This window comes from Pseudomonas sp. P7779 (assembly GCF_013386315.1).
Lineage (GTDB): Bacteria > Pseudomonadota > Gammaproteobacteria > Pseudomonadales > Pseudomonadaceae > Aquipseudomonas.
The window spans coordinates 55,708-136,794 of sequence record NZ_JACARZ010000019.1; the positions used below are offsets into that span (position 1 = coordinate 55,708).

Consider the following 81,087-nt stretch of genomic DNA (forward strand, 5'->3'; position numbering starts at 1 on the left):
CGCAACGCACTCAACACCACGCTTTTGTAATGGGCCAGGGCCTCGTCGCGCCCGGCTTCCGCACCTTTGACACTGGCCGCCACCCGGCCGAAATCCAATGCGTTCCAGGTCAGCCGCGGCAACAGCAGCCAGGTGCCGCTGTCCTTGCGCGCCAGGTGCCCGGGATCGGCCGCCGAGAACGACAAGTCGCCCATCAGGCTGAGCTTGGGAAACCAGTCGGCGGTTTTCTCGCCGATCTGCGCGTTGCTGGAAGCCAGTTGGCGCTCGGCCACCCGGATATCCGGGCGTGCTTTCAGGATCGCCGCCGGGTCTGCAAAGGGTACCTGGCTAGGGATAGCGGGCAGGGCGCGGGGAGTGTTGAGGCTCGCGTCCAACTCGCCCGGTTCCAGGCCGCAGAGCAGGTTCAACTGGTCAATCGCCTCGACGATTGACGCTTGCAGCGGCAGGCGTTGGGCCCGGGTGTTTTCGGCCTGTGTCAGGACCTGCTCCAGCTGTAACTGCGAGGCCACGCCACGGCTGCGTCGCTGCTGGGTCAGGTCCAGCGCCTGTTCCTCAATCTCGACACTGGCGTCCACCAGTGTCAGTCGCGCCTGCTGGTCACGCACGTCGGCATAGGTCTGCACCACCTCGGCTGCCAGTTGCACCTGGGCATCGGCCAGTTGCGCCTGCGAGGCGTCGTTTTCCGCCTGGGCCGCCTCGATTGCACGCCGGGTGCCGCCGAACAGGTCGGCCTCCCAGCTGGCATCAAAGCCGGCGAGGTAAAGGCTCAATGGCCCGCGACCACCGCCACTGCTGCCACCCAGCGCCGAGGTGTCGGGGGAGCGCAGCTTCAGCATCGCTGCATCGCCGGTGATCTTGGGCAGGGCGTTGGCGTTGGCGCCACTCAGACTGGCTCGCGATTGCTTGAGGCGCGCCTGGGCGGTCGCCATGTCCGGGCTGTTTTGCAGGGCCTGGGCCACCAATTGGTTGAGCTGCGGATCGCCCAGGGCTTGCCACCACTGGGCGACCGCGGGTGTGCGCGGCAGGCCTATGTCGGCGTGGGGCAAGCGCCCGGCCGCGAGGGTCTTTGGTGAGGCATCCGGCGCACCCTGGTAGTCCGGCCCCACGGTACACGCCGTCAGCAGGCCGACGGTGAAGAGCAAGGGAAGTGAGCGATAAATCATGTTCGTTGGCCTGCCTGCGCCGCGCGCTTTTTCAGGATGAAGATCAGGGGAAGGCACGCCAGCATGGCGAGTCCCAGCACGTAGAACGCGTCGTTGTAGGCCATCACCGCCGCTTGTTGGGCGATGTCGTTGGCCAGATGACTGAGGGCCTGCAGCGAGGCGGTGGACGGGTCGCCGGTTTGCGCCAGGTAGCTGGCGGTATCGCTCGCCATTTGATCCTGGGTCAACTGGGTGTTGGCCTGGATGCCTTCGCGCAACATGTCGTCGTGGAAGTGGCTGCGCCGGTCCATCAGTACGCCGAGCAGCGCCAGCCCCAAGGTGCCGCCGAGGTTGCGTGACATGTTGTAGAGCCCGGCCGCGTCACCCGCATCGCGGGTTTCCACCGAGCGCATCGACAGTTGGCTGAGGGGCATCATCACCAGGATCTGCCCGAAGCCCCGCAGGATCTGCGACCAGTAGAAATCATGGCCGACACTCTGGGCGGTGAGCTGGGTGTCGAGAAAGCAGCTGGCCCAGTACATCAACAAACCCACGCCGACCATCATCCGCAGGTCCAGGCGGCCAAGCATTCGCGGCAGGATCGGCATCAGCAGGAACGCCGGAATCCCCGACAGCAACATGATCGAACCCGACTGTTGCGCGTTATAGCCCGACAGGATGCCGAGGAACTGCGGCACCAGGTACGCCGTGCCATAGAGCCCGGCGCCGACCGCCGTGGCGATCAGCAGCACGCTGCCGAAGCTGCGGTTGAGCACCAGTTGCAGGCGCAGGATCGGCGTACTCGAGCGGACTTGCCCGACGGCAATCAGGAAGAAGCCGATGACCATCGTGATGCTCAACCAGATGATCAACTTCGAGTCGAACCAGTGTTCGCGCTGGCCTTCTTCCAGCACCACGGTGAGTGAACTCAGGCCCATGGCCAGGCCAATGATGCCCAGCCAGTCGGCCTTGATGAATTGCTGGAGGTTCATGCGGTCGCTGGGCAGGCCGGTGATCAGCAAGGTGATCAAGGTGATGCTGACGGGCAGGTTGATGAAGAAGCACCAGCGCCAGTTGATGTTTTCCGTGAGCCATCCGCCAATCACCGGGCCCAACAGCGGACCGAGGATCACCGTCATGCCGAACATCGTGGTGCCGATTGCCAACTGATGGGCAGGCAGGCGGGTGCGTACGATGGTCTGCGCGGTCGGGATCATCGCGCCGCCGGCAAAACCCTGGCCGATACGCCCGGCGATCATCGCGCCGAGGCTTGAGGAGAGCCCGCAGAACATCGAGAAAAACGTGAACATCAACGCGGTGCCGATCAGGAACCGGCGCAGGCCGAATACCCGGGTCAGCCAGGCGGCGAGGGGAATCATGACGATTTCCGACATCAGGTAACCGGTGGCGATCCACGTGCCTTCGGTACCGGTCGCGCCGATCTGGCCCTGGATCTGCGGCAGCGCCGAGTTGGTGATCGAGATGTCCAGGGTCGCCAGCAAGGCGCCCAGCGAGCCGGCGGCGACTGCGATCCAGTCGGTCAGCGAAGCGTTGCGCGGTTTGTCCGCGGGCACTTCGGTCAAGATGGCTTCAGCCATGGTTGGCGTCTGCCTTGTGGGTGCGGGTGTCGACTTCCACGGTGGCGGACAAGCCGGGCACCAGTGCCTGGCGCACGTCGTCATCCGGTACATCCAGGGAAATCCGCACCGGCACGCGCTGCACGATCTTGGTGAAGTTGCCGGTGGCGTTGGACGGCGGCAGCAACGCGAACTGTGCGCCGGTGCCTGGGGACAGGCTGTCGATATGGCCCTGAATATCATGGCCTGGCAGTGCGTCCACATGCACGGTGACGGTCTGCCCGGCGCGCATCTCGCCGATTTGGGTTTCCTTGTAGTTGGCGGTCAGGTAGATCGCGCTCACCGGCACCACGGTCAACAAGCGTGTGCCTGGCTGCACGTATTGGCCGACGCGTACACCGCGATCAGCGACGCGGCCATCGAGCGGGCTGCGAATCACCGCGTCGTCCACGTCCAGCTGGCTCTGGGCTTCGCTGGCCTTGGCCACGCCGAGTTGCGCCTGGGCTTGCTTGAGCTGGGCTTCGAGGGTGCCGTAGCGGGTCTGGCTGGAGCGCAACGCGGCCTGCTTGGCGGCCACGGTGCTGCGTGCCTGGGCGAGCTGGTTGTTGAGCTGCGCCAGGCGTTCTTCCGGCTCGGCCCCGGAACGCGCCAGCGGCGCATAACGTGCGACTTCGGTTTGCGCGTGCTGGGCGTCGGCCTGGGCGCCTTGCAGTTGGGCCCGTGCTTCGGCGATGGTCGAGTCCTGTTGCACCAGGTCGGCCTGGGCCTTGGCAAAGTCAGCCTCGCGGGCCGCAATCGTCGCCGAGGCTTCGTCACCCACTGCCTGGTATTTGCGCGCATCCAGGCGCACCAGCACGTCGCCACGCTTCACGTTCTGGTTGTCGGCCACCAGCACCTCGGCGACGTAGCCGTTGATTTTCGGCGCCACGCTGATGCTGTCGGCTTGCAGATAGGCGTCGTCGGTGGTCTCGATAAAGCGCCCGGTGAGCCACCACCAGGCGCCCCACGCCAGCCCGGCCAACAGCGCCACGCCGGCGAGTGACAGTAGAATCCGTCGGGCTTTGCCACGTTGGCCGTTGACGGTGGTTTCAGGAATGACCTGAGGAGAGGGAGGTGCAGCGGACATCAAGTCACTCCAGTTTTATATCAGTTGGAATAAATTCGTTTTTTCGCGAATTTTTGTCAACTGGTATATTTTGGTTACGTTAAAAAAATGGAGTGGCACATGGCACGACACAAACCGGCCGCCGAAGGGGGTTATCAGCGGGGTGAAGAAACCCGCGCACGCATTATCGAGGCGGCTGTCGAGGTATTTGGCGAGCGTGGCTACGACGGCGCGTCCACGCGAGACATCGCGAATGCTGCCGGCGTCAATGCGCCCGCGATCCAGTACTACTTCGATGGCAAGGAAGGCGTGTACCTGGAATGCGTCGAGCACTTGATCACGCTGTTGTGGCAAAAGATGGCGCCTACCGTTGAAGCCGCAGAAGGTGCGCTGGCCGATCCCGGGGTCGACGATCAGAGGTTGATCGACGCCTCACTGGGCATTCTCGGCGCGGTGGTTTCAACGATCCAGGACAGTCCCCAGACCACCGCGTGGCGAGCGTTTCTTGATCGCCATCAAGCCGGGCTCTGCCCTGAAAGCGCGACCATGGCGTTCGAGGAACGCTTCAAGGCGCGCATCGCCAACGTGATCCGCCTGCTGATCGCGCGCGTTGCCGGCCTTGCCGTTGACGACGAGCGCACGGTGATCCACTCAATGGCGCTGTTCACCCAGGGCCTGGCGTTTCGGGTGCAGAAACCCAAGCTGCTCTCCGCCTTGAACTGGACCGAAGTGAGCCAGAAGGAAATGGAACTGGTGCGGGATGTGGTGCTGATGCAGGCGCGGTTTACCCTGGAAGGCCTGGTACGGCATCGGGACCGGCGCTGACTTCAGCGCTTGCTGAAGGCCAGCCGGGCCGCGAACAGCACGAATATCATGCCGGTGGTGCGGTCCATCCACTTGATCACCTTTTCACGCCGCAGCATGCCGGCCAATGGCTGCGTGGCACCGATCAGTATCAGTGACCAGGCCAGGCTGATCACCACGTGGATGCTCACCAGCCCGAACGTCCACGCCACCAGCGGATGCCCCTGGGGAATGAACTGCGGCAGGAAAGACACGTAGAAAATCCCGATCTTGGGGTTGAGCACGTTGCCCATCATGCCTTTCAGGAACCAGTTGGCACCGGGTTTTCCATCGGCCTCGACGGACGCCAGCGAACTGCGCGGGCGCACCAGCATGTTCAAGCCCAGCCACGCCAGGTAAGCCGCGCCGCAGTACTTCAAGACGTTAAAGGCCACCTCGGACACGGCAATCAACGCGCCCAGCCCAAAGGCCACCGCTGCACCCCACAGCAGGCAGCCGGCATTGATGCCCAGGGTGGCGCGCAAGGCTTGTTGCTTGCCCTCCACCGTTGCAGTGCGCAATACCAGGGCCGTGTCCAGTCCGGGCGTCAACGTGAGCAACGTGGCGGCGAAGGTGAAGGCGAGCAGGTTGTCGGTGATGGACATGGATATTTACCTGAAATCAGAAACTCTCAAGACTGGCGTTGATACCGGCGAAACGCGCCAGCTCGATGGTTGCCGCGACCTGTTCAGCATCGATGATAAAGCCCTGGAAATCGTCATCTCCCGAGTCCAGATGAACGTAACGCTTGCCGAACCGAGCCAGCCATTGGTCGAAACGGTCCAGCACCTCAGCCATTGATGACCTGCATACGTTGTGTTCATCGTTCGTGGGGCAGATTACGGTCATGGGCGCGCGGCTGTCGATATTTAATCAAGAGCGTTGTGGCTTTCTGGAAAGGCTCATGACGCACTACACCGTCACGCCACGCGATTGCGCCCCGACGACTTGGCCCGATACAACTGCTGATCCGCACGCTTGATCAGCACTGTGGTGTCGCTGTCCGACGCTTCAACGAGTCCGACGCCAATACTCACCGTGACCTGCCCAACGGTCTCGAAATACGCTCCGGCAATTGCCGCGCGAATCTTCTCGGCCACCACATCCGGGCTGTCCGGCGCTTCGACTTCCGGCAACAGCACCGCAAACTCTTCACCGCCGTAACGGGCGACGAAGTCAGTGGCGCGGGTGGCGTCCTGAATCAACTGCGCGAGCTGGCGCAGTACATCGTCCCCGACGGCATGCCCATGGGTATCGTTGATCCGCTTGAAATGATCAACGTCGATCAGCAGCAAGGCAAACGCGCGCCCGCTGCGCTGGAACAGCAGGCTGTACTCCGCCAGTTTTTCATCGAAGCGCCGACGGTTGTAGACGCCGGTCAGGGCGTCATGGCTGGCCAGGTTCAACAGCTCGGCATTGGCCTGGGTGAGGGCGGCAGTACGCTGGGCGACGGTGGCTTCCAGGGACGCATTGGTGTCCTGCAGTTCGCGCTCTTTGCCAAGCAGCGATTGGGTCATGCCCTTGATGGAGCGCCCGAGCTGGGCGATTTCCAGTACGAAATGGTCTTGAGGGAAATACGCGCCAGGCTGTTGGTTTTGGACCTGCTTGGCTGAACGCGCGAGTTCTTCGATGGGCCGGCTGAGGTACGACGCCAGGTAATACGCCACGAAGCCGAAAATCACCGCGGCAATGACGCCCAACAGCAGCAGTTTGTAGAGCAATACGCGGGCAGGGTGCAGGGCGATTTCCAGCGGCTGGCGCATCACGATGTACCAGGTCAGGCTGGAATTCGACGGGCTGGGCACCGCCACGGCGCTGGTCACGTAGCCGTTGTCGACCGACCAGCCGGTGTCATTGGCCAGGCGGTCCTGGGGCAGTTGCTGGCCGGCCAGTTGTTCCGGGTAGAGCACCTTGCCGTCGTTGTCGATGATCAGCGCCTCGATGTCCGGCGTATTGCCTTTGGCCGCTTCGACAATTTGTGTCACCCACGTCCAGTGGGCGTGAGCCCCCAGTACGCCGATCACCTGGCCCCCGGCATTGCGAATCGGTGCGGCAAAGTCGATGAAGCGCCAGGGCTCACCGTTGGAGCCCGGCAGCAGCTTGGCAAGCAATACCGCCTCGTGGGGATCGCCGGTGTAGTTGCCCTGCAAACCGGCCTGGAACCAGGGCCGTGCCGTTACGGATTGGTTGACCAGCAGCCCATTCACCGCCTGGCGCACACGCCCGTCTGTGTCGGCGACGCCCATCCACGCGTACTCGGCGCGGGACTGGGTGCGTTGTTCCATGGAGGTCAGTATGTCCGGATCGTCCAGGTTGCCCCGTCTGAACAGCGGTGCGCGGCTGAGCAGCGACACTTCGAGCTGGCGTTCACGCAGCTGCACCGCCAGTAGCGCGGCGGTGGAGCGGGCAGTGCTCAACAAGGCATTGCCACTGGCCAGTTTCATTTGCTCGGTAGCGATGTGCCCAACGTAGAACCCTACGCTCACCAGGGTGAGCAGCGACAAACCGGCAAACCAGAGGGTCAGGTGACTACGCAGGCTGGCTTTGATCATTGGGGGCTATCTGAAAGGAGTGTGACTACATGGTAGACGTACCATTCGGATAGTTGCCATAGCCTGAAGGTTTATACGCGCATTGATTTCCCACCTGCTTTCCCATTACGGGCATGCCAGAATATGGCGCTTAGCCACTTAGGGAACTCAAGGATGAAAACGCTGTGTGCTGCGCTGTTGTTGATGGTTGTCACCGGGCTGGCTCAGGCCAGTGAGATGAGGACCGGGTTCCAGGAAATTGTGATTCCCGACGCGGAGCACGGCAGGCCGTTGCAGGTGGCGGTGTGGTACCCGACCCATGCTTCCGGCACACCAGAACTGATTGCTGACAATCCGGTGTTTGTCGGCGCGCCGGCCTTGAAGGACGCTGCACCGGCTGCCGGCGAGCATCCGTTGGTGGTGATCTCCCACGGCATCTTCGGCAACTGGATCAACCAGTCCTGGCTCGCCAGCGCGTTGGCCGGGCAGGGTTACATCGTCGCCTCGCCCAACCACCCCGGCACCACCAGCAAGGACCGCACACAGCCGGCCGCTTCCGAGCTGTGGAAACGGCCCCTGGATATCCATCGGGTGATTGATGCCGTGATTGCCCAGCCGAAACGCTTCGGCGCGGTGGCCCAACGCAAGATCGCCGTCGTCGGGCACTCCCTCGGTGGCTGGACCGCACTCGAAGTCGGCGGTGCCCGCTTTGATCCGCAGCGCTTTACCGAGGACTGCAAGTTGCATCCGGAAATTGCCCCTTGCAAGGCCTACGAACAACTTGAGGTTGGTCGCACCGAGCAGGCGAGGCAGCGACTGGCCGGTGACTTGAGCGACCCGCGCGTGGCGGCCATTGTTTCCCTGGACCTGGGATTCGCCCGCGGCTTCAGCGATGCCAGCCTCGCGGCGCTGAACCGCCCCACGCTGGTGATTGCGGCGGGCACACCGTCGCCGGAATTGCCCGCCGCACTCGAGTCGGCCGACTTGGCCAAGCGCCTGCCGCAGAAGACTTCGCGCTACGTGGAAATCAGCGACGCCACGCACTTCAGCTTCCTGCCCATCTGCAAGCCGGGCGCGGTGGAGCGGATTGAACAGAGCGACCCCGGCGAAGGCTTCATTTGCCTGGATGCCAAGGGTGCTCGTCCCAAGCCGCAGATCCAGCAGCAGGTACTCAGCTTGATCAGTGAGTTTCTGCAGCAGTCACTGCGCTAGCCGTCAGATGTCCTTGGACAGCACCAGGCTCGCGCCCTTGCGGCTGAGGAACCACAGGTAGACCAGCCCGATCACGACCCAGGCAATCCCGAGCTTCTGTGCCTGCAGTCCCATGTTGAACATGATCGCGAAGGTGATCACAAAGCCCAGCACCGGCGTGATCAGGTGCCGCCACACATTGCGCGACTGCATGCGCCGCCAGTAGTAGTTGATCACGGTGATGTGCAGGATCATGAAGCCGCTCAGGGCGCCGAAATTCACCAGTGAGGTGAGGGTGTCCACGGTGTCGATGAAGAAGTAGCAGATGACCAGCGACAGCACGCCCACCAGGTAAATGCTCAGGTATGGCGTGCTGTATTTCGGATGGACCCTGGCCAGGGTTCCCGGAAGCTTGCCATCCCGGGCCATGCCGAACAGCAGTCGCGACACTGCTGCCTGCGAGGTGATGGACACCGCCACACCCCACGCCAACGCCGTGGCAATCGCCGTCAGCGAAGCCAGCCAGCTGCCGCCGGCAATGGCTGCAATTTCGTAAAAAGCCGAGTCGGCGGACGTGAAGCCCATGCCTGCCGCAAGGTCGGTTGCCAGCCAGGTTTGCGCCACGAAAATCGCGCCCATCACCAGCAAACTGATCAGCGCGGCCCGGCCCACACTGCGCCCGGCATCGCCTCTGGTTTCTTCCGCCAGGGTGGAAATCGCGTCAAAGCCCAGGAACGACAGCACCGCGATTGAAACGCCCTGCATCAGCAACCCAAAGTTGAATCCTGTGGGGTTGTACAGCGGCGCCAGCGTCAGGTGGCCGTTGCCGGCACCCCCGTGCAGAGCCTTCCAGGCACACACTAGGAAAATCCCCAGCACCACCAGTTGCGCCAGCAGGAACACGATGTTCATGCGCGCGGTAAACGTCATACCGCGCAGGTTGACCAGGGTGGCACTGACCAGGAACGCCAGGATAAATGCGGTCTTCGGAATCTCGGGGTACAAGTGGTTCAGCGCAATCGCGGCATAGATATACAGCAACGGCGGGATCAGCAGGTAATCGAGCAACAGCAGCCAACCGGCAATAAACCCGACACCTGGATTCAGCCCGCGCTGGGCGTAGGAATACACCGAGCCGGCAATCGGGAACGCCCGCGCCATGCTGCCGTAGCTCAACGCGGTAAACAGCATTGCCACCATGCCGACGATATAGGCCAGCGGTACCATGCCGGGCGCTTCGCTGTTCACATAGCCATACACGCCAAAGGGCGCGATGGGGATCATGAAGATCATCCCGTAGATCACCAGGTCCGTAAGGGACAGGCTGCGCTTCAGTTCTTGTTTATAGCCAAACTCTTCAATTGCCATGATGGGGTACTTCCGTATGAAGTAAGGCGAATGCGCAGCCGCCAAAGCGGCCGAACATGTTCTTGAACCCGGCAGGTTAAAAGACGCCCAGGCGGTTTTTTTATAGTTGTAAGACCGGTCCAGCCAACAGCAGCTACAGCAGTGGAGCCAGATAGTCCGCCCATGACTGCAGCGCATGGGGCGTTCGCAGCAGGTCGTTCCTGACCTCCAGCAGCACGGCCTCAATGCCGCGCTGATCACCGTGGAACGGCACGGTCATGTCACCGAGCACATCCACTTCGTAAGGCTGGTTGGCGGCAACGTTCAAGCCCTGGGCGGCCAACCCTTGCAGAATCCCTTCGGCATAGGCGGCGGCGCCGGCAAACAACACGCCGGCCTCGAGCGGGCGGGGTTGGCCGTGGTAAATCGGGGTGAAGCTGTGGACGGCCACGATGCGCACTTCGCGACCTTGCGCCAGTCGCGCATCGATCAGGGCGCTCAAGCGCTGGTGAAAGGGTGTGAACAAGCGCTCCTGGCGATACTGGCGAACGATGTCAGGAAGTTCCCGGTTGCCTGGCACGTCGTAGATTTCGCTGCGTGGCGGAATGCTGTCGGGGGCTTCCAGCGGGCGATTGAGGTCGATCAGCAAGCGCGAATAGGCGGCCGAGATCAACGTGGCATCCAGGGCCCTCGAGAGTCGTTCCGCCAGTTTCAGCGCACCGATGTCCCAGGCGATATGCTCCTTTGCCGCTTCATCGTTCAGGCCCAGGGCGTTCAGTTCCGTGGGGATGTAGGAACTGGCATGTTCGCAAACCAGAATCACCGGGTGCTCGGACTCTTGCCGGCTGACCCGGTATACCGGTTTCTTGAACAGGCCGTGTTCGGGGGAATCAGTAAAGGCGGGCATAGTGATCACAGAGTTCGGCAGGCGTCAGTTTCTCGGTGGATTTGAGCTCTTCGGCTTTCAGGGCGAAGTAGGCATCCATCAGCAGTGGCGGCAATTGGTCCAGCAACTGCGGGTTGTTGCGCAGGCTGGCGAGGGCGTCTTCTAGGGTGTCGGGCAGGGCGAGGATATGCCGCGCCTGGCGTTGTTCATCGCTCATGGACTCCGGGTCTTCATCGGAGGAACTGTCCAGCGTGAGCTTTTGCTGGAGGCCCAGGCGGCCGGCAATCAGCACGGCGGCCATGCTCAGGTGCGGTGAGGCGGTTGCGTCCAGCGGGCGGAACTCCAGGTTGTATTGCCTGGCCGGGGACTTGCCGCCGATGGTGATGGTCGGGCAAATCCGCAGTGACGCTTCGCGATTGCGCTGGCCCAGGTTGGCGTAGGACGCACTCCAGTGATGAGGCTTCAAGCGCAGGTAGGAAATCGGCGTGGGCGCGCTGAAGGCGCATAACGCGGGCAGGAATTTCAACACGCCCGCCGCCCACTGCCGGCCTTTTTCGGACAGCCCGTTGCTGCTTTGCGCGTCGTACATCACCGCGTTTCCGGCTGGATCCTGCAAGCTGATATGCAGGTGCACGCCGTTGCTCACGCCATCGGCTTCGAGCTTGGGCGAGAAGCTGATATCCAGGCCCATCTGGCGCGCGATTTCACGGGTGATCTCCCGCACATTCACCGCGCGATCGGCTGCGGCCACACCTTGAGTGGGACGGCAGGTGACTTCGTATTGCGCCTTGCCATACTCCGGCAAAAACATCTCCGGTTCGACGCCGGCCGCCTTCAGCGCGCTCAACAGCCAGCCGCCGAAAGACGCGGCGTGATGCTGGGCGGAAAGCGAGAAGGCATGGTGAGCGTTGTCAGGGGCCTTGTAGCCGAGGTTGAACTCATGTTCGAACGCGGCAGTCACCTCAAGCCCCAGCTCGTCGCGATAACGCTGGATCTCGTTGCGCAACATCGTGCGCGGGCAGGCCGCCCAGGGCTGGCCGTCGGTTTCGCAGATATCGGCGTGGATAAAATCCAGGCCCGGCGCATTGGCGTCCGGGCCGTTGGGCACCTGCACGCGGGTATTCATGTCCGGGATCAGGCGCAAATCGCCGCAGGAGCCCCAGGGATTATTCTCCGCCACCCGGTCCTGAGGCGTCAGCGCACTGTTGGCCGGCACCCAACCCACACCGGCTTGCTGATAACTCTCAAGCTCGTCCGTGGGAAACGAACGTCCGCGAGTCACACCAATCAGGTCGGTGGTGACGATAGTGGTCATTGCCGTTGGCTGGATCAGGCTCACGGGCGCAACTCCTGCAAACGGTTGATCACGGTTTGGGTGTCGGTGATCCAGCAATAACCCTTGATCGCCTCGAGGCACGCGTGATGCCGTTCGAAGGTGTAAGTGGCGCAGGCATCTTCGATCAGGGTCACCAGATAGCCACGGTCTGCGGCGTCACGCACGGCCATGTCGACGCACTGGTCGGTAACGATGCCGGCGATGATCAGGTGCCGGGTTTCCAGATTGCGCAGCACGTAATCGATGTTGGTGGAGTTGAAGACCCCGGACGACGTCTTGGGCAGCACGATTTCATTTTCAATGGGCGTCAACTCGTCAATCACGCCGGCCTGGTAGCTGCCCTTGGGCAAATGCATGTCCGACAGCTTGTGATCCAGCGAGCGATCGCGGCCATCCGCCGTGAGGCTTTCGATGATGGTGTGCAGCACGTTTTGCCGGGCTTCGCGCACCGCATTCAACAGCCGGACTTGATTGGGGATCACCGTTTCCCGAGCACGACCCAGGAAATATGCTGCGTGCGGGCCCTGCAAATGCGGGTCGAGTGCCGGGTCGAGCCAGGCACGTTGCATGTCCACCAGCAGCAAGGCGGTGTTGCCCGCGGTGAACGGAAGATCGCGGGGCGAATGATGGGGGAGCGTGAACATTGTTATTTTTCCTCCAAAAGGTGAGCGGCGAATTCCGTGCGAAGGGCATCGATCCCTTCCAGGCGGGCATCCAGGCCATTGCTGTGTTGTGTGAGGGTGGCGATCAGGGCTTCTACCTGCGCGAGGGCGGGCACCATCGTGTCAAAGGCCGACACCGATTCCACTGGGGAGCTGATGATCAAGTCGGCCAATTCCCGCAGCGGCGAGGCATAAATGTCGGTGAACAACACCACCCGCGCGCCCCGCGCCTTGGCGGCGGTTGCCACGCGCAAGGCCTGGGTCTGGTAGCGGCGGTAGTCGAACAGCAGCACCAGGTCCTGGCGCTGGATGTCATGGATTCGGTCGGGTAACTGGGCGTTGTCTTCCAGGGAATGACAGCCCGGACGCAACAGGCGCAAGTGATTCACCAGGTAGCCCGCGAGAAAACTGCTGAGCCGGCCGCCGAAGCAGAACACCTGGTGTTTGGTATCCAGCAGCCATTCGGTGAGTACGCGCACGTCTTCGGGTTGGGTCAGGGCCTGGGTTTCCTGAAGGGCGCGGTTGCAGTCGTGCAGGTAAGTGGCCCAGGCGTCATCCTGGGACGAGTGCGCCCGGGGTTGCAGCAGGGTGATTGGGGACCGCAGGCGGTGGTCCATTTCGCTGAGCAAGGCGTCCTGGAATTCGGCATAGCCACCGAAGCCGAGCTTCTTCACCAACCGCATGATGGTCGGGTCGCTGACCCCGGCGTGTTCGGCCAGGCGCGCCATGGAACCGAGGCCGCTGCGTGGATAGTGGTCGAGGAGGGCACGGATCACCTTGCGCTCGGAAGGCGTAGGGCTGAGTGCGGCGTCGGTGAGTTTGTCACGTAAGTTGGTCATATCTCGCCTTGTTGTTTTTGCTACGGCTTGGCGAGAATGAGTGTATTGGTAGTAAATGCTACATGTAAAGGCAGATTTCGGCTGTTTGTTGGAAACACTACAGGGATATGGCTTGACCTGTAGCGAGGGAGCTTGCTCCTGCCGGGGTGCTAAGCGCGTCCAAAGAAAGGACCGCTACGCAGTCCAACGGGAGCAAGCTCCCTCGCCACAATGGTATTTGCATCGGATCACTTCCCCACCCGCCCCGGAATGGCCACCCGACTTGTCGCCTTCACCTCCCGCAACGCCAGGCTCGACTGAATCGACGCAATCCCCAACTGCCGCCGCAACACGCTCTCCACAAAATCGCTGTAGGCGTCCAGATCCTCCGCCAGCACCTGCAGCAGATAATCCGCATCCCCGGTGATCTTGTGGCAGGACTGCACCTGCGGCAGCTCCTTGATCACGGCCTCAAAGTCCTCTGGCGTATGGTCGGAATGCACGGCAAACCGCACATGCACAAACGCCATGATCTCCAGGCCCAGCATCTTGCGATCGAGGTTGGCCTGGTAGTCCTTGATCACGCCTTCTTCCTCCAGCCGCTTGCGCCGTCGCCAGCATGGAGTGAGGCTCAGTGACAGGCGCTCGCTGAGTTCGGCGTTGGAAATACTCGCGTCTTCCTGCAGCAAGGCGAGGATGGCGAGATCGGTGTCGTCAAGTGCGACCTGTCTGGTTTTATTTTTCTTCATGGCGGCTCTTTGGGGTAAAAAATCCCGATTACGCTAGCATCGGCGCACGTAAAAGCAAAGAAAGCCCACCGCAGCCAGAACAAAATAATCACCTGTCTTTCACGGGTGGATGTCTTTCATGTTGACTGTTTTCAGCGACTCTCATCGTTTGCACCATGGCACCGAACTCAAGGATGGCGTGCTCAAGCCGTCCTTCGAACAACCCAGCCGCGCCGACACGGTGCGTGATCGGGTCAAGCACGTTGGGCTGGGCGATATCATCGTGCCGCGCACGTTCGACCGGGCCTGTTACGTCAATGCCCACAGCGAACGCTACGTGTCCTTCCTGGAAACCGCCTGGGCCGAATGGACGGCGATTGGCCGTGCCCATGACGCCTTGCCGCTGGTGTGGCCGGTGCGGGACCTGGCCAATGAGCAGGTGCCGGAATTCATCGACGGCAAGCTCGGGTTTTTCGCGATGGATGCCGGTTCACCGATCACCAGCACCACCTGGGAAGCGGTGAAGACCAGCGCCGATATCGCGCTCACCGGCCTGGCATTGATTGATGAAGGCCACAACAGCGCCTTCGCCCTGTGCCGGCCACCGGGCCACCATGCGGCGCGGGAATACATGGGCGGTTATTGCTACCTGAATAACGCAGCCATTGCCGCGCAACAGGCGATCACCCAAGGCGCCAAACGGGTCGCGGTGCTGGACGTGGATTTCCACCACGGCAACGGCACGCAGAACATCTTCTATGACCGCAGCGACGTGATGTTCGTCTCGCTGCATGGCGATCCGTCCGTGTCGTATCCCTACTATTCGGGCTTCAGTGCCGAGCGCGGTGCCGGGGCGGGCGAGGGGTTGAACCTGAACTACCCGCTGGCGAAAAACACTGGGTGGAGCACCTACAAAGAAGCGTTGCTCGACGCCTGCAATCAACTCAGAACGTTCTCGCCGCAAGTGCTGGTGATTTCCCTCGGCGTCGACACCTTCAAGGACGACCCCATCAGCCATTTCCTGCTGGAAAGCCGCGACTTCCTCGGCATCGGCGAGATCATCGCCAGCGTCGGCGTGCCCACGCTGTTTGTGATGGAAGGCGGCTACATGGTCGATGAAATCGGCATCAACGCGGTCAACGTGCTGCACGGTTTCGAGAACAAACACGCCTGATCCCGATGCCATTCCAACAATAAACAACGCCTGACTTTTTTCTGCCAAAACTCAAAAACATAACAAGAGGTTTTGTGATGAAAACAACCGTGCCCGGGCTGATTGAAAAGCCCGCTTTGCAACGCACCCTCAACAACCGCCATATCCAACTGATGGCCATGGGCGGTGCGATCGGCACCGGCCTGTTCATGGGCTCGGGCAAGATCATCGCGCTGTCCGGCACCTCGATCATCCTGATCTACATGATCATCGGGCTGTTTGTGTATTTCGTGATGCGCGCCATGGGTGAGCTGCTGCTGTCCAACCTGAACTTCAAGAGCTTCGCCGACTTTGCCGGTGCCTACCTGGGGCCGCGTGCGGCGTTTTTTCTTGGCTGGTCGTACTGGCTGAGCTGGAGCGTGGCGGTGGTGGGGGATGCGGTGGTGGTCGGGGGCTTTTTCCAGTACTGGTTCCCGCACGTGCCGGCCTGGATACCGGCGATTGCAATGCTGCTGACCCTGTTTGCCTTGAATGTGCTGACGGTGCGGCTGTTCGGCGAGGTGGAGTTCTGGTTTGCGATCATCAAGATCATCGCCGTGGTGACCCTGATCAGTGTGAGCGTGGTGTTGATTGCCAGCTCGTTTGTGTCGCCCACCGGCGTCACGGCTTCCCTGAATCATTTGCTGGATAAACAGGCGGCGTTTCCCAATGGCGTGTTCGGCTTCTTTGCCGGGTTCCAGATGGCGATCTTCTCGTTTGCCGGTACCGAGTTGATCGGCACGGCGGCGGCCGAAACCCGTTCGCCGGAGAAGACACTGCCCAAGGCAATCAACTCGATTCCGCTGCGGATCATCCTGTTCTACGTGCTGGCCTTGGCCTGCATCATTGCGGTGACATCCTGGGAGCAGGTGTCGCCCAGCAAGAGCCCCTTTGTCGAGCTGTTCCTGGTGGCCGGCTTTCCCGCCGCCGCCGGGATTGTGAATTTCGTGGTACTGACCTCAGCGGCTTCTTCGGCCAACAGCGGGGTGTTTTCGGCGAGTCGTATGTTGTTCGGCCTGGCGGACCTGGGAGACGCACCCGGGATATTCCGACGACTGTCGAAAAACAGCGTGCCGTTTATCAGCCTGGCGTTTACCACCTTCCTGATGCTGCTGGGCTTGTTGCTGCTGTTTATAGTCCCGGAAGTGATGACGGCCTTTACCATCGTCTCCACTGTTTCGGCGATCCTGGTGATCTTTACCTGGTCGACCATCCTGGCGTCCTACATCGCCTATCGGAAAAAGTGCCCGGAGCTACATGAAAAATCCCTCTACAAAATGCCCGGAGGCGTACCGTTGGCGTGGGTTTCACTTGGCTTCCTGGCGTTCGTACTTTGCCTACTGGCACTTCGCCCAGATACCCGCCTGGCCCTTTGCGTGATGCCTGCATGGTTTATGTGGCTGGCGGTTGCCTACCATTTCTCGCATTTTCGCCACCGACTCCAGCCTGATCAACGCACGGCGCTGTAGCGGTTGTCGTACAACTGCAGGCCATTCAACCCTCGAAAAAGGCCGGCTTGTACGGCCTTTTCATGACGGTTTTTTCATCGGTACATGACAAAAATTTCACAATCTGCGCCATCGGCCCCATGCCACAATCCGCAGCGTTTGCAGGGCCGCAACGGTATTCGCTCGAAGGACAGTAAAAAAATAATGTTCACAGGGGCGCAGTAAATGAAACTCTCTACATTAGCGTTGGCCATCACGGCGGCTGTCCTTGCACAACACGCCAGCGCAGACGGCTTTGGTCTTGGCTCACTCGGCACGGGTGACGGCCATAGCGGCTTCCTCGAAGACAGTCATTCTTCGATCAGTTCGCGCACCATGTACTACAACGCCGACGTTCACTCCGGCACGGCGAACGACCTGCGGGAAGCGGCTCAAGTACTGCGTTTCGACTATAAATCCGGTTACACCCAGGGCACCGTCGGCGTAGGTTTCGACGTGATGGCTTTCGGCGCGTTGCGTCTGGACGGTGGCGATGGCCACGCAGCGGGCAATGGCCTGTCGGGTAACGGCAACAGCTTCTTCCCGGTGAAGAACAATGGCACCGAGCCTGCTGACAGCTTCGGTCGCGCAGCCGGCAACGTTAAATTCCGTATTTCCCAGACTGAATTGCACGTGGGCGGTGGTTTGGCGCCGATCCTGCCGATCCTGGTGTCCAACGACAGCCGTGCCGCGCCGCAGACCTTTGACGGCGGCATCCTGACTTCCAAGGACATTCCCAACGTCACCTTCACCGGCGGCGAGCTGAACAAGGCTGAAGGTCGTGCATCGAGCAACTCCACGGGCTTGAGCGTGGCCGGTGCCACTCGCGACAGCGACAGCTTCCGTTTCGGTGGTGTCGACTACCAGCCGTTTGGTTCTTCTGACAACGTCATCGCTAAAAACCTGACGTTGCAGTACTACTACGCCAACCTGGAAGACTTCTACAAACAGAACTATTTCGGCCTGGTCCACGTATTGCCGTTGGGCAATGACCAGTCGTTCAAGACCGACCTGCGTTATTTCGACAGCACCAGCGACGGCAAAAACGGTTCGGCCGGCTATGCGTTCAACAACAACGGCGGCTATGCCAAGCACGCCGGTGAAGTCGACAACAAAACCTACAGTGCTGCCTTCACCTATCAGTTGGGCGGCAGCCAGTTGATGCTCGGCCATATCGGCGTGAGTGATGACGGTGGCTTCGTCTGGGTCAACCAGGGCAGCATCGCCGATCCAACCGCCCAAGGCGCGGCCGGTTCCGACTTCTACCTGTTCACCGACGCGGTGGTTGGCCAGTTCTCCCGTGCGGGCGAGCAGGTCAATTTCGGTCAGTACCTGTATGACTTCAGAACCCTGGTGCCGGGCCTGAAAGCCTCGATTGCCTACCTGAACGGCAGCGACATCAAGGCCAAGGTTGCCGGTGGCAGCGATCAGTCGGAACGCGAAACCGATTTCCGTCTTGATTACGTCGTGCAGGAAGGCCCGCTGAAAGGCTTCGGTACTACGTTCCGTACCGGCAGCTACCACGGCCATAACACCGGCACCGCCGACCAGGATCAGACTCGCCTGATCTTCAACTACACCTACGCGCTGTTTTAATCAGTCGTCGGTAACTGCTCCAGATGAAGGCCGCCCATTGGGCGGCCTTCTTTATTGGCGTGGGGTTCCAGGCAGGGCAGGGCGCTATAGTTGTTTTTACACAACGCAACGTTTAATCATGCGCGGCAATTCCTAACCTATAAGTCAAGAAAAGGACCGTTCCCATGAAAGTCAGTGCACGCAACGTATTCAAAGGCCAGGTCAGCCAGGTCCAGGACGGCGCGGTCAACGCCGAAGTGGTGTTGACCCTGCCCGGTGGCGAGCAGTTGGTGGCGGTGGTGACCATGGAAAGCATCCGCAACCTGGGCATTGCCGTAGGCAAGGAAGCGGTCGCGCTGATCAAGGCGCCGTGGGTGATGTTGATGACCGAATCCAGCGACATCCGCCTGTCGGCCCGCAACTGCCTGGAAGGCAAGGTGCTGAGCGTGAATGACGGCGCGGTGAATGCGGAAGTGGTGATCGAGTTGGCGGGTGGTTCGAAGGTGTTTTCCATCGTGACCCGCGACGCGGTGGCCGAGCTGGGGTTGAAGCCGGGCGTGAGCGCCACGGCGGTGATCAAGGCGTCCCATATCATCCTGGGCGTTCCGGCCTGATAAAACCCCACTCAACGTAGCAGCTGTCGAGCCCAAGCGAGGCAGCTGCTACGGGATGCCCGGTTGCCACGGCGTTTGTTGTTGAAAAGGGCTATTGCGCTAAGGCGCCAGCCGGGTGAACACATAATCGTGGTTCTTCACCAGCGCCTGATGGCAGGCAAAGCAGGTCTCATGCTGCGCCTGGTCCACCGGCTTGCCATTGATGAACCGTCCAAAGCCCCAGCCTCCGGTCGCTGCGTATTTCTTCGAGTCCTTGACCATGAACTGCACGGTGGTCGCCGCGCCGGGAATCGACGCGGTCTTGAACTCGGGCGATTGCACGTGCTTCCAGGCCAGTTTCGCCAGCACAGTGCCGTCGGGGAAGGGCAGCGTGCCGTCGCGGTACGCCTTGAGCGCCACTTTATTGCCCAGCACCACCCGCAGTTCATTCAGCGGGTCGGCTTCCTGGGCCGGCGCGATCAGCTCCCATTGACGGTAGCCGTCGGGAATGGTCACGCCGTAGATCGGCGAAGGCTCGCTGGTAGCCGGGCCGCCAAAGGCGAACCCGGTAGCGGTGGCCACCACGGCAGCTGTTGCAGCGACGAGTGCAGCAAGATGCAGGCGCTTCATCACAGGTGGTCCGCATCGATCACAGCCTTGGCAAAGGCTTGCGGTGCTTCCTGCGGCAGGTTGTGGCCGATGCCGCCGGTGATCAGCCGGTATTCGTATTTGCCGGTAAAGCGTTTGGCATAGTCCTCTGCGGCCGGGTGCGGCGCGCCGTTGGCGTCGCCTTCCATGGTGATGGTGGGTACGTTGATGGAGGGTGCAGTGGCCAGTTTCTGTTCCAGCGCAGCGTATTTTTTCTCGCCCTGCACCAGCCCCAGGCGCCAGCGGTAGTTGAAGATCGATACGGCGACGTGGTCGGGGTTGTCCAGGCCCTTGGCGCTGCGGTCGAAGGTGGCGTCGTCGAATGCCCATTTTGGCGAGGCGATCTGCCAGATCAACTTGGCAAAGTCGTGGGTGTTTTTCGCATAGCCGGCGGCGCCGCGATCGGTGGCGAAGTAGAACTGGTACCACCATTGCAACTCGGCCTTGGGCGGCAATGGGTTCTTGCCCGCGGCCTGGTTGCCGATCAGGTAGCCGCTGACCGATACCAGCGCCTTGACCCGCTCAGGCCACAACGCCGAGACGATGTCGGCGGTGCGCGCACCCCAGTCATAGCCGCCGAGCACGGCCTGCTTGATCTTCAGCGCGTCCATGAAGTCGATCAGGTCGACGGCGAGGGCGGCCGGCTGGCCGTTGCGCAGGGTCTTTGCCGACAGGAAATGGGTATCGCCATAGCCGCGGGCGTAAGGCACCAGCACCCGGTAGCCCTGGGCGGCCAGCAGCGGCGCTACCTCGGAGTAGCTGTCAATGTCGTAGGGCCAGCCATGCAGCAGGATCACCACCGGGCCATCGGCCGGGCCGACTTCGGCGTAGGCCACATCCAGCAAGCCGGCTTTCACATGCTTCAACGGGCCGAGCGCGCTGTGGGCAGTTGCGCTGGCAGCCGCAGGTGCTTGCGCGTCCTGTGCACTGGCGACGCCGAGGGCACCGAACTGCAACAGCGCAAAGGCCAGCAGCGACGCGCCCATCAGGCGGCGGGGTGGGGTGTTCAACTGTGTGTGCATGGTGAGTCTCCGGCGGCGGGTGGTGTGCCTGGCTCACAGTTGAACGTAGTTGTGTATCCCGTCTGTTTCGAGAAAGCGGTTGGGTTAAAGGTTTTGTATCGCAGCGGTGTTTGGACACACTGCGATACAAAGGTCAGAGGGCCCGCCGGGCCACATACACCAGGCTCGGCGCCTGACCGGGTACATCGTCCAGCTCATCGATGTACTGCATGCCGATTTTCTCCAGCACCTTGATCGACGCTGTATGCGCCGGACGCACCACGCCGTACACCTGCGGCTGGTCCAGTTCGACAAAGGCAAACTGCAACGCCGCCCTGGCAATCTCGGTTGCAAAGCCCTGGCCCCAGGCGCTGACCGCAAAGCGGTAGCCCAGGTTGATCCGCTCAACGTCGTTGTAGGGGTACAAGGTGATGCCACCAAAGCCGATCACGCGGTCCGGCGCCTCTTGTGTGGCAATCGCCCATTGGCCGAAACCATGTTCTGCCCAGTGCAGCAGCCAGCGAGCCAGGGCGGCCTCGGCTTGGCCCAGGTCCGTCAACGGGCCGGCCGGGTTGTAGCGGTTGGTCTCGGGATCGCCATAAATGGCAAATACACTGGCCACATCATCGGCCGCTGCGGGCCTGAGAATCAGGCGTTCGGTGGTAATCGGGTGGGTATTCATGGGTGGACTCTGATCCTTGGAGCGAGCGAGAAGGTGTTCACCTATATTTATCCTGCTTTCGGCGCTCTAGCACGCTTGATTCAGTTGTTAGGGCTACTGGCAGGATGCCACAATGGCACTTTGTCGCGGCAGTAAGATCAGGCGGACCAAATGAATGGCCTTGGGCGTGGGCAGGACCAGGATTGCTTCATCGAGGAGCAGGTACGAACAGATCGATTGCACCAGCTGTTTCGCCAGTCATTCTCTGCAGTGTTCGGCAGTTATATGGCGGCCGCCATGCTGTGCTGGCTGTGCTGGGAACGTTTTGATCACCGGGTAATGCTGGTCTGGCTGGTGGTATTGGCGGGGACGTCGTTGCTGCGGGTGTGGATGTTCATGGACTGGTTTCGCTGCCCCAACAGTGAACGCACCCCCGCGCGCTGGGAGCGGCGCTATTGGGTAACGTTGATGTTGTCGGCCGGGGTCTGGGGCATCGGCGCATTCGTCCTGATGCCCACCGACGACCGCCTGTCCCAGGCCCTGGTGATGTTGTTCACCGTGGGCATGTCGGTCAGCGCAGTCTCGTGTTATTCGGCCTATCGCTACATGACCCTGGTCTCCATGGGCCTGGTACTGCTGCCGTGCACCCTGTGGCTGCTGTTTCAACCGTCGTCGATGCAAGTCGGCATGGCCCTGGCGGTGCTGGTGTTCTCTTCGTTTGTCGGTGGCGCCACGCGCAAGCTGTCGGATGCCCTGGAAAAAGCCTTTCGCCTGACCCGGCAAATGGAGCGTGCCCACAACATCTCCACCCGCGCCGCACAAACCGACGAACTCACCGGCCTGATGAACCGCCGGGCGTTTTTCGAGCACGCGCAGTTGCTCTACGAACAGTGCCGGCATAACCAGCAGCCGTTGTGCGCGCTGATGATGGACATGGACCACTTCAAGGACATCAATGACACCTACGGGCACCAGGCCGGGGACCAGGTGCTGCGTCAGATCGGCGGGGTGATCAGCGCGTCGTTTCGCCAGGCCGATGTGTATGGGCGGCTGGGGGGCGAGGAGTTTGCGGTGCTGCTGCCGGATACGTCGCTGGAGACCGGGCGGGACATCGCCGAGCAGTTGATCAAGGCCATCGCCGGGCTGACCAGCGAGCCGGTCCAGGGGTTGACCGCCAGCCTCGGCGTGGCCTGGGCCCGCGCGGTGGACCAGGACCTGCACGGCCTGATGAACACCGCAGACAAGGCGCTGTACCGCGCCAAGGCCCTCGGGCGTAACCAGGTGGCCGTCGCGGAATAGGCCTCAGCCCTTGAGCAGCGCCTTGGCCAGCACCTGTGAGACCTGGTCGGCCGAGTAGGGCTTGGGCAGGAACACCAGGCCTTCATAGCCGCTTTCCGCCAGCTCCTCGCTGTAGCCCGAGGTCAGTACCACCGGCAGGCCGGGCCGGCGGCGTCGCAGTTCCCTGGCCAGGGCCACCCCGGTGATGCCGGGCATCACCACATCTGAAAACACTGCATCGAACCCCAACGCGTCTGCGCCGGCCAGTTCCAGCGCCTGTTCGGCATTGGTTGCCCAGGTGGTCTGGTAGCCGAGGTCCTGGAGGATCTGATTGGCAAAGCGGCCCACTTCCAGGTTGTCTTCCACCACCAGGATATGGCGCTGGGCGCATTCGGTGATCAGCCCGCAGGTGTCCGGGGTGTCTCGTTGGAAGCTCTCTTCAGGTACCACTTGCGGCAAGTACAGGGTAAACACCGTGCCCTGGCCGACCTGGCTGGCCACATCGACGTTGCCGCCCGATTGCTTGGCGAAGCCGAACACCTGGGACAGTCCCAGGCCGGTGCCCTTGCCGACTTCCTTGGTGGTGAAGAAGGGTTCGAAGATGCGCTCGAACGTCTCCCCGGGAATCCCGCCGCCGGTGTCGGTGAGTGAAATGGCGATGAACGCCTGGCGTGAACCGGCGTCACCACGGATGCTCGGCAGTGCTTGATCGGCGTCCAATCGCAGGGTCAAGCTGCCCTGGCCGTTCATCGCGTCCCGGGCGTTGAGGGCGATGTTGATCAGGGCGGTTTCAAACTGGCTGGAGTCGGCGCGGATGTAGCATGGCTGCCCGGGCAGTTCGACGTGCACATGAATCCGCGCGCCAGTCACCGTCTCGAGCATCTCGCCGATGTTTTTCACCCGCAGGCCTGCATCGAACACTTCCGGGTTCAGCGGCTGGCGCCGGGCAAATGCGAGCAACTGGCTGGTCAATTTGCCGGCCCGGTCCACGGTGTCGGTGACCGCGCTCATGTAGCGCTGGCGACGCTCTTCGGACAGGCTCGGCATCCGCAGGAAGTCGACGGATGAGCGAATGATGGTCAGCAGGTTGTTGAAGTCGTGGGCCACGCCACCGGTCAACTGGCCGATGGCTTCAAGCTTTTGCGATTGACGCAAGGCGGCTTCGGTCTGGGTCAGCAGGGTGGTCCTTTCGGTGACGCGCTGCTCCAGGCTTGCATTCAGCTCGGCCAGGCGCTGGGACAAAACCACGGTGGCGGTGGTTTCGGTCACGGTGTCGAGCATGCCGACCACCTTGCCCTGTACGTCGCGGATCGGGCTGTAGCAGAAGGTGAAGTACGCCTGCTCCGGCGCGCCGCCGCGTTCGATCGTCAGCGGGAAGTTTTCGATAAAGGTGGCTTCACCTGCGAAGGCGGCATCCGCGATCGGACTGATCTCGGGCCAGGCTTCCTGCCAGATCTCGTTGAATGGCCGCCCGAGGGCATCAGGCTTGTCGCCGAGAATCGGGATAAACCCGTCGTTGTAAAGCGTGATCAGCGCAGGCCCCCAGACGATCGCCTGGGGGAAACTGGAGGCAAGGCACAGGGCGACGGTGGTCTTCAGTACGTCCGGCCAGTGTTCCAAAGGCCCCAATGGCGTATTGGCCCAGTCGTGATGCCGGACCCGTTCGGCCATTTCGCCGCCGCCTTGCAGCCAGTTTGTCATTCGGTGAACGCCTTCTTGCCACGGTTCGCTGAGGTAGGGATGCCAAGCTACAGACATCCCGGGACTCAGCCAGTTCAGCGGGATTATCCACTAGATGGCACTTTAATTTCTCGGCCGGATAATGCTTCGCTGAGCTCCCTTCAGGCCACCGTAATCGTTACCGCGATATTGCCGCGGGTGGCCTTGGAATACGGGCACGTCTGGTGGGCACGGTCCACCAGTGCCTGCGCCGCCGAGTGTTCGATACCCGGCAGGCTGACCCGCAGGCGCGCCTGTAGGTAATAGCCATCTTCCGGGCTGTTCACCAGGTCCACTTCGGCACTCACTGCCGTGTCGGCGGGCAGGCGGATGTGAAGGGTTTGTGCGGCTTTGCCCATTGCGCCGATAAAGCAGGCGGACCAGCCGGCACCAAACAGTTGCTCGGGGTTGGTGCCGGGCGCCTTGGAGCCGGGCGGCGACAGCTTGATGTCCAGGTGCAGGTCATCGCTGTGGGACGCGCCTTCACGCCCGCCGGTGGTGTGGGTTTTGCCGGTGTAGAGCACGGTGCTGTTCTGGGACATGACGGTTTCCTCGCAAGTGGCCCGGGGTGGGCCGGTGTGCACAGGAAACCGCGCCGGCGTATCCGCAATGTGTCATCGCCGGGGCCCTGCACCTCGCAGTGTGTCGCCTCGCCGGGAAGATACGTTGGGATACAAACCGTTATTGCTGCTGCACGCCAAACAAACCGGTCCAGTAGATGCCGGCATCACTTTTCGGGTCCATGGCGTAGGCGGCGCCCATTTCGCGGAACTGCGGGTTCATCAGGTTGGCACAGTGCCCGGGGCTGGCCAGCCAGCCGTCGACCACCTTGCGTGGGGTGTCCATGCCGGCGGCGATGTTCTCGCCGATCTGCTGGCCGATGTAGCCTGCCAGTTCAGCCCGGTCACCCGGGGTGCGGCCATCGTGGTCCAGGTGATCGAAGAAGTTGCCGTTGGCCATGTTGCGCGCGTGGCCGGCGGCGGCGTTGGCGAGTGCTTCGTTCCAGCTCAGGGGTGTGGTGGCGGCAAAGGCCTGGGCGCCACATTGGCGTGGTTGCTGGCGGGCGGTGTTGATCAGGTCGAGCACCTTCTTGCCTTCGGTCTGGGTCTCGCCCAGGCCGCTGGTCAGCAGCGGGCGGGCCAGCACGATGCGCCAGTCCTGGCCGCTGTTGCTCACGCCGATATCAATGAACTGCGGGTCGAGCACCACCCGGCAAAAACTTTCGCGCACGGCTTTCATCGCGGCTTCGGCGTTCCTGGGCCCGGACAGGCTGATGGCCTGGACGTTGACCATCGGGTACGCCGCCCTCGCCAGCGCCTGCTGCAAGTCGCCGACACTGTTGACCGGCAACACCAGCCGCGTGTCGCTGGCCAGCGGTGGCAATTCCTGGGAACCCTGGTTGCCGCAGCGCTGGACCTGGCTGCGGTATTGATTGATCGAGTCGACCAACAGGCTTTCTTCACCCGCCTGCGCCTGGGCGGTAAACACCAGACTGGCGGCCAGCGTCGTAAGACCCATCATCAATGACAGAACGCGCATGGACGTTTCCCTTGAGCTTGAAAGTGCCCATGATGCGCGATGAAGGGGCATCCATGCACCCGTTGGTCCGAACTTTTTGCCTCAGTTCTTGAATGCCGAGTGTTTACGGCCCTGATCGCACAAGGCGAACACCACCACCAGCAGGGACGAGATCGCGAGGATTATCACAACGCCATCAGTGGAGTGAGTGGCCGACGCCGCCACCATCGACAACGCCCCTAATGGCGCCAGGCCACCTGCGATCGCGGTGCCGATTTCTCGCCCGGTGCCAAAGCCCGAGGAGCGGGTCTGGGTCGGGAACTGGCGGCTCAGGAACGAACCCTGCGGCGCAAACATCATCGGCGCGAGGATGCCGGTGCCCACGCCAATGGCGACGTAGATCATCAGGCTTTCACCGGTATTGAGCAGCGCAAGGAACGGGTAGGCAAACAGCAGCGACAGCAGGCCGCCGAGCATCAGCACGGTCTTGCTGCTCCACTTGTCGCACAACCAGCCGAAGCATGGCACGGCGACGATGGCGATCAGGCTGGCAATGGTCACCGACAGCGACGTGACGTGCACATCGACACCCTTGAACTGGGTGAGGTAAGCCAGGGAAAAGGTCTTGAAGATGTAGCTCAACGCGTTGTAGCCAATCGCCACGAAGAACACCACGGCCAGGCCCTTGAGGTCGTTCTTGAACAGCGCCTTGAGCGGCGACGCCTTGGCCTTTGCGGTTTCCTTGCTCAGTTCCTTGAATTCCGGGGTTTCCGGGATGCTGTTGCGCACCCACAGGCCCACACCCACCAGCGCGATGCTGCAAATGAACGGAATCCGCCAGCCGCCGGCCAGCAGGAATTCATTGCCGTTGATGGTCAGCAGGTACACGGTCAGCGACGACAGCAGCAAGCCCAGGTTCAGCCCGAGCGCCGGCCATGCACCCTGGCTGCCGCGCTTGCCTTCTGAGGCGTGCTCGTAGGAGGTAACCGCCGCGCCGGACAGTTCGGCACCGGCCCCCAGGCCCTGGATGATGCGGATAAACACCAGCACGATCGGCGCCCAGATGCCGATGGAGGCGTAGCTGGGGATCAGCCCGATCAGTGTGGTGCACACGCCCATCATGCAGAAGGTCAGCACCAGCACTTGTTTACGCCCGAACTTGTCGCCCAGGTAGCCAAACAGAATGCCGCCGAACGGGCGCGCGATGAAGCCGATGGCAAAGGTGGAAAACGCCATCAGCGTAGCGGCTTTCGGGTCGCTGTTATCGAAGAAAATCTTCGAGAACACAATCGCCGCCATGGTGGCGTACAGGTAAAAGTCATACCACTCCAGCATCGAACCGAAGATCGTCGCGGCCGCGACTTTGCGCAGGCGTTTCCTGGTTTGCTCGGGGGTTTCAACGTCCGGGGTGCGGGCTGTAGCCGTCATTCTGTACTTCCTTATGAGTCATTATATTTATTGTCAAAGTGAGGCGTGGTGCGGTGCGTCAGTGGGGCTTGAACATGCGGTCGGCGATCATCGAACCGATGGGAATCGCGGAGGTGGCAGCGGGTGAGGGCGCATTGCACACGTGGAGCATTCGCGGGGTCTGGGCGAACAGGAAGTCGTGCACCAGGGTGCCGTCGCGCATCACGGCCTGGGCGCGGATGCCGGCTTCATAAGGCAGCAGGTCTTCGATGTTGAGCGATGGGCAGTACTTGCGGCACTGCTCCAGGTAGCCGGACTTGAACAGCGAGTTCTTCATCTCGACGCTGCCCGAACCGAGGTTCTGCCAGATGGTTTTCCAGAAGCCCGGGAAGCTCGCGTACTGCGCCACGTCGCGCCAGTTCACCGAGAATTTGCGGTAGTTCTCGCGACCCAGGCCGAGTACGGCATTCGGGCCAACGGTGACGCTGCCGTCGATCATGCGGGTCAGGTGCACGCCGAGGAAGGGCAGCTCCGGGTCGGGAATCGGGTAGATCAGGTGGTTGACGATGGTGTTCTTCGATTCCGGCAAGCGGAAGTATTCGCCACGGAACGGGATGATCTGGTGGTCGATCTTGACGCCGGCCATCACGGCCAGGCGGTCCGATTGCAAACCTGCACACACCACCAGATGCCTGGCCTGCCAGCTTTCGCCCCGGGTGCTGACGGTGACTTTGTCGGTGTCCTCGACGATCGCAGTGACGGTGCGTTCCAGGCAGATTTCCCCGCCGGCGCGACGAATTACCCGGGCCATGGTTTCGCAGACTTCGCGGTAATCGACAATGCCGGTGGCGTCGAGAAACAGCCCGCCCAGCCCGACGATGTTCGGTTCGCGCTGGCGCAACTGGTCGGCGTCCAGGCGTTCGACTTTCATGCCGTTGAGCTGCGAGCGGGCGTACAGCGCTTCCATCCGTTGTACTTCCAGATCAGTCGAGGCCACCAGCAACTTGCCGCACACCTCGAACTTGATCCCGTGCTCGGTGCAGAACTGCTTCGTGGCTTCGGCGCCACGTTTGCACAAGTCGGCCTTGAGGCTGCCCGGCGCGTAGTAGATGCCGGCATGGATCACGCCGCTGTTATGGCCGGTCTGGTGTTTGGCCAACAGGCTTTCCTTCTCCAGGATCACCAGCGAGGCGTTGGGCTGGCGCTTGAGCAACTCCATCGCGGTGGCCAAACCGACGATGCCGCCGCCGATGATGCAAAAGTCATAAATCATTGTTTTGGGTACCTACGCATTTCAGTCTGCTTATCAGGTTGTCAGACTAATGTTTTTGTTAAAAAAACAGCGCGCCATCGGCACGCTTTAAACGGGTTCGGATCGGTCAATTGATAGCGGGCAGTTCCAGATGCAGGCGCCTTGCTGCGGCGCGCAAGTGAGCCTCGGCACAGGCGGCGGCGCCTTGGGCATCACCGTCGACGATGGCCTGGTAGAGCGCGGTGTGTTCCTGGGTGGCATCGGCCGAGCCGCTGACAAAGCGGGTGGCGGAGTTTTCCCAGGCGGTCTTGCGGGCGCTGGCCAGTTGGCTTCTGAGGAAGTCATGGAAGGCCACGAAATAGTCGTTCTTGCTGGCCTCGGCGATGGCGCGATGGAATTCCACATCGGCCAGGGCGGCGGCGTCGAAGTCGGCGCGCTTGTCGTGCATTTCCTGCAGGGCGGTCTTCATGCGCTGCAGGTCGGCGGCGTCGCGGCGTTGGGCGGCAATCGAGGCGGCCTGGGTTTCGATCCACAGGCGCACTTCGAACATTTGCGCCAGGTCCGGGCGGCGACCGTTTTTTTCCGGGAAGCGGAACACGGTGCCGGCCGGGGTTTGCGAGATAAATGAGCCCAGGCCACGCCGCGCAGTCAGTACGCCATCGGCCTTGAGCTGGGCAATCGCTTCGCGCACCACCGAACGGCTGACATTGAGTTGTTCAGCCAGTTGCTGTTCGGTGGGCAGGCGCGCTTCGGGCGCCAGTTGGCCGGAATCGATTTCTGCACGAATGGCGCTGACAACGCGCATAACGAGCGAATCAGGGCGCTGGAGCTCAAGCATGGGAAAACCTTGGTAATCAGGTTGTCAGACAATAGTCGTTACGATTTTACCTTGTCAAGACAGGTGTTACGCGGAACCGGGCGCGTAGGGCCAGGAAAAGACCTACACCAATCAGTGCCAATGCCACGCCGAACGTGGCTTGCATCCCACTTCCCACATCGGCGGGAGTGGCTGTGGAGAGGTCACCTGAAACGTGCGCAAAGACAGCACCCAATGCCGAGGCGCCCGCGATCAGCCCCACATTGCGTGACAGGTTGAGCAAGCCGGCGACTACGCCACGGCGGTCTGCCAGTACGTCGCTCATCACGGCGGTGTTGTTGGCGGCTTGAAACTGGGCGTAGCCGAGGGTGAGGATGATCAGCGGGGCGACGTACCCGGCAACCCCAAGGTTCAGCGGCGCCAGGGAGAGCAGCAGGCACCCCGCCAGCATCGCCAGCAGCCCGGCGATGGTCATCGGGCCGCAGCCGAAACGGTCGGTCAAACGTCCCGCAGGGATGCCCGTCAATGCCGAAACGCAGGGCCCGACTGCCATTGTCAGGCCCATCCAGGCAGGGTCGAGGCCTGCACCGTGGGTCAGGTAGAAGGGCCCGACCGCCAAGGTCGCCATCATCACCGCCGATACCAGCGCGCTCATGGCCAGGCCAGCGCTTAGCGTTGAATCCCGTAAAGTCGACAAGAAACTGAACCCGGATTGCGCGGGCCGTAGCCCATGGCGGTCGACGCGCAGATAGCGCCGGGCGAGGGCAAATGTCAGCAAACCCAGCGGCACGGTGATGAAAAACAGCGCGCGCCAGCCAAACCCCGCGATCAACACCCCGCCAAGGCTTGGCCCCAGCGCGGTACCCATGGCCGACATCGTGCCCAGCAACCCCATGGCGCGGCCGGTGCGTTCCTTGGCCACGGTCTCGCCCACCAGCGCCATGGTCATCGCCATCATGATCGCCGCGCCCAGGCCTTGCAGGGCGCGGGCCGCAATCAACAGCCCGAGGGACGGAGCCATGCCGCACAGGGCCGAGGCAACGGTGAAAAGCAACAACCCGGCCAAGAGCAGGCGGCTGCGGCCCATCAGGTCGCCCAGTCGCCCGACGCTGACGATCACCGCGGTAATCGCCAGCAAGTAGGCGAGCACCACCCACTGCGCCGCCTGGAACGATGCATCAAACGCCTGCACCAGGCTCGGCAGGCCGACGTTGGCGATGCTGGTGCCCAAGGACGCCAGCAACATGGATAGTGACAGGGCGACGAGAGCGCCACGGGGTGCAGATGATTTCATCAAGAGGCTCCAGGGTTTGACCGCTGTCAGAAATCTACGCCGTCACCTAACATGGCGGAAGGCGCAGCATTTGCACTTTATACGTGCGCCAAACGCCCTATGAGGTTTGCCGTGTCGACACCTGATTTCAATCTGCTGGTCACCCTGGATGTGTTGCTCGCCGAAGGCAGCGTCGCCCGTGCCGCTCAACGCTTGCGCCTGAGCCCGTCGGCGATGAGCCGGGCGCTGGCGCGACTGCGGGAAACCACCGGCGATCCGTTATTGGTCCGTGCCGGCCGCGGCCTGGTACCTACGCCGCGCGCTTTGGCGTTGCGCGAACAGGTCAGCCAGTTGGTGCAGGACGCCGAAGCGGTGTTGCGACCCGCTGCGACGCTGGATGTGAGCCAGCTGGTACGCACCTTCACCTTGCGCACCAGCGACGGATTTGTTGAAAACTTCGGCCCGGCGCTGTTGACGCGGATCGCCCGGGAAGCGCCTGGCGTGCGGTTGCGCTTCGTGCACAAGCCGGACAAAGGCAGCACGCCGCTGCGCGATGGCAGTGTCGACCTGGAAACCGGCGTGGTCGACAGCAGCGCCAGCCCCGAGGTGCTGACCCAGGCGCTGTTCCGCGACCGGTTTATCGGCGTGGTGCGCAAGGGCCATCCGCTCAGCCAGGGCGAAGTCACGCTGCAGCGCTTCGCCGAAGGCCAGCACATCTACGTGTCCCGGCGCGGCCGTGATCAGGGCCAGATCCATCAAGCTCTTGAAGCGCTCGGGCTGACCCGGGACGTGGTGACCATCGTCGCCGGCTTCTCGACCGCCCTGGCCCTGGCCCGCAGCACCGACCTGATCGCCAGCGTGCCGGAGCGGCATACCGCCAACCTGCACAGCGACCTCTACCGCTTTGCGCTGCCGTTCGTGTTCCCGGACTTCACTGTATCGATGCTCTGGCACCCGCGCCTGGACGCCGACCTGGCCCATCGCTGGCTGCGCGGTTGCCTGCGGGAGGTATGTGCGCAATGAGCCGAGCCCGGACATCCAGCCCCCCTGTGGCGAGGGAGCTTGCTCCCTCGCCACAATGGGTGCTTGCGGGTCCACGGCGGCCCTTCAGCAGGTACAATCCGCCGGGCCTTAAAATGAAACACCAGGAATTCAAATGTTCAGCCTTACCCATTACGAAACCCCATGCCCCGAGCCGATCAACGCGCAGATCCTGCAGATGGTGGTCGACTACCTGACGGACATCAGCATGGTCGCCATCCCGCCAAGCAACCTGCTGTACAACGTCTACCAGTACGCCATCGGCTACGAGGTGCACCTGTACCTGGAAGCGCTGGGCGGGTCCAAGGGCATTGCGGTGGAATTGATCGTCGCGCTGGACGCGCAGGAGCAGGTGATCGGCTTCCTGCTGTACCTGCCGGTGAAGGACGATCCCGAGGCGTGCGGCGTGGCTTACATGGCGGTGCACGCCAGCCATCGGCGCAAAGGCGTGGCGCGGGCGATGATGCAGGACATGCTTGCCCGCTACCCCCATGCCGAACTGACCTGCGCAGTGGAGAAGGTCCCGGCGTTCGAGTCCATGGGCTTTCAACTGCGCGGTGTGCGCGGTACCCAGGTGTTGATGAACACCCGCGACTACAGCACTGACGGCTTGATGGGGTTGCTGGATGTGGCGTCGATCTACAGCTCGCTGGAGGTGCGGCAGATCCACACCTACCTCCTGCAAAAGCACGGCAAGCGGGCGATGGTCGATGCCGAAAAACAGCGTGATCGTCACTTCGACCAGATGACCCACAAGGCTCGGATGTTCGTGCACGCAAGGCTGGGCTAACGCGCTCCTCGACTCACCATCGACTTGATGCTCGCAAACAGCTCCTCTTGCGCCTCCAGCGGGCTGATCTCCCCGCTGGCCGCAGCATGGGACAAGGCGTCCGCCGCGCCCAGCATTGCGCGTAAACCGGGCTGGCCAATCACACCGTCCACGGCAAAGGGGGAGAGGGCATCGCGACACTTGCCAAGGAAAATTGCGTCGTACTCACGCTTGATGGTCTCCAGTTCCGGGCTGCCGGCCAGGGCCGCAATCACTCCCGGAATTTCCCGCCCTTGTAGCAACACACAATCGACGTAGCACGAGGCGATCACCCAGGCGCGGTCGTCCAGGGTGGGTTCGCTGGCCTCGATTGCGGCGGCAAATACCTGGTTCTGACGGGCGTCGAAATCTTCATACAGCGCGGCCAACAGCCCCGCGCGATCGCCGAAATGATCATACACCACCGGCTTTGTAACGCCGGCCAACTCGGCCAGATGCCCGAGGGTCAGGGCATCGGTGCCTTCTTCTCGCACCAGTTGCCAGGCCACGTCGAGCAACTGGCGTAGCCGGTCATCCCGGGACAGGCGACGGCGAGGGGCAGGGGATTGATCGCTTGACATGCTTATATACCAAAAGTAACTTACCAACGGTAACTTAGCTCAAGCCTACTCAATTTGCCTGCTCATCGCTACCCCCCGAAGGAGTCATTGCCATGCACGCGCTGATCGTTGTTGCTCACCACGACTCACACTCCCTGACCCACAGCCTCGCCAAACAGGCGGCTGCCGGCATAACCGCCGCCGGCCACACCTTTGAAATCGCCGACCTCGCCGCTGAAGGTTTCGACCCGCGTTACAACGCCGCCGACCATAAAGTGCACCGCACCCGCGCCACGCCGCCGGCCGACGTACTGGCCGAACAGGCCCGACTCGACCGCGCCGACGCCTTGGTGCTGGTGTACCCGATCTTCTGGTGGTCGATGCCGGCCTTGCTCAAGGGCTGGATCGACCGGGTATTCGTCAACGGTTGGGCGATCGACTACAGCCTTGAGACGAAGGTGGTGAAAAAACTCGGCCACTTGCAGGTGCACTTACTGGGCGTTGGCGGGGCGGACGAAGGGGTGTTTGAACGCCACGGCTATGCCGACGCCATGCGCACGCAAATCGACCATGGGATCTTTGATTACTGCGGTGCGAAAGTGCTGACATCCGAGCTGCTGCTGGACTCGGAAAGCGGCGCTGCCGAACAGCATCTGGAGACGGCGACGAAGTTGGGGCGACAACTGTTCGTCACCCTGCAACCCTGCGAAACCGCCTAAACCAGGCTGCTCTGTATGAGCGCTGCCAGCTGTGCGACCGCAGCGCCTGGCGCTGGATGGCTGCAATGCAATTCATAGCCAAGGGACGGCACCGGCGGCAGACCGTCGAGTACACATAGGTGCGCAGGCAAACCGATACGGGTGCGCAAGGTCACACCCAATCCGGCATCGACCGCCGCCCAGATCCCACCCACGCTGGGGCTGGTCAAGGCAATGCGCCAGGCAATGCCGGCGCGGTCCAGGGCTTCGGTGGCGGCGCTGCGCAATACGCAGGGTGCCTCGAACATCACCAGCGGCAGCGGCGCGTCATCGGCGCGCGGTAGTTGGGGTTTGTCCCGGGGCCCGATCCAGTGCATGGGGGTTTGCCCCAGGCGGGTGCGGCAGGACGATGTCTGACCGGTTTCCCAGGTCAGCGCCAGGTCCAGGCTTGTGCTGTCGATCAGGGTCAACAGCTCGGCATTGCGGCCTATCCGCACTTCAAGGCTGATCATCGGATAAAGCCTGGCGAAGCGCCGCAGGATGTCACTGAGCACATGCTCGCCGAAATCCTCCTGCAAACCGAGGCGCAAAGTGCCTGCGGTTTGGGTTTCGTTAAGGCTGCTGAAGACAGTGTCATTGAGGTCCAGCAACCGCCTGGCGTGGCCGAGCAGCGCTTCACCCACCGGCGTCAGCACCAGCCCGCGCCCGGATTTGCTCAGCACCGGCGTGCCGACCTGTTCTTCGAGTTTCTTTAATTGCGCGCTGACGGCTGAAGTCGAACGGCCCAGGCGATCCGCCGCCTTGGCAAAACTGTTCAGCTCGACGCCGGTGACGAAGGTGCGCAGTACATCAAGGTCGAAGGTGGGGCGGCGCATTGAATGGCCCATTAAAACGGGATGGTGGATGCTATTAAATCTGATATTCGGAATGATCCTGGCTTGCTAGTTTTTGCCCGTCAACTGAATTGTCGGAGCGAGCGTCCATGAGCAACAAATTTACCGAGCTGACCCGCGACGTGCTGTTCGCCGATATCTGGGAGCGCGAGGGCCTGTCGCCCAGGGAGCGCAGCCTGATCACCGTGGCGGCACTGGTGGCGATGTACCGTCTAGAGCAACTACCGTTTCACTTGCAGCGGGCGGTTGGCAATGGCTTGAGCGTCGAGGAACTGGGTGAAGTCATCACTCACCTGGCGTTTTACTCCGGCTGGCCGACAGCGGCGTCGGCGCTGAACCTGTTGGCAGCCATCCATCCTGCGGAGTAACCACCATGCCTTACGCCCGAATCTCCCTGCATCGCGGGAAATCCCCTGAATATCTGCAAGCGCTTTCACAGGGATTGCATGACGCCCTGGTTGAGAGCTTCAAGATTCCTGACGCGGATCGCTTCCACGTGATCCACCAGCACGAAATTGGCGAGATGATCATCGACCCCAACTATTTGGGCGGCCCGCGCAGCCACGACTATGTACTCATCGCGATCACGGGCGGTAAACCTCGTGATACCGAGACCAAACGGCGGTTTTACCAGGTGTTGGTGGAGCGGCTGGAGGCTGCGATTGGGCTGAGCCCTGAGGATGTGATGGTGGTGATTACGACGACGGCGGCGGATGAGTGGTCGTTTGCGGGGGGAAGAGGGAATTAGTAGCACGGGCGTACTTTTCCAATTGGAATGATTGCCCACAAGGTATGGAGAGGTGATCGGGAAATGTCAGTCTGGAAAGGAGGACCTTTCTGACAACCTTTCAGGCGGCTCAGTCTTACTCTTTGCGCTCTCGTGGAATCCAGGAGTAAAGGAATGACTTCCAGCGTCTTGAAGGACGGTTTTCCAGCTGCCTATCGCACCACCCGCGAACGGATCGAAGGCAGTATCGACCTCGGCCGGTTGTTTGCCGCGATCGATGCTGACTCGGCGATTGCGGGGGCAGGAGTGTGTGCAACCATGAGTGTCATAGGCAGCGGCGTCTCCGGGAATATCCGGACACTGGCCATCGGCCTATATGAAGAGTTTGAATAATGGAGCTGAGAAATTCCCCTAGAGCTTTTATGGCTCACTATTTCCCTGTTTTCATCAGTGCTTTTATGTTTGCGCTTTTTGCTCTTGCGGTAGCGGGGTCGTCGATGGGTAGTACCTACATGCGAGGCGTGCCTGCTTATCGTAGTTACACGGGACTGGATGTGGGCATCGCTTCCATTATCTTGTCAGCGGGCAACTTTCTTATCCTCCGAGGTCGCGCCTGGGGCGTCTGGATACTGGCAGGCAGTTGTGTGATGAGCTTTTTCATTGTGCTGTTCACCTACAGCTATCAGCCCCATGTTTTTATCTACACAACGGGGCTGCTGTTCCCGCTGCTAAGCCTCTACCTGCTCAATACCCACCGCCACCGCCAAATGCGCGCAGAACTCGTCCTGCTTCGTCATGAACGCAAGCGCTACAAAGCCGGCTTTCGGCCCCCGCGTACTCAGGAGATGGCCCAGGCTCGCCTCGAATACAAAACGGCACGCAGGCTCAAGCGAGAAAATCGCCGCAAATGGAAGGCGGCCCTCAACCCTCGCGAAACAAGTCATGAGCATCCAGCAACCGATACGCAATCTCCGGCCGTTTCTCCATGCCCTTGCGAATCGCTGCCGGAATCGACTGCCGGGTCTTGCGACACAACCCCGGCAAGTCATCGATAACGATCTGAATCCCGCGCATCGTCTTCACTTCCGTATGACCCGGCGCGATATGCACGCGAATGCCCAGTTGCTGGTACATCAGCTGTTGCATGCGCTCAAGGTCGGGCAGGCTTTGCAGGTTTTCGAGGCGTTCGAGCAGGCGTTTTTCTTCCTGGCGGGTCAGTTGCAGGATGCGCGCATCGGCGCCGGGAAGGTCGAGCAGTTGCTCACGATTGCAGTCGCAGACGCCGGGTGGGCAGGGTTGGCGAATCGTCATGCAGTCTCCCTCCCGTTACCGGCGCCGGCGGCTTACCAGGTCAGATGGACCCCAAGGCTTTCCAGCTCTTTCCAGTACTCAGGATAGGTCTTGGCGACGCAGTCCGGGTCCTGGATCCTGATCCCCGAGACCTTCAAGCCCGCCAAGGCAAAGCACATGGCGATGCGGTGGTCGGCGTGGGTGTCGATCAGCGCGTTGCAGGTGGTACCCGCCAAGGCCGGATCGCTGGCTACCAGCAAGTCATCACCTTCAATGGTCGCCAGGCCCGGACGGATTTCATTCAGGCCGTCATGCAGGGCCTGCACCCGGTCACATTCCTTGACCCGCAGGTTGGCCAGTTCCGTGAAGCGCACCGGCGTGTTGTTGAACGCGGCGAGCACGGCGAGGGTGGGGATTGCGTCCTGCATCTGCGAACCGACAACCACCGGTTGCATCTGCGGAAATTGCGCGATCACTGCCTGGGCCTTGGCGTCGGGCTGGGTGAAATCCTGCGGGGCGACACCGAGGTCGATGCGGCCGCCGGTCAACACTTCGGCAGCCCACAAATAGGTGGCGGCGGAAGCATCAGGCTCGATCAGGTAGTCGTGGGCGGTGTAGCCGGTCGGGGCCACGCGCCAGGTGCTTTCATCGACGATGTCTACCTGGGCACCGAAGGCGCGCATGCAGTCCAGGGTCAGGTCGACATAGCCACGGGCGCCGATGTCCTTGCCGGTCAGTGCTACTTCAATCGGGGCTTCGCCGCACGCCGCCAGCATCAGCAGCGCCGACACGTACTGGCTCGACAGGCCGCCGTCGATCTCGAAACGCTTGGCTTGCACGCGGCCAGTGCCATGGACGGTCACGGGTGGGCAACCGGTAGGGCTGTCGACCTGGATGCCATTCTGGCCGAGGGTCGCCAGCAGCGGGCCGATCGGGCGTTTTTGCATGTAGGCGTCGCCATCCAGCACCACGGTGCCTTGTACGGTGGCCACGGCGGCGGTGAGAAAGCGCATCGCGGTGCCGGCGTTGCCGAGAAACAACGGCCGCGCCGGCAATTGCAGCTTGCCTACGCTGGTGACGACGAACGTGGTGTCGTCGGGTTCATCGATCACCACGCCCATCTGCCGCAGGGCCACCGACATGTGGCGGGTGTCATCGCTTTTCAACGCGCCGCTCAGGCGGCTGGTGCCCTTGGCCAGGGCCGCCAGCAGCAGGGCACGGTTGGTAATGGATTTGGAGCCGGGGGGCGCTACCTTGCCGTTCAGAGGAAAGTTGGGCGGTGTAACGGTCACGGTTTTCTGCGAACTCAAGGTACAAGGCTCCTGCTTCAAGGCGGGTGGCGTTTGGCGGACACGAATAATCGGCCAAACACGCCACCCTTGTCGAGCATGGATCTACGCCTCCAGCCCTGCCACCGGCTTCCAGGCGGCCAGTGGTGTCAGGAAATGCAGCTCAAAGCGCCGCTCGCTGAACGCCCATTGCCCTTGCCGGCGTTCGAACCGATCGTGATAAAGACCGCTGATCTGCACCTGCCCCAGTTCGTTATGGGTGCACAGGCAATCCACCGCAACCCTCGCGCTGGCGGTATCGCCGCTGATGTCGATCAGCGGGTTGGCCATCCAGTGATGCATATGCGGCATGGCTGCCCAGTTGAGGTGGGCGGAAGCTATGATCGCGGCGACGCCGTCATGGCAGCCGAACGCGGCACCGAGGTCCAGCCGTGCGTCGTCGTGCCAGATGCTGCGCAGCAGCGTTTCGTCGCGGGAGTCGAAGGCGTGGGCGTACTCACTGATCAGGCGCTCGAGGGCGAAGCGGGTTTCCAGCTGTTCTACGCGGGTGATGAGGTCAGTCATGACAGAGGCCTTTATTGAGGAAAATCGGTGGAGGTGGACAGCGAGCGCCAGCGTTCAAGATCGGCGCGAACCTGGTCCAGCTTGGCTTCGACGACACTCAGCGCATCGCTGCCAGCGACGAAGCGCAACGGCGGTGCTGCCAGAGCCGCCAATTGCACAACCGCCAGGCCGAGTCGGTACGGGTCGCCGATTTGCCGGTGATTACGAGCCTCGAAGACGGCCAGCGTGCGGGCGCGAAATTCGGCGTAATCCTCAAGTGCCCGGGTGCCGAGCTTGAGCGTGCGGCTGTCGAGAAAGTCAGTACGAAACGCCCCGGGCTCCAACAGCGTCAGGCGGATGCCGAACTCGGCGACTTCCTCGGCCAGGGCTTCGGAAAACCCTTCAATCGCAAACTTCGACGCCGAATACATCGAGGCCCCACGCACGCCCTTGAAGCCGCCATTGGACGACATCATCACAAGGTGCCCGCTGCGCTGGCGGCGCATCACCGGCAGCACTGCGCGGGTGATGTTGAAGGTGCCGAACACATTGGTCGCGAACTGACGCTCGATGGCCTCGGGCTCGACTTCCTCGAATGGCCCGAACTGTCCGTAGCCGGCGTTATTGACCAGCACATCGATGCGTCCGAATCGCGCCACTGCTGCGGTCACCACCGTTTGGGCCTGTTGCTCATCGCGGATGTCCAGCGCGGCGGTCATCACCTGGTCGCCGCCGTAGGTTTGATCCAGGCGGGCCAAGTCAAGGTCAGTCGCCACCACCTGGTCGCCGTGGTCCAGCGCCGCGCGGGCGATGCCGGCACCCAGGCCGCCAGCGCTGCCGGTAATCATCCAGACTCGGCTCATAGCGGCATCTCGCTGCCGATCCAGTCGAGGATCGAAGCGTGCCGCGGCGCCCAACCCAGCTCGGCGCGAGCACGCTTGGCCTTGACCCGGCTATTGGTGCCGAAGGTGTAGTGCACATGCATCGGGTCCCAGTGTCGTTCGGCTTCGTCGGCCGGCCATGACTGCACCGCGCCCAGGTTCATGCGCTTGGCCAGTGCGGCGGCCATGTCGATGAATGACGCTTCACCGTTTTCCAGAAAGTAGAACGCGCCGGCCGGGGCCTTTTCCACGGCTAGCAGGAACAGTTTCGCGACGTCGTCAATGTGCACGTTGGACCAGCGATTGACACCGGCCCCGACGATACGCATCACCCCGGTTTCCCGGGCGCGGGCCATCAGGAACGGCAGCTGGAAGCTGTGATTGGTCAGGCCATGGCCCACGCCATAGATATTGCTCGGGCAGATCACCACGCTGCGAATGCCCAGGTCGGCGGCAGCCATCATGCGCAGGTCAATGTCGTAGCGGGCTTGCTTGGGGGCCTCGATGATGAACGGCGTGTCTTCGTCGAAGATGTGTTCTGACAGCGTATTACCCAACGCATCATCGCCGATGATGCTGGAGCCGCTGGTGTGGATCAGCAGTTTGCCGGAGCCCTGCAGCGCCTCGATAAACGCGTCGACGGCGCCGGCGTGGTCGCTGTTGGCGGCATCAATCACCGCATCGGCTTGGCGAGCTTCGTCGATCAGTAATTGGCGATCATCCAGGCTGCCAATCACTGGAGTGATGCCCTGGGCTTGCAGGCGTTCGGCTTTCTGCGGGTCCCGCAGCAAGCCGCGCACGCTGTGCCCTTGGGCGATCAAGTGATGGGCAACGCTGCCGCCGACGAAACCATTGGCACCGGTAAGTAAAATCTTCATGGGAAAAAGCCTGTGGCTGGGGAACAAGCCACCACCATAGGCGTGAACAATTAGCGGAAAAACAGGCTTTAGTTCTGTTTAGAATGGACTCCAGAGTCCTTAATGGGTGAGCGTATGGAAAGCCTGAATGCCATCGGCGTATTTGTTGCGGCGGCTGAAGCCCGCAGCTTTGTCGGCGCGGGCAGGGCGCTGGGCATTTCGGCGTCGGCGGTGAGCAAAAGCATTGCCCGGCTGGAGGCAAAGTTTGGTGTGCGGCTGTTCCATCGCAGCACCCGCAGCATCACCCTCACGGCCCAGGGCACGCAGTTTGTCGAGCGCTGCCGGCGGGTGTTGGCGGAGCTGGAAGTGGCGGGTGAAGAGCTGTCGCAAACCCTTGCCGCGCCACAGGGACCGCTGCGGGTTGGCCTGCCGATGATTGCCCGGCCGTTCCTGGCGATGCTCGGCGAGTTCCAGGCGTTGTACCCGCAGATCCAGCTGGACCTGGATTTCAACGACCGTCTGGCTGACGTGATCGCCGAAGGTTTCGATGCAGTGATCCGCAGCGGTGCGCCGAAGGATTCCGGGCTGTCGGCGCGTCCGCTGGGCACTTATCGAATGATGGTCGTTGGCTCCCCGGATTATCTGGCGCGGAACGGAACGCCGCGTTGCCCGGAAGACCTGCACGCACATCGCTGCATCCATTTCCGCTTTCCCGCCTCCGGCAAACTCCAGGCCTGGCAGATGCGCCGCGACGAGCGAGCGCTGGAGCTTGAGCTGCCGCGCTCGATGATCTGCAATTCGGTGGAAGGGCGCATGGAGCTGGCGGTGCAAGGCCAAGGCCTGACTTATGCGGCCGACTTCGTGGTGCGCGAGGCGCTGGCGGCCGGGCATCTGGTGGAGGTGCTTGGGGATTACACCTGGGAGGGTGGCCAGTTCAACCTGCTGTGGCCGTCGGGGCGGCAGGTGCCGCCCAAGCTGCGGGTGTTTATCGAATTTATTGTCGCCAATATGCCGTTGGTACGTGGGACGTCTTAACCCGGCATGCGGCCATTCAAGTCGCCGTAGGTGAACGACTTCAGCTCATGGGTATCGAGCTTCCCGGTTCGCAGGAAACCTTCGGCCAGGCTGTGCATGGCGCCATACAGGAATTCGGCGATGCTCGAGCCGGCCGTGAGGCGGCGTACGCCCAAGGCTTGCAGCGTCTCGGGCGCGGGCAGGCCGGCCCAGGCCAGCACGTTGACCGGCAAGTTGGTCGCCTGGCAGAGCTGCTGGATTTCGTGCTCCAGGTGGATGCCGGCGGCAAACAGCCCGTCGGCGCCTGCGCCCTGGTACAACGCGGCGCGCTTGAGGAGTTCTTCAAGGCGCTGTGGCTCCGGGGCCAATCCTTTCAAATACACGTCGCTGCGGGCATTGATAAACAGCTTCACGCCACAGCTGTCCGCCACACGACGGGCGACTTCGATCTTGCGGGCCAGCAGTTCAGGGGTGCCGGCACCGTCCTCGATATTGACGCCGATGGCGCCCGCGTCGATTACGGCCTTGATCACCCGGCCCACGTGCTCCGGGTCGTCGGAATAACCGGCCTCGATGTCCACGCTCAGCGGCACGTCAATCACCCGGGCGATGGATTGCACGGTGCTGACCAGCAGCGGCAGCGGCAGCTGATTGCCGTCCTTGTAGCCGTGGGTCCAGGCAACGGCCGCGCTGCTGGTGGCGACGGCCTGGCTGCCCAGTTGCGCCACCAGGCGCGCGCCGCCGGCATCGGCGACGTTGGGCAGGATAAACAGTTGAGCATGGTGCAGGGCGTGGAAGGCGGTAGCGTGGGCGGTCATGGCGGGTCAGTCCTTTGAGTGGGCTTTGTTGTTGAAGGCGCCTGTCATATCAAGAATCGGCCCGGCATCGCAATCGATAACACACCACTGGTCGACATTTCCCACGTTGATGTCGATTGAGCGCCTGATGGATCGACTACAGGCACAACAACCCGTCGAATCAGGAGAGTGATCATGTCTTACGTAGATGGCTGTGTCATCGCGGTGCCCACCGCAAACCGCGAACAATTCATCCAGCATGCCAAGGCCGCCGCCGTGGTGTTCAAGGACCATGGCGCGCTGAATATCATCGAGTGCTGGGGCGATGACGTGCCCCAGGGGCAGGTGACCTCGTTTCCCATGGCGGTCAAGCTCAAGGAGGATGAAACCGTGGTGTTTTCCTGGATCGTCTGGCCGTCGCGGCAGGTGCGTGACGCCGGGATGAGCAAGGTGATGGAAGACCCGCGCCTGAAGGCAGACGTCAATCCGATGCCGTTTGATGGGCAACGGATGATCTATGGCGGATTTGAGATGATCCTCAACACCTGAGGCCAGGCGTTCATGGACGGCGGCTGTAGTCCGATCGCCTGTCGCAGGGTAGGACCGACGATAACTCTGGTGCAAGACCAGTGCGAAAACTCTGCAAAACAAGGACTTGACGCGATTTGTCTGACAGAAACGTCGGGTAGACAACCCGGCGAGGTGGGCTAAGTTCAAGGCGCTTCCCATGAGGGGAAGTCTTCAATCAAGGAGTGACTGAAATGAACAAACCCCAGACTCAACTCAGGCATGGTCGCGTCGTGACGCCCGCCAGCCGTGGCTCGGTGGCGGTAGAGCGTGGCCTGCTGGAAAACTGGCAAGTCAACGAAATGGAAGGCGGCAAGAACTTCCCGGCCCTCAACGCCGGGCCGTTTCCGGCGCCTTATGAAACCGACGATCAAAGCGTCACGCCGCCCGCCGACGGGCACATCCTCAGCGGCGGCAAGACCGATGCCCGCGACTGCGTCAACTTCACCGACGAAGAAATGGCTAAAAAGCTCAACACTCCGTTTAACTGGCCGTTGTTGAATGTTGAAGCCGGCCAGGTGTTCAAGGTGCAGTGGGATTACACCGCCGCGCACGTGACCCGTGGCTATCGCTGGTTGATCACCCGGGACGGTTGGGACCCCAAGCAACGCATCAGCCGTGCTCAACTGGAGCCCAAGCCGTTCTTCGAGGACTTCTACACCCAGGTGCCGTACTACCAGCACTCGGCTGAACTGAAGGCCAAGGTTGAACATCAAGTGACATTGCCCAAGGGCAAGAAGGGCCGGCATGTGCTGGTGTTGATGTGGATCGTGGCCAACACCGGCAATGCGTTCTATCAGGCGTTTGACGTCGATTTCAACTAGCGGCAACTGAACCTGGAGGAACAACATAAATGTGGCGAGGGAGCTTGCTCCCGCTGGGCTGCGAAGCAGCCCTAAAAATCGGGGGCGCTTCGCACCCCAGCGGGAGCAAGCTCCCTCGCCACAGGTGTTGCGTTCAGCGCTGGGCCAACCAGTAGTCGTGCAACGCACGGGCGGCCGGTTCGATAGCGGCTACCCGTTGCTGATGGGCATTTACATCCAGGTCTGCCGGCAGTTCAAAGTTGTCCTGCTCGGCGCACCAGGAAATCTTCTCCAGTTGCCCGGCCTGTTCGGCAGGCAGCTCTGGCCAGTTGCCGATAGCGGCGCCACGGATATAACCAAAGCACCATTCTTCCGCCAGGGTCAGTGGCTGGTCCTGATGCTCGGTTTCCTCGAAACGTGCCTTGAAACCCTGGGCGTCGGTCGCCAGTTGCGTGGCAATGGCGTTCATATGGCGCACGCACAGTTCAAGGAACTGGCCAGCTTCTTCCGGGCTTTCCCAATCCGGGTTCTGCCCACCAAAGATACCGGGGAACCATTCGGCAACCTCCACCTGTGCGGGGCTTGAAACCAGGGCGGTGAAGTAACCGTCGAGCTCGGCCAGGTTCAGCACCGAATGGTCGTCGCCGTACTTGAGCAGGGTGTCGTCGATGAACTCGAAATCGGCGGGTGCGAGGGGTTGGTCGTGCATGGGCATATCCTTTGTGCGTGGAACGCCGCTGATGGGGCGGCTTAAAGCGCGGAGGATGGCGCGTGTCGGGGTTTTAATCCAGCTTCTTCAACGCTTTTCCCACAGGACGCACAGCTTGCTCATGCACATCGAACCTGCCACCGCGAGAATGATCGGCACCAGGAAGTCATGGTCGATGCGGGTGAATTCCGCCACCAGCACGATTGCCGTCAACGGCATGCTCATGCTCGATGCCAGGAACGCCGCCGCACCGATGATCGCGAAAGCCCCCAGCGGCACGCCGGGCCACAGCAGGCTCCAGGCGCCGCCGAGGATGATGGCGAGCAGGGCGCCGTTGGCCAGCGCTGGGGTCAGCAAACCGCCTTCGGCACCGGCGCGCAGGCTGCTCGCAGTGATCAGTACCTTGACCACCAGCAGCACCGCGGCAAGGCCGATGGTCAGCTCATTGTCAAAGCCCAGTTGCGCCGGGCCCTTGCCGTTGCCGAGGATCTGCGGCAAAAAAATCGCCAGGCCCCCGATGATCGTGAAGTTGATCAACGACAGTACCGGCAACCGCCAGCCACGGGCGGCGTTGCTGCGGGCCGCGCCGGTCAGCCGGTTGAATCCGTAGGCGGCCAGGCCAAACACCGGCCCGCAGGCCAGCGCCCAGGCGATCAAGCCAGGGCTGAGCACAAAGTGCGGCACCACGTATTGCGCCTCTTTGCCCAAGCCAATCCAGGCCACCGACGCGCCGATGGCCGAGGTGGCCAACGCAATCACTGCCGCCGGCCAACTGAACACACCCACCAACACTTCGAGCACAAACACCGCGCCGCCCAACGGCACGTTGTACACCGCCGCCAGCCCGGCGCCCGCACCGCAGGCGACGATCAGCCGGTGCATGTCCGGCGCCAGTCGCGCCCGCTGTGACAACCAGGTGGCGGCCAGCGCGCCGACTTCCCGTGGCGCCACTTCACGGCCCAATGGCGAGCCGAGGGCCACAGTGATGATTTGCAGCACGGCGTGGGCGAGGGTGGTCTTGGGCGGCATGATCGGTGCCTGGGCGGAGACCGCTTGCTTGATGCTCACCAGTGGCCGGCCATAGCGGTAGATCAACCACCAGCCCACACCGGCCACCAGGCCACAGGTGATCAGCACCAGCACCCGGCGTTCGGGCGCGGCGGCGGTGACGCCGAGCAAAAAGGTTTCATGGCTGATCAGGCTGTCGAGGCTGTAGCCGTAGGCCAGATGCTGGATGCCGTGCAGCAGCAAGGCGAGGAGCATGCCGCCCAGGCCGGCGCCGATGCCGGTGAAGATGACGACAAGTGCGAGAATCAGCAGCGAACGGGTTTTTGAGGGCATGAAGGGTCCAGGGAGCCGGGTTTCCGAGCCCGATTCTATAGCGCAATGGTGACGCCATAGCCCCGAGATGTAATGCACATGCGCGAACTGGCCTTCCACAACATTGCATTACGTTCAGATTACTTTAACGGCCCGGCCAATTGCCTGAATCGGACCTGTCGGCTTGCCGGTTTTCGACCCGCCGGGATTTTCCAGGGTCAGCTCAAACAGCTGGTTCGGCGCCAGTGGCGGGAGTTTGTCCAGGGGCACAGACAAGGTCTGCCCAGGCTTGACCAATCCCAGCGACACCGGGCCTTGCCAGTCTTCGCCCTTGGTCCAGAACTGCAGCGTCTTGTCTGCCGGTACTTCCATGATGCCCAGGGGAATCAGCTGGATTTCCTGGGTATTGCTCGCCTGGATTACCCAGCCCGGGGCCTGGTTTTGCGGGGCTACCAGCACCACCACATACGCGGTCGGGTTGATGGCGGCCGTACGGGTCAACAGCAGTGTCGCCAATACCAGGCTCGCCGCGATGCCGGCGCCGGCCAGTCCGCGCCACAACGCCAGCCTGTTCCACCATGAGACCGGCGAGTCCCGGGTGGCTGAATGCCCCAGGCTGCGCTCGATGCGTCGCCATAAATACACCGAAGGCGTTGCCGGGGCGGCCTGTTCAGTCAGTGGCAGCAGGCGCTGTTCCCAAGCGTCCACTGCCGCACGCAAGTCGGCATCGGTGGCCAGGCGCTGTTCCACCTCGGTGCGTTGCTCGGTGGGCAAGGTGCCCAGCACATATTCGCTGGCCAGTTCGTCGATGCTGTTCATGCCATGCACTCACGCAATGCCGCGAGGCTGCGTTTGATCCACGCTTTCACGGTACCCAGCGGGGTGCCGAGTTTGTGCGCGATTTCGCTGTGGGAATAACCGTCTACATACGCATGCAGGATGCAGTTGCGGCGGGCCGGGTCGAGTTGTTCGAGGCAGCTGTAGATCCGCGCCGAGTGCGCCTGATAGTCGAAGGTGTCAGCGCGCTCTGCGCTTTCATGCTCTTCGCTGAGGGGCACCTCGCGTCCATTGCTGCGCACGGCATTTAGCGCCAGGTGCCGGGTCACGCTGTATACCCAGCCGCGGGCCGAGCCTCTGTGCGGGTCAAAACTGGCCGCGCCGTTCCAGATCTTGATGAAGGCGTCATGCACGATATCTTCGGCCACCGCCTTGTCACGCACGATGCGCAACGCGACCCCCAGCAGCCGGCTGCTTTCCTGTTGATACAGCCGGCGCAAGGCCGGTTGTTCGCCACGGGCGCAGGCCAGCAGGCAGGCTTGATAGTCAAAATCGGCTTCAGGCAAAGACAGGTTTCCAGGTGGAGGCCCCGGCGGTGAGCCCGGGGCGCTTTGGCAGCAGCGTAGACGAATCTGGTCAGTTGGCCGCCCAGAAGATGTAGTCGGCCTGGTATTTGACCACTTCCTGCTTGCCCTTGTTGGCCGCCGTGCATTCCGTGCCTGGCGCCACGCCGCCCTTGAGGGCCACCCGCTGGATATACGCGACGCCACTCATCGCGCCCTTGCCTTCGGCGGGGTTGGCTTTGACCAGTTGATAAGGCAGGTTGCCAGGGCTGGACGGCGCCACGGCCAACTGGGTGCCGGTGACTTTCGAACCGTCCTTGGCCTGCCAGGTGGCCGGCGGGCCGAAGTAGCTACCGACCTGCTGGCCGCTGCGGTCATTGAGCACCGCCTTGGGCCCGACGAAAAACCATTCGGTCTGGCCGGCAGCATTGGCCTTGTCCCGGCATTCGTAGGTGATTTCGCCGACTCCGGTGGTTTCCATGGTCACCTTGTGGCCGTCCGGCACCTTGATGCTGTCGGGTAAACCGGTCTGGGCAAAGGCAGTCGGTGCAGCGGCGAACAGGCAGGTCACGCAGAACAGGGCTTTGGCGTTCATCGGTGTCTCTCCATAAGGGCAGCAAGGCGCTGCTACCTGTACTACCCACGGCACGCGCAAACGGATGCAGCGATTAGAAAATAAATCTTCAAGGGCGCACACTGTGGGCCCCCGCACTACCAGAGGAGAGATTGACGATGACCGGTGTTCACAAGTCTGCTCAACAGGGTTTCTCTACTCAGGCCGTCACGTACGCCCAAGGCCGGCCGGACTATCCACGGCAACTCACGGGTTGGCTCACCGACGCCCTGCAGATCAATCCCCACTCCACGGTCATCGACCTGGGCGCCGGCACCGGCAAGTTCACCCGCTTGCTCAGCACCGTGGCGCCGACGTTGATCGCAGTGGAGCCGGTGGAGGCAATGGGCGCGCAGTTGCACAAACTGCTGCCCCAGGTGCGCCTGCTGTCGGGCACCGCTGAAGCCATCCCCCTGGAGGCGGCCACCGCTGATGCCCTGGTGTGTGCCCAGGCGTTCCATTGGTTTTCCACGGAAGCGGCCCTGGCGGAAATTCACCGGGTGCTCAAGCCGGACGGTCGCCTTGGGTTGATCTGGAATGTGCGGGATGAGTCGGTGGACTGGGTCGCGGCCATCACCGAAATCATCACGCCCTACGAGGGCGACACACCGCGCTTTCATACCGGACGTTGGCGCGAGGCCTTTACCGGCGAGTATTTTTCCGCCCCCGAAATGACCTGCTTCCCCTACAGCCATGTCGGCAGCCCCCAGGAAGTGATCATGGACCGCTTCCTTTCCGTGAGCTTTATCGCCGCATTGCCACCGGCAGAAAAGGCGCAGGTGACTGAGCAGTTGCAGTCGCTGATCAACACGCATCCGGCCTTGCGCGGCCGTGAGACGGTTGCGTTTCCGTACCAGACCCAGGCTTACCGCAGCCAGCGGCTGACCAGAAAGGCATAAAGTCAGATCGTTTTGATATAAGTAGTTATAAGAAAAATCGCTATGCTGCGGCCAGAATTTTATAAGGCCGCAGGTAGTGGTAATGGATGTAGGTAATTTTGGTTTCTCGATTGCTGGCCTGATTGTTGGATTTATCGTGGGAATGACCGGTGTAGGCGGGGGCTCGTTGATGACGCCGATCCTGCTCTGGTTCGGCATCAACCCGGCCACCGCCGTGGGCACCGACCTGTTGTACGCCGCCATCACCAAGTCCGGCGGGGTGCTGGTCCACAGCAAGAATCGCAACATCGACTGGACCATCACCGGCTGGCTGACCCTGGGCAGCGTGCCCGCCGTGTTGCTGACCTTGTGGTTTCTCAAGAGCCTGGACACCGACCCCGCCGCCTTGAACGCGGTGATCAAGCAGTCTCTGGGCGTGGTCTTGCTGCTGACGGCCACGGCGATCCTGTTCAAGAACAAGCTGTTGGCCTTTGCCCAGCGGCATGCCGGCGACGACTACAAGATGGCGCCGCGCAACCTCAATGCGCTGACCATCATCACCGGCGCTGTCCTCGGCACCATGGTGGCCCTGACCTCCATCGGCGCCGGTGCCCTGGGCACGGTGGCGCTGTTTATCCTGTACCCGTTCCTGGCCACCAAGCGCCTGGTGGGTACCGAAATCGCCCACGCCGTGCCGCTGACCCTGGTCGCCGGCCTCGGCCACGCCAGCATGGGCAACATGGACTGGACCCTGCTGGGCTTCCTGTTGCTGGGCTCGCTGCCGGGGATTTATGTCGGCAGCCACATGGCCGGCAAGGTCCCGGACGGGATATTGCGTCCTTGCCTGGCGTTCATGCTGGTGATGATCGGCTTCAAGCTGGCGTTTTAACGCGCCGGCCCATTGCCGATCTGCCACACAAACGGCGGCTCGGTGCGGTTGATCACCCAGTCGCCGACAATCCGCGCCTTGTAGATCACCGGGTTGTGGGACGACACGGTGCGGGCGTTGCGCCAGTGCCGGTCGAGAGCTTTGCCCTGGCGCACATCCGAAGCCCCCAGTGCGTTGAACAGTTCAGTGGTGGCGCGCTGGATCAGTTCCGAGACTACCACCTGCGCCGTGGCTGATTCGATTTCGGCGGCCACATTGGCTTCGCGCTCCACGGCATCGTCCCCACCGAACCGCGCCACATAAGCCCGCTGCGCTGGAACTGCGGCTTTCAATGCGCTGGCTTCGGCCGCATATACCAGCGCTGCAACTTCACCCACCACCTGCTGAATCTGCGAGTCCTGGCTCACATGGGCGGCATTGCCATGGCTGTAGATTCGTTTGCGGCTGCGCACCTGATGCGCCACATCCTTGAGGGCCGCGCGGCCGATGCCGGCGAGGGTGGCGAGCAGCACCAACTGATAGAACGCAGTCTGATATTTGAAGCGCGTGGCAAAGTCGATGACGTTTTCCGCCTCCACCACCGCATCGGTAAAACGCGAGGTGCCGCTGCCGGTGGTACGTTGGCCAAAGCCGTCCCAGTCATCGCTTTGCGCCACGCCGGGCTGGCGGGTGCGGGTGGCGGCAATCACATCGCCGCCGGTGTCGCTGCGTTGGGCGTAGACGTCGATCCAGTCGGAAAACAGGCTGCCGGTGCTGTAGAACTTTTCACCGTTGAGTTTCCATTTGTCGCCGTCGGGGCTGACTTTAGTGACGACATCGCCGATGGCCACGCTGCCGATTTCGGTCCAGGCGCAGCCCACGATGTCACCGTCGACAAAGCGTTTGAACCAGAGGTCTCGCGCCGCGCCGGGTGCGGCATTCAGGCGGTCTTCGGCAAACGCGAAGTGCCCGCGCAGGGCCTGGGGCACGTTGGAGTCGGCTTCGGCCAGTTCGATCAGCAGTTCGAATAGCTGGGGCAGGGAGGCGCCGCCACCGCCGTATTCCACCGGGACGCGCACGGCGCCAAAGCCGGCTTGCTTGAGCCATTGGATCGGCTCGTAGGGCAGGGCGCGGGTTTGTTCGCGCTCTACGGCACCCTCGGCGATGCGCTGGAAAATCGGCCGGAAGCGTTCGGCCAGGGCGTGATAATCGACGCCGGTGGACAGTGGATTGATCACGTGATGTTCGGTCATGGGGACGGTTCCTGGGCAGTGAGATAGGTGAGCTATTGCACGGTCCATGCCGGGCGCGAAGGCACGTATTTACGGGACGGGTGCCGATTCAACTGTTGTTCCTGCAACAGCAAAACGACAAACCGCTGCAATCCATGACAGCTCGGAACAGGCTGCTTTTCGCCTGTTTCCGCGCTCGAAGGCCGGTAGTGCGGGCCTCTCACGCCCACTGGCACAGTTGCTGCTCCACACCTCGTACATGCCAATCCGCGAGGTACAGTCCAATGAGTCAGCAAGCCGTCAAATTTGCCTACTGGGTGCCCAACGTCAGCGGGGGGCTGGTGGTCAGCAAGATCGAACAGCGCACCCACTGGGGCATCGACTACAACCGCAAGCTGGCGCAGTTGGCTGAAGAAGCCGGCTTTGAATACGCCCTGACACAGATTCGTTTCACCGCCGGTTATGGCGCCGAATACCAGCATGAGTCGGTCGCGTTCAGCCACGCGTTGCTGGCGGCCACCACTAAGCTCAAGGTGATCGCGGCAATCCTGCCGGGCCCCTGGCAACCTGCGCTGGCGGCCAAGCAACTGGCAACCATCGACCAACTCACTAACGGCCGCGTTGCCGTCAATATCGTCAGCGGCTGGTTCAAGGGCGAGTTCCAGGCCATCGGCGAACACTGGCTGGAGCATGACGAGCGTTATCGCCGTTCCGAGGAATTCATTCGCGCCCTGAAAGGCATCTGGACCCAGGACAACTTCACCTTCCGGGGTGATTTCTACCGCTTCGACAACTACAGCCTCAAGCCCAAGCCACTGGGCGAGCCCCACCCGGAAATCTTCCAGGGTGGCAGTTCGCGGGCCGCGCGGGACATGGCGGCACGGGTGTCGGACTGGTACTTCACCAACGGCAATACCCCGGAAGGCATCAAGGCCCAGGTCGATGACATTCGCGCCAAGGCGGCGGCCAATAACCATTCGGTGAAAGTCGGTGTGAATGCGTTTGTGATCGCTCGCGACACCGAGGAAGAAGCCCGCGCCGTGCTCGCGCAAATCATCGAACAGGCCGACCCGGAAGCCGTCAACGCGTTTGGCGATGCGGCGAAACAGGCGGGCAAGGCGTCACCGGAAGGTGAGGGCAACTGGGCCAAGTCGACCTTCGAGGATCTGGTGCAATACAACGACGGCTTCAAGACCAACCTGATCGGCACCCCGCAGCAGATTGCCGAGCGCATCGTCGCCTTGAAGGCGGTCGGCGTGGACCTGGTACTGGCCGGCTTCCTGCACTTTCAGGAAGAAGTGGAATACTTCGGCAAGCGTGTATTACCGCTGGTGCGCGAACTGGAAGCCAAGGCCGGGATCAAGCAAGTCGCCTGAACACCACCACCGCTGCCCGCAATTTGTTATTGCCGAACCGGCACATTCGCTCGAACTCCCCATGGCTGACCGGCAGATGCTGGCAGTCCATGGGCTGGCGGTGCTGGCTGTGATCCACGTCCGGGTCGTGCAGGTACACGAAGTCTTCGTCGCAGTCGGTGACGATTACCCAGTGGGGCGACTTGGAGCGGGTCAGGCGGTAGCTGCTGATCAACACCAGCGGCTGGCCGCCTTCGCGCAGCACCTGGGGTAAATCCAGCGGGCCGCCGAGCACTTGCTCAACGTCGCTCAAGGCCAACTCTTCCTCGAAGGCGTCATGCACCAAACGCATGACGTCTTTTTTATGCTGATCACGCACCCCGTCGAGAAACAACGGCCCGCTGACATTGACCTGCATGCGCACCCGAAAGCCCCGGCGCCAGGCGGCCAGCGCCAAACCCTGGGGGCTGCAGCCGCCATGTCCGGCGGTCATGAACACGGTGGTTGCCTCGCGCCAGATCTGCAGTTCCTCCCGGCGCTGGGCCACCCGCGCAGGTTCCAGGGCACCCATGGCCATCAGCAGGCTGGCGGCGCCGCAGGTGAAGTCGGTGGTTTGCTGGTAATAGGGCACGCTCAAGGCGCGCGCGTCCTGGTGCTGGAGGATGCGTTTCTCCAGGCGCAGGGCAGGGGCGTGGTCTTCGTAGTAGTCGTTGACCAGGGCAAAGCGCCGGTAGCCGTTGCGCTCATACAGGGCGATGGCGCCGGGGTTGTCGGTACGCACTTCCAGGCGCAGGTAGGCGCAGTCATGCTCCACCGCACAGGCTTCGATGCGCGTCAGCAGTTGTTTGCCCAGGCCCAGGCCCCGGGAAGACTCGGCGATGGCGATGGAGTACAGGCGCGCCAGCGAGGTGCCACGATGGAACAACACCAGGGCGTAGCCCAGCAATTCGCCGTGTTTTTCTGCCACCAGCAGTTGCCCGTGGGCGCGACTGACCATCCACTGGAAGCTGCGGGTGGAGAGCCGGTCCGTGGTGAAACAGTGCTGTTCCAATGCCACCAATGCAGGCACGTCATCGGGTGTTGCAACGCGAAAGGAAAGAGCCATGTGACCGCCGTAAAAGTTGCGTAACGAAACGGGACTTCTCTAAAAGATCGTGCTTAATAGAAAAGGTCTAGTTCTCTAAAGCGGATCAATCAATATGTCAGCGGTACAAGGTCATTGGCGTGAAGTATCCGAGCAAACAGTGGCGGCGACAATAACTTCCAACGGTTATTTTTCCAGCCCTCCCAAGAGTGCAAGTCAAGTCGTGATCATTGTCGAGCGCAAGGAAGACTGGGCCTCGTACTTCCCCAGCGAAGACATCGTCACCGCCCAGGAATACCTTGAGCAAACCCGGGAAAACGAGACGGGCAAGCGCGTGCAGGTGATCAACCTGTGCCGCAGCTACAAGTACCTGGGGCACGGCTATTACTGCTCGCTGCTGGCCGAGGCGCGGGGGCACAAGGTGATTCCGTCGGTGCGCACCATCAGCGAACTGACGAAAAAGTCCCTGTACGGCCTGGCCCTGGATGACCTCGATAAAACCCTCGATAAAGCCTTGAGTCATCATCTCTACAGCAACACTGAAGGCTTTACCCTGACACTTTACTTTGGCCGGACCAATATTGAACCCTTGCAGGATCTGGCCCGCCAATTGTTTGAAGCGTTTCCCTGCCCGATCCTGTTAGTTGAGTTTCGCAAGAATAACGGCTGGCACATCGAAGGCATCAAGTCTGGCGTATTGCACAAGTTGCGTGATGACCAGGAAGACCAATTCGCGAATGCCCTGGACAACTTCAGCCGCAAGATCTGGCGTCAACCGCGCTCCCGCCGTCTGGCCCGCTATGACCTGGCGATCCTGCACGACCCGCAGGAACAACTGCCGCCGTCCAACGCCCGCGCCCTGGAAAATTTCGTCCGGGTCGGCAAGGGGCTCGGCATCGACGTGGAACTGATCGAACGAAAGGACTACGCCCGCCTGGCCGAATACGACGCCCTGCTGATCCGCGAGACCACCAGTGTCGACAACCACACCTATCGCTTCGCGAAAAAGGCCGAAAGCGAAGGGCTGGTGGTGATGGACGACCCGGCCTCGATCCTGCGCTGTACCAACAAGGTCTACCTCACGGACCTGCTGAAAAGCCATCAACTGGGCATGCCCGCCACCGAAATTCTCTACAAGGAGCGACCCGAAGATTTCGAAAGGGTGGGTGAGCGCCTCGGCTTCCCGCTGGTGCTGAAGATCCCCGACGGGTGTTTCTCCCGCGGCGTGATCAAGGTCGAAAGCCAGCAAGCGCTGCTGACCGCCACCGCCGAACTGTTCGAGCATTCCGTGTTGCTGCTGGCCCAGGAATTTTTCTACACCGAGTACGACTGGCGCATCGGCGTCCTCAACCGCAAACCGATCTTTGCCTGCCAGTACTTCATGTCCAAGGGGCATTGGCAGATCTACAACCACAAGGCCATCGGCCAGGACATCAACGGCGAGTGCCGCACCCTGGCGGTTCACGAAGCCCCCAAGGCGGTGGTGGAACTGGCGGTAAAAACCGCCAACCTGATCGGCGACGGCCTGTACGGCGTCGACCTCAAGCAATCCGGCGACAAGGTGGTGGTGATCGAGGTCAACGACAACCCCAACATGGACGCCGGCATCGAAGATGCCTACCTGCAAGACGACTTGTATTCCCTGGTCCTGGAAGAGTTCGTGCGACGCCTGGAGTTGAAGCGTCAAGGCCAGGTGTGGTGACGCGCGATGATCCAGCGCTTTGAATTAACCGATGGCAAGTTGTACAACAGCCTGGGGGACGGCGGGGATGTCTTGCTGTTCAGCAATCCTGACCCCCACGAGCGCAAGTACCTGCGCGACTGCTACAAGCTCGATGAACACGCCCTGGCTTCGGCGCTGGACCCGGACGAAGTGTCGCGCATCGAGTTCCACCCCGATAACCTGTTCCTGATCTGGAAGCGCCCGGAGAACTATTCCGGCGGCGGCAACCTGGTGTTTGAAGTGTCGTCCTGCGGCCTGTTGTTTTCCGGGGACCAACTCCTGGTGATCGCCACCGACGACAGCCAGCTTTCCGGGCTGGGGGCGCGCCGGCCATTGCGCACGCCGCTGGATGTGTTGCTGGACTTGCTGCTCAACAACATCCATCACTACCTGGGCCACCTCAAGGTGATCAAGATGGTCGCCCGGGAACTGCAGCAGCAGTTCAATGCATCGATGAGCAATCGCCACCTGATGCAGATGTTCAACCTCAGCGAAAGCCTGATCTATTACATCAACGCCCTGCACAGCAACGGCGCGGTGCTGACGCGCCTGCGCAACCATGGGGAAAAGGAACATTTCAGCGCTGAAACACTGGGCCTGATCGATGACCTGATTATCGAGAACAACCAGTGCTACAAGCAGGCGGAGATTTACTCCAACGTGTTCTCCGGGCTGATCGACGCCCGGGGCAACCTGATGAACAACAGCATGAACAACCTGCTGCGCAAGCTGACGCTGATCAACGTGGTGTTCCTGCCGTTGAACCTGATCGCCAGCGTGGGCGGGATGTCGGAATTCAGCATGATGACGGCGGGCACGCCGTGGTGGATTTCGTACCCGTTGTTCATGGCCGCGATGGGACTCGGGGCGGGGTTGATGGTGCTGGGGTTGAAGCGGATTGCGGGGAGTGGTGACAAGGCAGTATGACTAAAATCCTGAATATCACTGAGGTCTAAATGTGGGAGCGGGCTTGCTCGCGAAAGCGGTGGATCAGTCACTGTAGATGGCGACTGTCACACCGCTTTCGCGAGCAAGCCCGCTCCCACAGGGGATGTGCGCCATTCAGACGTCCGGCTGCAACGTCAACACCTCAAACCCATCCCGCGTCACCGCCACGGTATGTTCCCACTGCGCCGACAAGCTGTTGTCCCGCGTCACCACCGTCCAGCCATCCTTCAAGCTGCGCACCTTGGCGCTGCCCTGGTTGAGCATCGGCTCAATGGTAAACACCATGCCTTCACGCAGTTCGAGCCCGGTACCGGGGCGGCCGAAGTGCAGGATCTGCGGGTCCTCGTGCATCTCGCGGCCAATGCCATGCCCGCAATATTCACGCACCACGCTGTAGCCGTTGCTCTGGGCATGGTTCTGGATGGCGTAGCCGATATCCCCCAGGCGTGCGCCGGGCTTGACCTGGCGGATGCCGGCCCACATCGCTTCAAAGGTCATTTCCACCAGGCGCCGGGCCTTGGGCGAGACATTGCCGATCATGTACATCTTGCTGGAGTCGGCGATATAGCCGCCTTTCTCCAGGGTGATGTCGATGTTGACGATGTCGCCGTCCTTGAGCACGGCCTTGGCGCTGGGCATGCCATGGCACACCACCTCGTTGATCGAGGTATTGATGCAGAAGGGGTAGTCGTACTGGCCCAGGCTCGCCGGTCGCGATTGCAGGTCATTGCGGATGAAGGCTTCCACCGCGCTGTCGATCTCCAGGGTCGACTGGCCGGCGGCGACAAAACCATCGAGCATGGTAAACACCTGGGCCAACAGGCGGCCGGATTCGCGCATCACGGCAAGTTGTTCGGTGGTCTTGATCATTCGCTGCGCCCCCGGATCAGGTCGGGCTTGTCCAGCAACAGTTTGTTGATCAGGTCGTTATAGGCCAGGTGTGGATTGAGTTCGGCGAGCAGGCCGATCTTGATCCAGAACTCGGCCTGGGCGTTGATGGAACGGTCCATGGTGGCGCTGGCCAGACGGAGTTGTTCGTGCAATTGGTCGGTGATCTTGACGATGCCCATGAGCTTCACTGTGCAGAGTTGATATACAAAGCGTATACGTTTCGTATGCTCTACGTAAAGCCTGGCGTTTCGCCATTGACTTGCCCGGTGGCGCCGGTTAATTTTGATTCATGACATTTCAAACCTTTCGTTGCCAGCCAAGCATTATTACCGCCATTCCTCATTTGGCGGGATAGCGCTCGGCTGTACCCAAACCCGCCCTAGAGGCGGGTTTTGTTTTTCCGTCTCCAGGGCCCTGCAAACACCCAGGAGACATCCATGAGTACCCGCCCCGCGAGCCAGCCCCAGGATTCGGGATTGCTTGAGCACTATGTGAAGAAGATCCTGGCCGCCCCGGTCTACGACCTGGCGGTGCGTACGCCGTTGCAGGTGGCGCCGGCGCTGTCGGCATTGCTGGGCAATCAGATCCTGCTCAAGCGCGAAGACCTGCAACCGACCTTTTCCTTCAAGATTCGTGGCGCCTACAACAAACTGATGCAGCTCAGTGCCGAGCAAAAGGCGCGGGGCGTGATCACTGCTTCTGCGGGTAATCATGCCCAGGGCGTGGCATTGGCGGCGCGGGAGTTGGGGATCAAGGCGACGATTGTCATGCCGTGCAGCACCCCGGAGTTGAAAGTGTTGGGCGTGCGCTCCCGAGGCGGCGAGGCGGTGTTGCATGGGGCCAGCTTTCCGTTTGCCCTGGCCCACGCGTTGCAACTGGCCGAGGCCACCGGCAGCACCTTTGTCTCGCCATTCGACGACCCGGACGTGATTGCCGGGCAGGGCACCGTGGGCATGGAAGTGCTGCGCCAACAGCAGGGCCCGCTGGACGCGATCTTTGTCCCCGTGGGCGGCGGCGGATTGATCGCCGGTATCGCGGCCTACGTCAAATACCTGCGCCCCGAAGTGCGCATCGTCGGCGTCGAGCCCGAAGGCTCCAGTTGCCTGCTGGCAGCCTTGCGCGCGGGGAGCCGGGTGGTGCTGCCAAGTGTCGACAGCTTCGCCGACGGGACTGCCGTGGCCCAGATAGGCGCCCATGGTTTTGAAATCTGCCGACACCACGTGGATGAGGTGATCACCGTCAGCAATGACGAACTGTGCAGCGCCATCAAGCTGATCTACGACGATACGCGATCAATTACCGAACCTTCGGGGGCGCTGGCGGTGGCGGGTATCCGCAAGCATGTCGCGAAGACCGGGATCCAGGGACAAACATGGGTGGCGATCAACTCGGGGGCCAATATTAACTTTGATAGTTTGCGACATGTTGCCGAACGAGTGGCGGCTCAAGCAGATTAAACGTTTAATCTAATGAAAATTTAATGTTAGTCGCAGCCACCCGTTTGGAGGGTGTTTATTTCCGCTGGAAATAGTTTCGGGAAGGCGCTTGTTTTTACAGTCTTTCAATTTGCATGACGCCAACCGGTGCTTATTGCAGGATGCATGAGTCGGTGGCCAGTATTTCGTTCGAATATGCCGATTTTCCTGGGCCTTGGCAGTCCATGCCCGACGGCATGTTTAATGCTTCATAAGATCCTGTTACAACTCTGAATGAGCAACAAATACCGCTGCTGATCCCCCAAACGAACGGGTTAATGGCGGTCTGCCACGTAACTTATATAAGTAACGTTGTCGCTTATGAGGAAAGGATCCAACGCAACTCTGAACGGCCTAGTAGGCTGGGTACGTGAAGCCGTCTGCCAGGGCTGGCAAGGCGCAAAAAGGTGAACGTCTCATCACGGTCGCCAGCAATAAGAATATTGATAACAATCGATTGGCAATCTCATAAAAGGAGAGGTCGGCCATGCTTTCGGATCTGGAACTACGCGGCATCATTGAAGGAAGTTTTCTGCCCAAGCGCTGTGAAGTCACCAAGGCGTCGGACGCCTCGCTGACGGTCAAGGTCTATCACGAGATCGATCATGACCGGGTCGACCTGGTGGTCACCGGCATTTGCGCCAACAAGCTCGACAGCAGTCGGGCGATCTGCAACTTGATTACCGAGTTGCGTGAAGACCTCAAGCATACCCACACCCAGGCCCCGGCCCTCAAACGAGCCGGCGCGCGTCCTTTCTATTAAACGGACGGTTGAGCTTCAGTCAGTGAAGACTTGCGGGCCTGGATAAATGCCAGGCCCAACGCCGTTTCCGTGATCACCGCCAGCAAAATCCCCGGGCCCGCATGGCCGCTGATCCATTCGCTGATCCCCAACATCGCCAGCACAAAACAGCCGATCGCAAAGCCGGAGGTCATGGCATGCCGTGTCGCATCAGGTGGGGAATGGCGGGCGCGGTAAAACATGATGCCAATGGCCAGGAACAGCGCGGCGTTGCGTCGGGCGACCAGGCCGGTGGCGCTGGAGTATTCAACACTCCACACCCACAGGAGCAGGTCCGGGCGCAAACCCCAGATCAGCGCGAGGGCAAAGCACAGCAGGGCAGTGAAGGTAGCGAGGGGACGGAAGTGCACTTGCATGGCGAATCCTTTCAGCCGTAACGAGCGCTCAAGGATACCCCTGTAGGAGCGCGCTTGCTCGCGAAGAACGCAAGGCCATCGCTTACATTCAGGATGCCCGCGTTTCGCTGGGGTCTTTCGCGAGCAAGCTCGCTCCTACAAAAAAAACGATCGGTTCAATTCTGGAAATCACAGGCTTCCGACAGTTTGTGATAGCCCACGTCCTGGACTTTCCCTTGACTGTCCACGAACTTGATATCGGCCTTGATCACCTTGCATTCATTGGTATCGGTTTCATGCATGGCAAGCACCTTCTGCACATCCATCTTCTCGCCGTAGTGATAAGGCGTGACGACGGGTGCGGTGTCAGCCTGCGCCATCCCCGCTACAGCCGTCAGGGCCAGTGCAGCACCGAGCATTAACGTACGCAGTTTCATGGTGTTTCTCCGCAAGTCGTTCGCAGGCTCAACAACGTGATGAGCCGCGGCCGCCCTGGGCAACGGCTGGAGCCGTGCGAGTGCGGTCGAATCAACTGTCTTCCCGGGGGATTAACCATCGATTAAGTGAGGCTTTACTGACAAAAGCTTCATCTTCATGGGGGCGTGGGCTGCGTGAGGGAAGCATCTATTACGCCTTTTTTTATCACCTCACAACCTGTCAACTCTGACAGTTGTCTGTCCTGGGAACTGTGCCATAACTAGGTTGCCCCGGCGCTTGAAACGTCTCACTCGCCGGCCATCAAACTGGCCTCCAAGGAAAGAATAGCCATGAACAATTTGATCAACCGCACGCTGGTTCTCGCGATGGCGGGTGCAACTGCCTATACGGGCGCTGTCAGCGCAGCAACATTCGTCGGTGAAGGCACGGCTGCCGGGAAGCAATGTGTTTCCTTGGCGGTCAACAACTCGGGCGTTGTGGTGGGTACCTGCACCCCGGGCACTACTTCGGGGCCATCCGTGGCGTGGGTCGCGTCCACGGCTGGTACTGAAGTTCCGCTACCGCCATTGTTCAGTGGCCAAGGCTGCACCGCCGTGGCTATAGACAATAACGGACAAATAGCGGGCTCATGCAAAATGGAAGACAACCGAGCCACCGCCGTCATCTGGAACAGCGCTACGCCGGGCGCTGCGCCAGTGGCGTTGCAAGCCGTCTCGGTATTGGGCACTGGATTACTGCCTGAGGCGCGCACTGTCATTAGTGCCTTCAACCAGAGCGATGTATTGGCCGGGGCGAGCTTAAGCGGTACCGGTGACGCAACGGCAGTGCTGTGGTTTTCCGGGAGTACAGCCCCGCTTCAAGTGTCCGCCCTGCACGACAACTGCTTTCCCGCCGACATCAACAACACGCCTATAAACGGTGTGCCCACCGTTGCGCTCGACTGCCCGAATCCTGCGTCTGGCAACACCGTCGCCAAAGTCGTGCAGAAAACCGGGCTACTGGGCACCCTGGTCACGACGCCCTTGACCACACCGGCCGGTAGCACGGGCTGCAGCGTAAGCAGCGTAAACAATGCAGTGCAGTTGCTGGGCACTTGCCACTTCTCGGCGCCGGATGTGCCCCAAGCCGTCTACTGGCCGAATCCAAGCGCCACGCCGGTTCAGTTGAGCAGCATCAGCGGTGTATCGGGGGCACCTCGAATCACCGGTTTGCGGTTGAACAATAACGGGCATGCCGTTGTGTCGTACCAGGACAGCAATGGCCATCATCTGTTGGCCTTCTGGACGCCTTCGTCGGGCAGCACTCAGTTGATCCCGCCGTTGGCAGGCGGCACACATATAGGCTTCGTGGATTTGAGTGATAACGACGTCGTGGCACTGACCAGCGAAAATGCCGGCGAGCATCACCAGGCCGCCACCTGGACTTCTGCGACGGGAACCGTGGCCATTCCACAGTTCGGCGGCGGTCAGGAAAGCGGTCTGACGGCGATATCCCCGAACGGCACTTATGTGGCAGGCGGTGCTGAAGACAGCACGGGCACCGACGATGCAGTCGTTGCAACGCTGCCATAGAAAAAGGCTCACCGGTTTATCGGACAAGTCTGATACAGCCAAGTTAATCGCTTTTGCTACCGTCGCCGCCAGGCCCATCAATCGGATGGCGTTGGCATTGGGTGGAGTTGGTTTGCAAAAGAAAATCGCAGCAGAGTTTCTAGGGACGTTCTGGTTGACCTTCTGCGGGTGCGGCAGCGCGATACTGGCCGCGGCGTTTCCGGAACTCGGGATCGGCTTCGCCGGTGTCGCCCTGGCCTTTGGCTTGACGGTGCTGACGATGGCCTACGCGGTGGGCAGTATTTCTGGTGCACACTTCAACCCGGCGGTGACCATCGGCCTATGGGTGGGGCGCCGGATGCCGGGCGTTGACGTGGTGCCGTACATCATTGCCCAAGTCGCCGGTGCGATTGTCGCCGCCGCCGTGTTGGCGCTGATCGCCAGTGGTCGTCCGGGGTTTGAAGTGGGCGCTTTCGCCGCCAACGGCTATGGCCAATTGAGCCCCGGGCATTACAGCCTGCTGGCCGCGTTGGTGGTCGAGGCGGTGGGGACGTTCTTTTTTGTGTTCATCATCATGCGTGTCACCGGCCCGGGTTCGGCTGTCGGGTTTGCGCCGATTGCCATTGGCCTGACCCTGACGCTGATTCACCTGGTGGCCATCCCCGTCACCAACACCTCGGTCAACCCGGCGCGCAGCACCGGGCCAGCATTGTTTGCCGGCGGGGAATACCTGATGCAGTTGTGGCTATTCTGGGCGGCACCGATAGTGGGGGCGGTGGTGGGCGCCATCGTTGCCCGGGCGGTTACCCGCGCTAGGGAAGCGTGAGCCTACCAGCTCATGCGTACCTGCGCATTACCGCTGAAACCCTCCAGCGTATAGCTGTCCAACTGGGTCTCCTCACATCTTCCAGAATTGCCTTTGTATCGACGGGCGTTGCGCCTGGAACCAACGTGGCCAACACGATCCCGTGCTGCGCAAACCAAGTATCCGGCTCATGCTGGCCACTTCAATAGTGCAAATTCACCCCTATGCGTGTATGTCCGACAGCTTTTCTCGCTCCCGTGCGGCAACTGATTCCATTTGCAGAGGTGCCGTTACAGAAACCCGCAGGGAATCCGGGTTGAGTGGCGCTCTTTTCTGGGCTCAAAGTTTTCAATGGGGCATAGGGTGCTACAGACTCAATGGACACATATTCCCATGCAATAGACTTCAGGTCTGTCGTGGTATCCAGTGGCGTTGCGCGAGCAACCGACGTGGCCAACACTATCCCTACGAACAAGCCAATCTTGATGTTTTTCATAAAATCTCCCGGCAACACAATGACGTCAGCGCCACTTCCTTGCGCACGAGGCGTAACCGGAGTCTTGACCCGAAAACCACGACTGACAACTGTCAAAGTTGACAGGTTGTGGAGGAAAGGAGAAAGGAGTAAATGAGTTGCCCCCGCAGCGCGCGGGGGCAGGCGGGGCTAGTTCAATTGCTGGCGGTAGGGCAGGTCCGGCCCGGTCTTGCTGCAGGTGAGTGCGGCAGCGCGGATGGCGAAGGTGAGCATGCTGCTGATCTGCTCCCGGGTCAGCCGTTGCAGGCCCTCCACCGAGTCCAGTTGCTGCTCGGTCAGCCAGGCAATCAACGCGGCCTGGAAGGTATCGCCAGCCCCAACCGTGTCCGCCATGACCACCTTGACCGCTGGCGCCGACCAGCTGCCGTGCTGGCGGCTGAACACCGTGGCGCCGTCGCCGCCGCGGGTCAGGAACACCAGCTGGCAACGGTGCTGCAACCAGCCTTGCAGGACACTTTCCGGGGTTTGGCCGGGGTAGAGCAGGTGCAGGTCTTCGTCACTGACCTTGATCAGGTCGGCATGCTTGACCAGCTCGGCCACGCGGGCGCGCCACAGCTCGATATCCGGCTCCGGGTTCAGGCGTACGTTGGGGTCGAGGCTGATCAGGCGCTTGCCGCTTTCCCGGCGTACCAGGGCCAGCAGGGTGTCGGCAATCGGCTGCACCACCAGTGAGAACGAGCCGATGTGTACGCCACGCACTTCGTCGCCCAACGCCGGTAGATGCTCAAGTTGCAACTGGCGGTCGGCGCAACCTTCACCGCGAAAGCTGTATTGCGGTGAGCCATTGGCGCCCACTGCGACCATTGCCAGGGTGGTGGGCGCTGAGAATTCCACGAGGTAATCCTCGCCCACGCCTTCGTCCTTGAGCACCTGCAACAGGCGTCGGCCCAGGTAGTCGTCGGAGATCCCGGCGAAAAAGCCCGCGTCGATTCCCAGTCGACGCAAGCCTACCGCGACGTTGAACGGCGAGCCGCCGGCAATCGCCTTGTAATTGACCCTGGATGCCTTGCCGCTGGCATCGTCCTCGCTGAAAAAATCAAACAGCGCTTCGCCACATACCAAATACATATTCGTTCGCTCTTAAAGGGATGCCACGTGCTGTTGATAACGCTCATAAGCTTGCTGGTAGGCGCTGACGCTGCCGGCATCCGGCAGTGTGCGGCTGGCTGCGTCGACGCTCACGCAGCGCTGGCACAACTGCGCCAGGCTTTCACCGGACTGGCACCACGCGGCCTGGATTGCCGCGCCCAGGGCTGCGGCTTCGCTTTGTTCGGTGCAGACCACTTCGGTGTTCATGATATCCGCGACCATCTGCCGCCACACCGGGCTTTTCGAGCCGCCGCCGATCAGGCGGATGCTCTGGCTCTGCAGGCCGGTCTGGCGCAGCAGGTCCAGGCCATAGCGCAAGCCGAAGGTAGTGCCTTCGACCACGGCGCGGCACAGGTTGGCGCGGGTCAGATTGGTCATGGTCAGGCCGTGCAGGCTGCCGGTGGCGTGGGGCAGGGCGGGCACCCGCTCGCCATTGAGGAACGGCAGCATGCTCACGCCGTCGGCGCCGATCGGTGCCTGGGCCACCAACCCGTTGAACGCCGCCAGATCCAGGTCGAACAGCTCGCGGATGACCCCGGTGGCGTTGGTCAGGTTCATGGTGCAGATCAACGGCAGCCAGCCGCCGCTGGATGAACAGAAAGTCGCCACCGACGCCTGCGGGCTGACGTTGGCCTGATCGGCAAAGGCATACACGGTGCCGGATGAGCCCAGGCTCATGGTGATCACGCCGGGGGCGATATTGCCGGTGCCGATGGCGCCCATCATGTTGTCGCCGCCGCCGCTGGAGACTTGCGCATTCGGGTTAATGCCCAGGCGTTCGGCAATGGCGGGCAGGATGGTGCCCACTGGCTGGCTGGCCTCGATCAACTCCGGCAGCGCCGCTTCCAGGCGCCCGTCGGGATCGATGTGGCGCAACAGTGCCAGGTCCCATTCACGGGTGCGCACGTTGAAATAACCGGTGCCGGAGGCATCGCCGTATTCGGCGCAGGCGCGGCCGGTGAGCCAGTAGTTGAGGTAGTCGTGGGGCAGCAGGATATGCGCGATGCGTGCGAACACCTCCGGGTGCTGTTCGCGGGTCCACAGCAGCTTCGACACGGTGTAGCCCGGCGCGATGGCCACGCCGAGGCGTTCCAGGGAGCCGCTTTCACCGCCCAGGTGTTGCAGCAGGCGATCATTTTCCGGCGCGGTTTCGGTGTCGCACCACAGCTTGGCGGGGCGCAGCACCTGGCCTTGGTCATCCAGCAACACCAGGCCGTGTTGCTGGCCGGAAACGCCGATGGCGAGGATGTCCTGGCCGTCCACCCCGGCCTGTTGCAAGGCGCGGTGAGTGGCTTCGGTAAACGCGTCCAGCCACTCCTGGGTGTGCTGTTCGCGGCGGCCATTGGCACCGCTGATCAGCGTGTGGCTGGCGGCGCCCAGGCCCAGGACTTTGCCGCTGCTGGCGTCCAGCACGATGGCCTTGGTGCCCTGGGTGCCGCAGTCGATGCCGAGGTAGAGGTTTTGCTGGGTCATGGTAGGTCGCTCAGCCTATTGTTATGGAGAACTCGGTCAATGTGGGAGCGGGCTTGCTCGCGAATAGGGTGTGTCAGTTATGCAAATATTGACTGATCCACCGCTTTCGCGAGCAAGCCCGCTCCCACATTTTTGATTCGGTTCCGTCAGTTGAGATTGGCGAGCAGCCGCTCCAGCGTTTTGCTCACACCCACATCCTGCAGGCTCTCGAAACACCGCTCAAACGCTGCCACAAACTCGGGCGAGTTGGGAATAGCCGTACCAAAAATCTCTTCCACCCCCAGCAGCCGCTTGCTGATCAACGCATCTTCCGTCACCAGCCCCTGGCAAAACTCGGCGCGAGGGTCTGGAATGCGGTAGATCACCCCATTCTCATCCACGCCTTTCAAGTACAGCGCCCAGGCCGCCACCACCAGCGCAGCACGCTCGGTCTCGCGACCATCGGCAATCAGGCGGTTGATGGTCGGTACGGTGAACTTGGGAAACTTCGACGAACCATCGGAACACACGCGCTCCAGCTGGTCGGCAATCGCCTGGTTGGAAAAGCGGTCCACCAGGGTCTGCTTGTATTCGGTCAGGTCGATACCCGGTACCGGCGCCAGGTTGGGCGTGACGTCCAGGTCCATGTAGGCGCGCATGTAGGCCACGAACAACGGGTCGTTCATGGTCTCGTGGACGAAGCGATAGCCCTTCAGGAAGCCCAGGTACGTCAATGCCAGGTGGCTGCCGTTGAGCAGGCCGATCTTCATCTCTTCATACGGTGTCACGTCGTCGGTGAACTGCACGCCCACCGTCTCCCACGCCGGGCGGCCGTTGACGAACTTGTCTTCCAGCACCCATTGCACAAACGGCTCGCAGACCACCGGCCAGGCGTCGTCGATGCCGTGATCGTCATGCAATTGCAGGCGGTGCGCGGTACTGGTCATTGGCGTGATGCGGTCGACCATCGCATTCGGGAAGCTCACGTTGGCCTTGATCCACTCGTGCAGGTCGGCGTCATGCAGCGCGGCGAAGGCCAGCAACGCCTTGCGAGTCACGGCGCCGTTGTGGGGCAGGTTATCGCAGGACATCACGGTAAATGCCGGCACCCCGGCGGCCCGGCGCTGGGTCAACGCCGCGCAGATAAACCCGAACACGGTTTTCGGCGAGCCTGGGTTGGCCAGGTCATGCTGGATCTGCGGCAGGTGGGCCATGAACTCGCCGTTGCTGTCGTCGATGCAGTAGCCGCCTTCGGTGATGGTCAGCGAGACGATGCGAATCTGCGGGCTGGCCAGTTTGTCGATCAACGCCTGGGCGCCGTCTTCGGCCAGCAGCATGTCGCTGATGGAGCCGATCACGCGCACTTCGGTATCGTCGGTGTCGCCCAGTTCATACAGGGTGAACAGGTAGTCCTGGCCGGCCAGGTCGTCCCGGGCCTTGCGGTCTTCAGCCCGCAGGCCCACGCCGCAAATGCTCCAGTCCAGGCCCACGCCGGTATTCATCAAGGCATCGGTGTAATACGCCTGGTGGGCGCGGTGAAACCCGCCAACGCCGATGTGCGCGATGCCCTGGCTGGTATTGGCAATCGCATAGGCCGGCAGTTGCACTTCGGGCGCCAGTTGCGTGAGGTTTTGCTTGTTCAGTTTCATCGGGAAATTCTCGCGAAATCAGGCGGCGGCGCGCAGTGGGCGGGCCACGGCAACACCCTCAGCGTCGAACAGATGGCATTGGGTCGGGTCCAGGTACAGCTGCAGGGTCTCGCCATACTGGCTGGCCATGTCGCCACGGATCCGCAGGGTCAACGGCTCCTTGCTGGCGGTAATCACGTGGCAGAAGGTGTCGCTGCCGAGGCGCTCGCCGACGTCGGCGGTGACGGTCAGGGTGGCTTGCCCCGGCGCGGCGATTTCCAGGTGCTCCGGGCGAATGCCCAGGGTCACGGCGCTGCCGACGCTCAAGCTCGCGCTGCTCAGGGGCAGGCTGATGCGGCCGCCGGCGTCCAGTTCGACTTCGCAGCTCTGTGGGTCAACGCGAGTGACCTTGCCCTTGAGGAAACCCATTTTCGGCGTGCCCAAAAAGCCTGCGACAAACAGGTTGGCCGGCTGGTGATACAGCTCCAGCGGCGAGCCCACCTGTTCCACGCGGCCGCTGTTGAGTACGACAACCTTGTCGGCCAGGGTCATGGCTTCGACCTGGTCGTGGGTCACGTAGATCATCGTGGCTTGCAGCTCTTTATGCAGGCGCGACAGCTCCAAGCGCATCTGCACCCGCAGGGCGGCATCGAGGTTGGACAGGGGTTCGTCGAACAGGAAGATCTTCGGGTTACGCACAATCGCACGGCCAATGGCGACACGCTGGCGCTGGCCGCCGGACAACTGCTTTGGCTTGCGCTCAAGCAAAGGGCCCAGCTCCAGGATACGTGCTGCTTCGTTGACCTTGCTCTCGACAATCTTCTTGTCGACGCCGGCCAGGTCCAGGGCAAACGACATGTTCTTGCGCACGCTCATGTGCGGGTACAGGGCGTAGGTCTGGAACACCATTGCCAGGTCGCGCTTGGCCGGGGTGACCTCGGTGATGTCGCGGCCATCCAGCTCGATGGTGCCTTCGGTGACTTCTTCCAGGCCGGCAATCAAGCGCAGCAGGGTGGATTTGCCGCAGCCCGACGGGCCGACGAACACCACGAATTCCTTGTCGTTCACCTCAAGGTCGATGCCCTTGATGATGGAGAAGCCTTCGAAGCCTTTTTGCAGATTCTTGATTTTCAGGTTGGCCATGATGGGCCTCCGCTTCTAAATATTTTTGAAGGAGCCGTTACTTCACGGCGCCGAAGGACAGACCGCGGACCAGCTGTTTCTGGCTGATCCAGCCAAAGATCAGGATCGGCGCACAGGCCAGGGTCGACACGGCAGACAATTTGGCCCAGAACAAGCCTTCGGGGCTGGAGTAGGAGGCGATCAACGCGGTGAGCGGCGCGGCATTGGACGAGGTCAGGTTTAGCGACCAGAACGCCTCGTTCCAGCACAGGATCAGCGACAGCAGCACCGTGGAAGCCAGGCCGCCCTTGGCGATTGGCAGCAGCACCCGGACCATTTCCTGCCACAGGGTGGCGCCGTCCAGGCGGGCGGCTTCGAGGATGTCCTTGGGGATGTCCTTGAAGTAGGTGTAAACCATCCAGACCACGATCGGCAGGTTGATCAGGGTGTAGATGATGATCAGCGCAATGCGCGTATCCAGCAGGCCGAAGCTCTTGGCCAGCAGGTAGATCGGCATCAGTACGCCCACCGGCGGCAGCATCTTGGTGGAGAGCATCCACAGCAGCGTGCCCTTGGTGCGCTTGGTCTCGTAGAACGCCATGGAGTAGGCGGCCGGTACCGAGATCAGCAGGCACAGGGCGGTGGCGCTGAAGGAAATCAGTACCGAGTTCCAGGCGTAGCTGAAGTAGTTGCTGCGCTCGTTGATGTGCAGGTAGTTCTCCAGCGTCGGCGTGAAGATGAACTGCGGCGGCGTGGCGAACGCGTCGATTTCGGTCTTGAAGCTGGTCAGCACCATCCAGAAGATCGGGAAGAAAATCAGGATCGCGATGGCCCAGGCCAGGGTGCCGAGCAGCACGCTTTGCAGGCGGCGGGATTGTTGAAGCGTCATGGCGCGGCCCTCAAGGCTTGTCAGTCAGGTTTTTGCCGATCATCCGCACCAGGATGATCGCCGCGATATTGGCGATGACCACGGCAATCAAGCCGCCGGCCGAGGCCATGCCCACGTCGAACTGCACCAGCGCCTGGTTGTAGATCAGGTAGGCGAGGTTGGTCGAGGCGTAGCCGGGGCCACCGTTGGTGGTGGTGAAGATTTCGGCGAACACCGAGAGCAGGAAGATCGTTTCGATCATCACCACCACGGCAATCGGACGTGCCAGGTGCGGCAGGGTCAGGTGCCAGAAGATCGCGATGGCGCCGGCACCGTCGAGGCGGGCGGCTTCCTTCTGTTCCTGGTCGAGGGACTGCATGGCGGTCATCAGCAGCAGGATCGCGAAGGGCAGCCACTGCCAGGACACGATGATAATGATCGACAGCAACGGGTAATGGGCCAGCCAGTCCACCGGCTGGGCGCCGAACAGCTTCCACACGTAGGCGAGGATCCCCGACACCGGATGGAAAATCAGGTTCTTCCAGATCAGCGCACCGACGGTGGGCATGATGAAGAACGGTGAAATCAGCAACACCCGCACCAGGCCGCGACCAAAGAACTCGCTGGCTTCCAGCAGGGCGCTGATCAATACGCCAAACACCACGCTGATCAGCAACACGCTGCCCACCAGCAACAGGGTGTTGGTGGCGCCGGGCAGGAAGCCCGAGTCGGTGATGAAGTAGGTGAAGTTCTCCAGCCCCACGAATTGGTTTTCGCCGGGGTAGAGCAGGTTGTAGCGAATCAGCGAGAAGTACAGGGTCATGCCCAGCGGCACGATCATCCACAGCAGCAACAAGGCCACCGAGGGGCTGACGAGGAACCAGCCGGGGTTGATCAGGCGGCTTTTACGCGGCTTGTCCGGCGTAGCGGTTTGCACTTGGGCAGTGGTGGTATTCATGGTGATCAGGACCAGTCAGGTACATGCGGAATGCGGGTCGGAGTGCGGTCAAATGTGGGAGCTGGCTTGCCTGCGATGAGAGCGCCTCGGTGAAACTGACAGACCGAGTTGTCTGCATCGCGGGCAAGCCCGGCTCCTACATAAAGCGGGTTCCCACATTCAGTGTGGTGAGACCGCTTTACTTGGGATAACCGGCCCGCTTCATTTCGCGTTCGGTGAAGGTCTGTGCATCCGCCAGGGCTTTTTCGGCGGTGGAGCCACCGGTCAGTGCGCTGGAGAAGAACTTGCCGACCTGGGTACCAATCGCCTGGAATTCAGGAATGGTCACCAGCTGGATGCCCACATACGGCACCGGCTTGGCCGACGGGTCTTTCGGGTCGGCGACTTTCAGCGATTCCAGCGTCACCTTGGCAAACGGCGCGGCTTTCATGTATTCGTCGCTATAGGTCGATTTGCGGGTACCTGGCGGTACGTTGGCAATCCCGTCGGTCTTGGCGACCAACTGGCTGTATTCCTTGGAAGTGGCCCAGGTGGTGAACACCTTGGCAGCGTCCTTGGCTTTGGAACTGGTTGGAATCCCCAGGGACCAGGAGTACAGCCACGAAGTACCTTTGTCGGTCTTCTCGTGCGGGGCAAAGGTAAAGCCGACGTGGTCAGCCACCTTGCTTTGGGTCTTGTCGGTGACGAACGAGCCGGCGACGCTGGCGTCGACCCAGATCGCGCACTTGCCGCTGTTGAACAGCGCCAGGTTTTCGTTGAAACCGTTGCTGGAAGCGCCCGGCGGGCCGGATTTCTTCATGTTGTCGACGTAGAAGTTCAGTGCGTCTTTCCACTCTGGCCCGTTGAATTCCGGTTGCCACTTCTCATCGAACCAGCGTGCACCGTAGCCGTTGGCCAGGGTGGTGATCAGCGCCATGTTCTCGCCCCAACCGGCTTTGCCCCGCAGGCACAGGCCGTACTGTTCCTTGTCCTTGTTGGTGAGTTTGGCGGCGAATTCGCCGATCTGGGTCCAGGTCGGGTGCTCGGGCATGGTCAGCCCGGCGTCCTTGAACAGGTCGGTGCGATAGTAGGTGATGGAGCTTTCGGCGTAGAACGGCAGGGCGTACAGCGAGCCCTTGACGGAAAGGCCGTCACGCACGGAAGGGAAAACGTCGTCCAGGTCGTAGGAAGCAGGCAGGTCCTTCATCGGTTCCAGCCAGCCTTTGGCGCCCCAGAGTGCAGCTTCGTACATGCCGATGGTCAACACGTCGAACTGTCCGCCCTGGGTGGCGATGTCGGTGGTGAGGCGTTGGCGCAGGACGTTTTCTTCGAGTACCACCCAGTTCAGCTTGATCTCCGGATGCTCGGTCTCGAAGGTTTTCGAGAGCTTTTGCATGCGGATCATGTCGCTGTTGTTGACGGTGGCAATGGTCAGGGTTTGCGCGCCAAGACTGACGGCGCTGAGGGTCATGCAGGTGCAGGCAAGCAGAGCTTTGGCTGTGAACTTCATCGCGCACTCCATTTCTGCGCCCAGGGGCTGCAGAAGGACAGTTATTGTTGTTGTGTCTTCCACGACAGCTGGAAGAGTGTGCGTTGATTACAGCCTTCAATTGACGTGCTGACAAATCCTTGGGAGCACTTTTACTGATACTTTTTTGCACTGAAGCGGAAAATTGCTGAAACGATTCGCTGGGAGCGATCGGCTTCCTGCGTGAGCGCGATGCAAATGAGAGAGCGGGCTTGCTCGCGAAGGCGGTGAATCAGCCGACATTTGCGCTGCCTGACACACTGCATTCGCGAGCAAGCCCGCTCCCACACAAGCGGGTTCCCACAGGAACGCGCGTTTTCAGGCGAGGTTCTGCTCGGTTAACCGCTGCACCGCCAGGCGCCGGTAGTGCGAGGGGGTCATGCCCTTGAGCTGCTGGAAGCGGCGGTTGAAATTGGAGATGTTGTTGAAGCCTGACTCGAAGCACACATCGGTCACGGCTTTGTCACCATCGGCCAGCAGCTCGCAGGACTTGCTGATGCGCAGGCGGTTGACGAATTCGATGAAGGTGCGGCCGGTGGCTTGTTTGAACACGCGGGAGAAGTAGGTGGGTTTCATGCCGAGGTATTCGGCGACTTCTTCGAGGGACAACTCCCGCGCGTAGTGGGCAAAAATGTAGTCCACCGCGCGGTTGGTGCGGTCGATGCTGTGTTCGTCCGCCAATTGCGGCGTGGTCACGCCGGAGAGCAGCTGGTAGTCCTCGCAGGCACTCAGCACTTCCATCAGGATAAAGAAGTGCCCCAGGCGCGCCATGCCCTGGGCGTCCTCGATGCGCTGCATCAGGGTCATGGCCTGGGCGATGGTCTTCTTGCAGCGAAATTCGATGCCGTATTGCGCCCGTTCCAGTAGTGGCGCCAGGGTCTTGAGCTCGGCAAAGACATGGCTGCCGCCGTCGAACAGCTCGTCGGTGAAGTTCACCAGCATGTCGCGCTTGGGCACCACTTCGTCCTCGGCCACCTGGCTGATCCAGTTGTGGGGCAGGTTGGGGCCGGTGAGGAACAGGCTTTCCGGGTAGAAGTTGCCGATGTAGTCGCCGATAAACACCTTGCCGGAGCTGGCAACGATCAGGTGCAGCTCGTATTCCTTGTGGAAATGCCAGCGCACCAACGGGCACGGGAAGCCGTGTTGGCGATAGATGATGGACAGACCGTTGTGATCGTCCATCAGCTCGTAGGAAGGATCGGTGATTCTCGCTGCTCGGGTCATGCTGCAGTCGCTTTATTGTGGTTGCGATAAGGATAATGCCCCCTTGCGCGCCACCTCGCCAGCGTCTGTGTCTACAGCGTACGGTTTTTCGCCTCGATCCACTGCGCCATGTACTGGGTACTTTTGTGCAGGTGGTGGCGCAGCATGCTGCCGGTGAAATTGTTCCGACGGTGCTCGGCCAACTGGCGGCGGCACCGCTCCAGGCGCTCCACCAGGGCCGGGCCGTGGAGGTCATGGGCGTAACGGCGGGCCAGTAACTGCCGGCCATCTTCCTGGGCCTGGGTCCAGCGTGGCTGGTCTTGATACAACGCAACCGCCGCAGCCGCCAGTGCAATGGCGCTGTGTTCGACCACGCCGGGCCACGGTTCGCCCATGGCTTCGGCGCCAATCGGTGTGGTAACGCTGGGTGTGCCGCAGAGCATCGCGTCGGCCAGCTTGCCCTTGATCCCGGCACCAAAGCGCAGTGGCGCCAGGCAGATACGCGCAGCGCTCATGACCTGCAATGCATCCTCGGCCCAATTCATCACGTGGAAGCCCTGGGCCGGGTTGTGCAGCGCGGTGGCCTTGGGTGGCGTATAGGCGCCGTACACGTGGAGTTGAGCGCCGGGCAGTTGCTGGCGGATCAGCGGCCACACACTGTTCTTCATCCACAACACCGCATCCCAGTTCGGCGCATGGCGGAAATTGCCGATGCTCAGGAAGTGGGCACGGTCCTCAAAGGGGGCAAAGGCTTCGGTGGGCGGCGCCAGCATCAGCGGGCACCAGTGGAGCAGGGCAGCGGGCACCTTGAAGTGTTCGGTCAGCAACTGGATTTCCACATCGGAGATCATCAGGCTGATGTCGCAGCGGTAGATCGCGGCGATCTCGCGCTTGGCCAGGTCGGTATCGGCCATGTCATCGAATTCGGCGGCCAGGTCCCGGCTGAACAGCGCGTCGAAGTCATCAGCTTCGGGGTGCGCCTTCAGGAAATCCTTGAGGCGCTGGTGGCGGGCGTCCCGCAGGCTTTGCAGGTCGGATGCTTCCAGCACCCGAAGAGCATTCGGGCAGGATTTTTCCACGCGCCAGCCGAACTGTTCTTCCATCATGAAACGGTCGAACAGCACGATATCCGGAGCCAATTGCTGGATAAACGCGTCGAAACTGCTGTTATTCAACTCGATCGCGCATTCGCGAATGCCCAGGGCGGGCAGGTCGGCCTTGTGTTCGCCGGTGACCGCCGGGCTGCTGAAGGTGATGTCCCAGCCTTGGGCCAGGAAACTCTCCAGAATCTGCATCATGTGCCCGCTGGCCGCCGAGGAGCGAGGCTCTGGCCAGACGTAGCCAATGACCAGGACTTTGGTGGCGGGCTGATTCATCGACAACGGATTCCTTGAAGGGCTGGGCAACGGCGCGCAATTAAACCACAGCCCCTCAAGTTCCGGCGCACTCAGCGGAAGATGTTGACCGGCGTCGGCAGCGTCACCAACCCTACATAACCGTCCCAGAACTGCTTCTGGTCCACCGCGAAGACCACCTTGGCCTTTTGCGTGCCGACCGGCGCGCCTTTCTTGTAGCCCAGTGCCCGGCCGTAGTCGGCGCCGAAGGTGGCATCCACGTCCACCCACAGCTCGCGGGATTCGGTGACGATCCCGGGGTTCACGAGAAACAGTGCCGGCAGGCTGTCCCAGGTGAAGCTGTGGTAAGCCGGGTCCTTGGCGAACAGTGGCCCGAACTCGTGCTTGTACAGGTCGGCAATCGGGCCTTTGTGTGCGATCACCCGCTCATACACCGACTTGTCGAAGGTGACTTTCTCACAGACATCGTTGGGAAAAATCACGTGTTCGATGGGCGAGCGCAACACGATCTTCGCCGCCTCCGGGTCGAACCACCAGTTGAACTCCGCCGCCGGCGTGGTGTTGCCCGGAATCTCCAGCGCGCCGCCCATGTACACGATGCGCTTGATCAGCGGCACGATGTCCGGGGCCGAGCGAATCGCCAGGGCAATGTTGGTCAGTGGGCCGACCGCCAGGATCGTTACCTCGTGGGGGTTGGCCCGTACGCTGTCGACGATGAACTGGGCGGCGGTTTCCTTGCGCAGCCTGGTGTGGGTCGCCAGGCCGTCCGGCGGCGCGACCAGTTGTGAGGCACTGGTTGGCCGCGGGTTCTTGAACGCACCCGGCCAGCCGGAACCGAACAGGGCTTTTTCCGCCTCATAGGTGGCGTAGTCATGCAGCAGCGGGTAGGCGGCGCCGGAATACACGCCGACTTCCTTTTCCACACCCATGCGTTCCACCGCCTTGAGGGCGTCGACCTGTTCCTGGTCGACCCAGGCGTTGCCGCTGACCAGGGTCATGCCCAGCAGGTCGATGCGTTTTTGCCCGTGCAGCTGGGCGAGCATGATAAAGGCCTGGCCGTCATCGTTGAGCACGTTGAAGTCGGTGTCGAAGATGACCTTTTCTGCGGCCTGCGCCGTACCGGCACACAGGCCCACAGCGACAAGCAGGGCACAGCGCTTGATGAAACCTTGCATGGAGACTCACCCGAAAAATTGTTGTTGTTAGCGGTTTACCAGCTTCGCCGGCAAGGCGATCACCAGGAAGCTGCTGAGAATCAGGCAGCCGGCAAAAAACCACAAGGCCCCTGCGCTGCTGCCGGTGACGTCAATCGCCACGCCCATCAACGAGTTGCTCACCAGGCCCGCGATGTTCGCCAGCGAGCAGGCCAGGGCAAAGCCGGTGGCCGCTGCGGTGCCTTTCAGGAAGGTCGCCGGCAGGCTGAAAAACACCGGCACCGCACCGATGATCGCCGCCGAGGCAATCGCAAACAGCGCCACGGTGGCGACCACGTTATGGGTGAAGAACGTACTGGTAGCCATCGCCGCCGCGCCGATGAAGAACGGCACGATGATGTGCCAGCGGCGTTCGCGGTGTTTGTCGGAGCTGGCGCCGATCAGCAGCATGCCCAAGAGGGCCGCCACGCTGGGCAGGGCCGTGAGGATGCCGATGTGGAAAGTGTCGGTAATCCCGGCGTTGCGGATGAATGTGGGCATCCAGAACCCCATGGCATAGGCACTGAGCAGGATCGAGAAGTCGATACCGCCGAGCATCCACACCTTGAGGTTGAAGAAGCCGTCGCGGAAGCTGTGTTTGCTGCCGGCACCGTCGGCGTCGTCCTTGCGCAGTTCGCTTTCCAGCAGGTTTTTTTCTTCCGGCGACAGCCACTTGGCTTGCTGATAGGTATTGGGCAGCGCCCAGAAGGTCCACACACCGAGCAGCACGCTGGGCACCGCTTCGATCAGGAACAGCCACTGCCAGCCGCGCAGGCCGGCCATGTTGTCGAAGTGGCCCATGATCCAGCCCGACAACGGGCCGCCGATCACGCTGGACAGCGGCAGGCCGATCATGAACAGGGCGATGATCCGCCCCCGGCGATGGGTGGGAAACCAGGTGGTCAGGTAATACAGCACGCCCGGCAGAAACCCGGCTTCGGCCGCACCCAGCAGGAACCGCAGGATGTAGAACTGGGTGGTGGAGGTGACCAGCATGGTGCAGGCCGACAGCAGGCCCCAGGTGATCATGATGCGGGCGATCCAGATCTTCGCCCCGACCTTTTCCAGGATCAGGTTACTGGGGACTTCGAAGATGATATAGCCGACAAAGAACAGCCCGGCACCGAGGCCGAACGCGGTTTCGCTGAAGTGCAGTTGGTCGAGCATCTGCAGTTTGGCGAAGCCGATATTGATGCGGTCCAGGTAGGCCGCGAGGTAGCAGAAACACAGGAACGGAATCAGCTTCCAGGTGATCTTGTGGTAGAGCGTGTGGACCGGATCGGCGACCGTAGTCGCGGGCGCTGCATTCGCAATGGGCATTGGGGTGTCTCCTGGCGGTGACTTATGGTTTTTATACGGCCGCTTTTTCAGCACTTCGGAGTGCTGTGAAAGCGACTTCCAAAGGCAGTGACAGAAGACTGAGGTGGCCCTGTTGGAGGTGATCAAGTGTGGGAGCGGGCTTGCTCCCTCATTCGACTGCATTCCAGCATGGGCGCTCAGTTTTTTCCGGACCACGCTCTTTGTCGTGGTTCCTGTTGACGCGTTATTGCTCCTTGAACTTGCTCATCGCCTCCTGTTTGCTCACCACGTCGCCGTACTTGCTGTCGATATCAAACAAGTTGGCTTCATGGGGCGCCGGGTGGCGGTCGCCGACGCATTCGCGCACGACGATGGTACGAAACCCGTGTTGCACCGCATCCACTGCGGTGGCCCGGATGCAGCCGCTGGTGGAACAGCCGGCGAGCACCACGGTGTCGATGCCCTGGGCGTGCAGCATCGGGGCCAGGCTGCTGCCGAAAAACGCGCTGGCGTATTGTTTGGTGATGACCACTTCATTGGCCAGGGGCAGCACTTCGGTGCAGAAGGCGGCGAGGGGGTTACCCTCGACCATGTCTTTCATCACCGGGGCCTTTTTTACCCAGATACCGCCGTCGGCGAAATGGCCCGGATGGTAACGGATATTGGTGTGCACCACGCTGATCCCGTGACGCCTGGCGCAGGCCAGCAGCTCGACGCTTTCGGCCACGGCGATGCGCACTTCGGGGGCAAACAGTGGCGCGCCTTCGGTGGTATAGCCTTGCATGAAGTCGATCATCAGCAGGGCGGATTTTTTGCCGAAGCCGATTCGGTTACCCCAGACGCCCTGGTAGTTGGCGTCGGCGGATTGTTCGCTCATCTTTCAGTCCTCGGTAATGGACAGTGCACATAACCTTGTGGCGAGGGAGCTTGCTCCCGTTGGGCTGCGTAGCAGGCCTGTTTTTTTGGGGGCGCTTCGCACCCCAGCGGGAGCAAGCTCCCTCGCCACAAAAGCGTTTTTAGTAGGCGCCGGAGAGCAGGGCGCCGGCGCCGGGGACGATGGGTTCCAGGTCCAGGGCCTTGAGCATGGCGTAGGTGGTGGCGATGGCGGCGGTGAGTACCGGCAGGCCGGTCTGGGCTTCGACCTTCGCGACCACGGGCAGGGACTGCATTTGTACGCAGGCCGACAGCACGATTACGTCGACACCTTCCAGGTTCATCCCGGCAACAATCGCCGGCAGGTTGGCCGGGTCGTGGCGGGCCACTGCAAGGTTGTCGGGGATTTCCAGGGCGCGCCAGTCCACCACTTCAAAGCCTTCTTCGCGGATGTAGTTCACCACCAGTTCGGTCAGCGGTTTCATGTACGGCGCAACAATCGCGATGCGTTTGGCGCCCATGACTTTCAAGCCTTCGATCAGGGCGCCGGCGCTGGTGATCACCGGGGCGTTGGCGTCGTTGTCGGCGGTGGCCTTGCGCAGGCGTTGCTCGGACTTGCGGTGGTAACCCAGCCCCATGGCCATGATCGCTACCAGGCAGGCGTAGCCCAGCACGTCGACCTTGGCGTCGGACAGTTCGATGGCGCAACGGTCGGACTCACCGTCCATGGCCGCCAGTTCTTCCTTGCGCACTTGCTTCATGCGCATGCGGCTGGAGTGAAAGGTGAAACGTTCCGGGCGGATCGCCTGGCGCGCGTTAAGCATCGCCGGGATCTCGGTTTCCATGGTGGTGTTGGAGCTCGGCACGATCTGGCCGATGCGGTAAGGCTTGAGCATGGTGGTCTCCGTTATGCAGTCAGGGGCTGGCCGAGGAAGTCGCCGAAGGCAGCGAAAAAGCCTTCAAGGTCGTCCCAGGGGATCATGTGTCCTGCATTTGGCACATGGGCGACCTGCAGGGTCGGCTGTAACTGTCGGACTTCCGCGACATCTTCGGCCTGAATTACACCGCCGCGTCCGGCAACAATCAGCAGGGCAGGAGCCTCCAGGTGGGGCAGGTCCTGATGGAAATCGACGGTATGGAAGTCATTGAACGCACGCACGATCGCCGGCTCGTAGCAGGTGTGCAGCCATTCGGCGCGCAGTTGCAGTTGTTCGTCGGTCCAGGTGGCGCAGAAGGCGCGCATCGCCTCCGCATCCATGCCGACCTGGGATTGACGAATCGAATCGACGTACCACGGCAGTTTGCTTGGGTATTCGCGGCGACCCGGGCCGGACATCGGCGGGTCGATCAACACCACGCGGTTGACACCTTGTGGATGGCGCACCGCACTGCGTACGGCAAACCGCGCGCCCATGGAATGGCCGACCAGGTGATAGCTGTCGAGCTTCAGGGCGTCGGCAAACGCGCCAATGTCATCGGCGCAGGTGTCGGCGCTGTAGTCCAGCTCCGGGCCGGTGGACGACAGGCCGCGACCGCGCACGTCCAGCACGTAGGTGTCGAAGTGCAAACCCAGGCGTTCGGCGACAAAACCCCAGGTAATCGCCGGGCTGGTGATGCCGGGAATCAGGATCAGTGCCGGGCCCTTGCCGCCGTAACGCAGGTAATGCTGGCGGATACCATTGGCCTGGACGTTGCCGCCATAGAGAAAGCTGCTCACGCCGCCACCCCCGATTTCAGTTGCTGGGCGTAGAGGTCATAGCCGTAGACCCAGTCCGGATCTTCCTGGGTGCGCAGCCAGGTGTTGGCGTTGGACACGGCCTGCACCCGGGACGCGCGTTCCTTGCGGTTGGCTTCATACAGCTCGAACGCGGTGCGGTAGTCGCCGATCCCTGTTTCCTGCAGGCAGCGCGTCAGCATCGCGGCGTCTTCGATGGCCATGCCGGCGCCCTGGGCCATATGGGGTTTCATCGGGTGGCAGGCATCGCCCAGCAATACCAGGCGACCACGGCTCCACAACGGCAGCGGGTTGCGGTTGCGCAACGGCCATTTGGTCACGCTTTCGGTGGATTCGATCAGGGCCTGGACGGTCGGGTGGTAGCCCTTGAAGGCGTCGAACATCTCCTCCCGGCTGCTGTCGACGAAGGCGCCCTGGAAGTCCCATTCCGGGTGCGGCACGCCGGTGACGTAGTAGTACTCGTCGCGCTTGCCGGTGGTGTAGTAGACCATCATGTGCCGGTCCTCGGTCCACCACTTGATGCAGTCTTCGAACTTCAGGTCGTACTTGGCCAACTGGTCGCCACGGATCAGCGCACGGTGCGCGACCCAGCCGCTGTACAGCGGTTTTTCGGCACCCAGCAGCTCTTCACGAATGCGCGAGTTGATGCCGTCGGCACCGATCACGATGTCGGCGTAGGTTACCTCGCCGTCGGCGAAAGTCAGGCGCACCTGGGTATCGGTTTCTTCAAGGGTTTCCAGGCGCTTGTTGAAGTGCAGGGTGCCGGGCTTGAGAGTGGACATCTGCAGCGCGTGCAGATCGCCGCGATGCACGGTGATGTAGGACGCGCCGTAGCCAGTCAGGGGAATGCGTGACAGGTAGTCGCCGGTTTCACCATCGCGGCTGAACCAGTGCTCGGGGTGCGACCCCATCAGGTCCAGCTGTTTTTCGATGCCCATGCGGCGGAAGATTTTCATGATGTTGGGGCCCATGTGGATCCCGGCACCCAGGCGGGAAAACTCCGGCGCCTGCTCGTAGATGTCCACGTCGAACCCTGCCTGTTGCAGCAGGGTGGCAGCGGCGGCACCGCCAAGGCCGGCGCCGACGATTGCGATTTTTTGTGTGCTTCCCATGGGGCGTGGTCCTCTTTTTCGAATAATGGCCGGCGGCGTCTGTCCGCAAGGTTTTTAAAGTGTATACGCTCATTTTTTCAAATGAAAAGCCCACGCCTGAAAAATTGTTTTTTGGCCATATCGATCCCCTGTAACCGGTTATCTCCATATAACACTGGGTTTGTGTGGATTCGTAACGTTTTGGCGTGGAGCTTGCAGTCCATGCTGAAATCAGTTCTTATCGTGATTAATTGGCGTATACGCTATAAAAACGCACTAGAGTGAAGCGCCCTGCAAGATCTTGGTGCAGCAGCTGAGGAGACAGGAAATGCCGGTAAGTGATTGCGAACTGACCCAGATGTTTGAGCATGTGTTGAAGCTCTCGAAGGTCGACCCGACCCAGAGCGTCGCCGTGCTCAAGAGCCATTACTCCGACCCGCGCACCGTGCGCGCCGCGATGGACGCGGCGCAGCGCCTGGGGGCCAAGGTGTATGCGGTGGAGTTGCCGTCGTTCAACCATCCCCGGGCGATGGGCAATGACATGACCGCCTACTGTGGCGACACTGCCCTGACCGGCAATATCGCGGCGCAGCGGGCGCTGGAAGCGGCCGACCTGATCGTCGACACCATGATGCTGTTGCACTCGCCGGAGCAGGAACAGATCCTCAAGACCGGCACGCGCATCCTGCTGGCGGTTGAACCCCCGGAAGTGCTGGCGCGCATGCTGCCGACCGAAGAGGACAAAGTGCGCGTGCTGGCCGCTGAAGAACTGCTGAAAAAAGCCCGCTCGATCCACGTCAAATCCCGCGCCGGCAGTGATTTCCGGGCGGCGCTGGGGCAATACCCGTCCGTCACCGAATACGGCTTTGCCGACGAACCGGGACGCTGGGACCACTGGCCGAGCGGCTTCCTGTTCTCCTGGCCCAATGAGGAAACTGCAGAGGGCGTGCTGGTGCTGGATATCGGCGACATCCTGCTGCCGTTCAAGACCTACACCCGGGAGAAAATCACCCTGGAGATCGAGAAGGGCTTCATCACCAGAATCCACGGTGGTTTCGAGGCCGAATACCTGCGCGACTACATGAAATACTTCAACGACCCCGAGGTATATGGCATCTCCCACATCGGCTGGGGCCTGCAGCCACGGGCGCAATGGACGGCCATGGGCCTGCACGACAAGAACGACGGCATGTGCATGGACGCCCGCGCGTTCTACGGCAACTTCCTGTTCTCCACCGGCCCGAACACCGAAGTCGGCGGCACCCGCAAGACGCCGTGCCACATGGACATCCCGCTGCGCAATTGCGACGTCTACCTCGATGATGAGGCCGTAGTCATCGCCGGCGACGTCGTAGCCCCCAAGGCCTCCCTGGCCCACTAAACATCCAATGTGGGAGCGGGCTTGCTCGCGAATGCGGTACGTCAGTCACACATGCGCCACCTGACACACCGCATTCG

Annotated in this window: 82 protein-coding genes (1 of these 82 only partly in view); 26 read left to right on the plus strand and 56 right to left on the minus strand. The window is 61.6% G+C overall.

Translation table 11 applies throughout. The features are described from left to right. The 3 genes in view from HX869_RS06935 to HX869_RS06945 are tightly spaced (each overlapping or abutting the next) and all read right to left on the minus strand, a layout consistent with a single transcriptional unit that may run on beyond the window. On the minus strand, positions 1-1,163 hold the 5' portion of the coding sequence (locus HX869_RS06935; RefSeq protein WP_178902913.1) for an efflux transporter outer membrane subunit. It extends 259 nt beyond the left edge of the window; the window shows 1,163 of its 1,422 coding nt (coding positions 1-1,163); its start codon is at positions 1,161-1,163; the stop codon falls past the left edge of the window. Then, on the minus strand, positions 1,160-2,740 hold the full coding sequence (locus tag HX869_RS06940; protein ID WP_178902914.1) for a DHA2 family efflux MFS transporter permease subunit: 1,581 nt from the start codon (positions 2,738-2,740) through the stop codon (positions 1,160-1,162). The genes HX869_RS06935 and HX869_RS06940 overlap by 4 nt, the downstream gene beginning before the upstream one ends. Beyond that, on the minus strand, positions 2,733-3,845 hold the full coding sequence (locus HX869_RS06945) for an HlyD family secretion protein (protein ID WP_178902915.1): 1,113 nt from the start codon (positions 3,843-3,845) through the stop codon (positions 2,733-2,735). Before HX869_RS06945 ends, HX869_RS06940 begins: the two co-directional genes overlap by 8 nt. A 99-nt stretch (positions 3,846-3,944) precedes the next feature. Here HX869_RS06945 and HX869_RS06950 point away from each other — a divergent pair, with 99 nt between their 5' ends. After that, positions 3,945-4,649 carry a CerR family C-terminal domain-containing protein gene (locus HX869_RS06950; RefSeq protein WP_177009446.1) on the plus strand — a complete coding sequence of 235 codons (705 nt, stop codon included), beginning with the start codon at positions 3,945-3,947 and terminating at the stop codon, positions 4,647-4,649. 2 nt (positions 4,650-4,651) lie between these two features. On the opposite strand, the gene HX869_RS06955 is transcribed toward HX869_RS06950, so the two are convergent. The 3 genes from HX869_RS06955 to HX869_RS06965 all read right to left on the minus strand — a co-directional run bounded on the left by HX869_RS06955 (position 4,652) and on the right by HX869_RS06965 (position 7,219). Then, positions 4,652-5,272, minus strand: a complete 621-nt coding sequence (locus HX869_RS06955; RefSeq protein WP_087695055.1) for a LysE family translocator — start codon at positions 5,270-5,272, stop codon at positions 4,652-4,654. A gap of 16 nt (positions 5,273-5,288) precedes the next feature. Then, positions 5,289-5,465: a hypothetical protein gene (locus HX869_RS06960; RefSeq protein ID WP_174717785.1), complete on the minus strand. Its 177-nt coding sequence runs from the start codon at positions 5,463-5,465 to the stop codon at positions 5,289-5,291. Positions 5,466-5,587: 122 nt separating this feature from the next. Continuing rightward, positions 5,588-7,219, minus strand: a complete 1,632-nt coding sequence (locus HX869_RS06965; RefSeq protein ID WP_177080899.1) for a sensor domain-containing diguanylate cyclase — start codon at positions 7,217-7,219, stop codon at positions 5,588-5,590. Between the two features lie 153 nt (positions 7,220-7,372). Here HX869_RS06965 and HX869_RS06970 point away from each other — a divergent pair, with 153 nt between their 5' ends. Then, complete coding sequence (locus HX869_RS06970; RefSeq protein ID WP_087695057.1) at positions 7,373-8,410, plus strand: alpha/beta fold hydrolase; 1,038 nt, start codon at positions 7,373-7,375, stop codon at positions 8,408-8,410. A 3-nt stretch (positions 8,411-8,413) separates the two neighbouring features. Here the strand turns inward: HX869_RS06970 and HX869_RS06975 are convergent, their stop codons facing one another. From HX869_RS06975 to HX869_RS07000, 6 genes are all read right to left on the minus strand, one after another. Continuing rightward, positions 8,414-9,757: an APC family permease gene (locus HX869_RS06975; protein WP_003215176.1), complete on the minus strand. Its 1,344-nt coding sequence runs from the start codon at positions 9,755-9,757 to the stop codon at positions 8,414-8,416. 133 nt (positions 9,758-9,890) lie between these two features. After that, positions 9,891-10,643, minus strand: a complete 753-nt coding sequence (locus tag HX869_RS06980; protein ID WP_003215178.1) for an N-formylglutamate amidohydrolase — start codon at positions 10,641-10,643, stop codon at positions 9,891-9,893. Then, positions 10,627-11,961, minus strand: coding sequence for a glutamine synthetase family protein (locus HX869_RS06985; RefSeq protein WP_338739499.1), 1,335 nt, complete (start codon positions 11,959-11,961; stop codon positions 10,627-10,629). The genes HX869_RS06980 and HX869_RS06985 overlap by 17 nt, the downstream gene beginning before the upstream one ends. Further along, a complete protein-coding gene (locus HX869_RS06990) occupies positions 11,958-12,602 on the minus strand; it encodes an isochorismatase family cysteine hydrolase (protein WP_003215182.1) in 645 nt (214 codons plus the stop codon). Before HX869_RS06990 ends, HX869_RS06985 begins: the two co-directional genes overlap by 4 nt. Before the next feature lie 2 nt (positions 12,603-12,604). Next, complete coding sequence (locus HX869_RS06995; RefSeq protein ID WP_003215184.1) at positions 12,605-13,459, minus strand: MurR/RpiR family transcriptional regulator; 855 nt, start codon at positions 13,457-13,459, stop codon at positions 12,605-12,607. Between the two features lie 227 nt (positions 13,460-13,686). Next, complete coding sequence (locus HX869_RS07000) at positions 13,687-14,187, minus strand: Lrp/AsnC family transcriptional regulator (RefSeq protein ID WP_008436349.1); 501 nt, start codon at positions 14,185-14,187, stop codon at positions 13,687-13,689. Positions 14,188-14,305: 118 nt separating this feature from the next. On the opposite strand from HX869_RS07000, the gene HX869_RS07005 reads away from it, so the two are divergent. The 4 genes from HX869_RS07005 (at position 14,306) to HX869_RS07020 (ending at position 19,034) form a co-directional block, all read left to right on the plus strand. After that, positions 14,306-15,340: a histone deacetylase family protein gene (locus HX869_RS07005; RefSeq protein WP_178902916.1), complete on the plus strand. Its 1,035-nt coding sequence runs from the start codon at positions 14,306-14,308 to the stop codon at positions 15,338-15,340. Between the two features lie 77 nt (positions 15,341-15,417). Next, a complete protein-coding gene (locus tag HX869_RS07010) occupies positions 15,418-16,827 on the plus strand; it encodes an amino acid permease (RefSeq protein WP_177022584.1) in 1,410 nt (469 codons plus the stop codon). A gap of 204 nt (positions 16,828-17,031) precedes the next feature. Continuing rightward, positions 17,032-18,441 carry an OprD family outer membrane porin gene (locus HX869_RS07015; RefSeq protein ID WP_023658889.1) on the plus strand — a complete coding sequence of 470 codons (1,410 nt, stop codon included), beginning with the start codon at positions 17,032-17,034 and terminating at the stop codon, positions 18,439-18,441. Positions 18,442-18,605: 164 nt separating this feature from the next. After that, the gene (locus HX869_RS07020; RefSeq protein WP_134326728.1) at positions 18,606-19,034 is read left to right on the plus strand and encodes a molybdopterin-binding protein; all 429 of its coding nucleotides are present in this window, start codon (positions 18,606-18,608) and stop codon (positions 19,032-19,034) included. A gap of 99 nt (positions 19,035-19,133) precedes the next feature. Here the strand turns inward: HX869_RS07020 and HX869_RS07025 are convergent, their stop codons facing one another. From HX869_RS07025 to HX869_RS07035, 3 genes are all read right to left on the minus strand, one after another. Further along, complete coding sequence (locus HX869_RS07025; protein ID WP_003215197.1) at positions 19,134-19,643, minus strand: cytochrome P460 family protein; 510 nt, start codon at positions 19,641-19,643, stop codon at positions 19,134-19,136. Continuing rightward, positions 19,643-20,683 carry an alpha/beta fold hydrolase gene (locus HX869_RS07030; protein WP_177080903.1) on the minus strand — a complete coding sequence of 347 codons (1,041 nt, stop codon included), beginning with the start codon at positions 20,681-20,683 and terminating at the stop codon, positions 19,643-19,645. Before HX869_RS07030 ends, HX869_RS07025 begins: the two co-directional genes overlap by 1 nt. 133 nt (positions 20,684-20,816) lie before the next feature. Continuing rightward, positions 20,817-21,344: a GNAT family N-acetyltransferase gene (locus HX869_RS07035; RefSeq protein WP_177009440.1), complete on the minus strand. Its 528-nt coding sequence runs from the start codon at positions 21,342-21,344 to the stop codon at positions 20,817-20,819. Positions 21,345-21,494: 150 nt separating this feature from the next. Here HX869_RS07035 and HX869_RS07040 point away from each other — a divergent pair, with 150 nt between their 5' ends. After that, entirely contained in the window at positions 21,495-22,622 is a 1,128-nt protein-coding gene (locus HX869_RS07040; RefSeq protein ID WP_102369191.1) for a sensor domain-containing diguanylate cyclase, read from the plus strand. A gap of 3 nt (positions 22,623-22,625) precedes the next feature. Here HX869_RS07040 and HX869_RS07045 read toward each other — a convergent pair whose 3' ends face one another. The 7 genes from HX869_RS07045 to HX869_RS07075 all read right to left on the minus strand — a co-directional run bounded on the left by HX869_RS07045 (position 22,626) and on the right by HX869_RS07075 (position 30,608). Further along, positions 22,626-24,302, minus strand: coding sequence for an ATP-binding protein (locus tag HX869_RS07045; protein WP_178902917.1), 1,677 nt, complete (start codon positions 24,300-24,302; stop codon positions 22,626-22,628). Between the two features lie 140 nt (positions 24,303-24,442). Beyond that, positions 24,443-24,862, minus strand: a complete 420-nt coding sequence (locus HX869_RS07050) for an organic hydroperoxide resistance protein (protein WP_177042206.1) — start codon at positions 24,860-24,862, stop codon at positions 24,443-24,445. Between the two features lie 139 nt (positions 24,863-25,001). Beyond that, entirely contained in the window at positions 25,002-25,859 is an 858-nt protein-coding gene (locus HX869_RS07055; RefSeq protein WP_003215212.1) for a CAP domain-containing protein, read from the minus strand. An 81-nt stretch (positions 25,860-25,940) separates the two neighbouring features. Then, on the minus strand, positions 25,941-27,266 hold the full coding sequence (locus HX869_RS07060) for an MFS transporter (RefSeq protein ID WP_008436370.1): 1,326 nt from the start codon (positions 27,264-27,266) through the stop codon (positions 25,941-25,943). Positions 27,267-27,324: 58 nt separating this feature from the next. Further along, entirely contained in the window at positions 27,325-28,518 is a 1,194-nt protein-coding gene (gene lhgO / locus HX869_RS07065) for an L-2-hydroxyglutarate oxidase (RefSeq protein ID WP_003215216.1), read from the minus strand. Between the two features lie 106 nt (positions 28,519-28,624). Further along, the gene (locus HX869_RS07070; protein ID WP_008436372.1) at positions 28,625-29,335 is read right to left on the minus strand and encodes a FadR/GntR family transcriptional regulator; all 711 of its coding nucleotides are present in this window, start codon (positions 29,333-29,335) and stop codon (positions 28,625-28,627) included. 46 nt (positions 29,336-29,381) lie between these two features. Beyond that, on the minus strand, positions 29,382-30,608 hold the full coding sequence (locus tag HX869_RS07075; protein ID WP_178902918.1) for an MFS transporter: 1,227 nt from the start codon (positions 30,606-30,608) through the stop codon (positions 29,382-29,384). Between the two features lie 111 nt (positions 30,609-30,719). On the opposite strand from HX869_RS07075, the gene HX869_RS07080 reads away from it, so the two are divergent. After that, on the plus strand, positions 30,720-31,610 hold the full coding sequence (locus HX869_RS07080) for a LysR family transcriptional regulator (RefSeq protein WP_178902919.1): 891 nt from the start codon (positions 30,720-30,722) through the stop codon (positions 31,608-31,610). Positions 31,611-31,743: 133 nt separating this feature from the next. Continuing rightward, positions 31,744-32,418, plus strand: a complete 675-nt coding sequence (locus HX869_RS07085) for a GNAT family N-acetyltransferase (RefSeq protein WP_003215223.1) — start codon at positions 31,744-31,746, stop codon at positions 32,416-32,418. Here the strand turns inward: HX869_RS07085 and HX869_RS07090 are convergent. Then, positions 32,415-33,017 carry a TetR/AcrR family transcriptional regulator gene (locus HX869_RS07090; RefSeq protein ID WP_003215225.1) on the minus strand — a complete coding sequence of 201 codons (603 nt, stop codon included), beginning with the start codon at positions 33,015-33,017 and terminating at the stop codon, positions 32,415-32,417. The two genes, HX869_RS07085 and HX869_RS07090, sit on opposite strands and share 4 nt — an antisense overlap. 92 nt (positions 33,018-33,109) lie before the next feature. Between HX869_RS07090 and HX869_RS07095 the strand changes: the two genes are divergently transcribed. After that, on the plus strand, positions 33,110-33,715 hold the full coding sequence (locus HX869_RS07095) for an NAD(P)H-dependent oxidoreductase (RefSeq protein WP_177019814.1): 606 nt from the start codon (positions 33,110-33,112) through the stop codon (positions 33,713-33,715). On the opposite strand, the gene HX869_RS07100 is transcribed toward HX869_RS07095, so the two are convergent. After that, entirely contained in the window at positions 33,712-34,569 is an 858-nt protein-coding gene (locus HX869_RS07100; protein ID WP_178902920.1) for a LysR substrate-binding domain-containing protein, read from the minus strand. The two genes, HX869_RS07095 and HX869_RS07100, sit on opposite strands and share 4 nt — an antisense overlap. 107 nt (positions 34,570-34,676) lie before the next feature. Here HX869_RS07100 and HX869_RS07105 point away from each other — a divergent pair, with 107 nt between their 5' ends. The 3 genes from HX869_RS07105 (at position 34,677) to HX869_RS07115 (ending at position 35,707) form a co-directional block, all read left to right on the plus strand. Next, complete coding sequence (locus HX869_RS07105) at positions 34,677-34,955, plus strand: carboxymuconolactone decarboxylase family protein (protein WP_008436391.1); 279 nt, start codon at positions 34,677-34,679, stop codon at positions 34,953-34,955. A gap of 5 nt (positions 34,956-34,960) precedes the next feature. Then, positions 34,961-35,335, plus strand: a complete 375-nt coding sequence (locus HX869_RS07110; RefSeq protein WP_008436392.1) for a tautomerase family protein — start codon at positions 34,961-34,963, stop codon at positions 35,333-35,335. A gap of 153 nt (positions 35,336-35,488) precedes the next feature. Next, positions 35,489-35,707: a hypothetical protein gene (locus HX869_RS07115; protein WP_177042216.1), complete on the plus strand. Its 219-nt coding sequence runs from the start codon at positions 35,489-35,491 to the stop codon at positions 35,705-35,707. Between the two features lie 528 nt (positions 35,708-36,235). Here the strand turns inward: HX869_RS07115 and HX869_RS07120 are convergent. From HX869_RS07120 to HX869_RS07140, 5 genes are all read right to left on the minus strand, one after another. Next, positions 36,236-36,625 carry a hypothetical protein gene (locus HX869_RS07120; RefSeq protein ID WP_178902921.1) on the minus strand — a complete coding sequence of 130 codons (390 nt, stop codon included), beginning with the start codon at positions 36,623-36,625 and terminating at the stop codon, positions 36,236-36,238. A gap of 32 nt (positions 36,626-36,657) precedes the next feature. Continuing rightward, the gene (gene aroA, locus HX869_RS07125) at positions 36,658-37,914 is read right to left on the minus strand and encodes a 3-phosphoshikimate 1-carboxyvinyltransferase (RefSeq protein WP_178902922.1); all 1,257 of its coding nucleotides are present in this window, start codon (positions 37,912-37,914) and stop codon (positions 36,658-36,660) included. An 84-nt stretch (positions 37,915-37,998) separates the two neighbouring features. After that, complete coding sequence (locus tag HX869_RS07130; protein WP_003215242.1) at positions 37,999-38,457, minus strand: nuclear transport factor 2 family protein; 459 nt, start codon at positions 38,455-38,457, stop codon at positions 37,999-38,001. A gap of 11 nt (positions 38,458-38,468) precedes the next feature. Next, on the minus strand, positions 38,469-39,299 hold the full coding sequence (locus HX869_RS07135; RefSeq protein WP_178902923.1) for an SDR family NAD(P)-dependent oxidoreductase: 831 nt from the start codon (positions 39,297-39,299) through the stop codon (positions 38,469-38,471). Next, positions 39,296-40,195: an NAD-dependent epimerase/dehydratase family protein gene (locus tag HX869_RS07140; RefSeq protein WP_178902924.1), complete on the minus strand. Its 900-nt coding sequence runs from the start codon at positions 40,193-40,195 to the stop codon at positions 39,296-39,298. The genes HX869_RS07135 and HX869_RS07140 overlap by 4 nt, the downstream gene beginning before the upstream one ends. A gap of 114 nt (positions 40,196-40,309) precedes the next feature. Here HX869_RS07140 and HX869_RS07145 point away from each other — a divergent pair, with 114 nt between their 5' ends. After that, the gene (locus HX869_RS07145; RefSeq protein WP_102605878.1) at positions 40,310-41,209 is read left to right on the plus strand and encodes a LysR family transcriptional regulator; all 900 of its coding nucleotides are present in this window, start codon (positions 40,310-40,312) and stop codon (positions 41,207-41,209) included. Here HX869_RS07145 and HX869_RS07150 read toward each other — a convergent pair. Further along, on the minus strand, positions 41,206-42,006 hold the full coding sequence (locus tag HX869_RS07150; protein WP_008430819.1) for an isocitrate lyase/phosphoenolpyruvate mutase family protein: 801 nt from the start codon (positions 42,004-42,006) through the stop codon (positions 41,206-41,208). The two genes, HX869_RS07145 and HX869_RS07150, sit on opposite strands and share 4 nt — an antisense overlap. A gap of 174 nt (positions 42,007-42,180) precedes the next feature. On the opposite strand from HX869_RS07150, the gene HX869_RS07155 reads away from it, so the two are divergent. Both HX869_RS07155 and HX869_RS07160 read left to right on the plus strand, forming a co-directional pair. After that, positions 42,181-42,534 (plus strand): DUF1428 domain-containing protein, encoded by a 354-nt coding sequence (locus HX869_RS07155; protein WP_003215254.1) that lies wholly within the window; start codon positions 42,181-42,183, stop codon positions 42,532-42,534. Between the two features lie 212 nt (positions 42,535-42,746). After that, positions 42,747-43,376 carry a lytic polysaccharide monooxygenase auxiliary activity family 9 protein gene (locus HX869_RS07160; RefSeq protein WP_134326714.1) on the plus strand — a complete coding sequence of 210 codons (630 nt, stop codon included), beginning with the start codon at positions 42,747-42,749 and terminating at the stop codon, positions 43,374-43,376. 133 nt (positions 43,377-43,509) lie between these two features. Here HX869_RS07160 and HX869_RS07165 read toward each other — a convergent pair whose 3' ends face one another. The 5 genes from HX869_RS07165 to HX869_RS07185 all read right to left on the minus strand — a co-directional run bounded on the left by HX869_RS07165 (position 43,510) and on the right by HX869_RS07185 (position 47,319). Then, on the minus strand, positions 43,510-44,064 hold the full coding sequence (locus HX869_RS07165) for a UPF0149 family protein (RefSeq protein WP_008430812.1): 555 nt from the start codon (positions 44,062-44,064) through the stop codon (positions 43,510-43,512). 87 nt (positions 44,065-44,151) lie between these two features. Then, positions 44,152-45,405, minus strand: coding sequence for a chloride channel protein (locus HX869_RS07170; RefSeq protein WP_178902925.1), 1,254 nt, complete (start codon positions 45,403-45,405; stop codon positions 44,152-44,154). A 114-nt stretch (positions 45,406-45,519) separates the two neighbouring features. Continuing rightward, positions 45,520-46,203 carry an anti-sigma factor domain-containing protein gene (locus tag HX869_RS07175; RefSeq protein ID WP_003215263.1) on the minus strand — a complete coding sequence of 228 codons (684 nt, stop codon included), beginning with the start codon at positions 46,201-46,203 and terminating at the stop codon, positions 45,520-45,522. Beyond that, positions 46,200-46,727: a sigma-70 family RNA polymerase sigma factor gene (locus tag HX869_RS07180; RefSeq protein ID WP_087692699.1), complete on the minus strand. Its 528-nt coding sequence runs from the start codon at positions 46,725-46,727 to the stop codon at positions 46,200-46,202. The genes HX869_RS07175 and HX869_RS07180 overlap by 4 nt, the downstream gene beginning before the upstream one ends. Positions 46,728-46,797: 70 nt before the next feature. After that, positions 46,798-47,319, minus strand: a complete 522-nt coding sequence (locus HX869_RS07185; RefSeq protein ID WP_003215266.1) for a DUF3455 domain-containing protein — start codon at positions 47,317-47,319, stop codon at positions 46,798-46,800. Positions 47,320-47,456: 137 nt separating this feature from the next. Here HX869_RS07185 and HX869_RS07190 point away from each other — a divergent pair, with 137 nt between their 5' ends. Both HX869_RS07190 and HX869_RS07195 read left to right on the plus strand, forming a co-directional pair. Further along, complete coding sequence (locus HX869_RS07190) at positions 47,457-48,236, plus strand: class I SAM-dependent methyltransferase (protein ID WP_087692698.1); 780 nt, start codon at positions 47,457-47,459, stop codon at positions 48,234-48,236. Between the two features lie 82 nt (positions 48,237-48,318). Further along, positions 48,319-49,104, plus strand: a complete 786-nt coding sequence (locus tag HX869_RS07195) for a sulfite exporter TauE/SafE family protein (RefSeq protein WP_008430805.1) — start codon at positions 48,319-48,321, stop codon at positions 49,102-49,104. Here the strand turns inward: HX869_RS07195 and HX869_RS07200 are convergent. Continuing rightward, the gene (locus HX869_RS07200; protein ID WP_178902926.1) at positions 49,101-50,336 is read right to left on the minus strand and encodes an acyl-CoA dehydrogenase family protein; all 1,236 of its coding nucleotides are present in this window, start codon (positions 50,334-50,336) and stop codon (positions 49,101-49,103) included. The genes HX869_RS07195 and HX869_RS07200 overlap by 4 nt on opposite strands. Positions 50,337-50,599: 263 nt before the next feature. On the opposite strand from HX869_RS07200, the gene sfnG reads away from it, so the two are divergent. Further along, positions 50,600-51,691, plus strand: a complete 1,092-nt coding sequence (gene sfnG, locus HX869_RS07205) for a dimethylsulfone monooxygenase SfnG (protein WP_087692696.1) — start codon at positions 50,600-50,602, stop codon at positions 51,689-51,691. Here sfnG and HX869_RS07210 read toward each other — a convergent pair. Next, positions 51,675-52,775, minus strand: coding sequence for a GNAT family N-acetyltransferase/peptidase C39 family protein (locus HX869_RS07210; protein WP_003215276.1), 1,101 nt, complete (start codon positions 52,773-52,775; stop codon positions 51,675-51,677). The two genes, sfnG and HX869_RS07210, sit on opposite strands and share 17 nt — an antisense overlap. A 94-nt stretch (positions 52,776-52,869) precedes the next feature. On the opposite strand from HX869_RS07210, the gene HX869_RS07215 reads away from it, so the two are divergent. Together HX869_RS07215 and HX869_RS07220 are read left to right on the plus strand one after the other, a co-directional pair. Continuing rightward, on the plus strand, positions 52,870-54,456 hold the full coding sequence (locus HX869_RS07215; protein ID WP_003215278.1) for a RimK family protein: 1,587 nt from the start codon (positions 52,870-52,872) through the stop codon (positions 54,454-54,456). A 6-nt stretch (positions 54,457-54,462) separates the two neighbouring features. Beyond that, complete coding sequence (locus tag HX869_RS07220) at positions 54,463-55,404, plus strand: magnesium transporter CorA family protein (RefSeq protein WP_008430799.1); 942 nt, start codon at positions 54,463-54,465, stop codon at positions 55,402-55,404. A 135-nt stretch (positions 55,405-55,539) separates the two neighbouring features. Here the strand turns inward: HX869_RS07220 and map are convergent, their stop codons facing one another. Both map and HX869_RS07230 read right to left on the minus strand, forming a co-directional pair. Further along, positions 55,540-56,295 (minus strand): type I methionyl aminopeptidase, encoded by a 756-nt coding sequence (gene map, locus HX869_RS07225; protein ID WP_177042233.1) that lies wholly within the window; start codon positions 56,293-56,295, stop codon positions 55,540-55,542. Next, complete coding sequence (locus HX869_RS07230; protein WP_003215288.1) at positions 56,292-56,495, minus strand: ParD-like family protein; 204 nt, start codon at positions 56,493-56,495, stop codon at positions 56,292-56,294. The genes map and HX869_RS07230 overlap by 4 nt, the downstream gene beginning before the upstream one ends. Positions 56,496-56,753: 258 nt before the next feature. Here HX869_RS07230 and ilvA point away from each other — a divergent pair, with 258 nt between their 5' ends. Together ilvA and HX869_RS07240 are read left to right on the plus strand one after the other, a co-directional pair. Then, the gene (ilvA, locus tag HX869_RS07235) at positions 56,754-57,773 is read left to right on the plus strand and encodes a threonine ammonia-lyase, biosynthetic (protein WP_177035604.1); all 1,020 of its coding nucleotides are present in this window, start codon (positions 56,754-56,756) and stop codon (positions 57,771-57,773) included. Between the two features lie 505 nt (positions 57,774-58,278). Further along, positions 58,279-58,554 (plus strand): DUF1652 domain-containing protein, encoded by a 276-nt coding sequence (locus tag HX869_RS07240; RefSeq protein WP_003215295.1) that lies wholly within the window; start codon positions 58,279-58,281, stop codon positions 58,552-58,554. Here HX869_RS07240 and HX869_RS07245 read toward each other — a convergent pair. Both HX869_RS07245 and HX869_RS07250 read right to left on the minus strand, forming a co-directional pair. Next, positions 58,551-58,949, minus strand: coding sequence for a hypothetical protein (locus HX869_RS07245; protein WP_102606111.1), 399 nt, complete (start codon positions 58,947-58,949; stop codon positions 58,551-58,553). The two genes, HX869_RS07240 and HX869_RS07245, sit on opposite strands and share 4 nt — an antisense overlap. Before the next feature lie 155 nt (positions 58,950-59,104). Further along, complete coding sequence (locus tag HX869_RS07250; RefSeq protein ID WP_178902927.1) at positions 59,105-59,365, minus strand: DUF2790 domain-containing protein; 261 nt, start codon at positions 59,363-59,365, stop codon at positions 59,105-59,107. Positions 59,366-59,695: 330 nt separating this feature from the next. Here HX869_RS07250 and HX869_RS07255 point away from each other — a divergent pair, with 330 nt between their 5' ends. Next, entirely contained in the window at positions 59,696-60,937 is a 1,242-nt protein-coding gene (locus HX869_RS07255; RefSeq protein ID WP_178902928.1) for a hypothetical protein, read from the plus strand. A 112-nt stretch (positions 60,938-61,049) separates the two neighbouring features. Beyond that, on the plus strand, positions 61,050-61,742 hold the full coding sequence (gene aqpZ, locus HX869_RS07260; RefSeq protein WP_008436121.1) for an aquaporin Z: 693 nt from the start codon (positions 61,050-61,052) through the stop codon (positions 61,740-61,742). Positions 61,743-62,385: 643 nt separating this feature from the next. On the opposite strand, the gene HX869_RS07265 is transcribed toward aqpZ, so the two are convergent. From HX869_RS07265 to HX869_RS07335, 15 genes are all read right to left on the minus strand, one after another. Next, the gene (locus HX869_RS07265) at positions 62,386-63,324 is read right to left on the minus strand and encodes a carbohydrate kinase (protein ID WP_178902929.1); all 939 of its coding nucleotides are present in this window, start codon (positions 63,322-63,324) and stop codon (positions 62,386-62,388) included. A gap of 12 nt (positions 63,325-63,336) precedes the next feature. Beyond that, the gene (gene xylB, locus HX869_RS07270; protein ID WP_178902930.1) at positions 63,337-64,818 is read right to left on the minus strand and encodes a xylulokinase; all 1,482 of its coding nucleotides are present in this window, start codon (positions 64,816-64,818) and stop codon (positions 63,337-63,339) included. A gap of 146 nt (positions 64,819-64,964) precedes the next feature. After that, complete coding sequence (locus HX869_RS07275) at positions 64,965-66,446, minus strand: mannitol dehydrogenase family protein (protein ID WP_008436132.1); 1,482 nt, start codon at positions 66,444-66,446, stop codon at positions 64,965-64,967. Between the two features lie 18 nt (positions 66,447-66,464). Then, positions 66,465-67,568 carry an ABC transporter ATP-binding protein gene (locus HX869_RS07280; RefSeq protein WP_102606106.1) on the minus strand — a complete coding sequence of 368 codons (1,104 nt, stop codon included), beginning with the start codon at positions 67,566-67,568 and terminating at the stop codon, positions 66,465-66,467. Between the two features lie 37 nt (positions 67,569-67,605). After that, positions 67,606-68,436, minus strand: coding sequence for a carbohydrate ABC transporter permease (locus tag HX869_RS07285; protein WP_003215312.1), 831 nt, complete (start codon positions 68,434-68,436; stop codon positions 67,606-67,608). Between the two features lie 10 nt (positions 68,437-68,446). After that, positions 68,447-69,373, minus strand: a complete 927-nt coding sequence (locus HX869_RS07290) for a carbohydrate ABC transporter permease (RefSeq protein WP_003215314.1) — start codon at positions 69,371-69,373, stop codon at positions 68,447-68,449. A gap of 178 nt (positions 69,374-69,551) precedes the next feature. Beyond that, positions 69,552-70,862 (minus strand): sugar ABC transporter substrate-binding protein, encoded by a 1,311-nt coding sequence (locus HX869_RS07295; protein ID WP_003215317.1) that lies wholly within the window; start codon positions 70,860-70,862, stop codon positions 69,552-69,554. A gap of 336 nt (positions 70,863-71,198) precedes the next feature. Beyond that, entirely contained in the window at positions 71,199-72,104 is a 906-nt protein-coding gene (locus HX869_RS07300) for an AraC family transcriptional regulator (RefSeq protein ID WP_003215319.1), read from the minus strand. A 71-nt stretch (positions 72,105-72,175) separates the two neighbouring features. After that, positions 72,176-73,459 carry a glycosyltransferase gene (locus tag HX869_RS07305; protein WP_178902931.1) on the minus strand — a complete coding sequence of 428 codons (1,284 nt, stop codon included), beginning with the start codon at positions 73,457-73,459 and terminating at the stop codon, positions 72,176-72,178. A gap of 71 nt (positions 73,460-73,530) precedes the next feature. After that, a complete protein-coding gene (locus HX869_RS07310; protein WP_008436139.1) occupies positions 73,531-74,613 on the minus strand; it encodes a nucleoside hydrolase in 1,083 nt (360 codons plus the stop codon). A gap of 27 nt (positions 74,614-74,640) precedes the next feature. After that, the gene (locus tag HX869_RS07315; protein WP_177022552.1) at positions 74,641-75,951 is read right to left on the minus strand and encodes an MFS transporter; all 1,311 of its coding nucleotides are present in this window, start codon (positions 75,949-75,951) and stop codon (positions 74,641-74,643) included. Positions 75,952-76,174: 223 nt separating this feature from the next. Continuing rightward, a complete protein-coding gene (locus HX869_RS07320) occupies positions 76,175-76,807 on the minus strand; it encodes an N-carbamoylsarcosine amidohydrolase (RefSeq protein ID WP_003215327.1) in 633 nt (210 codons plus the stop codon). A gap of 139 nt (positions 76,808-76,946) precedes the next feature. Continuing rightward, complete coding sequence (locus HX869_RS07325; protein WP_102606103.1) at positions 76,947-77,699, minus strand: Asp/Glu racemase; 753 nt, start codon at positions 77,697-77,699, stop codon at positions 76,947-76,949. 11 nt (positions 77,700-77,710) lie between these two features. Further along, the gene (locus tag HX869_RS07330) at positions 77,711-78,520 is read right to left on the minus strand and encodes an alpha/beta fold hydrolase (RefSeq protein ID WP_178902932.1); all 810 of its coding nucleotides are present in this window, start codon (positions 78,518-78,520) and stop codon (positions 77,711-77,713) included. Further along, positions 78,517-79,650 (minus strand): FAD-dependent monooxygenase, encoded by a 1,134-nt coding sequence (locus HX869_RS07335; protein WP_003215332.1) that lies wholly within the window; start codon positions 79,648-79,650, stop codon positions 78,517-78,519. The genes HX869_RS07330 and HX869_RS07335 overlap by 4 nt, the downstream gene beginning before the upstream one ends. A 307-nt stretch (positions 79,651-79,957) precedes the next feature. On the opposite strand from HX869_RS07335, the gene HX869_RS07340 reads away from it, so the two are divergent. After that, on the plus strand, positions 79,958-81,010 hold the full coding sequence (locus tag HX869_RS07340) for a 2,5-dihydroxypyridine 5,6-dioxygenase (RefSeq protein WP_003215335.1): 1,053 nt from the start codon (positions 79,958-79,960) through the stop codon (positions 81,008-81,010). Positions 81,011-81,087: the final 77 nt, after the last annotated feature.

What these genes read in the sequence shown, in the direction of transcription:
- HX869_RS07160 (WP_134326714.1), top strand. Translation starts at nt 42,747, where the DNA reads ATGAACAAACCCCAGACTCAACTCAGGCATGGTCGCGTCGTGACGCCC.
- HX869_RS07215 (WP_003215278.1), top strand. Translation starts at nt 52,870, where the DNA reads ATGTCAGCGGTACAAGGTCATTGGCGTGAAGTATCCGAGCAAACAGTG.
- HX869_RS07000 (WP_008436349.1), bottom strand. Translation starts at nt 14,187, where the DNA reads ATGAAGAAAAATAAAACCAGACAGGTCGCACTTGACGACACCGATCTC.
- HX869_RS07120 (WP_178902921.1), bottom strand. Translation starts at nt 36,625, where the DNA reads ATGACGATTCGCCAACCCTGCCCACCCGGCGTCTGCGACTGCAATCGT.
- HX869_RS07315 (WP_177022552.1), bottom strand. Translation starts at nt 75,951, where the DNA reads ATGCCCATTGCGAATGCAGCGCCCGCGACTACGGTCGCCGATCCGGTC.
- HX869_RS07085 (WP_003215223.1), top strand. Translation starts at nt 31,744, where the DNA reads ATGTTCAGCCTTACCCATTACGAAACCCCATGCCCCGAGCCGATCAAC.
- HX869_RS07340 (WP_003215335.1), top strand. Translation starts at nt 79,958, where the DNA reads ATGCCGGTAAGTGATTGCGAACTGACCCAGATGTTTGAGCATGTGTTG.
- HX869_RS07150 (WP_008430819.1), bottom strand. Translation starts at nt 42,006, where the DNA reads ATGACCGCCCACGCTACCGCCTTCCACGCCCTGCACCATGCTCAACTG.
- HX869_RS07100 (WP_178902920.1), bottom strand. Translation starts at nt 34,569, where the DNA reads ATGCGCCGCCCCACCTTCGACCTTGATGTACTGCGCACCTTCGTCACC.
- HX869_RS07015 (WP_023658889.1), top strand. Translation starts at nt 17,032, where the DNA reads ATGAAACTCTCTACATTAGCGTTGGCCATCACGGCGGCTGTCCTTGCA.
- HX869_RS07110 (WP_008436392.1), top strand. Translation starts at nt 34,961, where the DNA reads ATGCCTTACGCCCGAATCTCCCTGCATCGCGGGAAATCCCCTGAATAT.
- HX869_RS07050 (WP_177042206.1), bottom strand. Translation starts at nt 24,862, where the DNA reads ATGTCCCAGAACAGCACCGTGCTCTACACCGGCAAAACCCACACCACC.
- HX869_RS07320 (WP_003215327.1), bottom strand. Translation starts at nt 76,807, where the DNA reads ATGAGCGAACAATCCGCCGACGCCAACTACCAGGGCGTCTGGGGTAAC.
- HX869_RS07130 (WP_003215242.1), bottom strand. Translation starts at nt 38,457, where the DNA reads ATGACTGACCTCATCACCCGCGTAGAACAGCTGGAAACCCGCTTCGCC.
- HX869_RS07005 (WP_178902916.1), top strand. Translation starts at nt 14,306, where the DNA reads ATGTTGACTGTTTTCAGCGACTCTCATCGTTTGCACCATGGCACCGAA.
- HX869_RS06980 (WP_003215178.1), bottom strand. Translation starts at nt 10,643, where the DNA reads ATGCCCGCCTTTACTGATTCCCCCGAACACGGCCTGTTCAAGAAACCG.
- map (WP_177042233.1), bottom strand. Translation starts at nt 56,295, where the DNA reads ATGATCAAGACCACCGAACAACTTGCCGTGATGCGCGAATCCGGCCGC.
- HX869_RS07290 (WP_003215314.1), bottom strand. Translation starts at nt 69,373, where the DNA reads ATGAATACCACCACTGCCCAAGTGCAAACCGCTACGCCGGACAAGCCG.
- HX869_RS06965 (WP_177080899.1), bottom strand. Translation starts at nt 7,219, where the DNA reads ATGATCAAAGCCAGCCTGCGTAGTCACCTGACCCTCTGGTTTGCCGGT.
- HX869_RS07265 (WP_178902929.1), bottom strand. Translation starts at nt 63,324, where the DNA reads ATGTATTTGGTATGTGGCGAAGCGCTGTTTGATTTTTTCAGCGAGGAC.
- xylB (WP_178902930.1), bottom strand. Translation starts at nt 64,818, where the DNA reads ATGACCCAGCAAAACCTCTACCTCGGCATCGACTGCGGCACCCAGGGC.
- HX869_RS07155 (WP_003215254.1), top strand. Translation starts at nt 42,181, where the DNA reads ATGTCTTACGTAGATGGCTGTGTCATCGCGGTGCCCACCGCAAACCGC.
- HX869_RS06990 (WP_003215182.1), bottom strand. Translation starts at nt 12,602, where the DNA reads ATGTTCACGCTCCCCCATCATTCGCCCCGCGATCTTCCGTTCACCGCG.
- sfnG (WP_087692696.1), top strand. Translation starts at nt 50,600, where the DNA reads ATGAGTCAGCAAGCCGTCAAATTTGCCTACTGGGTGCCCAACGTCAGC.
- HX869_RS07090 (WP_003215225.1), bottom strand. Translation starts at nt 33,017, where the DNA reads ATGTCAAGCGATCAATCCCCTGCCCCTCGCCGTCGCCTGTCCCGGGAT.
- HX869_RS07220 (WP_008430799.1), top strand. Translation starts at nt 54,463, where the DNA reads ATGATCCAGCGCTTTGAATTAACCGATGGCAAGTTGTACAACAGCCTG.
- HX869_RS07135 (WP_178902923.1), bottom strand. Translation starts at nt 39,299, where the DNA reads ATGAGCCGAGTCTGGATGATTACCGGCAGCGCTGGCGGCCTGGGTGCC.
- HX869_RS07030 (WP_177080903.1), bottom strand. Translation starts at nt 20,683, where the DNA reads ATGCACACACAGTTGAACACCCCACCCCGCCGCCTGATGGGCGCGTCG.
- HX869_RS06960 (WP_174717785.1), bottom strand. Translation starts at nt 5,465, where the DNA reads ATGGCTGAGGTGCTGGACCGTTTCGACCAATGGCTGGCTCGGTTCGGC.
- HX869_RS07165 (WP_008430812.1), bottom strand. Translation starts at nt 44,064, where the DNA reads ATGCACGACCAACCCCTCGCACCCGCCGATTTCGAGTTCATCGACGAC.
- HX869_RS07020 (WP_134326728.1), top strand. Translation starts at nt 18,606, where the DNA reads ATGAAAGTCAGTGCACGCAACGTATTCAAAGGCCAGGTCAGCCAGGTC.
- HX869_RS06975 (WP_003215176.1), bottom strand. Translation starts at nt 9,757, where the DNA reads ATGGCAATTGAAGAGTTTGGCTATAAACAAGAACTGAAGCGCAGCCTG.
- HX869_RS07200 (WP_178902926.1), bottom strand. Translation starts at nt 50,336, where the DNA reads ATGACCGAACATCACGTGATCAATCCACTGTCCACCGGCGTCGATTAT.
- HX869_RS07045 (WP_178902917.1), bottom strand. Translation starts at nt 24,302, where the DNA reads ATGACAAACTGGCTGCAAGGCGGCGGCGAAATGGCCGAACGGGTCCGG.
- HX869_RS07140 (WP_178902924.1), bottom strand. Translation starts at nt 40,195, where the DNA reads ATGAAGATTTTACTTACCGGTGCCAATGGTTTCGTCGGCGGCAGCGTT.
- HX869_RS06970 (WP_087695057.1), top strand. Translation starts at nt 7,373, where the DNA reads ATGAAAACGCTGTGTGCTGCGCTGTTGTTGATGGTTGTCACCGGGCTG.
- HX869_RS07310 (WP_008436139.1), bottom strand. Translation starts at nt 74,613, where the DNA reads ATGCAAGGTTTCATCAAGCGCTGTGCCCTGCTTGTCGCTGTGGGCCTG.
- HX869_RS07010 (WP_177022584.1), top strand. Translation starts at nt 15,418, where the DNA reads ATGAAAACAACCGTGCCCGGGCTGATTGAAAAGCCCGCTTTGCAACGC.
- HX869_RS07250 (WP_178902927.1), bottom strand. Translation starts at nt 59,365, where the DNA reads ATGAAACTGCGTACGTTAATGCTCGGTGCTGCACTGGCCCTGACGGCT.
- HX869_RS07175 (WP_003215263.1), bottom strand. Translation starts at nt 46,203, where the DNA reads ATGAACAGCATCGACGAACTGGCCAGCGAATATGTGCTGGGCACCTTG.
- HX869_RS06945 (WP_178902915.1), bottom strand. Translation starts at nt 3,845, where the DNA reads ATGTCCGCTGCACCTCCCTCTCCTCAGGTCATTCCTGAAACCACCGTC.
- HX869_RS07190 (WP_087692698.1), top strand. Translation starts at nt 47,457, where the DNA reads ATGACCGGTGTTCACAAGTCTGCTCAACAGGGTTTCTCTACTCAGGCC.
- ilvA (WP_177035604.1), top strand. Translation starts at nt 56,754, where the DNA reads ATGAGTACCCGCCCCGCGAGCCAGCCCCAGGATTCGGGATTGCTTGAG.
- HX869_RS07255 (WP_178902928.1), top strand. Translation starts at nt 59,696, where the DNA reads ATGAACAATTTGATCAACCGCACGCTGGTTCTCGCGATGGCGGGTGCA.
- HX869_RS06995 (WP_003215184.1), bottom strand. Translation starts at nt 13,459, where the DNA reads ATGACCAACTTACGTGACAAACTCACCGACGCCGCACTCAGCCCTACG.
- HX869_RS07230 (WP_003215288.1), bottom strand. Translation starts at nt 56,495, where the DNA reads ATGGGCATCGTCAAGATCACCGACCAATTGCACGAACAACTCCGTCTG.
- HX869_RS07295 (WP_003215317.1), bottom strand. Translation starts at nt 70,862, where the DNA reads ATGAAGTTCACAGCCAAAGCTCTGCTTGCCTGCACCTGCATGACCCTC.
- HX869_RS07275 (WP_008436132.1), bottom strand. Translation starts at nt 66,446, where the DNA reads ATGAAACTGAACAAGCAAAACCTCACGCAACTGGCGCCCGAAGTGCAA.
- HX869_RS07285 (WP_003215312.1), bottom strand. Translation starts at nt 68,436, where the DNA reads ATGACGCTTCAACAATCCCGCCGCCTGCAAAGCGTGCTGCTCGGCACC.
- HX869_RS07195 (WP_008430805.1), top strand. Translation starts at nt 48,319, where the DNA reads ATGGATGTAGGTAATTTTGGTTTCTCGATTGCTGGCCTGATTGTTGGA.
- HX869_RS07145 (WP_102605878.1), top strand. Translation starts at nt 40,310, where the DNA reads ATGGAAAGCCTGAATGCCATCGGCGTATTTGTTGCGGCGGCTGAAGCC.
- HX869_RS07025 (WP_003215197.1), bottom strand. Translation starts at nt 19,643, where the DNA reads ATGAAGCGCCTGCATCTTGCTGCACTCGTCGCTGCAACAGCTGCCGTG.
- HX869_RS06940 (WP_178902914.1), bottom strand. Translation starts at nt 2,740, where the DNA reads ATGGCTGAAGCCATCTTGACCGAAGTGCCCGCGGACAAACCGCGCAAC.
- HX869_RS07300 (WP_003215319.1), bottom strand. Translation starts at nt 72,104, where the DNA reads ATGACCCGAGCAGCGAGAATCACCGATCCTTCCTACGAGCTGATGGAC.
- HX869_RS07105 (WP_008436391.1), top strand. Translation starts at nt 34,677, where the DNA reads ATGAGCAACAAATTTACCGAGCTGACCCGCGACGTGCTGTTCGCCGAT.
- HX869_RS07245 (WP_102606111.1), bottom strand. Translation starts at nt 58,949, where the DNA reads ATGCAAGTGCACTTCCGTCCCCTCGCTACCTTCACTGCCCTGCTGTGC.
- HX869_RS07335 (WP_003215332.1), bottom strand. Translation starts at nt 79,650, where the DNA reads ATGGGAAGCACACAAAAAATCGCAATCGTCGGCGCCGGCCTTGGCGGT.
- HX869_RS07305 (WP_178902931.1), bottom strand. Translation starts at nt 73,459, where the DNA reads ATGAATCAGCCCGCCACCAAAGTCCTGGTCATTGGCTACGTCTGGCCA.
- HX869_RS07060 (WP_008436370.1), bottom strand. Translation starts at nt 27,266, where the DNA reads ATGACGGCTACAGCCCGCACCCCGGACGTTGAAACCCCCGAGCAAACC.
- HX869_RS07040 (WP_102369191.1), top strand. Translation starts at nt 21,495, where the DNA reads ATGAATGGCCTTGGGCGTGGGCAGGACCAGGATTGCTTCATCGAGGAG.
- HX869_RS07325 (WP_102606103.1), bottom strand. Translation starts at nt 77,699, where the DNA reads ATGCTCAAGCCTTACCGCATCGGCCAGATCGTGCCGAGCTCCAACACC.
- HX869_RS07210 (WP_003215276.1), bottom strand. Translation starts at nt 52,775, where the DNA reads ATGGCTCTTTCCTTTCGCGTTGCAACACCCGATGACGTGCCTGCATTG.
- HX869_RS07055 (WP_003215212.1), bottom strand. Translation starts at nt 25,859, where the DNA reads ATGCGCGTTCTGTCATTGATGATGGGTCTTACGACGCTGGCCGCCAGT.
- HX869_RS07070 (WP_008436372.1), bottom strand. Translation starts at nt 29,335, where the DNA reads ATGCTTGAGCTCCAGCGCCCTGATTCGCTCGTTATGCGCGTTGTCAGC.
- HX869_RS07240 (WP_003215295.1), top strand. Translation starts at nt 58,279, where the DNA reads ATGCTTTCGGATCTGGAACTACGCGGCATCATTGAAGGAAGTTTTCTG.
- HX869_RS07170 (WP_178902925.1), bottom strand. Translation starts at nt 45,405, where the DNA reads ATGCCCTCAAAAACCCGTTCGCTGCTGATTCTCGCACTTGTCGTCATC.
- HX869_RS07035 (WP_177009440.1), bottom strand. Translation starts at nt 21,344, where the DNA reads ATGAATACCCACCCGATTACCACCGAACGCCTGATTCTCAGGCCCGCA.
- HX869_RS07115 (WP_177042216.1), top strand. Translation starts at nt 35,489, where the DNA reads ATGACTTCCAGCGTCTTGAAGGACGGTTTTCCAGCTGCCTATCGCACC.
- HX869_RS07095 (WP_177019814.1), top strand. Translation starts at nt 33,110, where the DNA reads ATGCACGCGCTGATCGTTGTTGCTCACCACGACTCACACTCCCTGACC.
- HX869_RS07280 (WP_102606106.1), bottom strand. Translation starts at nt 67,568, where the DNA reads ATGGCCAACCTGAAAATCAAGAATCTGCAAAAAGGCTTCGAAGGCTTC.
- HX869_RS06955 (WP_087695055.1), bottom strand. Translation starts at nt 5,272, where the DNA reads ATGTCCATCACCGACAACCTGCTCGCCTTCACCTTCGCCGCCACGTTG.
- HX869_RS06950 (WP_177009446.1), top strand. Translation starts at nt 3,945, where the DNA reads ATGGCACGACACAAACCGGCCGCCGAAGGGGGTTATCAGCGGGGTGAA.
- HX869_RS07185 (WP_003215266.1), bottom strand. Translation starts at nt 47,319, where the DNA reads ATGAACGCCAAAGCCCTGTTCTGCGTGACCTGCCTGTTCGCCGCTGCA.
- lhgO (WP_003215216.1), bottom strand. Translation starts at nt 28,518, where the DNA reads ATGATTTATGACTTTTGCATCATCGGCGGCGGCATCGTCGGTTTGGCC.
- HX869_RS07075 (WP_178902918.1), bottom strand. Translation starts at nt 30,608, where the DNA reads ATGAAATCATCTGCACCCCGTGGCGCTCTCGTCGCCCTGTCACTATCC.